Below are 115343 nucleotides of genomic sequence, written 5' to 3'. Positions count from 1 at the left end.
GCTTTAAAGCGGAAGGCGTACAACAAATCGATTACAAAGATCTAGCTACTCTTAGAAACTATGTTACAGAAAGTGGCAAAATCGTACCTAGCCGTATTACAGGTACTAGCGCTAAATTCCAGCGCCAGCTAGCAACTGCTATTAAGCGTGCTCGCTACTTAGCCCTTCTTCCATACACTGACTTACATAAGTAAGCAGCGGATTAACAGTTTTTAAAAGGTGTAGAAACATGCAAGTTATTCTACTAGATAAGATCGCTAACCTAGGTAGCCTAGGTGAACAGGTTGTAGTTAAATCTGGTTTCGCACGTAACTTCCTTTTCCCTCAAGGTAAGGCAGTTCCTGCGACTAAAGCTAACATTGAAACGTTTGACGCTCGTCGCGCAGAACTTGAAGCGAAAATCGCTGAACAGTTAGTTGCTGCACAAGCACGCGCTGAAAAACTAGAAGCATTAGCAGAAGTTACTTTAGTATCTAAAGCTGGTGACGAAGGTAAGTTATTCGGATCAATCGGTACTCGTGACATCGCTGACGCTATCTCAGCTGTTGGTGTTGAAGTTGCTAAGTCAGAAGTTCGTTTGCCTCTAGGTACTATCCGTGAGACTGGTGAATTTGACGTATCAATTTCTGTTCACACAGACGTAACGGCTACTATCAAAGTAATCGTAATCGCTGAAGCTTAATTTTTAATTAAGCGACAAAAGCCGTGCTTTTAGCACGGCTTTTTTGTGCCTAAAATTCAGTGTTTTTATTATTAATGTGGTACTGCCTCCTAATACTCTTCTTATTTAGAATTTAAATTCTTTAAATTTATTTTCATTTCATTCAAACCTTTTACCGCTGTTATTGCGTCTAACTTATCAATACACTTGAAATGGTACCAATACCATAATAATTAAAAGGTGATATCACGGATGTTACACGTTAAACCCGCTGAGTGCGAAAATGCATTGATTGAGCGCGTAAAGTCGGGTGATCAAAGTGCATACACAATGCTTTACCAATTGCATATAAAGCGCGTTTACGGTTTGTGCTTGCGCTTATTAGCTGATCAGTCACACGCTGAGGATGCTGCGCAAGAAGTGTTTGTTCAGGTGTGGCACAAAATAGCAATGTTTGATGGTCGTTCGCAGTTTTCTACTTGGTTATACAGTGTGGCGAGTAATATTGCGATTAACTACTTACGTAAACAAAAAAGCTGGGTACAAAAAGTCGTTAGCATTGAACAAGACGGTATGGATGAGCAATCGGCTAAAGACTGTAAAGGCTTAAACGGCTTAGATAAGCTAATTGTTAGGTTACCTGAGCGCGCACGCATGGTGTTTGTATTGTTTGCAGTAGAAGGTTATCGACATGAAGAAATAGCAGAGCAGTTGGGTATTGCCGTTGGATCAAGCAAGTCACAATATCATCGAGCAAGGCAGTTATTACAAGAGTGGTATGAAAATGAATAAACCAAACTTTGACGACTTTTTAGATAAATCATTAAACACGCTTGATAAAGAGATAACGCCACAAAAAGATCTGTGGGCAGGTATAGAAAGAGCCATTGTAAATACCAATGAGCCTGAGCAATCAGCCGTTACTTTATGGCCAAAGTTAAGCGCAATGGCGGCATGTACCGTTGCTGCACTAGTGGCGCTCAATATGTTTGTAATAAACCCTAAACCACAACCGGTTGTGGCCATAAGTGACTATTTTGCACAGCAAAAGCAAAGCTTACTGGTGCAGTATAAAAATCAAGACGCCTTAACCGATAATTGGCAAACACAATTACAAGAACTTGAAGAGGCAGAGTATGCCATTAAGCAAGCACTTAAAAACGAACCCCAAAACCAAGCATTGCTAACAATGTTAGCGCAGATTTATCAACAACAACTTGATTTGATTAATAAGGTGCATGCACCTCGTTGGCAAAGTATTTAGGAGAAAAACATGAAAGCAATTTTACTAGGATTAAGCTTATTTCCACTTGCTGTATTTGCAGGAGAAAAAATTGATAAACAAATAGAAGTGCCAAAAGAGGGTACTGTTTTTATTGAGAATCAGCGTGGTGATGTAAGTATTGCTGGTTGGGATAAAAGCGAGTTTAAAGTAGTGGGCGAGCTTGACGATAAGGCAGAAGGTTTTGAGCTCGAAACGAGAGGCGACAATACATATTTTGTTGTGAAAATGCCACGTAAAATGGGCTGGGGCAGTAATGGCGATGGCTCTAAACTAACTATTTTTATGCCGCATAGCAGCGCATTAGACTTTCGTGGTGTTAATGTATCGGTAATAGCTAAAGCACTTAAAAATGGTGCAGAAGTAAATGTGGTTAATGGTGAAATTACCGCACAAAATTTAGCAGGTAATATTAAGCTAACCAGCGTTAACGGTGATGTGAATGCACAAAGCCTGAGCGGTAATATTCAATTTGAAACGGTAAATGGCGAAATAAATGATGAACAGTCTAGTGGTGAGTTACGCTTTAGCGCTGTGAATGGTGATATTAAGTCGTCATCAAGCGCGAGCGATGTTCGTCTTGAAAATGTGAACGGTGACATAAACTTTAAGCTGGCTAGCATCAAAAACCTACGTATAAACACTGTAAATGGTGAAGCTGAAGTTAGTATTGGTGAGTTACTAGACAGTGCAGATGTACGTTTTGAGTCGGTAAGTGGCGATGCAGAATTTTTCTTCCCTACTAATGTATCTGCTAAATTTGAGATTGAAGCCCATGCCAATGGCAAAATTATTAATGAGCTTAGCGATGACAAAGTAAAAAAAGCCAAATATGGCCCAGCCAGTGAGCTTGAGTTTGTTATTAATGGCGGCAATGCAGACGTTGAAATGGATACTATAAGTGGCCGTATTCAGCTTAAAAAGTAAATCGTAAACTTTTGAGTTACAAAAAGCAGGAAAAGATTTCCTGCTTTGCTATTTGCACAACCCCGGCAAGTCGATAGAATAGAGCCATTCAATTTTAGTACTGTGAAGTTATGGCCAAACCAGATAAGCAAGTCGATACCCTTAAAGTTCCTCCCCATTCAATAGAAGCTGAACAATCTGTTTTAGGTGGCTTAATGCTTGATAACCAAGCATATGACCGCGTAGCCGAACTTGTTGTATCTCAAGATTTTTATACTCGTACGCACAAGCTTATTTTTGAAGCAATGACAGAGCTTGCAGAGTTGGGTGATCCAATCGATTTAATTACGATTTCTGAAAGCCTTGAAAAAAATAATAAACTGGCAGGAATTGGTGGTTTTGCTTACTTAGCCGAAATAGCCAAAAATACACCGAGTGCCGCTAATATCGATGCGTACGCTAATATTGTGCGAGAGCGTGCGGTTGTGCGTGAAATGATTGGTGTAGCAAATGAAATAGCCGAGGCCGGTTTTAATACCGAAGGGCGGACAAGTCATGACTTATTAGATTTTGCCGAGAGTAAAGTATTTAAAATTGCTGAGCAGCGTTCAAAAAGCACCGAAGGTCCGCAAAGCATACACAACATACTCGAAAAAACCGTTGATAAAATAGAAGAGCTATACCAATCTCCGCAAGATGGTGTAACAGGCGTAAGTACCGGCTATGCTGACTTAGATAAAATGACCACAGGTTTACAGCCTTCAGATTTAATTATTGTTGCAGCACGTCCTTCAATGGGTAAAACCACCTTTGCGATGAACCTTGCAGAGCATGCAGCAATGACACAAGACAAGCCTGTGCTTATTTACTCATTAGAGATGCCCTCTGAGCAAATCATGATGAGGATGCTGGCATCACTTGGTCGTATTAACCAAACTAAGGTACGTACTGGTCAGCTAGACGATGATGATTGGGCGCGTCTTTCATCAACCATGGGCTTGTTGATGGAAAAAGGTAAAATGTACGTTGATGATGCATCAGGGTTAACACCTACCGATGTTCGTTCACGTGCACGTCGTATTGCGCGCGATCATGGTGGTATCAGTATGATCATGGTTGATTACCTTCAGCTTATGCGTGTGCCGAGCTTATCGGATAACAGAACACTTGAAATAGCAGAAATTTCACGCTCTCTTAAGTCACTAGCAAAAGAATTAAAATGCCCGGTTGTTGCGCTTTCGCAGCTAAACCGTACGCTTGAGCAACGTGCTGATAAACGCCCAATTAACTCAGATTTACGTGAATCTGGCTCGATAGAGCAGGATGCCGATTTAATCATGTTTATATACCGTGATGAAGTCTACAACGAAGACAGTACTGAAAAAGGCATAGCCGAAATCATCATAGGTAAACAGCGTAACGGTCCAATTGGTAAGGTGCGCTTGACGTTCCAAGGGCAGTTTTCTCGCTTTGATAACTACGCAGGTCCTGCGATGGATGACGAGTATTAATGCGCTTAGCTACTGCTGAAATTAATTTAACGGCACTTGCGCATAATTTAGCCCAGGTAAAGCGTTTTGCACCAAACAGTAAAGTTATGGCGGTATTAAAAGCCAATGCGTATGGCCATGGTTTGGTTAAAATTGCACAACATTTAAATGATGCAGACGCATTTGCAGTAGCACGTATAGATGAAGCTTTAGCGCTTCGAGCTGGCGGGTTAACAAAACCGATTGTGTTACTTGAAGGCTTTTTTAATAAAGACGATTTACCTATTTTATTGGCCAATAACTTTCAAACTATTATTCATGATGAGTATCAGCTTGCCGCTTTGGAAGAGGCTGAGCTTGAAGCGCCTTTATTGTGCTGGCTTAAAGTAAATACCGGCATGCATCGCCTGGGTATTGCCCCAGAGCAGTTTGATGAATTTTATAAGCGCCTGCAAAAAACACCCAATGCCAATAACACCGTTAATTTAATGACCCACTTTGCATGCGCGGACGATGTAAATAACACCAAGACAGCACAGCAAATTTCACAGTTTGACTACCTAGTAAATAATATTAACCAAGCACATTGCTTATCTAACTCGGCAGGCATTATTGCTTGGCCGAATGCTCATGGCGATTGGGTGCGTCCTGGTTTAATGTTATATGGGGTATCACCTATGGCAAACGCATTGGGTGAACAGCATCAGCTTAAGCCCGTTATGCGTTTAACGACACGTGTTATAGCAGTGCGCCATGTTCCAGCTAACGAGGCCGTAGGATATGGTGGGCGTTGGAAAAGCGATAAAGCGACTCAGTTAGCTGTGGTTGCTATGGGATATGGTGACGGTTACCCGCGACATGCAAAAGAGGGTACACCAGTGGTTATTGGCAAGCAGCGCTATGGTATTGTAGGTAGTGTGGCAATGGATATGATTAGCGTAGACATAGGCCAAAACGAGCACAACATAAAAGTAGGCGACAGAGTCACAATGTGGGGCCCAGAGCTACCAGTAGAAGAAATAGCACAGTGCGCCGATACCATTCCTTACGAGCTTTTGTGTAATATTACACCGCGCGTAAGTTATGAGTATCAGCCATAATTAAATAGTGGTAGTTACTCTTTAATAAAGTAAATATCACTAAAGCCCATGCGGGCAAACTCTTGATCACGAAAGTTACGAACAGAAGCTGACCCTTTAGAGGTCATTTCTATTTGCTGTACCATGCTTAAGTAATTCGTTAAATCAATGCCTTCGGCAGCAGCAATTGCTTGATACATGTCGTGGTATTTATCTTTAGCAAAATTTATTTCGCGCGGTTGGTTTTTAAATTTATAGGTTATTCTGCGTGCCATATTACGCTCATTGTAATTGAGTATTAAAGCGATTTTACACTGTATTTAGTAGCGGCTCTAGCATTGAATGACACGATATAACTAGGCACTCAAACCATAGGGTTAATAATGAAATTATCAGTAGAAATTAGTAAGTACCCACTTCACCAAGATTACATTCCTTTTATCAAAGGCTTTATTGATCGATTAAACGAATACGATGGTTTAAAAGTGATTACTAATACATTATCGACACAAATTTTTGGCGATTATGATTTAGTGATGCAAGTACTCAATACCGAAATTAAACGTTCATACGAAGAGTTTGGCAAAGCTATTTTTGTGTGTAAGTTTTTGTCTGGCGATTTATCGCCTCAGTAGTTTTTTCGCCACAATTTAACGGTAACAGCACACTATGGAATTTATAACAAAAACGTTAAGCGGTTTTACTGCCATGTCGCATTGGGAATATATTGCGGTTGTGTTATCAATTGCTTATTTATTGTTGGCGATAAAAGAAAGCCTGTGGTGCTGGCCTGCTGCGTTTTTTAGTACGCTAATTTATACTATTATGTATTGGAATGGCGCATTGCTAATGGAGTCATTACTCAACTTTTATTACATGTATATGGCTGTATTTGGCTGGGTTGTGTGGCGAAAAGGCAAAGCTAATAATAACAACCTGAGTATTAGTTCTTGGTCTATGGAACGTCATGCGCTTTTAATCATACTTACCTCTATTGCGGCAACAGGCATTGGGTATTTTATGACTAACTATACGCATGCTGATTTTGCCTACCTCGATAGCTTTACAACCTGTTTTGCCGTTGTGACGACTTACTTAGTTGCCAAAAAAATCCTTGAAAACTGGTTGTATTGGATAGTCATAGACGCAGCGTCTATGTATTTATATTACGAAAAAGGCTACTACCCAACATTAGCGCTTTTTGTGTTTTACACCATTATGGCAGGGTGGGGCTTTAAAACTTGGTATGAAGAATACGAGCAAAGCCAAGCTAAGCCACTCGCACAGCTTTAATTTATGAGTGATTACAATGCACTTATAAACAAATGCCGTGCGTTTATAGCACCAAGTAGCGTTATTTCATGCGTGCCTTTATCACAAGGTTTAAGTAACGAAAATGTGTTAATAAATACGACTCAAAGGAAGTATTTATTAAAGCGTTACAAAGACCATTGGCCAGAATATGCCTTAGAGGCACAGCGTCGCCTGAGTGCGTCAAATATATGTCCTTCCCCCGTTTGGCTTGATAAACAAAATCAACTGGCTGTGTTTAATTACTTTGACGGTAGTACCGCAAAGAGTCTATCAATCGACGACGTGATTAAAAAACTTGTCACTGTCCATGCTTACTCGGCTAGCACTGAGCCAATGAACATAGCCCAGGAGCTAAGCTGTTACAAATGCTCACCAGTGTATTTGGAGCATCAGCAGCAAATTAGTGCAGCTGTTAACTTTATTGCAGCCATGCCTATCGAGCTAGGTTTTTGCCACAACGATTTAATTAAAGATAATTTAATAGTGAATGAGTCAGGCAGCTACTTAATTGATTTTGAGTACGCTAAAACTAACGACGTGTATTTTGATTTAGCAGCGCTAAGTGTTAGCTTTGAGCTAAATAAAAATAACGATGATGCGTTATTAAATAGTTACGCTAAATATAAAGATAAACAGGTAGGGTTTGTAACATCAACCGATAAGCTTAATTGTTATAAGCTGTTATTTTTGGTTTTAAGTATTGGTTGGTATGAGCAGCGCGACATAAGAGCTCCAGCAAAAAAATTACGCGCGCAGCTGCTAAAACTTATTGCAGCATGTGGCTTTTAAAGGCCACCAAAACGCGCTGCTAACTCTTTATATTTTGCTACTTCATCTGCATCAAACTGCGGTTCGCCGTTTTCATCTTCTGACTTAGCGATTAATAAACTTTCACGTGCAAGACGTTTTACGCGCTCTTCTTTTACACCTAAAAATTCTGCAACTTGCTCCGTAGACATCAAACTCATTATTAATTCCTCTTTTAAATATTTTCATTACTGTGACAATGATAGTTAAAATGTTGCTAAAGCGTAACTATTTTTATCGAATATTAATAAATAACGCGTTTTTATAAAATAGTCACATGTTTTATTCAAAAGTGCCTAATTAGTAATCATATAAACTAATGTCGCTAGCATTTGTGTAAAGATGGCTTTATCATTAGCGCATGCTAACACATTGATATCGCGAGTTGATGTGGCGGCAGCAAATGTGCTCTCGTGGTGAAATGGATATCACGTGGCCCTCCGGAGGCTAAGTTGCAGGTTCGATCCCTGCCGAGAGCGCCATTTGGTCCCTTTCCTTTATTGATAGTATCTACTAACATATCAAAAATGGTGACCTGAGTGTGACCAACTTAAAACTATTTTAATTTTTAGAGCTGTTAATTTCGTTACTTTTACATAATACAAGTTTATGGTGTATTTACATTTACGCATATCTACAGCCTTGTCCTTTCTAGCCATACTTCTCATCCTAAATATTTAATGACTTTGTTTTCTTAGTTGAAATATAGATTAACTTCAGACCTTATTTTTTTCGTCAAACCATCAACAGGATCTACTTACACTGCTATGTAAATATAAAATATATTGTATACAATGATAATTTTATGTTACAAAAGTGTTTCTCTTTCCGGGTTGGATAGAGAAAACAATAATTATCAAAGGTAAATTATGAAAATAAAAACATTAATTCTGGCGCTACCTATACTTGGAGCAAGCTCTTTAGCTCAATCAGCTAACCTGCAAGAGCGCTTGTTTACACCAAAAAATGCAGAAGTTGAGCGCACACATCATCACGGTGTAGATCACCAACATAATGAAAAAGCCCCTATAGCTGAGTTGCAAAAACAGCCACAACAACTTAATCAGTTCATGATGCGCAGCCAAGCTGCCGTTGTCACTTGTGATTTAAGTGCGATGGCAAGTGCAAGCACTAGTGCAATTATCACTGAACTTAAGAGCCAAGGTACTAGTTGTATTAATGAACTATTTAGTGCGCCATCTTCTATTCAGAGTCAGGTTTATAGTTCAGATAACATGTATGCCGTTGCAAATCATGCTAAGTCACTCTCACAGACTTATGCTGGTGGTGGAGATGTTGATTTAGAAGCGCTGTTTTTATATTTGCGTGCGGGTTTTTATGTTGAGTTTTATAATGCTGACGTGAATTTTAGCTCTTGGGTACAGCCTGCAGTAGTTGATGCTATAGATGCATTTGTAAACAATAGCCACTTTTATGATGATAATGATGGACACGGTAAAACACTTGCTGAAGTTATCATAACTATGGATAGTGCTGAGCAGCAGCATCGTTACTTAAACGTGGTAAAGCAGTGGTTAACGCGCTTCAATGAGAGTTATGCTGCAAAATGGAATATGCGTAGTGCTGTTAATGGTATTTTCACGCTACTTTATCGTGGCCAGTGGAATGATGCATTTGTAACCGCTATCGGCACTGATACTGACTTAGTTGCTAAGCTAAGCGCATTTACTCAAAAGCAGTGGATGATAGACTCAGATGCACAATACTTGATTGTTAACGCTGCCAGTGAACTAGCTCGTTTAAAACAATATTCAGGCACGCCAATACAAGCAAGTGTTGATACTGGTTTGAAAGCTATTTTTAGCACCTATAACAGTTTTGGTTATGGTGATGCAGTATGGCTTGCAGCAGCTGATTCTGTAAGTTATTACGCAGATTGTAATGACTACGGTATTTGTGGCTTTGTTGATGAACTAACTCAACAAGCGTTGTCACAAAATTATAGCTGTAGTAGTACTATAAAAATTCGCTCGCAAAATATGACAGCTATTCAACATGCAGCAGCATGTGATGCTATGGGCGCTGAAGAAGGGCTTTTTCATAATAAGCTAGCCACAAATAACACCCCTGTTGCTGATGACAACAATAACTTTTTACAAGTAAATATTTTTGACAGTAGTGACGATTATAGCAAGTACGCAGGTGCTATCTTTGGTATAAATACTAACAATGGCGGTATGTATTTAGAAGGTGACCCATCTTTAGCTGGCAACCAAGCTAATTTTATAGCTTATGAAGCAAGTTATGCCAATGCAGAGCACTATGTATGGAACTTAGAGCACGAGTATGTTCACTATTTAGATGGCCGTTTCGACTTATATGGTGACTTTAACGCACCCACAGAAGATATTGTCTGGTGGTCAGAGGGGGTTGCAGAGTATGTTGCTAATTTAAATAACAACGATGCTGCAAAAGCCACTATTAGTGATGGCTCGCGCTATACACTAGCGCAAATTTTTGACACCACCTATGATGGATTTGATCAAGATCGAATTTATCGCTGGGGTTACTTAGCTGTTCGCTTTATGTTTGAACGTCACAACAACGAACTTGATGCCATGTTGGCTCATACCCGCACTGGTAATTGGAGTGCCTATAAATCAAAAACTGTAGAGTGGGCCAATAACTATGAGAATGAATTTGTACAGTGGTGCGATGACTTAGTTGCAGGTACGAGCACTAATACCCCACCAATAGCACAAATTAATGGTCCATATTCTGGCATGCAAAATAACAATATTAGCTTCACGAGTAATGGTAGTAATGATAGCGATGGTAGTATCGCCAGTTATCAATGGAACTTTGGCGATGGTAGCAGTTCAAATCTGGCAAATCCTACTCATAGTTACACAAGTGCAGGAGAATACACCATAACATTAACTGTGGTTGATAATGAAGGTGCAAGCCAAACTGTCACTACAGTAGCAACTATCGAAGCTGACAGTAGTGTTGATGATGGTGTGCTATTGAATAGCCAGCCAATTAACATCAGTGGCGCTCAAGATGAATTTTTATATTTCACTTTTGATGTTCCTTCAGGCGCCAGCGACCTTATGTTTAATTTAACTGGTGGTACAGGTGATGCGGATTTATATGTAAGTTTTGAAGCAGCACCGAGTGAAGCTATATATGATTGTCGCCCTTACATTGGTGGTAACGAAGAGTCGTGTGCTATAAATCCTGCACAAGTAGGCCGATACCATGTGATGGTTAGAGGTTATAATGCATTTGATAACGTTCAGTTAACAGCATCATTTACCCAAGTGACTTCTAACGTGCCAGATGTGTGTGCTAGTCAAGGTAGCCGAAGCAGTGGCCGCTTAAATGATGGCGAAGTAATTTGTCTAGGTAATAGCGATCCTATGTGGTTTAGCATTGCAGATGTTCAAGGCCAAAATGGTATTGCGATCACCACCGCTAATGGTAGTGGTGATTTAAGTCTAAGCTACGCTGCAAGTGGTTGGCCAAATGGTAACAATGAAGTGGCTGAGTCAAATAATAGCGGAAATGGAGAGTGTATTTATATTTCAGGCCAGAGTGAATACTGGGGCTACCTAAAAGTAGCTGGTAATAGCACTGGTGCAAGCTTAGTCGTCGACTTTAACAGTCAAGGGTGTCGTTAGTTAATATATAAACTTAAAGCGTGATCTCACGCACTTTATATAATGGAGTCATCAGTTTTCTGGTGGCTCTTTTTTTATAAAGAAACAAATGCAAAGGTTCATTTCTTCAAAGTCAAAACACCCCTTTAGCTTTTTTCTGGTGTTTTAAACTAACTATAAATTGAACTACTTGGATGTAAAGTTGATAAATAAACATTCAATTGTACTTACGTTGCAAAAGTGTCGCCAAAGCTGACAACTTCAATATTGATGAGTGCATTGAAAGGTAATTAAATTAGGCCAAAGGTGGCTGAATACCAAGAGAAAGAAAGCAATATCAACTCAGTTAACGCTGGACTAAACAATGGTAATCTGAAGAGGAGGCAAAAGCCACTTTCTTGCGAAAGTGGCTTTTGTCCTATTGTTAAGCTTAGGACAAAGTTAGCTCTTGAATAAGACGAATAGGCTCACCATCAACATTTAAAATGGCCTTTACAGAAATCTGTTGTGGTTTGTCAGTTTTTGTTACTTTGAAGGTGTATGTTTTTTGTTCATAAGGTGCTATATCAACACTTTTCTGTTGAGATTTTGCGGGGGTGGCTTGCTCGAATAATGTTGAGGTTAGAATAATATCCCCAGTTGTTTCTCCAGAATAAGGCCCAGATAAATTAAACGCTACTAACCAATGGTCTTCATGCTCTTTCGTTTTTACTATATTGAACTCAACGCCATTAAACGGGGTTACTCGCCTTGAGAGCGTAGTTTGGTGCGTTAACGACTTCCATTTGAGAGTTTGCGCAATAGTAATCTTATCAGCATTTATTTCTGTTGGCAGTGAGATATTATGTGTTCCTGAAGTCAAGTTGCGTTTTAGCTGATGAGTTTTGCTTGGCTTATCAGCGCTATCTATGAGTGTTACTTGTGCAGTAATTTCTAAAGGGGAATCAGTTGGATTGACAACTTTTAAAAAAGGCTTCTGTTGGTGATAATAAATATCAGATTTAATCCCGGAAAGTGTACTAAAACCAGCATTATTTAATGTGGCTATATATTGACTTTCTAAGGCCTCTAGTTCAGAACTGGCTTCATCGTGCAGCTCTATAGAGGGTAATTTTGCTAAAATATTACTCAACTCAAGATCGCATTGTGGTATAAATCTCGCGTGTTGCTGGCAGGTTTTAAACACTCGGTTTAATAGAGCATAATTTTTAAAAAGCCAAGGGTTTGTAAGCGCATTCTCTGCTGTGACAGACACCAAGCGAGTGGGGGTAGGGTTAAATAAGTACGGAGTGATTTTATGGTTGTTATTTTGACCTAATAAGCTGATCTTTTCGCTGTTAAGTGTTGAAATCATTTGCTTATTCAGGGGAATAGAAAATTGTTGGGTTACTTTTTGACTGTCACTTTGAGCGTGTAAGTTAATGCTTAATTGTGCTTGCTCGAGCGTTAGGTTTATTGCAAGTTTCTTATCTGCAATTAATGCACTTTTTATCTCAGGTGTCAGGGCTATTTGCTTTGCTTTAAAGTTATCGTAGCTTTGTGCATTTATAATTAAGTGACTGCCATCTTCAATAAGCAGCATCAGTAATTGATCATCATTCACTTGCTCTTCACCAATAAAAGTGCGGCGATATTGTAGATTTTGTTGGTCACGCTTTCCTTGTAATGCTATGCCAATTTTTCCTCGATGTAATTGAGCAGCTTCGAACTCGATTAGCGCGGCCACTTGGTTTTTATTTGCTACATCAATGAGTGAACTCGGTTTTGGCGCTGGAAAGTCCATGACTGGGTGGTTGGCAGCAGAGGGGGGATTAATATCTAATCGTGATAACGCCGTTGATTGAGTATTACGTAGCCAGTAAGCGTTACCGTCTTGCTCCCAAGGGCCTGATACAATATGGAAACTAGGTTGGATATTTTCTACAAAATCAGCAAAACCTTGTTCTATTTCCGACCAATTTTTAAAAGTACTTTTAAGCAGTGAGTTAGCTGTTGAAAGTGTGGCTTCGCTGTGTGGGTTCGCTAGTCTTAGCTCTTCAATAAAGTGAGCAAAGTACTGTGCCCGTTCAGGAGAGCTTAAAAGGTAATGAATTATAAAAAAATTAAGTCCACGTTTTAGTGCAGGATCGTCATTTATTTCTTCAATTGTAGGTTTATTTGCACTGTAATATTGTTTTAAACCGGTTTCAATGTAATTCATTGGAGCGCGATCAAATACCATAACGGTGAGTTGTTTGTGCTCAGGGTCATAAACATGGTGAGCAATAGAATCAGCTAAACCTTCGGTGATCCAATTAGGCGCCCACGTAGAATGGCCGTTTAATGCCATATGAAAAGCGTGCATGGTTTCATGAATAACAATATAGCGCTGATGGTGCTCACGGTGGCTGGGGAAATTATATCCGGCACGGTTATAAAACATGGTTTCACCACCGGCCGTTTTATGTACCCCACGTAAAAAACCATCATCAAGCATGGCTTCTCGTACACGGGAGCGACTACTACCATAAACAACTGCAATGCGTTGGCGCTCAATATTTGGGGGAGCCATACCAAATAAAGCAACATAATGTGGATATGCCATTTCAAGTAGCTCTAAGTATAGCGTGACCTTCTCTTTGGGTAGATCACTTTTTAGCGCAAAGTGCTTACTTACCCACCAGTTGTAGCCCCGACTATTTCCTATTTTGCCATCGCTGTATGTATATGGAATTGCTTTTCCTAAAAACTCAATATCGATATTATTGAGTGTGCTGGTATAGCCCTGCACGGTAATGTTTGCTTGCATTTTACTTGGGCTGCTTTTTATATTGCCAATACTAGGCTTATTATTCGCACTAGAATTAGGCGTGGGCTGACAGGCAGTGAGTAGTAAAGTTAATAATGTGAGAGATATAATTTTTGTCATTTTATTTGCTTTAAGTGTATATTGTATGCAATATAAAATACTGTGTTTAATTGAAAAAGTAAACTATGAATAATAACCAACAATTACAATCAGCAGCACAGCAGGGAACCGAGAAAAATAAACAAACTTGGCGTAGCTTTGGATTAGGTTTCTATTTGGCTAATACCATGGAAATTTTTGAGCGTTTAGCTTGGTATGGTTTCTTTGCTGTATCATCGGTGTATATGACCACACCCGTTGAACAAGGGGGGGTCGGATTTAGTGATGCAGAGCGAGGTGCAGTACAGGGGATAATTCCGTTTTTTTTATATTTATTACCTGTGATCACTGGGGCTTTTGCCGATCGCTATGGCTATAAAAAAATGTTTACATGCTCATTTATTGTGATGGCGCCGAGTTATTACTTTTTGGGTCAAGTGACAGACTTTAATTCGTTCTTTATGATTTTAATGTTAGTCGCTTTTGGTGCATCCTGCTTTAAGCCTGTGGTAGTTGGCACTATAAGTCAAAACACTAACGACAGTAACCGGGGTTTAGGCTTTGGTATTTTTTACACTATGGTTAATTTGGGGGGCTTCATAGGCCCGTTAGTGGCTGGGTATTTACGGACTATTAGTTGGGATGCGGTATTTATTATGTCGGCATCTTGGATAGTTGTTAATTTTATTCCATTGCTCTTTTACCGTGAGTCAAGCAGCAAACTACGTAGCAGCATAGGGGCGGCAGCGGTTTTACAGCAAGCTCAACATGTTTTGGGTAACAGCCGTTTCGCATTATTACTGTTTACCAGTGTAATTATTTTAATGACGGGGGGAGTTAGCTGGTTAACATATACTCAAGCTTTTTCGCTAATTACGATTTGGTTAGCTGCGAACTGGTTATGGGATAAGTGCGTAAGCGTGCAAAAAGCGTCTAAATGGTATCTACAACCGGTGAGGGTTAGCAATCGTAGTTTTGCACTATATTTAGCAATATTAACGGGGTTTTGGACGGTATATAACCAACTTTTTTATACTCTACCTCTGTTTATACGTGACTATATTGATACTCAAGATTTAGTTGCACTCTTGAGTTACTTTGGTCAATCAGCAGTGGATTTTTTTGCTTATGTTGATATTCAAGCTTTAAGTAACAAACTGCAAACACTGGCTGCTACTCAAAGTCTAACACCAGTCAAAGAGATAAATTTAGAGGCAGTGCGTCTAGAGTTAGTCCACTTAAAAGTCAATGTTCCTGTTGCTGAAATAGCGTTATTTTTTAAACAAGCTAGTGCTTCTAACTTTTCAGCTGAGCAAAGTATGCAAGTGGCGCAGCAGTGGCTTAAATACCGACAGGTAAACCCTGAATACCTGATTAATTTAGATTTTGCAGCTATTGTTCTGTTACAAATAATAGTAAGTGTTAAATGTCAGCATTTTAAAGTTATATCTGTCCTAATAAGCGGTTTAATTGTCACAGCAGGTGCTTTTTTAGTGTTGTTATTAATGAGTGCGGGGGTATTACTAAGCCAGTTGGGAGGTTTAGTAGTGGTAACGGTTATATTATTAATTGCTTTTGGTGAAATGCTCACCTCTCCAAAAAGCCAAGAGTATGTAGCCAGCATAGCTCCAAAAGGCAGTGCTGCTATGTTTATGGGTTATTACTTTGTATCTATGGCATTAGGCTTTTTATTTGCTGGATTTTTGTCTGGGTGGAGTTATGGTTACCTAGTCAAAGAGATAAAATCCCCCGAAATCATGTGGCTATTATTTGCAGGCATTGCACTAGTTACCGGATTTGGTTTTTATTTATTAGCGCGATACAAAAAGGGCTAAATAAATGATTTTTAAAAATCTGTTTATTTTAATCACCGTACTTTTAATCAGTCATTGTGAAGCTGCTGCTAGTGAGGTGGTTGATTATAAAAACTTAATAGATAGAACCGGCAGCCCATATTATATGCAGGAATTTGAGCAAGGCGATCATCAACGTTTTAGCCCTCTTTTTGATTTAGGCGCATGGCATGGACATTTGCTACCAACAGATGAAAACGCCGGCGCGTTCACCGGGCCTGCTATTGTTACTGAGGAGTATTTAAATTTTATAGCACCTTATTTAGAAAAGCTGACTGTTTATAAAGGCCAGAAAATTGACGAGGCCAATAAAGTGAAGCTAGCAATGCGGGCTTACAGCGAACCCGGCGCGTTAGTGCAAGAGCTAAGCGGTGATGGGGTAAACATAACGCTTACTTTGCGCTTTGTGACAAATCGCACTTCATTAGTTAAAACACAGATTAAAACTACTGAGCCTATTACATTACATTTCACAGGAAAACTTATAAACCATTTACGTGCTAACAATGGCACCGAAAAAGCGGGGCGTTCGCCATTTGTGGTTTATCCGAAATTAAACCCCCGATGGCAAGTCACCAGCAATAGTATTGCGATTAGTTTTGGCAAAGTAAGGGCGCATGGACATCTGCTCACCTCGGGGAGTTCACAGTTATTGCTTAAAAAAACGTTAGCGGTTAAAACACGTCATGACGACCTAAGTTACTCAAGCAAAACGCACATAAAAAACAATCGCACATTCTACACAAGCTATTCATATTTATTAAATAATCAAGACGTGGTACGTGAAAGAGAGATTGTTGATGAAATTTTAAAGCAACCCGAACATCATTTATCACGTAGTAAATTACGTTGGCAAGAGTATATAAATAAAGCGACACAGCCAATTAGTAACAAGCAGCCAGCCTTACAAAAACTTGCGGTAAAAAGTGTTGAAACGTTAATTGGAAATTGGCGCAGTAAAGCTGGTGCAGTAGGTTTTGATACCGTTAGTCCTGCCGTGACCGGTCGCTGGTTTTCAGGTAATCAAACTTGGCCTTGGGATAGCTACAAGCAGGCATATGCACTGGTAACATTTAATCCAGAGCTTGCTAAACAAAATTTGAATGCTGTGTTTGAGCATCAAATAACGCCAGACGATGCTGTCAGGCCATGGGATGCTGGATTTATACCTGACTTAGTGGCCTATAATTTTAGTGCAAAACGCGGTGGGGACGGCACAAATTGGAATGAGCGTAATACTAAGCCAAGCTTGGCAGCTTGGGCTGTGTGGCAGGTGTTTGAAAATACAGGCGATACTCAGTGGCTCGCGCACATATACCCTAAACTAGTTGCTTATCGTGAATGGTGGCTACGCAATCGTGATCATAATAAAAACGGTGTGCCAGAGTATGGTGCCACTGTTGATAAAGCTCATAATACTCGTGACGAAAAGTTATTATTTAAAGTAAAAACCTCGGCAGGTTGGCGAACAAGAAGTGGCTTAAAAAGCTATAGGACTTACCTAAGCGATGAAGCAACCTTAGAAATTAAAGTTCCGGCACAAACAGCCGCATCTTGGGAATCTGGTCGTGATGATGCTGCTGTGTTTGGTTTTATAAATAATCAACAGTTAAATCGTTATATAAAAAACGGCGGGATTCGTGGTGACTGGCACGTTGGTTTTGCAGAAAATCGTAATGATACAGGTACATTAGTTGGGTATTCATTATTGCAAGAATCTGTGGATCAAGCCTCATATATGGCTGCTGATAACCGTTATTTAAGTAAAATAGCGAAGCAGCTTAAGTTACCGCACCAAGCAAGTTACTTTTTAAGGCAAGCAGCTCAGTTAAGGGATTATATCAATCGGTGCATGTTTGATAAAAATACAGGCTTCTACTACGACATTGAAATAGCAGATACGCCCTTAGCGAATGGTTGCGCTGGGAGGACTTTAGTAAAAAGAGGCAAAGGTCCTGAAGGGTGGTCACCGTTGTTTAATCAAGTAGCGAGTATGGAACAGGCCAGTGATGTGGTAAAAACAATGCTTGATAACAATGAGTTTAATACTTACGTTCCGCTTGGCAGTGCTGCGCTGACTAATCCGGCTTTCGGTGCGGATATTTATTGGCGTGGACGAGTATGGCTTGATCAAGCTTACTTTGGGTTAGTAGGTATGAGTCATTACGGTTATTGCAAACAAGCTCAGCAACTAAGTGAAAAGCTATTAAATCATGCCAATGGTTTGCTTTCTAATGCACCAATACGTGAGAACTATAATCCGCTTAATGGTGAGCAACAAGGAGCGCCTAACTTTTCATGGAGCGCAGCACACTTATTACTAATTGCTCAAAAGCAAGGTAAATGGTGCCAATAATTGACACTGTTTAATTCAGTTCACCAGACTAATCACACTATGGCATAAATTAATCACCACTGCTTAAGCTTCACAAATCACAAGAGAACCAACACAAACAGAATATTGTATACAATATTCTGTTTGTGTTAGTATTTATAGGAGTTACCTTATAAGCAACAGGAAATATGATGAAAACAACGAACACAGATTGGCGCTTTTCAGTTATGCCGGCCGTATTCACATGGCTAAAAGAGCCTGAATCTGGGGTACTTGAAATTGATTTTGATACAACAAAAAAGTACGCTGCAGAAATTTTAAAAGTACAAGGGAAAGGCGGTAGCAAAATGGGGGGGCTTGTTGGCTCAGGCACATTAGGTGAAAATAGTTATCTAAGTGTTGAACAGCGCCTTTCTTTACTAGAGGCTCTTTCTGATGTTGCAAAAGAATACGGTGTCCCACTGATCAGTGGTGCTGCGGCAGAAACGAAAGAAGAAATAGCTGAAATTGTAAAGCAACTCGCATCTGTTGGCGTAGATACAGTCATGGTTATGCCACCAAAAACCAAAGAAGCACCTAGTGATGAAGATATGTATGAATATTATGCGCTTTGTGCAACAGCAGCTAAAGAGGCTGGCATTACAATTATGCCTTATAACAACCCTGATGCAGCGGGCTATCATGCACTGTCAACAGAGCTTCTTAAAAAACTTGCTGCGCTTCCAGAAGTTACTGCGTTAAAAATATCGACGTCAGACGTTTCAATCATTGAGACGATAATGTTAGAAAACAAAGATGCAAAAATTTTGGCAGGTGTAGACACTGTCACTGTGCATGCCGGACTAGCAGGAGCATGTGGCGGGATCACAGGTGTAGGTTGTATCTTTCCAAAAGCGAGTGTGACGATGCAGGAGTATGTAAATAAAGGGGAATGGGCTGAGGCTAACAAAATTTCTCAGGCTATGAATTCCATCTCTTACTTGGATGCTCAACCGCTACTTATGGAGTACCTGAAGTGCGCATTTGGAATTCATCATGACGATAAGGATGGTGGACTTCGTACTTTCGGTAATAAATTAACTCAACAGCAAATTGATGACGTTCGTGCAAGATATCTTTTAGCACGAGAGAGGCTTAAAGCTTTGGACTTGTTAGGCTAATTCGTTGTCTAGTTCTTTCAAGTACTAATTAGCTGCACGGTAAGTATTCGCCGTGCAGCAATGAGTATATTTATCTTATAACCCAAATGGGTTTTCGAGGCTATGAGCGGGTTCAGTGAACCACTTTGGACCATTTTCAGTAATATAAAAGTGATCCTCTAAACGCACACCAAATTCACCAGGTACAACTAGCATTGGCTCATTACTAAAGCACATACCTGCGGCTAGAGGTGTTTTATCGCCGCCGACTAGGTAAGGCCATTCATGGATGTCTAAGCCTATACCATGACCGGTACGGTGTGGGCAGCCAGGTGTTTGATACTCAGGGCCAAGGCCTTGCTCTGCTAAGTATGAGCGGGCAGCGTTGTCGACACTCTCACAACTTTGACCTGTTTGAGCTGCATCAAAAGCGGCCATTTGTGCGGCTTTTTCATAATTCCAAAATTGGCGTTGGCGGTCTGTAGCTTCACCAAATACGTAAGTGCGTGTAATATCTGATAAGTAGTCGTGTACTTTACAGCCAGTATCAATTAAAACCATATCTCCTTTTTTAAGAGTTTGTGGCTCTTTGACACCATGAGGAAATGATGTCGCGAGGCCAAACAAAACGATGCAAAAGTAGTTACCAGGCGCGCCAACTTTTTTGTGCGCCTGTTTAATAAATTCTTCTACCTCAGTTGTGCTTATACCCTCATATAGCATGCTGGCTGTGGCCTGATGAACTTTTAAGGTCATATCCATCGCACGCTGTATTAGCATTAGTTCATTGGCTGACTTATGCATGCGGCAATGAGCTGTAACAGGCTGTGCATTAACGAGGTTTAAGCCTGTTTGCGCTTTATTTATGCCATCGAAAATGAAAAACTGCGCGCTTTCGTCAATCCCTACAGTGCCGCTCTCAGCAATGCCCATTTCGGTGAGCACTTTGACAAATAATGCATAAGGACTTTCGTGTTCAAGCCAGCCGCGAATTGGGCCTTCTATAACTTTAAAGCCATTGAGAGAGCCAATTTCAAAATCAGGGGCTATATATTGTACTTCGCCCTTCGCGGGTAAAATAGCACCGACCATGCGCTCACTTGCGTACCAGCGCATACCCGTAAAGTAAGTAAGGTTAGTCCCTGCATTTAAGTAAATGGCATCAACATTATTGGCTTGCATATACTCTTGAGCACGGGCAATACGGGCTAGATGCTCATCAGCTTGAATGGGAATTAAATCGCGAGTCATATTGGAAAGACTAGCAAGTGCTTGTTCTTTCGTTTGAGTACTAATACCTTTGGTCATCATTAGGTTCTCCTATGTATTTGTTTAATTATAATTTTTAAAGAATTAGCGCATAAACCGGTTTATAGAATATGGCTCTAAATTTATGGAGGGGGCTTTATTGAGACACAAATCTGTAATTAACTCGGCAGTTATGGCTCCTTGTGTCAACCCTAAATGCTGATGACCAAAGGCAAAGTACAGGTTATTGTGATTGGGGGCTTGGCCTATTATAGGTAATGAGTCAGGCAATGATGGCCTACAGCCCATCCATGTAGTCGTGGCACTAAGAGGCTGGCTAGCTAATAACGCTTGTGCATGGGGCAGTAAAGCTAATGCACGTTTATTGTTAGCCTTTCTATTTATACCCGCAAACTCCACTGTGCCTGCCACTCTTAACCCTTGACTCATCGGGGTCATGATAAGACTCCGTTCAGCAGAAGCTACGGGCCGTGTTAGGCCATGGTTAATATTAACCATACAGTGGTAACCACGCTCGGTATCTAAAGGTGCTGTGTACCCAAGCGGCTCGATGAGAGAGGCACTCCAAGCACCCGCTGCGATCACGACTTTATCGAAATTGAGACTATCTTGTTCATCACTCACCATAAAACCTTCACTTTTAGGCGTGATAGCAACTACTTTCTGTTGACGAAATTGCCCTTTTAATAAACTGAACTTTTGCGCTAATTGGATACAAAATAAATGTGGTTCAATACTATGAGCAACGTCTTCAAATAATAAAGCGTGATTTATTTTGTCGGATAAACTGGGCTCTAGAGCATGTACTTGCTTTGTATCAAGTAGCTTTACTTTAATTCCTTGCGCTTGATACATAGCCAAGGTGCGCTGCACATCAACCAATGGGGTTTTTTCAAAGGTAAGTAAACTACCTTGTTTAGTAAGCAGGTGGCTCAGTTGATAGTTTGCTAATAATCTTTCATAAGCATGAATTGCATGTTCATTTAAGGCTTTGAGAGCGTGTGTATGTGCGATAAATCTGGCAGTAGGCATATTTTTAATAAACTGCCAAAACCAAGGGAGAGCTTTTATTGCATAGCGCCAATCAATGCGCAATGGTCCTAATGGGTTAAAAAGCATAGCAGGTAATTTTTTTAATAATGCTACCTGCGCTAGAGGAAATACCTGTTCGGTGGCAAAGTGCCCAGCATTACCTTTTGAACAGCCTTGCGCTAGGCCATTTTCATCGTATAGCGTCACTGCAAAGCCAGCTTGTTGTAACTGTAAAGCTGTGCAAATACCAATTACACCGGCACCGATCACGGCGACTCTTTGAGTTCTTGTATTGGTCAAAATTACCTTCCCCTGATGATAAAAGTAAAACGCTATACGTTTTTTAAAAAATAAATCGATATTGTATTTACTGACAAGTAGTAAGAAAAAACTCTACAAGCTCTTTCTAACTCATTTTTAGTTATAACTTTCAATTGGTTATGTGTAATTAGTTATTTGTAATCTTTTAAGGGTGTGTACCTATAAATTTAATATCAAAATAGGATATTGATTATTGTATACAATATACTTATCATATCAAGCATAAATTCAGTTCGGAATAGGCAAATGAAAACCAATTGGCATGGTATAAACCCAGCAATGGCCGCTCAGTTTAATAGTGATGAGTTAGTTAGCTCTACATGGCAACTAGTTGGCAGCGCTATAGTAAAAGCTATAGCAGATTTTAAACTACTGGTTGTAAATGAAAAAACTTCTTCATCAACGCTTAACGATACTGCGAAAGCGTATTGTGTTGATGTAAATAAACCTAAATTGGATTAAGTGATGCGCAAAGGAACATTTTTTTGTATAGATGGCCATACTTGCGGTAACCCTGTGCGGCTTATAACAAGTGGCCACCCTCTGTTACAGGGAAATACCATGAGCGAAAAGCGCCAGGACTTTTTAGCTAACCATGACTGGATCCGTCAAGCGCTCATGTTTGAGCCCAGAGGTCACGATATGATGTCGGGCGGTTTTTTATACCCACCTACTAGCGAAGATGGTGATGCAGCCATTTTATTTGTAGAAACTTCCGGCTGCTTACCTATGTGTGGTCATGGTACAATGGGTATTGTTACCTTCGCCTTAGAGCATGGTTTGCTACATGCTAAAACCCCCGGTACTTTAAAACTGGATACGCCAGCAGGACGAGTTCAGGTCAATTATGAAATGACTGGTGGTAAAGTGCAGTGGGTTAAAATTTACAATGTGCCTGCTTATTTAGCGCATCAGTCTATATGTATCAATATTCCAGAGTTGGGCGAATTAAAGGTTGATATCGCCTTTGGTGGTAACTTTTATATTATTGTTGAACCACAGGGCAACTTTAAAGGTATTGAACATTTTAGTGCAGGGCAATTACTCAAATACAGCCCATTAGTGCGTGATGCTATTAATACCAAAATACAATGTATCCATCCGCTCGACTCTACCGTTCAAGGTGCTAGCCATGTGTTATGGACTGGCTCACCCAAAAATTCCAACTCAGATGCGGCTAATGCGGTTTTTTATGGAGATAAAGCCATTGACCGCTCACCATGCGGAACAGGCACTAGCGCCCGCATGGCTCAGTTGTTTAGTAAAGGCTTATTGCAGCAAGGCGATGCATTTATTCATGAAAGTTATATTGGCAGCCAATTTATTGGCTGTATAGAGCAGGTGTCTGAAGTGGCAGGTCAAACTGCTATTTTACCTAGCATTCGCGGCTGGTCTCGGGTAACCGGAACGAGCACCATTACAGTAGATGACGACGACCCATATGCCTATGGGTTTCAAGTAATTTAACGAGGAGAAAAGCATGACATTAACAGGACAAAGCCTAATTGCCGGACAATGGCAAGGTCGCGCTGAGCAAGGTGAATTTCAAGCCTTTTCACCGGCTAAAAATCAACCATTATCGACACGCTACTTTAATGTAACGAGTACTCAGTTAAATACGGCAGTTGATGCTGCTGATAATGCTTTTATCGAGTACAGAAAAACGAGTTTTAGTCAGCGTGCAGATTTTTTAGAGTGTATTGCAGAGCAAATTTTAGCACTTGGCGATGATTTACTAACGCAAACCGCGCAAGAAACCAATTTACCTATGGCACGCTTACAAGGTGAGCGAATGCGTACGGTTAATCAGTTAAAAGCATTTGCCAGTGCACTGCGTGAAAACCCAGATTCACCACTAGGTTTAAAGCTGCTTGATGAAGCTGATAGTAATCGCTCGCCACTACCTAAACCTCGTACAGAGCTTAATTACTTACCGCTTGGGCCTGTAGCTGTATTTGGTGCGTCTAATTTTCCGTATGCATTTTCAACACTCGGAGGGGATACCGCCGCCGCACTTGCAGCAGGCTGCCCAGTGGTTGTTAAAAATCATACTGCGCATCCAGGCACAGGGGAGCTAATGGCTCGTGCAGCGCTTGCTGCGATTAAAGAATGTGATATGCCGCTAGGTGTATTTTCAGTGCTGCAAAGTGATGTTTACGATATTTCGCATCAATTAGTCGCAGCTCCGGCCATTAAAGCAGTCGGTTTTACTGGGTCGTTTAATGTGGCTAACTTACTGCAAGCTACTATAGCGAAACGCCAAGAACCAATTCCATTTTATGGTGAGCTAGGTAGCATAAACCCACAAATAGTTTTACCCAATAAAGCGCAAAATGAAGGTAAAGCTATGGGTGAAGCTCTTTGCCAATCAATGCTAATGGGTAATGGCCAATTTTGTACCAGTCCTGGCTTATGGCTGGTACCAACGGGCTGTGATGAATTAGAAGCCGAGGTAGCCAACTGCATTAGTGCAGCCGCCTCAGATACTTTATTAACCCCAGGTATTGTGAAGACCTTTAAAAAGCAAGTTAGCCAGCGCAGTGAGCTCGAAAACGTAGAGCTTATTGCTAAAGGGGAACTCACAGAAGACTTTCATGGTAATGCCCACGTATTTGCATGTAATGTTGATACTTATTTAGCAACTCCAATGTTACGTGAAGAAGTATTTGGCCCAGCCGCTTTATTGGTTCGTTATGAAAGCATGGAGCAGTTAAGCTTACTAGTAGCAGCGCTTGAAGGGCAGCTTACGGCAAGTGTGCATGACAGCGCTGATGATTTAGCTAAAGCTGAACACGTTATAGAAGAGCTGAAATACAAAGTAGGGCGTTTAATACACAATCAAATGCCAACCGGCGTAGAAGTATGTGGCTCAATGAACCATGGTGGACCTTTTCCAAGCTCCACAGATGTTCGCAGCACTTCTGTTGGGTTAAATGCAATGTTGAGATTTTTGCGACCAATTTGCTATCAGTCTTAGTTAATTGTAGCGGGAGTGGAAATTGCATTTCCCGCTATCTCTTTATTATGAAGGATTCTAACTTGGCATGCGTGTTTTCATAGGTATAATGCATATTAAATGCAATTTATAGAAATTACTATGGCCATAGAACATAAAACTCGAACTCAGCTTGTTGCAGAAGCTATCCGCGAAAAAATTCTTTCAGGTGAAATCAAAGCGGGTGATCCGCTACGTCAAGCAGCATTAGCCACTGAGCTAAACGTAAGTCGGATTCCAGTACGTGAAGCTTTGCTTCAACTCGAAGCTGAAGGGTTAGTCAACTTTGAAGCTCATAAAGGTGCGACTGCTACACAGCTTTCGGCATCTCAAATTGATGAGATTTTTGATTTAAGAGCATTGCTCGAAGCGGAACTACTAAAGCATTCGATAAATAGCTTAACTGATCAGGATTTAATTGATGCAGAGCTAATATTAACTGAGCTCGAAAGCGCTATGGAGGCAGGTGATACTCATTTAGCTACTGGAGATTTAAATAGTCAATTTCACGCTAAATTATACTGTCGTGCTTCAAGACCACAAACCCGAGAGTTAGTTGATATGTATAGTAAAAACTCTGAGCGTTATGTACGTATGCATATTTTATTAGCTGGTGGTTTAACAACAGCTCCTGAGGAGCATCGTACTTTACTTGAGTTATGTCGTGCTAAAGACAGTAAAAAAGCCTGTGAATTTCTAAAAAATCATATTGTTAAAGCTAAAAACGATATAAAAAAATTACTCATAAAATTAGAAGACGAAAAAAGTAAATAAAAAGTATACGTGGCAATGAATACAGGCTACTAAACTCTAATTTATAACTTTAGGCATCGCTTTAGCTTTCCAGCAGCAATAAGACAGTAGCGATGTCTTCCTTCCTTTTTATTATTCCAATTAACACCATAAATAGCTCCTTTCTGTTGGGTCGAAAGTTCATAAATTTTTTTACTATTAAGATCAGTTGGTTATTTTTTAATGTGAATTTTATGTATATTTAATATTGTATACAATATGTAATGTGTGTATATTTTTGTTGTCGAGGTTAGACAGACAACAAAAATCAAAGGAACATTTACATGTTTACATATAATAAGAAGCAAACTCGGGGAACAGGCGTAAAAACGTTATTAGCAACGGCGGTAACAGCAGCATTAATGATGGCTCCTGCTGTTAAGGCCGTTGATGGTAGCAGCATTGTTAAAGGTCATGTAGTGGCACAAGCTGGCAACGATTTAACAGGGGCTACAATAACTTTAAAACATAAAAGTAAAGGCTTAGTGTATACCATTATCAGTAATAATGATGGTGACTATTTACTGCGCAATGTGCCAGTGGGCACTTATGATGTAACCATTAGTAAAGAAGGTTTTGAGCCATTAGTTGAAGAAAATGTCGCTGTGACGATTGGGCAATCCATTATTCTCGATGCACAATTATACAAAGCAGGTAGCGATATTGAGCGTATTGCCGTTACGGGATCCGCCATTCGCCGTGTTGATATGGCCTCATCTACTTCGGGTTTAACATTCAGTGATGCTGAATTAAAAGCAATGCCAGTAAACACAGGGTTTGAAAGTATCGCTTTACTAGCTCCAGGCACTGCCGCTCCGGGCGGCGCAAATTTTAATGGTGCGTCGAGCTTTGGTGGTTCATCAGCAGCTGAAAATGGTTATTACTTTAATGGCTTAAACGTAACCAGTATTCGTACAGGTCTGGGCTCAATTCGCTTGCCATGGGAAGCTATTTCACAAACGCAAGTGAAAACAGGGGGTGTTAGTCCAAAATTTGGTGGAGCACTTGGCGGTATTGTTAATGCGGTGTCTAAATCGGGCGATAATGATTTTAACTTCGGGGCAGAAGTACGTTGGGATCCTGATAGTTTACGTAGCCAGCACGATTCTATTTATCAAGAAAATGGCACAATTAGCACCAATACACAGCAAAGTAGTTACGACTTTAAAGAACTGCAGTTATGGGCTAGTGGTGCAATCATCGAAGATACCCTGTTTTTTTATGGCTTATTCGCACCTCGCCGTGAAGAGTCTACAGGCGCAGGGCAAACAACTTTTTCTGACTTTGAGCGTGATGAAGACCGCTGGTTCACAAAAGTAGATTGGTTTATAAACGAAGATCACTCTGTGGGTTTTTCAGCGATGAATAATAAGCGCACTTGGACCGATAAAACCTTTGCTTATAGCTGGCAAGAGGATGTGATTGGTGAGCAACAAGGTGTGGATGCGCCAGGGGAAGATGGCGGTAAAGTATATAGCTTAAATTATAATGGCTACCTAACTGATACTTTTTCTGTTTCAGCAGTCGTTGGGCGAGTGACTGAAAACGTTGAAAATGTGGTTGCATCACCAAAGCCAGGTGTTTGGGATGAACGTGATGGCTTTGTCACTTTGAGTCAACATACAAACTCGTCTGTGACTGAACAAGAGTTTACGCGCGACCAAGCAAGAGTTGATTTCAACTGGGATCTAGACATGCACTCAATCCAGTTTGGTGTCGATTACACTAATGTAAAAGTTGATTACTTTGAAGGCCAAAACGGCATAGGTGATGCAGAGGGTTGGTGGACAGTTAAAACTGCCGGTGAAAATGATATATCAGGTGCACCTTTGGGGAGTGACTATATAGAAAGACGAGTACGAAGTCGCGAAGTCGATTCTGATACAACTTCACTCGCTTTTTATATTAATGATTCATGGCAAGCAACCGATAGTTTAGTGCTTAACATGGGGCTACGCTATAGCCAGTTTGAAAACACGGTATCAGATGGTCGTGCCTTTGTTGATATTGACAATCAAATAGCACCGCGTTTGCAAGCTATTTATGATGTGTCGGGTGATGGCAGTGCTAAGATCTTTGCTACATATGGACGTTATTTCCAACCCGTATCTGCGAACATGAATATAACTCAAGGATCTGCTTCGATTGAATGGTTTGAGTACTTTGAGTTAGATGAACTAGACGCAAACGGTGCACCAAGTTTAATGGCTGATGGCTCGCCAAGCAGAGGAGATATGCTGCGAGATAGGCGTTGGCGCCAGCGTGGTATTACTGAACCAGGGTTGATTGCTTCATCTGCATTAAAACCAATGTACAGTGATGAATTTACTATCGGCTATCAGCAAGAAGTGTTCGATACTATGTCAGCAGGTGTACGCGCTATTTATCGTGATCTTGGACGCAGTGTTGAAGACACTGATGTCGGCCCGGTATTAGCTAAAAAGCTGGCAGAAATGGGCATTACCGATAACGTGGGTCAAGGCTCTTATTATGTGCTTAATAACCCAGGTGAAGCTATTCAAATGTCATATGATTTTGACGGTGATGGGCAGATTGATGAGGTTAATTTAAGTGCTGATGAACTTGCTTTACCAGAGGCGAAGCGAAAGTACTTAGCACTTGAGTTTACCTTAGACGGCAATGTGACGGATGATTTACGTATTAACACCTCATATACCTGGTCGCATAGTTATGGTAATACTGAAGGATTAGTTAAAACGGATAATGATCAAGCCGACCCAGGCTGGACAACTTCTTATGACTACGGTGACTTGATGGATCACGGTTATGGTAATTTACCTAACGACCACCGTCATGCTCTTAAATTTAGTGGTGCCTACAATATTACTGAAGCATTGACAGTAGGTCTTGTTGCCCGGACTACGTCAGGCCGCCCCAAAAGTTACTTCTCAGTTCATCCAGCGGGCGTTGATAGTTGTGCTGAAGGGAATCCATGGGATGCGTGTATTAGTCAATATTATGATCAAGCATCACATTACGATGAAAATGGTAATCCAGCTCCTCGTGGTAGCAAAGGAAACCTACCTTGGTTAACGAATATCGATATGTCATTGACCTATTACACGGACTTTTTTGGTACCAATATGACTTTAAAAGGCACCGTCTATAACTTATTTGATGGTGATAGTGCTATGTCAATCAATGAAGAGCGTGCGCAGTACGGTGATAATGGCTTAGAACTGAATCCAGACTATGGACTCGTGACGGGGCGTCAAGGCGCGCGTTATGTGTCTTTACTTGCACGTATAGAGTTTTAACTCCCTAGTGAAACAGCTGTTTGAAAACAGCGGACTAAGCTATTTATCTTAGGGTAATTTAGTGTGTTGTTTTGATGTTTAAGCACATGCTCATTTGAGCCATACAGCCTTAATGCTGAGCAGGAAACTGCTTGGCATTTTTCGTATAAATTTTAAGGTTAACTATGACGAACAGTTTATATTCTCATTGGCAACAGCCTAAAGATGGTTGGCTGCAAGTGGATACTCTTGATATGCATACCGGCGGTGAACCTTTACGCATAATCATTGATGGGTTTGCTGAACTACAAGGGCAAACCATGATTGAAAAGCGAGCTGATTGCCTAACAAGATTCGATCACCTACGTAAAGCACTGATGTTCGAACCCCGAGGTCATGCTGATATGTACGGCGCGTTGATCACAAAACCTGAACGTAAAGATAGCCATTTTGGCGTACTGTTTTTACATAATGAAGGCTATAGCACAATGTGTGGTCACGCTATCATTGCGCTTGCCACAGCAGCTAAAGATAGCAGCATTTGCAACTTTATTGAAGGCGTTAATGAATTACGTATAGATACACCTGCAGGGCTTATCAAGGCGTATATTACTCTTCGAAATAACCAACTAATAAGTGTTTGTTTTGATAATGTTGCAAGTTATGCAGAAAAACTTGATATGCCAATAGAGATACCTCTGTTTGGTACCGTCAATTGTGATATTGCTTATGGCGGCGCTTATTATGCTTTTGTAGATGCTGATACTTTGGATGTAAGTTTGGCGCCCAACAATCATGAACAAATTATTAGCTTAGGAAAAATCATTAAGCAGGATGTTAATAGCCACTACCAACCAAAACACCCGACCGATGATGCATTAAGTTTTTTATATGGGGTGATTTTCTATTCAAATTCACAAAAAAGTCATTCTGTATTTAGCCGCCATGTCTGCATTTTTGCTGAGGGCGAATTAGATCGCAGCCCTACTGGTACCGGCGTGAGTGCCAGAGCTGCATTAGAGTTTGCAAAAGGCAGGCTTAAATTAGGACAGCAAATAAAAATAGAGAGTATTTTAGGCTCTATATTTTCAGTTGAGCTAAAAGCGCAACGCATGTTAGCTGATACCCATGCAGTAATACCTAGAGTGAGCGGTGAAGCTTTTGTCACTGGCAAACATACTTTTTTAATTGATCCAAATGATCCCCTAAAGCAAGGATTTATATTTCGATGAAAAATCAATTTACCTCTCGCCAACAATTACTAAAGCAGGCATTAAAAAAAAATGGGTTAACAGCGCTACTCGTATTAGGCCATGAAAATATTCGTTACTTAAGTGGCTTTAGCGGTAATGCTGCTTACGCGTTAATAACTGCGGAGGAAAGTGTACTAATAACCGATTATCGCTATTTTGGCCGAGCTCAAGAAGAGTCTATTGGCTTTGAGGTTGTCAGCCGTGATCGTGATAGTGAAACATTAGGTCAGTGCATAAATCGTTTTTTAACGACTAATAGTCAATTAGGTTTTGATGCCGCTTTTATTGATGTTGCGCTTTGGCAGCAAGTGGCAAGTGAGTTAACTAGTCATACAGTTACACAAGTTACCGGTATGGTTGAACGTTTACGCATGGTTAAAAATGATTGGGAAGTCGAGCAAATAAAAGCGGCTGCGGCCATTGCTGACGAAGCGCTTAGACAAACATTACCCTATTTTAAAGAAGGTGTAACAGAGCGAGACCTAGCGCTGGAACTTGAATTCAGAATGCAAAAACTAGGCTCTGAAGGAATGTCGTTTGCCACTATTTTAATGTTTGGAGAGCGTTGTGCACTGCCTCATGGCAGCCCGAGTGAACGTACTCTATCTAAAGGTGATTTTATTACTCTTGACTTTGGCGCAGTGGTGAATGGTTACCGCTCTGATATGACTCGCAGTTATGTACTTGGTAAAGCTTCAAAGAAACAATCAGCAATCTATCAAAGCGTAAGCAATGCTCAGCAAGCAGCGATCAACCTACTCAAAGCAGGTGTTGACTGTCTAGACTTACAAAATATCTCACAGAAAGTACTCGATGACTCTGGTTTTGGTAAATGGGCAGGGCAAGGGTTGGGTCATGGAGTTGGCTTGTTTTTACATGAGTTGCCCTTTATTAATAAAAATTGCCGTCATGTATTAGAGGCAGGTAATGTGATCACGATTGAACCTGGTATTTACATTCCGAATTTTGGTGGTGTGCGAATAGAAGACGATATTTTAATAACTCAAAATGGTTATGAAGTATTAACCCAGGCTCCTAAGCCGTTCGAATTGGAGGGGTAGGATGAAAGTAATAGATCAAACGCAAATTGATGCTGTCCTAGATTTTGACTCGCTTCGCATTGCTTTACAAAAAGGGTTTGCTCAGCAGTTTACTATGCCCAAGCGTCATGTGTATGAGTTAGATAAAACAGACACAAACCATGACGCATTTGCCGTATTACCAGCATGGAATGAACAGGTTATTGGAGTAAAGGCATTTACCTACTTTCCAAGTAATACTGATAGTGAGTATGCGTCACTTTATTCAAAAATAATGCTGTTCTCTCGCGCTCATGGTGAACCTCTTGCTCTAGTTGATGGTACACGTGTAACACTTTGGCGCACAGCTGTAGTATCTGCTTTGGCAAGCTACTATTTATCGCGAAAAGATAGCCAGCATTTAGTGTTTTTTGGCAGCGGCAATTTAGCTGAGTATATGGTTCGAGCACACTTGAGTGTGCGCGATTTTAAATGTGTAACGTTAATTGGGCGTAATCAAGATAAAGTTGCTGTTTTACACAATAGCTTACAGCGTGCATTTACTGATATTGAGTTTGTTATCGGACAAAGTTGTGAAAAAGTTATTAAAAGTGCCGATGTGATCAGCTGCGCAACAGGTTCACCAACGCCATTATTTAAAGGTGGTTGGTTAAAGCCTGGTACGCATGTTGATTTGATTGGTAATCATCGCTGCGACTCGCGCGAATGTGACAGTGTTACTATCGCACAAAGTAAGGTATATGTAGATAGCAAGGAGAATGTTCTTGCTGAAGCTGGTGAATTGTTGATTCCTATTTCTGAGGGAGTTTTTGATGAAGCTAATATATCCGGCGAGCTTGCGGATCTAGCTAAAAAAAATAACTATGAGAGAAAATGTGAATCCGATATAACAGTATTTAAGTCTGTTGGCACAGCGTTAAGTGATCTTATAACTGCACATTATATTTATAAGTCATTAAAAAAATGAGTAGCTTATTACTTTTATTATTAGGGCTTTGTTTCGTTATGTTGAGCTTACTAACATTTATAAGATGGCTCAGGATTCGTTATGATAAGCACCATTGGCGAGTTTGTAAAATTGTAAACATTAACAATGTAATTGATAATAATGTGCGCAATTTAGAGCTTTTCTACTACAAAAAAATATTAGTCAGCTATGAATTTAAAAGCAATATTTATAGTGTTTATATTGCATTTGATCATCAGCTTATAGCCCAGTTTAAAAATGGGATTGATTGTACAATTTTAATTGACTCTAACAATCCTAATGTCACTTATCTGAATAGTAATTACTGGGTGAAGTACTGTGGAGTTTGGCTTTTTTCGGGCATTATTTTTATAGCTTCAAGTTTCTTAATCCACATCTGAATTGGGTATAATAAGAGAGCAGGTTAAGGTGTTTGCTTAAAGTGTGTTGTTTAGCTTTTTAAAAAATGTATCTTATTTTGTAAAAGTTAAAATAGCTTACGACAACTGGAAAATCTTTTTCCCTTTTAAATATTAGTTGACTATAGTTTTTTCTCAAAGTGGTGATGCAAATAAAAGGGACTCATAAGTATTAAATATTTAGGGTATACCTGTAATTAATAATTTAAAGGTTAGGCATATTTTATTCCTATAATCGATTGTCAGGGTATAGGTTTTTACTAAGGCTAAGTTGCAGGTTCGATCCCTACCGAGAGCGCCATTTGATTTAACTATGCCCAACACCTTACCTGCGTTTCACTCCTTTTCTAAGTATTAACCATCTTGCTTAAATAGATTTTACTGCCTATTGTTTTGATTATGATAGATATCTAATTACGCCATTGGTGCGTTGTGTTTGTGTTATTCAAATACATCAACAGAACAAAGGTGTATTAATACATTCGTACTTTTGGGAAACACAGTGAATGGATAGTATTGAGCAGCTTAAATTTGATCTGGCAAAGGCAGATGCCAAAATATCTGAGCTAGAAAAAAACGCCTGTTGTAATGATTTATTTATACATATATTTAACTCTTCCCCTGTCCCATTTGTATTGAATGACGCTCACAACACTATTGTCCATGCTAATGATACGTTTGTTAATATGTTCGGTTATGGAGTAAGCGATATACCCACATTAGATGAATGGTGGGGCAAAGTACTTCCTAATAGCCATTATCGCGACTGTGTGATGAACTTGTGGCACAAAAAAATTAATCGATTCAAAAAAATGAACACTCGTTTTGAGCCAATGCAGCTAACTATACAGTGTAAAGATGGGTGTAAACGTACTGTACTTGGCAGTGCCGTTCCTTTAAAAAATGGGGATACCGGTATCATATTAAATATTTTTTATGATATTACTGAACTTGAGTATGAAAATGGCCAAATACGTGAGCTATCTAATATCATTACTGAATTAACCCTTTCTTTAGAACAGCAAAAAAACATGCTCATACTCGAAAAACAAAAAGCCTCAGCAAACACAGAACGGTTAAGTTTAGCCATGAAGGGCGCTAATGATGGACTTTGGGATTGGGATATTGCTAACGAAAAAATGTATTACTCACCGCGATGGAAATCGATGTTGGGGTATAAAGAAGACGAGCTTACAAATAGTTTTGCTACATGGGAAAGGCTTGTTCACCCTGACGATCTAGCTCCAGCAGTTGCTAAAATCCATTCGTTTATGGAATCTAAAACTAAGCACTATGAAGCTGAGTTTAGAATGCGCCATAAAAATGGTAGCTATGTAAATATTTTGTCTCGTGCTTTTGTTGTTGAAAGTGAGGAAGGTGAAATTACTCGTTTAGTGGGCACTCATGTAGATATTACAGCAAGAAAAAAATCAGAAGAAAAACTCAGCTACCAATCATCTCATGATTCACTCACTGGTTTAGCAAATAGAAGAGAGTTTAAGCGTCGTGTTGAGCTTTTATTGTCAGTTGCTGCTGAAAAACGAGTTGATCATGCTTTATGTTATATGGACCTTGATCAATTTAAAGTAGTGAATGACACCTGTGGTCATTTAGCTGGCGATGAATTACTTCGTCAGCTCGGTTCTTTATTGCAAAAAGTAGTAAGAAAAACAGATGTGGTAGCACGCCTCGGTGGGGATGAGTTTGCTGTATTGATGGAAAACTGCTCATTTGATAACGCCCATCGTGTAACTAGCCTAATTCAAAAAGAAATTGAGGATTATAGATTTGTTTGGGAAGGTCGCAGCTTTCGTATAGGTGTAAGCATGGGGTTGATCCAAATTACCGATAAATATGTGGATTTTACAGAGGTGCTAAAGTTAGCTGATGTTGCTTGTTATATAGCAAAGGAGAAGGGACGAAATAGAATCCATGTTCATTATGATGATGACGAAGAGCTCGCAGTGCGCCAAGGCGAAATGCAGTGGGTAAATAGAGTTCAAGATGCAATAGATGAAAACCGCTTTAAAATATACGCACAATTAATTGAGCCACTCGCTTGCGATAAAAATAAACATTATGAATTGCTATTGCGCATGGTCGATGATCAGGGAGGTATAATTCCTCCGGGTGCTTTCTTACCTCCTGCAGAGCGCTATCAACTGATTGTAAAAGTAGATAGTTGGATGATTGAAAACGCATTTAAGATGATTCGAAATAACCCTAACTTTCTCAAAGGGGTTAACTTCTTGTCTATTAACCTTTCAGGACAGTCACTTACTAATGAGGACTTTTTAATATTTATTACAGAGCAACTTACCCTTTTGGGTGAGCATAGTGAAAAGATCTGTTTTGAAATAACCGAAACAGCCGCCATTTCAAACCTAGAACTTGCCAGTAAGTTTATTTCCCAACTAAAGGTGCTAGGGTGCCGTTTTGCACTAGATGACTTTGGAAGTGGCTTATCATCATTTGGATATTTGAAGAACCTCAAGGTGGACTATCTTAAAATAGATGGGATTTTTGTAAAAGATATTGAGGTTGATCCGATTGATCATGCAATGGTGAAATCAATAAATGAGATTGGCCACGTTATGGGTATGAAAACTATTGCTGAGTTTGTCGAAACTTCACGAATTAAGCAAACTCTATTAGAAATGGGCGTAGATTACGCACAGGGTTATGCTGTACATAAACCACAGCCAATAGAGGAACTATTAAAATAATTAGCTTCGAGCAACTAGATTAAAGCCACCTAATTAATAGCGTGGTAAATTTATTTAAATGTACTTTTTTAAGTGAGTGATAAGCAATCCTTTATAGTCATTTATTAACGTAAATGAAACAAATGTTAGACTTGTACAGGTGTAAAATGCTATCAATGGTGTTTAATTACCTATTTTAAATACCTTTATGCTTATTACTCTACCTATCACTGAACTTGTTCCCGGCATGTATGTCGATAGCGTAACTAAGCAACATGAAGGTGTTAATGGAATAAAAATTAAAACCAGTGGTTTGGTTCGTGAAAAATCGATTATAAAACGTTTAGCGACAGAAGGCGTGCTTGAGCTATTAATTGATTTTACTAAAGGCGATGTAGCCATCCCCGCTAAGTACAAGCCAACTTCCAAGTCCCCTGAAAAAAATAAAAATTTAGCGTCTACAAAACTAAGTGACCAAACAAAGGCAAAGCCTGCCAAGGATAAATCAAAACTCGTAAATACACCTGCAAGTATAACGCTTGAGCAAGAGTTTGCTGCAGCCAGTGAAGGTTACGAGCGCCATAGTAAAAAATTAAAATCGCTATATGGAGATATAACCGCAGGCATGGCCGTTAATGTAAAAGTACTTGATGAAATAGCCGGTGAGATAGTTAGCTCCGTTTTTCGAAATACCAACGCTATGACCATACTTACTCGCGTAAAAGACAAGCACAATTATAACTGGCGACATATGATCAATTGTGCCATTTTTACCGCCGTGTTTGCTAAGTACTTAGGGTACAAGCAAGGGGTTGTTCAACAATTGGCAATGGGCGCATTACTCCATGATTTAGGCCAAGCTAAAATACCACAAGGTATACTATCAAAACCCTCTAAGCTGACCGATATTGAAATGAGTGCGGTAAAAAAGCATGTATCTCAAGGGCTGATATTAGCAAAAGAGGAAGAGGGGGTAACGCCACTCATGTTGGACATGATTGTAAATCATCATGAGCGATTAGATGGCTCAGGTTATCCCAGAGGTGTAAGTGAGCAAAAGCTCAGTCGTGCTGCCCGTATTATGGCTATTGTTGATGTATATGATGCGATGACCGCTGATAAGCTATACAAAGAAGGCGATGAGCCTATTAATGCACTACGTTACTTATTGGCTAGCAACAAGTTATTTGATGCTGAGTTAGTGCAGCGCTTTATAAAGTGTTTAGGTGTCCACCCTGTGGGAAGTATTGTTAAATTAACTAACGAGCGTTTAGCAATCGTGTTAGAGGGAAATACCCAAAACCCTATTAAGCCAAAAGTTAAATTATTTTATAATGCAAAGCATAATCATCACGTAACGCCTAAAGATATAGATTTGAGTACCGACAACCAAGAGCTTAAAATTTTAGCTAGTGTAAAGCCCATGGATTATCAAATTAACTTATCTCGTTTGTTAAAAGATCATCTGCTCGTTTAGCCTTAATACATCGGCGCTTTTGGTTTGCCTGAGCTGATATAAACGCGCCTAAAAAGCAACTTCCCATTAGTAACAACCACAACAAAGTGCCAAGCTCTACATGTAAAGCTGTGCAGCAAAATATGAGCGATACAACAGCATTTAACATAGCGCCTAGCCAGTAACGATTAACAGGGTTGTCGCATTGTCCGGCCTGTGTGCACGCGCAGTAATTTGCCTTATAAAAGAAAAATACACTGGCTCCACAAAAAATAAGACCCACCATAATTAGAACAATCAGCACAGTTTTAACCCTTTGGTTATTTTAAAAAGAGTTTAAAATGCGGTGTAATCCATGTCAATCTAAATGATAATTAATTACATTTAGAGTAATTGCTCTAATAACATATTTCTTATCCGATGAGTTTTAAATAGTTGTTAAAATGTAGTTAAAAAACGTGTTTTTTAGGTGTTTTTGGTGTGATCATGAAGTTTTTTTCTAAAAATTAATGTAGTGTAGCCGGGTTTTGAATATAAGTAACAACACACATAGCTACCCAAACAGTGAGTTTGGTTAAGGACACAACAATGAAATTTTCTAAAACGCTTATCGCAGCCTCGCTTGCATTTGTTTCAGCTGACTCTTTTGCAGCTGCGTTTCAATTAGCTGAGCAAAACGCATCAGGTTTAGGCCGTGCTTATGCTGGTGAAGCATCTATCGCAGACGACGCGTCTGTTGTTGCACGTAACCCTGCTTTAATGACTTTATTTAAAGATAAGCAACTAAGTGTTGCTGCTATAGCCGTTGTTCCAGATGTTAGCCTTGAGGGCACTGGTACAAACAATGGCATCGACCCGAATACATTAGATGACGACAGCATTGCGCCTAGCGCTGTTATTCCAGCAACTTATTTCACTATGCCAGTAAACGACAGAGTATCAGTTGGTTTTGGCGCATTTGCTAACTTTGGTTTAGCAACAAAATTTGATGACGACTACGCGGCAGGTCAAATTGCGGGCGAAACAGAAATTGTAACCGTAAATATGAACGCAAGCGTTGCCTATAAAGTAAGCGAGCAGTTCAGCTTTGGTATTGGCTTAAATGCAATTTATGCAGAAGCTAAAATTATTCGTAAGTTTGGTGCTTCAGCTCTACCAATCCCTGCTTCAACAGATGCAGTAAACCTTGAAGGTGATGATATTGGTTACGGCTTAAATGTTGGTTTAATGTACCAATTAGACGAAAACAGCCGTTTTGGTTTTAACTACCGTACAGAAACTGACATCACGTTTGAAGGTGAATACTCAAACGAGCTTCCTTCTGCATTTATTCCTGGTGGATTAGACGGACAGCTTGAACTTCCTGGTTCGGTTGAAATAACGCTACCTGCTATTGCTGAGTTTTCTGGTTCACATCAGTTAGACGAAAAATTAGGCTTGCACTACAGCGTATTGTGGACTGGCTGGAGCAGCTTTGATTCATTGGAAGCACAAGTAACAGCACCAACGGGTGATAAGTTTAGCGCATTTGAAAAAACAGAAGATTTCTCTGATGCACTTCGTTACTCAGTAGGTACTGACTACCAGTACAACGAAAACCTATTGTTACGTGCAGGTATTGCGTTTGACGAGTCGCCTGTATCACAACAGCATTTATCAATCTCGATTCCAGACACAGACCGCTTTTGGTTCTCTTTTGGTGGTAACTACATCATCGATAAAAACTCAAACGTTGATTTAGGCGTGAGTATTATTCGTGGTAAAACACAAAACTACACTGAAAAAGATAACTTAGGCTCGCAGTGGTCTTTTGAATCTAAAGGTCATGCTACGCTTATTGGCGCGCAGTACAACTACACGTTTTAATGTAGAAGTGCCTTTAGCTTAATCATTAGGCACAAAAAAAGCCGCTCACTTTTATTAAAGTGAGCGGCTTTTTAATGCCTGCTAAATTGCTTTAGCAGGTGACTAAAATTATAAGCTTTCAATCTTCGTTTTTTGCTCAAGCAGCTTAGTTTTAGCATCGGTGAATTCAGCTAACTTAGCGTTTTCTTTTGCAAGAACGGCTTCTGGTGCATTGTTTACAAACTTTTCGTTAGCGAGTTTGTTTTGCACTTGCGCTAGGCCTTTTTCTGCTTTTTCGAGTTGCTTGTTGATACGTGCAAGCTCTGCTTCAACATCAATTAAGCCCGCCATTGGGATCATAATTTCAAGGTTGCCAACATAAGAGGTTGCACACGCTGGTGCGTCGTCTTTGTTTTCAAGCATTGTAAACTCTTCAAGCTTAGCCAATGATGCCAAGAATGATTTGTTTTCTTCAATACGGCGCACATCTTCGCTTGATGCATTGGCAAGTAATACGCTCAGTGGCTTGCTTGGGCTAATATCCATTTCACCACGAATGTTACGAATCGCTAAAATGAATTGCTTAACCCACTCTAAGTCTTCCATCGCTTTGGCATCAACGCTTGCTTCATTATAAACAGGGAAGCCTTGTACCATAATGCTAGTGCCCGCTGTTTCGAGCCCTGCAAGTGGTGCAACGCGTTGCCAAATCGTTTCTGTGATGTATGGCATCATTGGGTGCATTAAACGTAGTAGGCTTTCTAGTACTGTAATGAGTGTATTACGTGTACCGCGCTGCTGTGCTTCACTGCCTTTAAATAATACAGGCTTGGTCAACTCTAAGTACCAATCACAGAACTGGTTCCAAGTGAATTCGTAAAGTGTATTAGCGGCTAAATCAAAGCGGTAGTTATCAAGGTGCTCAGTGTACGTTTTAACGGTGGCTTCATATTGGCCTAAAATCCAACGATCAGCTAGCGAGTACTCTTTTTGTGCATCGTTTGCAAAACCACAGTCTTGCTCTTCTGTGTTCATTAATACGTAACGGCTCGCGTTCCATAGTTTATTACAGAAGTTGCGGTAACCTTCAAGGCGGTTCATGTCCCAGTTAATATCACGACCGGTAGATGCCATTGCTGCAAGGGTAAAGCGAAGCGCATCAGTACCGTGAGCTTCAATACCATTTGCGAATACTTTGCGCGTGTCTTTTTCAATTTTAGCGGCAAGTTTAGGCTGCATCATGTTGCCAGTACGCTTTTGTACTAAGTCTTCAAGCTCAATGCCGTCAATCATGTCTAGCGGGTCAAGTACGTTACCTTTTGACTTAGACATTTTATCGCCGTTGTCGTCACGTATTAGGCCAGTAACATACACTGTTTTAAACGGCACTTGTGGTTTACCGTTTTCATCTTTAATAAAGTGCAGCGTCATCATGATCATGCGCGCAACCCAGAAAAAGATAATGTCAAAACCCGTTACTAACACGTCAGACGGGTGGAAGGTTTTTAAATCATCGGTGTTTTCTGGCCAGCCTTGCGTTGAGAATGTCCAAAGCGCTGACGAGAACCATGTATCAAGTACGTCTTCGTCTTGGCTAAGTGCTACGCTATCTGCAATGTTGTTATCGCGGCGAACTTCCGCTTCGTCGCGACCAACGTATACGTTGCCTTCGCTGTCGTACCAAGCTGGAATACGGTGACCCCACCAAAGCTGACGTGATATACACCAATCTTGTACGTCGTTCATCCACGAAAAGTACATATTTTCGTATTGCTTAGGCACAAATTGAATGTCGCCGTTTTTAACTGCATCTTTAGCAGGTTCTGCAAGTGGCGCAACACGTACATACCATTGGTCTGTAAGTAGTGGCTCAATAACCACACCTGAGCGGTCACCGTATGGAACGGTTAGGCCGTGGTCTTCAATTTTTTCAAGTAAGCCTAGTTCTTCAAATTCAGCCACAATCGCTTTACGCGCAGCAAAACGATCAAGCCCATGAAAACGCGCTGGAATAGGCGCATCAAGCTCAAGCTCTTTGCCGTCAAAGGTGTAAGTTTCACCTTGAGTTAAAATAGCGGCGTCTTTATCGAAAATATTGATCATTGGCATTTTGTGACGCTTGCCAACTTCGTTATCGTTAAAGTCGTGAGCTGGGGTTATTTTTACACAACCTGTGCCTTTATCTTTATCGGCGTGTTCATCAGCAACAATGGTGATACGGCGATTAACGATAGGTAATAAAATGTCTTTACCAATTAAATCTGTGTAGCGCTCGTCATCTGGGTTTACTGCAACACCTGAGTCGCCTAGCATAGTTTCTGGGCGCGTAGTTGCGACTACAATGTAGTCTTTACCGTCTTGTGTTTTAACGCCATCGGCTAGTGGGTAACGTAAGTTCCACATGTGGCCTTGTTTGTCTTTGTTTTCAACTTCAAGATCAGAAATAGCAGTGTGTAATTTTGGATCCCAGTTTACTAGGCGTTTACCACGGTAAATTAGGTTTTCTTTATGAAGGCGAACAAATACCTCTTTAACCGCTTCAGATAAACCGTCGTCCATCGTAAAACGTTCACGGTCCCAATCAACCGATGCGCCAAGGCGGCGTAATTGCTTAGTGATTGTGCCGCCCGATTCGTTTTTCCATTCCCAAATTTTATTAATAAAATCTTCACGGCCTAAATCGTGGCGAGTTTTACCTTCTTCAGCGTGTAGTTTACGCTCAACCAACATTTGCGTTGCAATACCTGCGTGGTCAGTACCTACTTGCCATAATGTGTTGTTACCTTGCATACGCTTAAAACGCGTAAGGGTATCCATTATTGTATCTTGGAAAGCGTGGCCCATGTGTAAGCTACCCGTGACATTTGGCGGCGGGATCATAATAGAATACGGTACGCCTTGGCCAGATGGCTTAAAGTAGCCTTTTTGTTCCCAGTCTTGATATAGAGACTGTTCAATATCTTGCGGATTGTAGGTTTTATCCATTACACAGAACCTTAAATAAGTACTTAAATTAGTTGGTTAGTTTGCCTGAGTGGCTAGCTATTAATATCTTGCGTGGTGAGATTGGCACCGAGTTGGCGTAGCTTTTTAAAACGCTCGCGGGCTGCTTGTTTAGCAACAGGTTCTACGGGGACAAAATCAAAAACTTGGTTAAATCGGCGAATGTAATCAGGTAGCTGAGTGGCCAAGTTTATTAAAACTTTTCGGTTGCCAACGGGTGGCGTAATACCAATTTCAACAGGGGCTCCGCCTTTAGGGCCTTCACCTTGTAAATTGTGTGGTACAAAACTGTCTGGGTCGAATGCCCAAATAATTTCATCAATGGCACAGGCTGTATCGTTATCGTCTACACAAATAAATACACGTTGCCCATTACGATACTGATCGGCCGCTATTTGTGCAGCCAAAGCAAAATGATCATCAGCCTGGGCTTTTGACTCATCTTGTTGCTTTAGAACGAAAAATTTAGCGTTCATGTTCATTGTATCGGGCTTTCCCATGACATTGAATGTGCACTAGGTTAATACACATAAATTAAGAGGCAGATTTTGCCATATAACGGGGTTTGCTTCAATTAATACACAAATAAATAAGGCGCCTAACGGCGCCTTATTTTGAATTAAACAGATAATTAATCGTGTGCTGCTTCGCTTACACCCGCTCTGTTCAATAAATACTGAGTTAGCATAGGAACAGGGCGTCCTGTTGCGCCTTTATTTGCACCACTTCGCCATGCAGTACCCGCTACATCTAAATGCGCCCAATTATATTTTTTGGTGAACTTAGATAAAAAACACGCTGCGGTAATTGTTCCTGCCGCGCGCCCACCTAAGTTAGTAAAATCAGCAAATGGGCTTTCTAGTTGGTCTTGATAATCGTCCCACAGTGGTAGCTGCCATGCACGGTCGCCACTTTGCTCAGACGCTTTCAATAAGTCGTGGGCAAGGGGGTTATGGTTTGCAAGCAAACCTGTTGCATGAGCACCTAATGCTACAATACATGCACCTGTAAGGGTGGCTACATCTATAACGGTATCTGGGTCAAAACGCTCCACGTAGGTTAACGCATCACATAATACTAAACGACCTTCAGCATCGGTATTAAGTACTTCAACCGTTTGCCCCGACATCGTTGTTAAAATATCACCTGGTCGGTAAGCATTTGAACTTGGCATGTTTTCACAACCAGCTAAAATACCTATTACGTTTATAGGTAATTGCATTTGTGCTAAAGCGCGCATTGCACCTATAACACCTGCAGCACCGCCCATATCGTATTTCATTTCATCCATGGCTTCGCCAGGTTTAATTGAAATACCGCCTGAGTCAAAGGTTAAACCTTTACCAACTAACACAATTGGCGCTTGCTCGTCGCTTGCACCTTTGTAGTTAATAACCGACATAACAGATTCGTTATCACTACCACGGCCAACCGCTAAGTATGAGTTCATACCCAGCTCAGCCATTTTTTCTTCGCCAATAATATCAACGGTGATGTTATCAAAATTAGTAGCAAGCTCTTGCGCTTGTTCGCCTAAATACGCTGGGTTACAAATGTTGGGTGGCATGTTGGCAACGTCTTTACACAACTTGCTGCCTGCAGCGATAGCTAAACCGTGCTCAATCGCACTTTCACCAATAGTGAGTTCGCGGCGCGTGGGTACGTTAAATACAATTTTACGAAGTGGACGACGCGGGTCTACTTTTTTACTTTTAAGTTGATTAAACGTGTATAAGCAATCTTGCGTTGTTTCTACGGCTTGGCGTACTTTCCAATAAGTATCTCGGCCTTTTACGTGTTGCTCTGTTAAAAAGCATACCGCTTCCATTGAGCCTGTATCGTTTAAGGTATTTATTGTTTTAGAGATAATTTGTTTGTATTGCTTGTCATCAAGCTCGCGCTCTTTACCGCAACCTACAAGCAAAATACGCTCGCTTAACACGTTAGGGACATGGTGCAATAATAAAACTTGGCCAGGTTTACCCTCTAGGTCGCCACGGCGAAGTAAATTTGAAATGTAACCATCACTGATTTTATCGAGTTGTTCACCAATGGGGGATAACCTGCGTGGTTCGTACACGCCAACGACAATACATGCGCTGCGTTGTTTTTCTGGGCTACCACTTTTTACGCTAAATTCCATTGTTGCTCCTGATTGTGAGTCATTTAAGCTAATAAATAAGGCCAAAAATAATATTTTCTAGTCTTAGTAGCTAAGCTTATGTAGAGATAATACTCATTTTAGCTGATTTTTACCGACTCTTACTGTGTAATTGAACTTTATATGCTTAAGGGCTACTAATGCAACATTATATCTTGCACTTAGGTAGGATAATTAATTTTGATGGCTTATAATAATAGCCTATTTGTCGGTATAAACTGTGCAAAATAGCTATTTAACTATTCGACACTCACTATTGTAGTGAAATACTAAGTTTAACAGGGGCGAGCATTGCTTATTTTTCGTTATTTGACCGCTGAGGTTTTAAAATCGCAGGTCGCCGTATTTTTAACTTTAATGACCATTTTTTTATCACAAAAGCTGGTGGTTATTTTAGGTGACGCATCAGAGGGCAGCATTCCTGCTCAATTAGTGCTGTCGATGATTGCGTTAAAGTTACCACAACTTGCCTCGTTAATTCTTCCATTGAGTATATTTTTAGGCATTATTTTAGCGTACAGCCGTATTTACGCCGACAGCGAAATGACAGTATTAAAAGCGTGTGGTGTGAGCGAATGGTATGTAGTGCGTGTAACTTTAATATCAAGCGCAGGCTTGGCGCTTTTGGCTGGCGCATTAACTATGTACCTAGCACCGTGGGCCAGTGAGCAAGAGTATCAATTAAAAGAACAAGCTAAAGCTGACGCAGGGCTGTCAGCATTAAGAGCCGGTCGTTTCCAAGAAACAGGTAACGAAAAAGCCGTGGTGTTTATTCATAATATTGAAAATGGTGGCAAAGAGCTAAACAAAGTGTTTGTTGCACAGCTACCAAATAGTGATAACGATGAATTAGCTCGACTAGTATACGCAGAGCAAGGCGTGGTAATTGAAGCGCAAAACGGTGAGCAACAGTTAGTGTTAACCGATGGAAAACGATACGAAACCGACGCAACAACACCAGCATTAAACCTGACCGAGTTTGATGGTTACAGTGTGCAAATTCGTGAACAAGAAATAGAACACCAACGCCGTAAGTTAGAAGCTGTGCCGACTAATCAGTTGCTTGCTATTAATACGCCTGAGTCTATTGCTCAATGGCAGTGGCGTATCGCTATTCCTCTTTCTATTCCGCTGCTTACTTTACTAGCAGTGCCGTTAAGTGTGGTTAATCCTCGCCAAGGCAAATTTGCTAAATTGGTACCCGCTATAAGTTTGTATCTTGGGTATTTTATTTTATTAAATGCCGCAAAATTCGCGATAGAAGATGGCAAAATACCGCCGTCAATTGGGCTTTGGTGGATTCACTTGAGTGCCTTATTTATTGGTGGCTTATTAATTATTAAAGGCCGCCCTATAGGCGCTTTGCTAAAAGCTGTTGTCACTAAGCGGGAGTTAAGCTCATGATGAAAACACTCGACTGGTATTTGGGCCGCAGCATTTTACAAACAACAGGCTTTGCTTTGTTGGTTTTAGTTGGCATCAGTACCTTAATTAAATTTATTGAACAGTTAAAATCGGTAGGGCGTGGTAGTTACGATTTGATTACCGCCATGCTGTATACGCTGTACAGTATTCCTGGTGATTTAGTGGTGTTTTTCCCTATGGCTGCGCTCATTGGGGGCTTAACAGGGCTTGGTGCGCTTGCTTCAAATAGTGAATTAGTGGTTATGCAAGCTGCGGGTATGTCGCGGTTGCAAATTATTGGTTCGGTGATGAAAACCGCCATGTTTATGGCCATTTGTATGATGGCGCTTGGCGAATGGGGAGCACCAGAGGCACAGTTACGTGCAAAAGAAATGCGAAACCAAGCTATACATGGCGGAGATGTGTTTAGCGCACAAAAAGGGGTTTGGGCAAAAGATGGAAATAACTTCATAAATATAGAAGATGTGGATGAAAGCGGTAAGCTTAACGGTTTGCACATGTACTATTTTGATAGCTCACTTGAGCTTACTCAAATTACTAAAGCTAAAGAGGCAATTAGCCGAAAAGATGGATGGCTTTTACGTGATGTAAACAAAGTCATTATTACGGATGAGTTAATTACTACTGAACTACACCCAGAAGAGTTTTACCCATCGCAACTAACCGCTGAAAAGTTAGGTGTTGTATCTGTAAAGCCTGAGTCGCTTTCGTTTACAGGGTTATGGTCGTACTTAAGCTACTTAGAGCAAAATGAACAAGATACCAGTACCTATGACATTGCTCTTTGGCGAAAGTTTATGCAGCCCGTGTCGGTTGCGGTTATGTTACTGGTTGCGCTCTCTTTTATATTTGGTCCGTTACGTACTGTAACTATGGGCGCACGAATAATTATGGGTGTTGTAACAGGCATTGTGTTTCATTTAACAAACGAGATATTTGGTCCCGTGGTAATGGTTTACCAAATACCTGCCATAATTGGCGCTGTACTGCCTAGTGTTATTTTTATAGGCTTTGCGACCTACTTGATGAATAAACGGGTATAAGCGATTATATCTAAAAATAAAAAAGGGTGACTAGTAAGTCACCCTTTTTTGTTTTTAGAGGTTTTATTACTGTGTATATATTAATCGAGCTCGCGGTATATACGTTTGTTCTCTTCTTTTGAAAGAGCAACAACCTCTGTTTTAGATAAGTAATCTTGTAAGGCTTTTTTGTTTTTAAAATCAACTAACACAACTAAGTTACCTAAACCAAGTAACGCGCCCATGCAGCGAATAACTGATTGCGACCAACTAATTAAATTGCCATCGTTAGTTTGTACTCTTAATCGCCACGCTCGCATACCAATTGTTTGACCACTTTTGGTCCAAAAGTAACTAAAAAATATAACATTTACGCCCACAAACAACGCACTGCGAATGCCATCTAGTAAAGGTGAATTCTCTATAAATGCAGCAGGGTCTTGACCTTCGGTTTGCTCAATAAGGCCCGTAGAAATTAAAACTTGAATTGCAGCAAAGTACAAAATAGCGGTTAGCATAGATAATGAAATGACGACTAAAGAGTCGTATATTAGCGACGCAAAACGGCGCCAAAAACCAGCACGTGGAAACTCACCCGACATAAAAATACTCTCACTGTTAATGTGTGGCTAGTTTAGCAAAAAAGCGCAAAAATACTAAGCGCTATAGTATGTTGGTATCATTTAACTATTGGTTTAAATAATATCTGTATTTTTAAAGTGCTTTGTTTACATGACGCTTTAATTTTTTTAAATGTTAAGAGTTGCCTAAATGTTAAGCGGTTGATCATGCTTATGTAATAAAAGGCTTGCTGCTAACCCTATTGTTTGTATAATGCTTGGCATAGAGACGAAGGCACATAAATAATCCTAAGCTCTAAAGTGGTTTTTCTTTATCTTCTCGTGTTTAGAAGGTTAAAGAAAAATGATGCCAGCGTGATGAAATTGGTAGACATGGGGGATTCAAAATCCCCTTCCGAAAGGAGTGCCGGTTCGAGTCCGGCCGCTGGTACCACTTTTTATAACCTCTGCTAGATTTAGCAGAGGTTTTTTTATGTCTAAAATTTGTGATGACGGACTCGAGCGGCACTCAAGTGCGCTGCTATAAGTTAAGGTCCGGCCGCTGGTACCACTTTTTATAACCTCTGCTAGATTTAGCAGAGGTTTTTTTATGTCTAAAATTTGTGATGACGGACTCGAGCGGCACTCAAGTGCGCTGCTATAAGTTAAGGTCCGGCCGCTGGGTGAGAGTAAACCGAAACGAAGTTTCGCAGTTATTCGAAGTGAGTTCATGGATGAACGATGGATGTAGCTTCATAGACGAATTAATTACTCTATAATGGGGCTTTTACTAATAGGCTCGAGCGTCACTCAAGGTGATATTCTAAATAGTCATATCACTTTGCGTGGCTGTTTTTTCGTATTAGCTTTGTAAATGAATCAGAGGGCATAGGACGGTACATAAAAAATCCTTGCGCCATTTCGCAGTGAGTCTTTGATACGTAATCAAGCGTTTCTTGATCCTCTATTCCCTCTGCAATAATAGCTAAATCTAAGTTATGACCAATATCGATAATACACTTGGCAATGGCAGCGCTTTGTTCATCAGTAATGACATTTTGTAAGAACGATTTGTCTATTTTTAAGTAATCGATAGGCAATAACTGTAAATAACTAAACGACGAGTAACCTTTACCAAAGTCATCCAATGCAAACGCAACACCATAGTGCTTGAGCTTATGCATGGTTTTACTCATCTTCTCTTTATTTTCCATAAAAATAGATTCAGTTAACTCAATAATTAATTGATCGCCACTAATTGATGAGTTTGAAATACTTTCAATAATGTAATCAATAAAATGTTCGTCCTGAAATTCAATAATTGATAGGTTGACCGCAAGCTTCAAAGGCGCGATGCCCTCTTGTTGCCATAGCTCTAGTAGCGATATAGCTGAGCTAATAGCAAACTCACCTATTTTTTTTATTAATCCAGTTGATTCAGCAATAGGAATAAATAAATCGGGCGGTACAGACTCTCCGCTAGCCGTAAACCAGCGCATCAACACTTCAGCCCCCAAAATCTGATTGCAGTCTAAACCTATTTTAGGCTGTAGATATATTTCTAATTCTTGGTTATCAATCGCTTTGCGAAGTTCGCGCTCAATATCCATTTGTTCACGGGCATGAGCTTCTAATTTCCTATGATAAAAACGGTAGGCATTTTTGCCATTATTTTTGGCGTCATACATCGCCATGTCGGCGTTACTAAGCAAGGAGTCGGGCGTAATGCCATCTTGTGGATACAACGCAATTCCAATGCTTGATGATACATATTGAGGTCGACTATTTATAATAAATTCTTTACTTATTGTCTCTAACAACGCCTCACACAAGTTTTCAATATTATTTTTAGATTTAACAAGCTCAACAAGAATTACAAACTCATCACCACCTATTCGGGCGAGTGTGTCTTGCTCTCTTAAACGGTAGTTAATACGCTCTACCATTTTGATTAGTAGTTCGTCGCCGCCTTTGTGGCCTTCAGTGTCGTTAACTCGCTTAAAGTTGTCTAGGTCTAAAAAGAGCACTGCGGTCATCGAATCATCGCGTCTTGCGAGTGTTAGTGAATGCTCAAGACGGTCCATAAATAATTGACGGTTTGCTAATCCAGTTAGGGCGTCATGGTAGGCTTGAAAATGAATGATTTCTTCATGTTCTTTTTCAACGCTGATATCACGAATACAAAATACACGACCAATAAGTTGGCCATTTTTAAGCTGAGGAAGTGAGCGGTAGCTATAATGCTTGTCGTCGATAGATTCAAACTCGCCACTCAAGGCCTGTTTTGAGTCTGCTTTTAATTGCGCGATAATGTCGGCGCTTTTGTTGCCTTTTTTTATTATTGTATCTATTTGGCTAAAGTAATTATATGCGTTTAAATTAAAGCGCTCGAAGAACTCTCTGGCCATTATATTGGCACTCACAACGTTACCTTTTAGGTCTAGCACAGTAACTTGTTCGCCTATAGCGTCAAATGTTGCATTAAGCACGCTAATTGAGTGTTCTAATTGTTGCTGTGTATCAGAAAGCTCATTAAGTTGGTTTTTAAGTAAGTCATTACGTTCGTTTAATTCGTTAGACGTAATAAATAATGAGCGCTCTAAAATATTGATTTCGCGCTCATTCAGTTCATAAGCATCAGATACCCGCGATATAATATCGGCATACTCTTGAACAAAGCTTTCATCCACCTTACTACGTTTTAACTGGCGTGCTAACAGTTTATGCAACTTGTAAACCTCCTAGTCTTCACTTAATAAAGTCAGGGTCATGGTTTGATTATGTAAATGACACGGCCCCAGTGGTACATGAGGCGATAACTCGCCGTAAGAGTAAAAGCCGGTTCTAGTACAGTTTTCGGGAAGTAAGTCTGCAATTGTTTCAAGCTCTTCTTCAATTAATTGGTCGAGTATTATTCGTCGGCCAACACAACTCACTAAAAGCGCAAGGCTAGGCTGGTTGCTGCCCATCATTTGTATGGCTGCTTCACCTGCCTGTTGTGCTCCATCAATCAGATTTTCGTAGTTTGCGCGCATTAGTTGGCATTTAGCACCTTCAGGAAGATTACCTGCAAAGGTCATGCTTTTTTTATCTTCATCAATACTTAAAATGGTTCTGACTACGGATTGTTCTTCACCAACTTCTTGCATAGATAACGGGAATAATAAAGCAGAGCTAGGCAGCCCGTCAGCGTATTCACCTAGCATCGTTTTGTACAATTCCAGTGACGGGCTATGGTCTATTTCATAAAGGGTATTTTTAGTTGATTTGGTAATTTCGCGTATAGGGCCAAATGGTTTCCACCCGCCCATGGTGCCATGGCTAATATTTAACTTTTCGCCATAAAACCCAACAACAACGACTAAGCCTTTAGTAACGTTATCGTTGTGCCATACTATGGTTTCTTTAAAGCGGGCCTGATCACCCGCTAAGCCACCAGTTACAAGTACGTTTTTAGGTAATGCACCAGTAATACTCTCAATGAGCTCGCTGCCATTTATAAGCTGTCCATCAGAAACAACAAACACATAACGTAAGCCATTATGATCTAATTGATTTACAAGTGCAGCGCCCAAAGAGCTTGAGTCGGCATAGTTACTAATGTTCTCTGACTTGGCAACAACATGACTTTTCTCAAAGTGGACGGCGGTCAGCGCTATGCTTTCGTCGTGTATTTCACTACCTTGAATTTCTCCGCTGGTAGAGCACCCTACAATTTCAGCCTCAGGGAAAGATGATTTTAATTGTGACAACATGTGTGATGTTGCCATGGCATGTCTGTCACCAAAAGCAAATACTAATGCAGCATCAGAATTTATTGGTAACGGCGTTTGCCATTTGCCTTCTTTATAAATAGATTGAAAAGTGTTCATAACTTAAAGGCTTTCCCGTACAACTATGTTATTTATAATATAGATTATAGGGTAAATGCAGGTAAATCCACATTTGTTACGTTTAATTAACGCTCTTTTATAGTGTTTACCATTTTATAAATTTAGTATTTAACTCTTTTAGATAAGTAATGTGGCTTCACATTTAAAAATTGATTTTTTGCTTAAATACAATGAAATCCAACTTAAATGTTTTAGCGTATAATGTAATTAAGTATCATGTTTACAACACGGTTTTAAGAACGTTCATATGACTCAGCTATGTGCCAAACAAAATATTCAAGCAATTGTTAAAGCTATAAAAGCCGAAGAGGCAGTACTTCGCCAAAAATACCCTTTGCTTGCTCATCAAAATACCATTGGTCTTGTTATATTATTGCTCTCGTTGAGTGCTTTAATTGGTGTTGGGGTTTTGTATTACCTTGCCATTATTCCTGCATGGGCTTGTATTATTTTAGCAGCGATGGCGGCTTCGATTTCGCATGAACTTGAACACGATCTAATTCATAAACAGTATTTTAGTAATCAGCCCATAATTCATAATTTTATGATGTTAACTGTTTGGTTAATGAGGCCAAATACCATTAGCCCATGGTATCGCCGCAAAATGCATTTACATCATCATAAAACATCAGGTACGGAGCAAGATCTCGAAGAACGCTTAGTGGGCAATGGCATTAAAAATCCATTTATGCGTGCGCTTGTTATTGTGGACGGTTTACTCGGTTTAGTTATTAATACCAAACGTTTTAGTAAAGAAATTAAAGGGTTTAGTTTTTTTAGCGTATTTAATGCGGGCTTTCCAGTAACAACAACATACTTCATTATTTTGTATAGCGTAATTATATTTCACACAGTTAACTTTTTTGTACCCATTGAAGCAAGCACTCCGGCACTAGCGTTAGAGGTTTTAAATGTGTTTGAATTTATGATGATTGTGTTAATTCTGCCTAATATAGTGCGTTCAAGTTCGCTTAATTTTGTCACATCAAGCATGCATTACTATGGCGGCGTTAATAACATGCTAGAGCAAACTCATGTACTAACAAGCCGTTTATTTATGCCGTTTCACTTGTTTTGTTTTAATTTTGGTAAAACGCACACTATTCATCACTTTGTACCAAATCAGCCATTTTATTTACGCCAAATGCTAAGTGAAAAAATACTTAAAGTGATGCAACAACACAATGTGCGCTTTAACGATTTTGACAGCATTAAAAATGCAAACGCTTATAAAGCCCAAGCTAATTAATGCAAAAGCAATTTGAGCTTTATTTTTAAAACCAATCGTATTTGCGATTGGTTTTTTTTAATTACATTTACCAATTAAATTAAGTTTTAGTATCGCAGAGTAAATCTATGTCGTCTGTGCGATTTAAGGATAGTGCATTTAAAATGGTGTAGGCTATAACTCAACAGCACTTTTCTATAATACTAAATCGGTTATTGGGCTTCATTAAAATAATAAAGGAAAACAGGATGAAAAAATTACTACTTTCAGTGGCATTAGGTTTTGCTGCACTTGGTACGTTTAACGCGCAGGCAAACCTTGATCAACACGTTAAAAATGTAGAGCAGCAGGTAATTGAATGGCGACGTGACTTTCACCAAAACCCTGAGCTTGGTAATCGCGAAACACGTACCGCAGGCATTGTGGCTAAACACTTAAAGTCGTTAGGTATGCAAGTACAAACCGATATTGCTTACACCGGTGTTGTGGGTATTTTAAAAGGCGCAAAGCCTGGTCCTACGGTAATGCTACGCGCTGATATGGATGCACTTCCTGTAACCGAAAAAACAAATGTTCCCTTTAAATCAACAAAAACAACAAACTATCGCGGTGTAGATGTGGGGGTAATGCATGCCTGTGGGCACGACACGCATGTAGCCATGTTGATGGGCGCAGCACAAGTATTGGCCGATATGAAAAGCGAGCTGCACGGTAATATTATGTTTGTGTTTCAGCCAGCAGAAGAGGGCGCACCTATTGGCGAGGAAGGCGGTGCAGAATTGATGCTCAAAGAGGGGATATTTACCAAATATAAACCCGACGTAGCATTTGGTCTTCACATAACATCGAGCTTACACAGCGGCAAAATTGGTTACAGAAGCGGCCCTGCTATGGCCAGCTCTGATAGGTTTGAAATTACTGTTAATGGTCGTCAAGCACATGGTTCAGCACCGTGGACTGGGGTTGACCCTATTGCAGCGGCTGCACAAATTGTAACGGGCGTTAACCATATTGTGAGCCGCCAAGTAAATATAACCAAAGAGCCCGCAATTGTGTCGTTTGGCAAAATAGCAGGTGGAGTGCGTAATAATATAATTCCTGAAAAAGTTGAAATGGTAGGTACAATTCGCAATTTTGATATGAATAATAGAGCACAGATTTTTGAAAAAATAAAAACAACGGCTACACATATTGCTAAGTCGTCGGGAGCAACTGCCGATGTGCATATTCATGAAGGTTACCCAGTAACGGTGAATAACCCTGAGCTTACTGCGCAAATGCTGCCAACCCTCGCAAAAGCGGCGGGTAAAAATAACGTAGTGGAAATGAATAAGATTACAGGTGCAGAAGACTTTTCGTTTTATGCATTAGAAATCCCAAGTGTCTTTGTATTTTTAGGTGGTACGCCAAGTAGCCAAGATTTAAAAACGGTACCAAGTAATCATTCACCTTATTTTTATGCTGACGAATCATCGTTTAAAGTAGGGACTAAGGCATTAAGCCTGCTCGCTGTAGACTACTTAGATAGTAAAAAGTAGGCTGTTAACAATTGAGTTAGTAAAAGTCATAAGCTAACTCAATGTATTTTAAGCGTAGTACGTAAAGGTGTGTGAAGGCTCTATAGGCCTATGTTAGAGGATTACTATATGAAAATCACAGGAAGCTGTTTTTGTGGCGATATAACTTATGAGGCCACCACACAAAATAATAACGTAGTAGTATGTCATTGCAGTGATTGCCAACGGATGTCGAGTGGACCATTTAGAGCCGTTGTAATTGCAGATCCTAATTCGGTTGATTTTACAAAAGGACAACCGAAAGAGTATGTAAAAACAGCGCAAAGTGGCAATAAGCGAGCGCAAGGTTTTTGTGCAAATTGCGGTACGTCACTTTATGCAACAAATGAGTCTCCTATCGATCGTATATATGGGTTGCGTTTAGGTTCGATTGATCAGCGCGATTTGTTTAAACCTTCAATACAAATTTGGACAAAGTCAGCATTGCCTTGGCTTGATGATTTACATCATGTTGATGCATTTGATAGCACCCCTAAGAATTAGTCTTATAAATGCTTTAAACCTCATTCCTGCAGTAAAATAAAGCGACTTATACGTATATAAGCCGCTTTATTTACCAAGTATACGATGCCGATAACATGGCATTGCGTGGTTTACCCGGAAAATATCTATCGCCAGTAAAACTGGTGTAATCAGCTCGCTCAGCATACGCTTTATTGGTCACATTTATAATACGAGCCATAACTTCAAGATTTTTTGTTGCTTGCCACTGGGCGCTTAAGCTAAGAACCGAATGGCCTTCGTATTCATTTAAGTTCTCTGGGTCTGTGTAGTAATGGCCAACATGATGCCATTGAAGTGCAAATTGGGTGTTGTTACGTGCTTGCCACGTAATATCAATATTAGCAATGTTGCGTGGTGCGGTATCTATGTCGTTGCCATTTATGTTTAGGCCGTTAATAACTTGGTTGTTAGTGTAACTATGTTTGGCATGTGTACCTGCAAAGTTAACCGACACGTTATTGGGTAATTGATAATTAAGTTCAAGTTCCACACCTCGATGGCGAGAGCTGCCATCATTTACAGTGAAAAAGTCGCTATCACGGTAAATAGTATTGTGTTTACTCATAGCATATACAGATAAGCCGTAATTAAATGCACTGTATAATCCTTTTATACCAAACTCAGCGTTATTAGCTATTTCTGGGTTTAAATTAGCGGTGGTCTGCTCGCGTTGTAATTGATATAACTCAGCAGCTTGTGGCGCTCGGTAACCGCGAGAAAAGTTAGCGTAAAACGTATTATTACTGTTGTACTGGTAACTTATTCCAAGTTTAGGTGAGGCATTACTAAAGCTATTTTTAGTGCTAGCAGGACGACTATATCGGCACCCACCAAACCCGCACTCGCTACCATCTTCTTTTGTTCTGCCCGCAAGCATATTATTTGTGTAGTCGTACTGCATGTGCTCGTAACGAACCCCGGCTGTTAATAGCCATTTATTTAATTGCCAATTCACGGATGCAAATGGTGCATAAAGTGTGGCATTGACGTTGTAATCGTAATGTTTACCCTGTGGCACGGTAGCCACTAAAAATGCCGAACCTTGCGTTGCCTCGTTTTGACTTTGTAAAAAGTCGGCTTGGGTGTACTCGCCATCTAAGCCTAAGTTCAGAGTTACATTGTTATTTATACTGTGCTTATAAAGCGATTGAACACCAATACCTGTTTGACTGTTTTTTTCAAGCGGTGTGCCTGGTAAAAAGTGCTTAAAAAAGTCCATACTTTGATCGCGCATATACACAGTGGTAGAAAGTACATCGTTATTGGCTAATTGCCATGTTGCATTGCTCCACGCTCGCAAAGATGTTGCCTTTCTAAATGCATCAGGATCGAAGTTTTGCTGTGCTATATCTTCATTTTTATAGCTCTCAAACCCAGTAATAAAACCAGCTGTTTGCTGATCTAAATGTGTATAAGTTATACCCGATGTGAGCAATAGATTATCGCGCTCTAGACGATGGCGTATATTTACTTTTTGTTGTTTAACACTTTCATCATCACGGTACCCTGTATCGTCAGTAATACTGGCGTTTATGCCAATTCCGCTGTTTCCATAGTCTTGCCCTGCACGTAATTTAACGCGTGCATAGCCATATGAGCCATAATCTACGCCCAATAAACCGCCGCCTTGAGTTGTGTCGGGTGTTATTACATTAATAACACCATGCACAGCATTTGAGCCGTATAAAGCTGAGCCCGGCCCTTTTAACACCTCAATACGTTGGGCCATTTCACTATGCGATTCAAATAGCTCATTTATATTACAAAAGCCCGCAGCGCGAAGAGGAATACCATCTTCTAAAGTTAGCACACCACCACATGCGCCAGCCCCAGACAAAACTGGCGAGCGAAGCGCAGGTAAATATTCTTGTCCATTGCCGCGCTGTACATTAGCACCAGCAACGCGTTGCAGGGCTTCTTCAATGTGAGTGGGTGCAATGCTCTTAAGTTGCGCCTCGGTTAGGGTAGAAATAGACAATGGAAAGGGTGTAGAAAGCGCTTCGACCCTCGATGCTGTGGTGGTAATAACTTCAATTGAGTCTGTACTTTTCTGATCAGCTACAACAGCTTGGCTAAACGGCAAAATGAGCGGCAAACAATAATATTTCATACATACCTAAAACGTTTGGGGAAATAGCTTGGTTAAATGATATGTGGTTTTTATAGGCTTTTAAACTTGTTGCGTTAAAGTGCATGTATAACCGTAAATTATTGTTCGTAATATTGCTTTATTTGCTTATCAATTAAATTTATATCGACTACACCCGGCTTAAATGCAATATAAACAGGTAAGCTGGATTCATGGAACTGACGAGCGTGAATGCCGACACTGTTTTTTGCAAACCAAAGCCCAGCTTGATAATTAGTGATTATAAAATCAACACGCTTTTTTTCTAATAACTTGAAAGAATCTGACGTTGAAAGTGCATGCATTATATTTTTAGGCAATATATTGTATTTATCAGCTATTTCATTAGGTAAGGCAACGCCTCGGAGCATAGCTATTCTAGTGCTAGAAAAGTCTTTGTTATTTAGGGTACTTTTATCTAAAGCAAATAATCCAAATTTGGTCACATGTGTAGGGTGCTGAGTAAACTCTAAATGCTTTTCACGTAGGGTGTTTGTTGCTAAAGAGAAATAACAGTCGTAATAGTTAAGGGTCATTTCTTTTTTTACGCGTGCCCAAGGTAAGTGTATTACTTTAATGTTTAAGCCTAAGCTTTGATTTAAGTAATTTATCAGTTCAATGTCTGAACCGGTAAAAATGTTTTTTTGCTCATCAAAAATAGTATAAGGCGGGTAGTGAGTTGTAACGCAGCGTAATGTTTTACCTGACTCGGCAACTGCTAACGATGACGCCACTAAAGCGAAGATTAATAAAATAAAACGCATGACTATCAAATCCATTTTCTTTTAAGTATATAAGCTATTTTTTAATTTTAAAGTGAGTGATGAAATTGATGATCTACGTGTTTTTAAGTCGCGTATAAATTTAATTTTTGGAACACACCATGTTTAACGCAGAGCAGCAATCACGCATTATTGAAATGGCGTGGGAAGATAGAACGCCATTCGAAGCCATTGAACAACTATACGGATTAAAATACCCTCAGCTCGTCGTTTTTATGCGAGAGCACATCTCTAAAGGGAGTTTTAAAGTGTGGCGTAAGCGCCACGCAGGGCGTAAAACTAAGCACTTAAAGTTACGCGATCCCGCTATTATGCGCAGTCATTGTAAAACTCAGTACAAACACCGTTAACACCGTAAATTTAAGCGCTATTTCATTTGATGTTCATCCTAGCTTGTTAGTCTTAGGTGACTATTAGCACTGGAGATACTTATGAAAGCAGCTATTTATATCGCACTCATCACACTTGCGCTGTCATCTGTTGGGGCACAGGCTAACCCAAACAAAGACAACCATGGCCAGCACCAAGGTAAAAAGGTTGGCCATAAAAAACACCAGCATCATGATCATAACTCTCTTTCTAAAAAAGAGAAGAAGCAGTTACTTCGTGCAGGGTGGACTCCGCCAGGTAAAAATAAGCGTTACCATACTGGTGATATTTTAGAGGTTGATATATACAAACGTGGTAGGGTTGTTGAACGTTCGAGAAATAATGGTACTGTAAGTATCGAAATCGACCGTAAAATTATCCACTTAGTACACGATACACGAGAAATCTTATCAATTTTGAGTCGCTAAATTAATTTAAAGGGATTTAAGTAATGCTTACATTGTTGGCTGTAACTACTGGCTTTTTTTTACTGGTAACTTTACTACCCATGTCATACAGCCAGCACTACTTGGTTAGAAGTTGCGATTTTGTTCGCTTACAAGTGTTATATATTGCTGGTTTTATATTTGCTAGCTCACTATTTTTGTTATGGCTAAATAGTGATACGCACTATATTTATATTACGCTCGCATCTGTAATTATTATGGTTTTACAAGGTAAGTGGATCTTTCCTTATACTTGGCTTGCAAAAAAAGAAGTACAAAGCGCGAGCAAAAACAGCGAGCACAGTATAAGAATTATGTCGGCTAATGTGCTTATGTCAAACCACAATAGTGAGCAACTAATAGCGTTGGTGAATCAGCATAAACCTGACTTACTCATTACACTTGAAAGCGATAGCTGGTGGGAAGAAAAGCTATCGGTCCTTAAAAAAGATTACCCTCATTATATTGAATGCCCTAAAGACAATCGCTATGGCATGCATTTATACAGCAAATTTAAATTACTCGATGCGCAAATATGTGAGCTCATTGAAGATGATATTCCTTCAATTCATATTTTATTTGAAAACGACGAAGGCCTTGAAATGCAAGGGCACTTTATTCACCCAGCACCACCAAGCCCAACTGAAGAAGATTCATCGCGCCCACGCGACTCAGAACTAATAATGGTTGCCAAAGCAGTTAAAAAACCAACTCGTCCAACAATCGTAGCGGGTGATTTAAACGATGTAGCATGGTCGCGCAGTACGCGTTTATTTATGCAAATAAGTGGCTTTTTAGATCCCCGTAAAGGTCGCGGCTTTTATAACACATTCCACGCTGGTTACTTTTTTATGCGCTGGCCGCTCGACCACCTATTTCATAGCCAGGGTTTTAAGGTTAAGCGTATTGAGCGCTTAGCTAAATATGGCTCAGACCACTTTGCGCTGCTTACCGAGCTTTCTTATGAAAATGCCAGTCAGCAGTCATTAGAGGACAAACCCGACGAGTTAAAGCAAGAAGAAGTAGCAGAACTTACCATGAGCAAAGCCGATAAGCGAAAAGTCCCCAGATTTGAAAAATAGTAATTGTTATTAGGTTGTGTAGGTCGGATAAGCGAAGCGCCAACGACTAAGCATTAACGTATGAATATCTAGCGCCTCGGCAACGTCCTTTGACATGACATCGTCTCGTAAGCTTAGTTCGACTGCTTTGATTTTGAAATTAACGGGGTAAAACCATGTCTTTCTGGGTTGGGTATATCTAGGCATGTTAGCCTCCTCAAAGTGATGAGGAGGTGTCCACTAAAACGGGTGAGGAGCAAACCTCCTTGAAATTCCTTGTTATGTTTACACTACTTCCATGGAATCCATGATTTTGGTGCATGACCTGTTACCGCAACTTTTAAAAATAATAGAAAGCAATAAGGAGCTGATAACATACCGAATACATCCCTAAAACCTAGGTTATCAAAATTGACATTACCGCGTTCAAAAAGTGCAAATAACAAGCTACAAAAAGCAATAAGCCCACAAATGATAAATATTATTGCCAAAATTCTAATAAACAAACTAACTTTTTCACCGTTCCATGGTGCTTCCATAAAACCTCCTTCTAAACATAGCGCCCTAATAACGGACAAAAATCAGTTGGATAAAATTAGCGACGCAGGAGCAAAACCAACTGTTTTTTACCCTGTTAGGTGCAAACTAACTCTGCTTCTTTACACGACATTGTACTTAAACTTTTTAACTCGTTGATAAAGTTATCCAGTAGCGTTGGCTCAGTAATTAGATACATTTTAGCCTCGCTTGCTACCTCTTTGCCTTTAAAGTCGAAAAACTCAGATTGTTGCATTGTTGAAATATGAAGGTTTCCAGGCTTAGGGAAATGAAGCCGAGCACTAAAAGCACCATTAGCATATTCAGAACCGAAAGCGCCAAAGTCAATATCTTTTAAGCCACCATAATAGTGTGTCCGAAAACTTAATAGGCTTTCATGTAGCTCTGCCAACTCAGTAGCTGCAAGATAAACTTTATTTGAAAAAATAGAGTAGCCGTTATTAACCGTAACTCTTAGCTCAGTAATATCGTCATCACACCATACTTGTTCAAATTTGATAAAAGGCTTCATTCATGCTCCTTGCATCTAACGCCCGCTTCAGCTGCGCCAAAGTCGGAGTGTTTTTGTGTTAATGTTTGAGCGCAGCGAGTAACACAAAACGCGGAGGTTTTGGCGTCAGACTGGAAGCGCTTGTTAGTTGTTTGCATGTAAATTTGTTGAGTATGATTTTTATTCGCCGGACTCATCATCGTCTTGTTTGCTATTTATAGATAAGCCAATTGCAACTCCGATAGCTATGCCAACACCCATGCCCAAGGCTAAGTTATTCATTGCAACTCCTATTCCTGAACCTATGGCTACACCAATAGCAATTCCGAAACCCACGGGGCTTTTAATGTTGTTACCTTTATTCCATTTATTCAATTGTTATCTCCAATACAACTAACGCTCCGTTAACGGGCGAGCGCTTTTTGCGAGTCCGTGCCAGCGTTGTTTGCTGGCGTTTTCGTTAAACGGCTTGTTATAAGCCATTTACTCAAAATTGTCGAAATCAAATTTAAAAGTTACTTCAAAGCAACGTTCTTCGTGCTTTGAGGCATTGAATTTCCATTTAGTTAAGGCTCTAAGCGCTTGCCTATCAAAAATTCTTCTCGGGTGAGAACGAGTTATTTGACGCTCAAAAACCTCACCTTCACCATTAACGGTAATTTTGATATCTACGTAACCGATACCTAAAATCCGTTCAGAATGAATTGGCCATTGAGGATTCACAGTTTCGATTAACGCAAATTTTTCACCAATACATGAATCTACTTCATATGTATCGGTATTAACAAATGATACTAATGCTGAGATTAAAACTAATTCGATCATCATGGCTTATAACGCCGTTTTAAGCGGCAAATTGCAGTTGGCTAAAATAAGTGAGGCACGAACAAAAAACCAACTGTAATTTGTCCGCCTTGAAAACCCTTGTTATACGCTTATTTAACCGTCCGGTCTTTAAAGTATTTATAAATACTGGAATAACCAGTTACTGCATAGAATATGAATATTGAGCCTAATCCTACACTAGTAATTACAGTGACAACTCCAGAATTCCCAGTCGGTTCTCCTACAATAGCTATAAATACTCCATGCAAGATGAATGATGAACCCAGCAAAAAAGCTATAATTCGAAATACTTTAGTTCGCATAAACTCAAATCCTTTGAAACGTATAACAATTTAATCAAAGGACACTTTCCCCATATTTGCGTAAAAAGGTCCTTATTTCATGAATTTTTACTGTTAGCAAATAATGTAACTTATTGCCAGCTATAAATATTATGCTTAATGTAGGTTATTAAGCATGTAGAAAAAAGGAAAGTTTCCTCTTATTATTCCTAAACTAGCGCTCACCTTGGTAAAGGCTGCTTTGCATTGTGAATTCATCGTTGCCTTTTAGGCCAACCCTCGGGTTTTTATCTTATTTTTAAGCTTAGATTTTGTCGCATTTATAGTGTTTTTCTAGCTTGCTCAATGCATTCAAACTTTTTACTTGTAACGCTTTTTATGTTTTGTTCACCACCGCATTCAATGGCAGCCATTTTTTTGTGGTTATATGCATTGTAGGTTTGTGCTAAAGCGCCTGCTGATAATGCAACCGCTGCAATAACGACTAATTTTTTTATCGTTTTATTCATGTTTAATCCTTTATGCTGCTCTACTTAATTGAGACTTTTTCTATTAAGGCACTCAGCTTTTTATGAAATATTTAATAAGTAGTAAATAAGTTAGCAGCCATTAAGCTGGCTTAAAACCCTAAATTTGTAACAGTGTATGTTTGCTAAACTATTTTTGATTATTAGCGCTTAGCGAGCTTTTATTTGTTAAGCATAAAAAAGCCTAAAAGCGGCAGTTCGCTTTTAGGCTTCATATTTATTGCTGCTATTTTATTCAATAACAGGTATGTTGCATTGTATTATGCGTTGGCAATCATAATGCTCTTAATATTCACAAATTCGCGCATACCAAAGCCACCATGCTCTCGGCCGTAGCCACTTTCTTTAACACCACCAAACGGTAGGTTAGGCTGTGCAAGGCCGTAACCGTTAATGTTGATCATACCGGTGTCAAAGTGCTTTTTAGCCAGTTCGATGGCTTTTTTCTCATCCTTTGAAAAAATACCCCCGCCTAAACCATAGCGAGAGTCGTTGGCAATGCGCATAGCATCGTCGTTGTCTTTTGCTTTAATAAGTGAAGCGACAGGGCCAAATAATTCGTCGTCGTATGCGGGCATACCCGGCGATAAGTTATCGAGAATAGTAGGCGGGTAGTAGTAACCCGTTTGCGATGGAATTTCACCACCCGTTACAATATTTGCACCTGCTTTAACCGATTGCATGACTTGGTCATGAATACCGTCGCGTAAATCTTCACGTGCCATTGGGCCAAGGTCTGTGTCATCGGCCATGGGGTCGCCCATTTTTAACGCTTCAAATTGTTCTTTAATTTGTGCTTTAAAGTCATCGTAAAGTGACTCAACTACAACAAAACGTTTTGCTGATACACAGGTTTCACCGTTGTTGATCATACGTCCTGTTACACAGGTTTTAACGGCAAGTTCTAAATCGGCATCATCCAGTACTAAGTAAGCATCGTTACTGCCAAGCTCCAGTACTGTTTTTTTAACGTGTTTACCGGCTTCTTCGGCTACTTTTTTACCCGTACCATCACTGCCTGTAAAGGTTACACCGCTAATTGCTTTGTGGGCAATTAGGCTGCTTGCTGTTTTACCATCAATAAGTAAATTGCTAAAGCAATGCTCCGGGAAACCGGCTTGTTTAAATAGAGCTTCGATTTTTTCAGCCATGCCAAAAACGTTACCTGCGTGCTTAAGCACGGTCGTGTTACCGGCCATAATGTTAGCTACGCTGTAGCGAATAACTTGATAAAGCGGGAAGTTCCAAGGTTGAATGCCTAATAAAACGCCCGTAGGTTGGTAACTAATAATGGCGCGGCCACCGTCCATGTCTCGTTCTTCGTCCGCTAAAACTTGTGGGCCGTTTTCAGCTGTATAACGACAAATTCCGGCACATAGTTCAACTTCTTGAAAGCCTTGCTCGTAAACTTTACCCATTTCTTCGGTCATTAATTTAGCAATGGCTTCTTTTTGTTCTTCAAAAAGTGTTGCGAGGGCATTTAAATGTTTTGCGCGTTCGCTAAATGACGTTAAACGCCACTTTAAATATGTTTCGTGAGATTTTTCGATTACTTGCTCAGCCTCATGTTGAGAAAGTAGCGTGTAGGTATCGATGGTTTGCTCAGTTGCCGGATTAATCGTTTTAACTGTATTGCTCATTCCTATCTCCTTACAATTTATGTAAGCAGATAGGTGCAAATCAAAGGCCAATATAATTGCAGAAATGAACTTTATTTAACTTGTTGATTGTTATTGGCTATTTTATTTTTAAAGTCTTGTTTTACTTTTTTAATTTATAATTTTGTAAATTAGATAAAGTAAAAAGTACTAGTCAGTGCAAAATTTACAAACTGATTAATAAATTATACTTGGCTTTAAAATAGCGTTTGTGCAATTTGTTTGAGCAGGTAGGTTTCTCGTAAAATAGAAAGGCCTTGTTTTTCACTATTGGCTAATGTGCGTTCGTTATGTGCAATTGCATCGTTTATATCAACCCACTTTGCGGTCATGCCATTTTGCTGCTCGTAGTGCTCTAATTTTGCTTTGCCAAATTCATCTGCAATATTACACACGTAGCAATACGATTTAATATGAATAATATCAAAGTCTTTTTTATACCAAGGGCGATACTCTTCGTAGAGACCAAAATCTTTAACCACAGTAATATTTTTAGCGCCGGTTTCTTCGCTCAACTCACGAATTAAGCCTTGTTCAATGCTTTCGCCCTCATCTACACCACCGCCAGGTAGGCTATAATCTTCATAACGATTTGTGTACATAAGTAATATTTTATTGTTTTTTATTACAATGGCACGAGCGGTAATACGTGTGAAATGAGTGCCTTGGTTTATATTAATACCAGAGTGGATTAAGGTTTTTAATTGCTGCATTTCATCTCCTTTTATTAACATACGAGTATATCAGCTGTATAAGTGTTACTTGCAAATAAAAATTGTTTTTATTGTGATCGTCATGCTTTCAGCTTACGTAAATAGAGGGTTGATATAATAGGACAATAAATCATTTAAGTTATTTTAAAAGATTAGCTCAATACGCACCTTTAAATTAGTTCTTAGGATGCGTAGAATAAAAAAAAAGAACAGGGATTTATCATGTTAAACATACTTTTAGTAGATGATGACGTTGAATTTAGTGACGTTGTTTGCCACATAGTCGAATTCCTCGGCCACAATATAAGCACCGCAACCAGTTTAAAAGAAGCACACCAATGGTTTGAAAATAATACCTTTGATCATGTGTTACTTGATTTCATGTTACCTGATGGAAGCGGACTTCATTTGCTTGACCACTTAAAAATAATTGGCCAGTCTCCAAAAATTACACTCATATCGGGCCATCCTTCAGTGAAGGGAATATTGGCTGATATGTGTGAGCCTAATATTGGGCACCTTCTAAAACCCCTTCAACGCGAAGATTTAGAGCTTGTTTTAAATGGCCCTAAAAAAGTAGCCGTTAAAAAGGCAAAAACCAGTGGTATTACGCGTCATTTTGGCAGCTTAATTGGTGAGTCAGAGCCAATGCACAAACTGTACAATATGATTGAGCGAGTAGCCAAAACAAATGCCAATGTCATGTTAATGGGCGAAAGTGGCGCAGGTAAAGAAGTTGTGGCTCAGGCAATACACAATGCAAGCCAGTGCGAAGGCCCATTAGTGGCTAGTAACTGTGGTGCACTTTCGAAAGAGCTGATTGGCAGTGAATTATTTGGCCATGAAAAAGGCGCATTTACAGGTGCAATTGCGCGCAAAGAAGGGGTGTTTGAGCAATCAAACGACGGTACTTTGTTTCTAGATGAAGTAACCGAAATGCCAATTGATATGCAGCCTAATTTATTGCGTGTTCTTGAGACTAAAAAAGTAACGCGTGTAGGGGGCAATAAAGAAATTCCAACCAATTGTCGAGTAATCTCTGCAACTAACCGAACGTTAGAAGACTTGGCTCAAAACAACGTTATTCGTGAAGATATTTACTTTAGACTCGCAGTGTTTCCTATTGATATTCCGCCTTTAAGAGATCGAAAAGACGATATTCCATTGTTAGCAAAAGCATTTTTAGATCAGCTAAACGATGAGAATGGCACCGCATTTAGTTGGACTGCTGCACAGCTTAAAGAGCTGCAAAGTTATGAGTGGCCGGGCAATGTGCGTGAAATTCGCCATGCTATTCACCGTGCCTTTATCATGAGTGACCCTAAATCAGGCGAAGTGACACTGCCTGATAATCTAGAGTCGCCATTTTCACGTGTCAATAATCAAAGTGCTGATAACGCAGTGTCGGCTGGGCAAACCATAGAAGAAGTTGAAAAAGAGCTCATTCATGCAACGCTCGACAAGGTACAAGGGAATAAAACACTTGCCGCACAAATGCTAGGTATAAGCACTAAAACACTTTATAACCGCCTTAATGCTTACGGTGGTATTGGCGAGTATAAATAAGTTGAGAGGTAACATGACACAGAACAATCAATCGGAGCCGCTTAATAAATTAGTTCATGATGCAAGAGCCCCTTTAAATCGTATTTCAATGAATGCTGAGCTAATTAAGTTAGTACTTGAAAACGATATGCCAAAAGAAAAGGCACTCGAGGCACTAAATAAAATTATTAGCAATTGCCAACAATGCAGTGAAAGCTTACAAAAAATTGTTGATTCACAATGATGAAAGCGTGTTTTATGCGCAAACAGGAAAGTAAATAAGCATGCAAAAACAACAAGGTAAAGCGAATGTTACGTGGGCGGCTTTTATAGTTGTGGTGTTATCTATTATTGTGGGCAATGCATTTTTGGCATTAAATACAATTCAAGGGTTAACCCAAACACAAAAAAGCTTAGACAACACTAGCATGCTAAGTTCGGCAATAGAGCAATTGCATTTATCTATTGTACAGGCTGAGTCTGGGCAGCGTGGCTATTTATTAACGGAAGAAGATGATTACCTTACACCTTACTTCGATGCAATTGGCCAGTTAGAAGCACAAATAGATCATGTTAAATCACTGCATTCGGAAATTGATGGCCAATCAGAGCGGATAGCACAGCTACTTGTTCTGGCAGAAAGCAAAATTAAAGAGCTTAAAAAAACAGTTAACTTAGCGCTTGATGATAAAGAGCGCCGTGCTTTAGCTATTTTAAATACCCACAACGGCAGAGAGCTTTACAAGCAAATTCGTGAACGCGTAAATGATATTCAAGACCGTGAATTACTGTTTAAAGTGAGCCATTTTTCAAAGCTTGCTCAAATCAAAAACGAGGCCAAAATTACGTTTGCGATTACCGCTATTACTAGTGCAATACTGATTATAGGCATGTTTGTAATGACACGCTTAAACCTCAGAAATGCCGCTCAATATCGGTTTGATCTTGAGAAACAAAACGAAACATTGGCTAGTAAAGTATCTGAACGCACGCAAGAGCTAACCTTGTATTCAGACGAGTTAAGCAGAAGTAACCGGGAGTTGGAAGAGTTTGCTTTTGTGGCAAGCCATGATTTGCAGGAACCTCTGCGTAAAATTCAAGCATTTAGTGACCGGTTAGAAACCATGTTCAAAGATGATTTAGGCGAAAAAGGCTTAGATTATATTGGCCGTATGAAAAACGCCGCACAGCGAATGTCGAACTTAATTAACGACTTGTTAGAGTTTTCGCGTGTTACTACGCGTGGTAAAGACTTTGATGATACTAACTTAAATGAAGTAGTTGACGATATTCTTAGCGACTTAGAGATTGCAATAAAAGAGTCAGATGCACAAATTGAAGTGGCAGAGTTGCCTGTTATTCAAGCAGATAAAAGCCAAATGCAGCAACTTTTTTTAAACTTACTCTCGAATGCGGTTAAGTTTAGACGCCCAGATGTGAGTCCGCATATAAAAATTAGTCACGAACATGAGGCTATTTTTAATGAAGATCACAATGCGGAATTAAGCTTTCAAGTAATTACCATAAAGGATAATGGCATAGGGTTCTCTCAAGACTATGCTGATAAAATATTTGTACCGTTTCAGCGTTTGCATGGTCGCTCACAATATAAAGGGACAGGTATTGGTCTTTCTGTGTGCAGACGGATTGTAGAGCGCCATGGCGGTACTATTACAGCTCAAAGTAAAGACGGTGAAGGTGCAACCTTCATTATAAAACTACCAGTGGAAGCTGCGCTTTTCACTTTGCAAGGAGAGGCTTAAATGCCCTACACAAAAGTTAAACCAATTACTATTTTAATGGCTGACGACGACGAAGATGATCGTTTATTAACGCAAGATGCACTTGCTGAAAGCCGAGTACTTAACGAGCTGCACTTTGTAGAAGATGGTGTTGAGTTACTTGAGTATTTGGAGCGCAAAGGAAAGTTTGCTGATAAAGAAGTATCGCCGCGTCCTGGGCTAATTTTACTTGATTTGAACATGCCAAGAATGGATGGCCGCGAGGCGTTAGAGGCGATTAAAGCAAACCCAAATTTAAAAGGGATTCCAGTTGTTATTTTAACCACATCGAAACAAGAAGAAGATATGGTTAAAGGGTATAACTTAGGTGCAGCTTCTTACATTACTAAGCCTGTTACTTTTGATGGCTTAGTTGATTTGATGAAAACCCTTGGGAAATATTGGGTTGAGTTTGTAGAGTTGCCAAGTACGTTTAACGATTAATGGAGATTGTATGTTAGATAAAGTGACTCAGTTGCTACTTGTAGAAGACGATGAAGATGATTACATACTCACCTGCGACTATTTGGAGCAATTAGACTCACATACGTTTAACGTTCAATGGGTAAGCTCTCCAGAGCAAGCAATAGAAACGCTAAGTAAAAACGAACACGACATTTGTTTGCTTGATTACCGCCTTGGGGCATCTAATGGGCTCGATGTTTTAAAAGAAGCGATAGCTAATGGCTTTAGCGGGCCTATTATTATGCTTACTGGGCAATCGGATGATGAACTAGATTCTGCGGCACTTGACGCTGGAGCTGTTGATTACTTGATTAAAGGAGAAATGAGCTCAAGCCGTTTTGCCCGTGCAATTCGTTACGCCCTTGCCCGAAAAGATGTAGAGGGGGAGCGCGTAGAGCGCTTAAAAGCGGAAGCTGAAAACCGCTCAAAAGACCGTTTTTTAGCACATTTAAGCCACGAGTTACGTACACCGCTTTCATCAATTTTAGGTTACACAGAATTGTTAATGCAAAGCGACTTTAGTCAACAAGCCGAAAACGAGCTAGGGGTTATTTACAGAAATGGTAAACACTTACTTAGCCTGCTTAATGACGTATTAGACTTATCAAAAATAGCCGCAGATAAACTAGAGCTCACACCCAGTGAAGTAAACCTCGATAGCATGCTTGCAGATGTATACACGCTAATGCGTGTATCGGTGCTTGATAAAGGATTAGCACTTAAGTTTGAATCAGACCAAGCGCTCCCGCTAGTTGCCCGCCTTGATGCGACGCGTGTTCGTCAAATACTAATAAATTTAATTAATAACGCCGTTAAGTTTACAGATAAAGGCGAGATAGTTGTTAAGGCTTGGACGCAGCATGTTGACGGCACAGAGATGCTCTTTTTTAGCATTAAAGATTCAGGAATGGGTATTGCCCCTGAAAAACAACAGCTTATTTTTAAACCATTTGAACAAATAGCCGATGTAGAGTCGCGTTCAGTTGGCGGAGCAGGTTTGGGCTTGGCAATATGTGCCGAGCTATTGTCTCGTATGCAGGGCAATATAAGTTTGCATTCAGAAATAGGCAAAGGGTCTACCTTTACTATTTCGGTATACCCAGGTGACATAAGTGGTGTTGAGCGACAAGTGCTCAACTTTAGCAGTGCCCCACAGTTACAAAGTAAATTAACACCCAGTAAAGTACACGGGCGAGTACTGGTTGTTGATGATTTGCGTGATTTACGAATGCTGGTAGGGCATATGATCAGTAGCTGCGGTGCGCGAGTAGACTACGCAGAGCATGGTCAGCAAGCACTTGAAAAAGTGCGTATAGCCGACGCCTATAAAGCGCCATACGATATTATTTTTATTGATATTCATATGCCAATAATGGGTGGTAAAGAAGCAACCATTGAGCTTAGAAAAATGGGCTACAAAGGGCCAATAATTGCGCTTACAGCTGCCACAATGAAAGGGATACATGAAGAACTTGCAGCACTTGGTTTTAATGACGTAATACCAAAGCCAGTTGACAGCAGTGCACTATATCAATGCCTTCAGGATTACTTAGTTTCGCCTGAAAATGCGCCTCAGGCAAAAGATATTCAAGTCAAAGCGCTAAGTGAAAAAAGGCAGCGCTTTTTATTGGTAGAAGATGATGACGATGCTGCACAAATAACCCAGTTGCTTTTAGAAAGCTTAGGAGTAGAGACGGTTATAGCGTCAAGCTGTGCGCAGTGTTTGCAAATACTTAACCACGATCAGCAATTTGATAAAGTATTGTTAGATATGCATTTACCAGATGGTAGCGGAATTGACTTAGGTGAGCAGGTTAATGAACGATACCCTGAGCTGCGATTAGTTATTGTAAGTGGTGCGGAACCAGATCCAAAAGAGATAAAAGATTTAAATATTGATCGTGTTTTATTAAAACCTATTAATTTAGGCTTATTAGAAACACTTATAAGTTAAAGCGTGAGGTTTAAATTATATGCAGTTTATAACACTAGACTCTGAAAGATTAACGCCTTCAAAAGTCGTCTGCGTTGGCAGGAATTATACAGCCCACATTGCAGAGTTAAATAACGAAACTCCCGATGAAATGGTGTTATTTAATAAACCTAACAGCGCAATTACACACACGCTAAGAGCTCAGCATAATGGCGATGTTTTGCACTACGAGACAGAGTTATGCTTTGTAGTAAAAAAAAGAAAATTTGTAGGTGTTGGTCTTGGGCTTGATTTAACAAAACGCACCGTACAAAGTAAACTAAAAAATAAAGGATTACCATGGGAGCGCGCAAAGGCGTTTGATGGCTCTGTTGTTTTTAGTGAGTTTGTTGCATTAAGTGGCAGCGCACACGACTTTAAATTTGAATTAAAAATTAACGGCGCAGTTATTCAGCAAGGTGATACTCACTTTATGCTAAATAAACCAGAGGCTATTTTACAAGAAATCAGCGAGTTTATGAGCTTAGACGATGGTGACGTAGTCATGACTGGTACGCCTTCAGGTGTTGGTGAAGTGGCTGAAAACAGTACTTTTTCTGTTGCTCTGTACGCTAATGAACAGTGTTTGATTGAGCATCAGTGGCAGGTAATTTAAAGTTAATAACCTGCTGTTGATAGTGTTTGTTAAAGTCAGCAAAATTAGAGTTTAAAAAAGTATGCTGACTTTTTATGTACTCAGGTGACTGTAAAATGGTTGCTTTTAATGCATTATTAATTTTTTTGATGGCTTGAGATGCAAAGTTATTTTTTGCTTTTACAGCACAGCCCACGGCACCTCGTATAAAGCCAGTCTCTTTTTCAGCCAAAGGGATACTGGTTATGTTATTAAACCTTCCTTGTTTATTAAAGTAGTCAGCCATAAATGGGTAATCAATAGAGTAGTCTAAAAAGCCACGGCTTAAGCGCGCAATCACGGCTTGGCTTTCATTTTCGCTACTCCAGCTAAATGACGAGCTATTATTAAGTTTTGTATTGCTAATAATTGTGTTTATTCTATTTGAAAATTTGCGTGCCGCGGCTTGGCCGTAAATGTAGTTTTGATCGGCTAATAAATTAATTAAATTAATTGGTAAGCCGTGTTTTTTTGTTAATTTGGGGGCTAATTCTGTGGTTGTTAATACGGAGAATGGCGGGTAGACAGTGGTTGGGTTTGATAGTTTGAGTATGTGATTATTTTGTTTTTTATAAATAACACATGGAAAGCATACATTTTTACCTTCATTTAAATATTTATTTATACGCTGCTGTGGCACAACAAGCCGTGTATGCTTTACATCAGTAATTGTGTTAATTAGTTGCTCTGTTAAGTTGTCACAAAGCCCACCTTGTGGCGCTTTATCGCTTTTAGTTATGTGAAAAGGAGGTGTGTAACTTTGTAGCCAAATTATTTCTTTAATGGGCTCAGCTTGCTTAGTATTACCGAGTGCCGTGAACGATGAAAATAACAAACTAATTATTAATACGCGTTTTACCATTGCATAAACTTTCTTTAAAAAGTAATACTTTTAGTATAGATAGTAATTAACAATAATAAACAATCATTTTTTTATTAGTTAAAAAAAGCAGGTAGTGATTTACCTGCTTTTATACCTTTAAAAAACTAAAGCTAGTAAGGCATAGGATAGTTTTTGAAAATAGTCGCTATGCTTGTTAAGGTTTCGTCGTTTAAAGTGATATTAAACGCGTCTATGTCTTCTTTTAACTGTGCCATGGTTGTGGCGCCAATTATAGAAGACGTTACTCCATCTACCTGATTACACCATGCAAGAGCAAGTTGTGCTGGCGTCATATTGTTTGCATGTGCAAGCTCTGCATATAGCTTGGTTGCTTGTTGGGCATTAGGGGTATCTCTAAAAATACCATTACGTTGTGCGAAGCTCCACCGCGAGCCTTTTGGACGAGCACCCTCTAGGTATTTACCTGTTAGTAAACCGGCTGCTAAAGGCGACCAAGGCAGGTAAGCAATATCTTCATGTACACATTGCTCAATCAAATAAGGCCAATCTTTAGCATGAGCTAAGCTAAATTCATTTTGAATAGACACCATGCGTGGCAAGTTGTGCTCTTTTGCCAAACTTACAAACTGGCTAATCCCCCAAGGCGTATCATCAGACAGTCCGCAATGTTTAATTTTGCCCGCTTTAACACAGTCGTTAAGGCCTTCTAAAATATCAAGCATGCCAGCTTGGTGAGCTTGTGTATCTACATCACTAAATTTAAGTATTCCTGGCCACTGTCTTGCAAAATGCGGTGTTGAACGATTAGGCCAATGTAATTGGTACAAATCAATATAATCGGTTTGCAAGCGCTTAAGGGAATTATCAACCGCCTCTATAACTGCTTGGCGGGTTATATCGCCACCCTCTCGTACCCACGATAGGCCATTACCCGCTACTTTTGTTGCCAGTACTATGTCGCTTCGTTTTTGCTGATTACGAGAAAGCCAGTCGCCAATAATTTGCTCTGTTTTACCGTAGGTTTCAGGCGAGGGAGGTACGGCATACATTTCAGCTGTATCAATAAAATTTACGCCACGCTCTAATGCATAAGCTATTTGATCGTCTGCGTCGCGTTGAGTGTTTTGAACGCCCCAAGTCATACTGCCTAGACAGACTCTTGAAACGTTAACCCCGCTGCTACCAAGTGGGCTGTATTGCATAGAAATTCCTTATGACTCGTCTTGTGCGTATTTTAGTAAGGCTGATAAAAGTGGTTCTGTAATGGGGGCTTTTGCACCCGTTTTAAAATCAAACATCACTACTTTTGATGTGCCCGTGGTGGTTATCGCACTTTGTGCGTGACTAAATACACTGTAATTCATTACAAACCGGTCGGTTTTAATATCTGAAATAGTGACCCCAACAGTTAGAGTGTCGGGAAAGGTAACGGGGCGCTTATAGCGAATAGTATTTTCACTTATAACAGGGCCAACTCCACCGGGTTTAATGGTGTCGAATAAGTTTAGTTTATTTAAAAAGTCTATTCGGGCTATTTCAAAATAACGCAGGTATACCACGTTGTTAACGTGCTGAAGGGCATCCATGTCGGCCCATGCTACAGTGATGTCGGTATGAATAGGGTGATTATCTTTGAACCTTTGCATGTACTTATAGCTCTTAACTTTAAAGCACTTAGATTATCAATATGAACTAGTGAGCTCAAGGGAATTTATAATTAGGTGGTTTTAAAAACTTTGTAACCAATTGATTTTGGTATACAGTTAAAAAACACACACAGGAGCACACACATGCAAAATATAATTAATTGGTTATTAGCTAGTTTAGTTTTTATAGCGTCGTTTACCTGTTATGCAATGGGTAACGCCTCTGGTGCTATTATTCTTATTTTGGCGGGGTTCTTTTTTGAGGTTTTGCTTTGGCTACGAAGTATGAAAGAGCAAGAAAGCACTAAACGTCTTTTTTAATTGCCACTGAGCTTGATTATAAATAGGGATTACATAATAATGACTGTATAAATAAACAGTCTTTATTGTGGTGATGAAAAAGTTTATACACATAGATATGGACTGCTTTTATGCGGCGGTAGAAATGCGAGACAACCCAAAGCTCGCAAATGTACCGCTTGCTATTGGCGGCAACAGTCGGCGTGGCGTGTTATCTACCGCTAACTATATAGCCAGAGAGTTCGGCGTGCGCTCTGCGATGTCTAATTACCATGCTAAGCAACTATGTCCCGATTTGGTTATTGTGCCCGGGCGTATGGCTGTTTATAAAGAAATATCGAGCCAAATACGCGAAGTGTTTAGTCGTTACACCCACCTTGTAGAACCACTTTCTCTTGACGAAGCCTACCTTGATGTTACTGACAGCAAAGCGTGTAAAGGCAGTGCTACACTCATTGCTCAGCAAATAAGAGCTGATATATACAACGCAACAGGGCTAACCGCTTCTGCAGGTGTGGCCCCAGTTAAATTTATTGCCAAAATAGCCAGTGACGAAAATAAGCCAAATGGCCAATTTGTTGTACTGCCTGATGAGGTTGACCCATTTTTAGAACAGCTGCCGCTAGGAAAAATTCCCGGTGTGGGTAAAGTGACATTAGAGAGATTAAATCTTAAAGGGCTTTATACAGGGAAAGATGTGCGTGAAAAAGGGGTGAACTGGATGCAGCAACACGTTGGTAATTTTGGTGTGTCGCTTTATCAAAAATGTGCGGGAGAATACATTGGTAGCGTTTCAACCGAGCGAATACGTAAGTCTTTAAGTGTTGAGCATACCTACGAATACAATAAAACCAGTCTGCAAGAATGCTTGGATCAGATCCCTAGCTTAATAGATGAATTAACTCGTAGACTTGATAAGCAGCAATTACAAAGTCGTATAAATAAATTAAGTGTGAAAGTGAAGTTTGCTAATTTTGTGGTGACCTCAGCCGATCAGGCTTATCATCAATTAAATACCGAAATTTTTGTTCAGTTACTCACTAAAGCGTATCAACGTGGTTTGCAGCAACCTGTTAGGTTATTAGGTATTGGCGTTGGTATTAAAAGCCAGCCTGAGCAGAATTTACAATTGAGTATTTTGGATTGATGCGTGACGCTTTTACAAAGCGTTTTAGATAAATTAAACGCTTATCGCATCTTACTGGTCTTCAATATACAAATCGACGATAATAAAGGTCTATGTTTTTAACAGGATCTGTATTTATGGCATACCCTAAAGCTGTGTTAGCTCAATTAACAAGCGCTAGTCTTGAATGTGCATCACATGACGCACTGATCATCATAAGTGATGACTTTTCTAAATTACCTAATAATTCTCTTCGCGATGCCGTTTTAGCTCAGTCAAAAATTGATGCGCGCATTGGCAAGCAGGTAACCTTACTTGTTATTGAAAATAAGCGTGTAATTTTAGCGCCAACGGGGCCGCTAAATAGAGATTACGACGATGTTCGTCGTTACTTTGATGCCGCTAAACTGGCAATCAATGAAGCCAAGTTATCAGGTAGTGTTAATCCAGCCTTGTTTTTACCAAGTTTGTCAGGCGATAGCCGTTATCAGCATGCATTAGAAGTTTCATTTTTAGGTATGTGCCAAGCACTTTGGCAGCCTTTAGAAGCGCGTGAGTACCACGGCGAAGAGATTGAGCCGATAGCCACTATTGGGTTAATTAATGTCAGTTCACAAACAGTTAAAGCTGTTAATGCTATTGCGGCTGGCCAGTATGCTGCTCGTGATTTATGTGGTACCGAGCCTGAGCGCATGGCGCCACCTCGCTTTGCTGATTATTGTGTTGATTTATTTAAAGGCACAAATATAGCCGTTGATGTAATAGACGATATTACGGCTATTGATAAACATTACCCCATGTTAAGTACGGTTGCGCGTGCATCTTATGCGGTTGAGCGTCATCATCCACGAGTTGTTAAGCTTGAGTATGTGCCTGAGGGCGAAGTTATCCGCACTCTTATGTTTGTTGGTAAAGGCTTAGTTTACGATACCGGCGGTGCAGATCTAAAAGTGGGTGGTTATATGGCGGGTATGAGCCGTGACAAAGGTGGTGCTGCCTCGGTTGCAGGGTTTATGAAAGCCGTGGCTGACTACCAACCAGAAGGTGTGAAGGTTATTGCTTACCTAGCGGTTGTGCGTAATTCAATTGGGTCTGACTGTTTTGTACCTGATGAGATAATTACAAGCCGCGAAGGTGTACGCGTACGTATTGGTAACACGGATGCTGAAGGGCGCTTGGCAATGGGTGATCTACTAAGCGAAATGAAAGATTTAGCTAAAACAGAGGTTAACCCTACATTATTTACCGTTGCAACGCTTACAGGTCATGCCGCACGAGCAATGGGTCCTTATGGTGCCTATGTAGAAAATGGCCCAGCAAGGCTTGCTAAAGTTTCGCGCCAAATTGCTGATTGTGGCGATTTATGGGCTGATGGTGCAGAAGTATCGCGATCGCGCCGTGAAGATTACGACTTTATAAAGCCACGTACGCTGGCGGATGATGTGCTTTCAAGTAATAACGCAGCTTCTGCGGTAACGGCACGTGGTCACCAATTCCCGATGGCGTTTTTAGCTGTTGTTGGCGGGTTAGACAAGCACGGAACAGACTCTACACAGCCGTTGCCATACGTGCATATGGATATTGCCGGTAGTGGTGTTGAAGGTGGTGATTGGCAACATGGCAAACCAACAGCAGCATCTGTTGCTAGTTTATTTGCCTGTTACTGCTTATAAAGTTAACTACTTAAATGAAAAAAGCCCTGTTTAACAGGGCTTTTTTTATACTCAATTTAATTTGAATCGATTAACAATAGATGAAAGCTCCGTACTACTTTGTTTGAGCTTATCACTGGCGCTATTGAGTTGCTTGGTATTATCTAACGATTGCTCAGTTGATTGAGATAAATCGTTTATGCGCAGGTTCACCTCATCTGCAGCTTGAGTTTGCTGCTCTGTTGCACGTGCAATTTGGCTGTTCATTTCAGTGATAACAGATACGAGTCGCTCAATCTCATTGAGTGAGTTATTAGCAGAGGATGCCTGTTCAACGGTTGAGACCGAAAGCGTTTGGCTGGCTTTAACTGCGTCTACAGCCGCCCGGGTACCTTCTTGTAGTTTACTGATCATTGATTGAATTTCGTCAGTGCTTTGTCCTGTTCTACTGGCAAGCGTACGTACTTCATCGGCAACGACTGCAAAACCCCGACCATGCTCACCAGCACGTGCGGCTTCAATCGCAGCATTAAGCGCGAGTAGGTTTGTTTGTTCAGAAATACTTCTAATTACATCCAGTACAGAGCCTATGTTCTGACTTTCATTTGCTAAGTCTTCTGTTACACGACTTACTGTCTCGATGTTTGCCGAGAGTGTTTCTATGGCGGTTATTGTTTCTGCGACTACGTGTTTACCCGTTGATGCGTTATGTGCCGCATCATTAGCGGCTTGCTCTGCGGCTTCTGCGTTGCTGCTCACATCATGTATTTGATGGGTCATTTGCTCCATTGCCGCTGCAACTTGTGTCGAGCTGTCGTTTTGTAGCTCTATGAATGATTGGCTAGTTTTTGTTGAGTCATCAACGGTATGGGCGTGTTCGTTAACATCGTTTGCGCTTTGTGATACATGTACCAACGATTCACGCATTTTTGAAACAAATAAATTAAATGAATGCGATAGCTTCGAAATTTCATCGTTACCTTCTTCATTTAAAGTGCGGGTTAAGTCGCCTTCACCCTGCGAAATATCTTTCATCATGTTGGCGGCAAGTCGTGTTGGTAGTAATACACTGCGTCCTATAAAGTAACTAAACACAATAACAGCTATGATCATCACTACGGCGTTTAAAATAATAAGGTTACGTTGAGACGAAAAAGCAGCATCTATGGTATCTAAATATACACCTGAGCCAATTATCCACTGCCATTGGTTAAACCCTTTTACAAAGGCAACTTTATCAACGGGTTGTTCTTCACCGGGTTTTGGCCACTTGTAAGGAATAAAGCCTTCGCCATCTTTTTTAGTAATATTAACCATTTCAACAAACAACGCTTTACCGTCTGGATCTTTATTGTTAGTTAAATCTTTACCTTCAAGGGCGGGTTTTATTGGGTGCATTACCATTTCTGGTTGGTAGTTGTTTATCCAAAAATAATTAGTTTTGTCATAGCGTAAAGCACGAATTGCATTCATTGCTTGCGTTTGTGCCTGCTGCTGTGTGAGTGTGTTGTTTTGTTCAAGTGTGTGAAAGTGTTCAATAATACTATAAGCAGTTTCCACTACATTTTGTGTTTTTAGGTATTGTTCGTATTTAAGGGCTTTATATTGGTTGTTTAAGCTAGAAACACTCAATACAATCAAGCCAAAAATAACAATGCCAACCAACATAGCAAAACGCTGAAAAATACTAAAACGTCGAAGATTAAGCATGTGCGTATCCTTTAATTATTTGCACAAAAAAGTGCACCAAATAAGTTTAGTAAAAATATGCGTTTAATCTAGGGCTAGTTTATATTTCGAGGTTAAATTTAAAGCTGTATTTGAGGCATTTAACTAAGGCTGAGTTTAAGACTCTTTTTAAATAAAAAAGGCTGATTAAAAAATCAGCCTTAATAAGTTAGTTACTGTTTGTTATTTAACATCAAAATGACGGTTAAAGAAATTTGTAATAGTTTGGTGTAAATGAGTTTGAACTTGCTTACCGCGCAAGCTATGTTTTGAACCTGGGTAGGTCATCATTTCAAACTGTTTTTCACTGTCTTGTAGTTGTTTAAATAGTTTAGTTGCATGAGTAAACAATACATTGTCGTCTGCCATACCGTGATAAATCATTAGTGGTCCCTTAAGACCATCGGTATATGGAAATACTGCGCTAGCTTCATAACCTTTTGCATTTGTATCAGGGTGACCTAAATAACGCTCTGTGTAATGAGTGTCGTATAATGCCCAATCAGTTACCGGAGCACCTGATACACCGGCATTAAAGTAGTCACCAGCTTTAAACATGGTCATAAGCGCCATATAGCCACCGTAGCTATGGCCGTAAATACCAATGCGTTTAGCATCTACGTAGTCAAGTGTACGTAAAAATTCAACGCCTTTAATTTGGTCGCGTACTTCAACGTCACCTAGGTTTTTGTATATAGCGTCTTCAAACTTTTTACCACGGTTGTACGAACCACGGTTATCAAGTTGAAAAATTACATAACCTTGCTGCGCCATATATTGAAAGTATAAGTTTTTACTGCGCCAGCTGTTTGTAACGCGTTGAGCATGCGGGCCGCCGTATACGTTAACAATGACTGGATGTTTTTTACCTGCACTCATATTAGTTGGTTTGAATAAGCGGTAATGCATTATTTGTCCATCGTCGGCTTTTAACGTGCCATACTCAGGTGTTGCTAAATTGCTCAAATAAGGTGTAAGTGGGTGGCTGTTATCTAGCTTGTTTTCTTCAAGCCAAGTAATAAATTCGCCGTTAACTTTACGCAGTGCTGCCGACTTAGGCTTATTAACAGAAGAACTTGTGTCGATAAAGGTTTTATTATCTTTTGCTAGCACTACGTTGTGGTACTGGCCTTCTTCAGTAATTCGTTTAGAGTCACCTTTTTTAAATAAAGGTGCGCTGTATAAGTGGCTTTCAAGTGGTGTGTCTTTTCTGCCAGCAAAGTACACAATGCCTTTTTTCTCATCAATGCCTTTTAGGCTATCAACAGCCCAGTCACCCGATGTAATTTGACGAACTAACTGTCCATTTGTGCGGTAAAGATAAAGGTGCTTAAACCCATCACGCTCAGAAGCCCACACAAAGTGTTTTTTGTCTTTTAAAAAAACGAGATCAAAATGCAGATTGATCCATGTATCGCTGTTTTCTGTTAGGGCTACTTTTTGCTTTTTAGACTCAGAGTCATAAAAGCGAAGTTCGAGTGTTTGTTGCGAACGATTTTGCCATTGGTAAGAAAGTGTTTTGCTGTCTTTTAACCATTTAGCGCGAGCAATGTAAATATCTTCGTCTTTACCTAAATCAATCCAATCAACATGTTGATTGTTTAATTTAACCACACCGAGTTGAATTTTAACGTTGTCGGTACCGGTAAATGGATAACGTTGATTAAAGAGCTTTACTTCGTCAGCGTATATTTCGTTGCGAATAGCTTCTTTAACAGGTGACTCATCAACACGTGTATAAGCAATTTTAGTTTCATCGCCCGACCACCAGTAGCCAGTCATGCGGCTCATTTCTTCTTGTGCTACAAATTCGGCCATGCCATTTTTAATAACGCCGCCACCGTCTTGGCTTAATTGAATTTCTTTACCTGAATTAAGTGCTAATGCGTATAGGTTTTGTTCGCGTATAAACGATACATAGTTTCCTTTTGGCGAAAAGCGTGCATCGGTTTCAAATGCATCTGTGTTGGTTAGCTTTTTACTTTTAGCTGAGGCTAAGTCGTAGTAATACAGATCGCCATTTAGCGGAAATAAAAGTGCTTTGCCATCGGTTGACCATGTGTATTCTAGAATACCTTTGCCAAAAATACGTTGGCGTTCGCGGCGTGCTTTTTCTTCGTCTGATAGGTTTTCAGGGCCAGAAAATAATTCGGCTGAATCGACCAATACACGATTAGTGTTATCTTCTAAGTTGTATTCCCACAAATCGTAGCGGTTGTAGTCGTCAGTTTTACCCTGTAGGTAAGTTACACGGCTTCCATCAGGTGAGAATTTAAGTTGAACGGGAGATTTACCTGATAGGCTTGGATCATCAAAAATGCGTTCTAGCGATAAAGGTTTTGCTTGAACACTGATAGCGCCCACAATTAGTGGTACAGCAAGTGAGAGGTGTTTTATTTTTTTTAGCACAAGGTTACCTTAGCTCAGTATAAATATTATTTTGAATGGTAAAGCCAAGCGTGTGCAACTGCAACTAAATGCTATAAAGTAGCAATTATTAAAGATTAACAAGGTAAAACACAATGACAGATAGCGACTTTGAACTGGCCGTTGAACTTAAACGAGATTGTATAGAGTTAGCCGATTGGCCACTGTGCAAGGTGCTTTTATTAAACGATAGCCTGTACCCGTGGTTTGTATTAGTGCCTAGGCAAGCTGGTTTAAAAGAAATAATCGACTTATCTGAAGACGATCAAGTGGTGTATTTAAAAGAGTCTGCAAAACTAAGTAAGTTACTTATTGAGGTTTTTAACCCAGATAAATTAAACGTCGCAGCTTTAGGGAATATGGTGCCGCAATTACACATTCATCATATTGCACGATTTAAAACTGATATAGCGTGGCCTGCGCCAATATGGGGTAAGTTTGCGGCGGTCCCTTACACTGAAGAACAAATAGAAAAAATAAAAGCACGTTTTTAAAAGCCAAAACATTTACACAAGTGAGGATTAATATGAAATTACTTAAAACTCTAAGTACTAGCTTATTTATTATTGCGCTATCGGGCGATTATGTTGCAGCTACTGAGCCGCTAAATAATACTGAGGTTGTAAAAAAGGCAGACATAAAGAACTTTGCTGCTCATAGCAACCTTGTGTATTCGGCTGCGCAGCCTAGTAAAGAGCAATTAAAGCAATTGTCTAAAGCAGATGTGAAGCACGTTATAAATTTACGTGGAGCAAATGAACAAGATTGGGATGAAGGCGAGTTTGTTGAGGCGCTTGGTATGGGTTATCACGCATTACCTATTTCTGGCGCGCAAGATATTACAGTAGAAAATGCCCGCAACTTAGCCAGTTTACTTAAAAAGCTAAACGGTGAGCCAGTTTTGGTTCATTGTGCAAGTAGTAATCGGGTCGGTGCTTTAGTCGCTATATCAGCCCATGAAGACGGATTAAGCGTTGACGAAGCACTCGAAAAAGGAAAACGTTGGGGGATGAAAAGCCTTGAATCTAAAGTGCGTGATGTTATGAGCAAATAAAAATAAAGGCGTTACAAGGTTAACTGTAACGCCTTTTAGTTTTAGTTAAGACCAAGTATGTCTTTACCTTGTTTAAAGGTCACATCTACAGGGATGTTTGCTTGGCTTAGTTTTTCTAAATCTTTGGTGAGAGACTCTTTAATATCACCATGGGTTGCAATCAGCTGGTCGACTTTTTGGTAATCGCCGTCACCTTGCAAAGTTAAAATTAGACGAGAAAGCTTTGCCATAGCAATACTCATTTTTTCCATATTGACGCGGTAGAAGCCTTCTTCATTTTTAGAAAATGCCCCTTCTTGTGCAAAAAAGTTAAAGCGAATCATATTCGCTTTACCGTGTGCACTTGACGCGCCAAAGCGCACTGAGCGGAAAATACCGGCCATAAAAGTAATGTAGTAATCTTCAATGGTTCCTTCGCTGATTTCGCCTTTGTTTAATAATTGCTCAACCATGTATAAGCCTAAAATGTCGGCTTTACCTTCTTCAAGTGCGCTTGCGTGCTCTTGTAATGATTGGCGAACCGTTCCTTTACCCGTAATCGTATTTTTAATGCCTAAACCATGCGCTACTTCATGGAACATGGTGTTTGCAAAAAAAGCATCAAAGGTAATGTGCTTTCGTTGTTCAGGCACGATTAACTGCTCTGAAATAGGCACTAAAATTTTATCAAATTTAGCCCGCATAGCATTTTTAAGTTGTAGGCGGCGCGTGCCTTTTTCTAACTGTACCTGTTCATCGTTAGGTAAGTTGATTGCAATGGTTTTACTGCCTGCATTTGAATGACCTGCATAATAAACAACGTCGTAGGCATTTAAGTCAGCATCTGAACCAGGTACTTCGTGTTTGTATTTGTCATCAACAGGTAAACCTTTTTGAAGTTCAGGCAAAAAGGCTGCAAACTTGGCAAGACGTTCGCTCCACTTTAAATCTTTGATTAATACATAAGATTCATAGGCAGTACGGTAGCCAAATAGTTGATCTTCGTAAGTTTCAATTGGTCCAATAACAACATCAATGGGGTTATTTTTCATGTCCATCCACGCAAAATCAGAGACCTGAAAGTCATCTTTTTGCAGCGCGTCCGCACGAAGATTTAGGTAATTTGCAAATTCTTTATTGTCGGCAAGTTTGCTGGCTTGGCGAAGAAGGTCGGCTGCCTGTGCAAGTTCTGTTGCGTACTCTTTTGAGTAAGGCACGCTGTAAAGCTTGCCTTGTTCGTCGCGTTTGATAATTGAGTATAAGCCTGTTTTGTCTTCAACGTCTGCGTTGTTAAGCTCTTCTTTAGTTATATCCGCTGGGTAAAACTGCGCACCTAATGACTTTTCTTTATAACCTGAAAGGAACGTTTCATCGCCATTTAAACGATCCCACGGGCCGTAGTTTATGTCAGCAAATTTGCGAATTTGTTGATCGGTTAGCTTTGCTAAAAATGTCTCTTTATCTTCACCAAATGCTTGTTTCCAAAATAAGGCATCCATTATTTTTGACGCATCTATAAGGATGGCAATCATTGCTTTTTGATTGTCACTCAAGTGTGATAAATCGCTTTGTAAGCTAAAGTCGGTGTATATATTTAAGCGTTGTTCATCAACATTAATAAGCTCAGGCCCCATTACTTTTACGGGTGTTTGCGATGTGGTCTCGGCAGGTGACGAAGGTTTATCTGAACACGCACTCAGAAAAACAACACCAGAGAGTAAAATGGCTTGGCTAATTTTATTTAAGATCATTATTTTGCCTATTTAAAAGTTAATTTAATGATAAGTAGATGCTTGTTGGGAGGCTCGTTGACGGCACGCTACTATATTGTGCCAGCATTAAAGCAAACCTAAACAGTAAATAGCAAGTATTAGGCGGTGTATGGGCAATAGTGTCGTTGAAAATGAGAGACAGAAATAAAGTTATAAAATTTTCTTAACTTTAACGGTAAGTTAGGCAATACTGATTGTAAGTTCATTATTATAAAAATTAACTGTTGTAGCGTGTAGTAATATTACAACTAAAAAGGATGACTGCTTTATGTCTACAGAGAATGCATTATTAACAATATTAGTTGATAGAATAAATAACGATACGCTTGTATTACCTACACTCCCTGAGGTTGCGATTAAAGTTCGCCAAGCTGCAGACGATCCTGAAGTTAATTTGATGCAAATGTCGGAAGTTATTTCACAAGACCCTTCGTTATCTGCTCGTATGATCAAAGTGGCTAATAGTGCAATCATGGGACGTGCGGTTAAGGTATCTACCTTACATCAAGCAGTCACCCGTATTGGATTGCGTCAAATTAAAAATATAGCGACAGCGATGGCAATGGAACAACTATTTGTTTCTAACAACGACCTTATTAAAGGCTATATGGGTAAGGCGTGGCAAAAAACATTAACGGTGGCGAGTCATTCCATTACGTTAATGGAGTTTTATTTACAAAATAATAAACGAACCTCGTTAAACCGCGACTCAATTACCTTAGCTGCCTTAGTTTATAATATTGGTGTGCTGCCTATTTTAACTGAGGCTGAGCGTCACCCTGAAGTGTTTGCAAATCCTAGCTTTTTAGCACATGCCATTCAAAAACTAAGTGGTAAAATTGGCTCATCAATCATGGATGCGTGGGAATTTCCTGCAGAGTTCTCAGATGTAGCTTTAAGCTGGGCAGATCCAAGCTATAAACCAGAACAAATAAGTTATGTAGATTTTATTCGAATTGGGGCTATTTTAGAGGGGACTTTACAGGTATCTGATAAATCAGCTGCTTTACAAACGTATATAGATAAAGGTGTTATTTCATCTATGCAGTTGTTCTCAAGCGATGAATACAACGAGATGCTTGTAGATGTAAAAGACATGTTTAGCTAATTAAGCCTTAAATTTAGCGCAATAAAAAAGCACGATTTAATCGTGCTTTTTTATTGCCATTAAACTTTCGGTTATGGATTGGCTAAATCATCTGCATCGCCTAAACCTTGGGTTAGCTCTTCTAACAATTGTTTAATTTCTTCTGATGCTAAAATGAAGTCAGCATCAAGTTTTACTGCCATATCTTCTTTAGGTATGTCAGCGTTTTCTTCTTTCAGTGTATCTGAATAACTTAGACGTTTAATTGACCCATCATTTTGAAGCATGAATTTAACACGTTCTTGCCAATCGAGGGCAAGCTTGGTAACGCGTTTACCACTTTCAAGATGTGATTTAACTTCATCACATGACAAGTCATGGCCTTTTAATTTAACTTGCGCGCCACTGTCATCAGCTTCTTCAAGCTCAGCGTCAGAACCAATTGCAAAGCCTTCAGGTGTGCTGAAGTTAGTTAGCCAATCAGTTAAAAATACATCAAGGTCATAATTTGCAAATGCAGGCACAACTGGAAGCGTACCTAACGATTTACGTAACAGTGCTAACAGCTCCTCAGCTTTATTAAAACTTGCACTATTAACCACAACCCAACCGTTTTCCTGGTCAATAAATGCAAATTGTAAGCTCGACTTTGTAAATGCTTGCGGAAGTAGGGTGTGAAGAATATTTTCTTTAAGTTCGTCTTTTTCTTTCTTTTTAACGGGGCGGTTTTCTTCAGCTTCAATTTGATCAACTTTTTCGGCAACTAATTCGTTGATGACTGATGCGGGTAATACTTTTTCTTCGCGTTTAGCGCACACTAAAATACTTTTTTGAGAGAAGTGAGAAAGTGCTTCGCTATGCTTTCCAAATGCTTTCGTCCAGCCAAACGTAGAGAGCTCTTGACCTGTGCAAGGACGAAATAGATCTTGTTCTAATGCTTTATCAAAGTCTTCTTGTGTGTACGAAACATCTTGTTTAAAGCGGTAACAAATAAGGTTACTAAACCACATAGGGGAGATAATCCATCTGAAAAATTTGCTCAATCATAACAATAAAAGTCGCTCCTCGAAATGACTGATTAACGACTATTTAAATTAGCTTTGATTGAATATAGACAGAGGCTTAGCCATATTTTTAGGAAATTGTATAAAATAGTGCAGTCCTTGGCCTGGCTCGCTTGTCGCTTCAATTGAGCCGCTTAGTGTCTGTTTAACTAAATTAAACATTATGTGAGTGCCCAAACCACTGCCACCTTCATCTCGCTTGGTGGTGAAAAACGGATTGAATAATTTTTCAAGCTGCTCAGCGGTGACTCCGTTGCCGTTGTCTTTGTAGTTAATGGTTAGGTTGGTTTCGTCACTTGTGATGTTAATGTCCATAACACCATTGTCTTTACCTTCAAAACCATGAATAAGCGAATTAACAATGAGATTAGTAAATATTTGGCTTATGGCGCCGGCTGGCAAATTTAATACTAGGTCATCAGGGCATTGTAGATTAATAGTGTGCGATGTTTTTTTCAATTTAGGGTGAAGCGATCGAATTACTTCATTTACATAATCTTTAAAGTTTATGGTACGCACAGCTTCACTGGCTTGGTCTACAGCAATTTGCTTAAAACTTGCAATAAGGTCAGAGGCTCTATCTAAATTTGTTGTAAGCAAGCTTGTGCTTTGTTTGGCTTCGTTAATAAACTCTTCCAACGCCTTGGGCGAAAGTGTTTTTTCAGCATAGGCACTTTCTAACTTATTTAAACGCTCTTCTAAAAATGATACTGCAGTAACGCCGATGCCAATAGGCGTGTTTATGTCGTGAGTGATCCCCGCAACGAGGCCACCTAATGCCGCCATTTTTTCTGTACCAACGAGTCGCTCTTGAGCCAGTTTTAATTCATCAATATAGCGTTGAGATTCCGCTTGTTTGGTGATCAGTTCTTTTTCGGTACTGCGGCGAAGGTCTACCTCATCTGTTAATACTATTTTTTGTTTTTCTAATTCATATTTTTGCTGTTGTAATTCCATCATTGCTTGGCTTAAGTTAGACGTTTTACGCGCAACATCCTGCTCTAATTGTATGTTATGTTGGTCTAACTTCTCGTTGCTAACAATTAATTTATTTTGAGTTCGTTCAAGCTCTTTTCTGTACTGAACCACCTTATCGATTAAGTTATTAAAAGAGTGTTCCATTACCTTAAGCTCATTGTGTTCTTCGGTCTCAATTTCGATGTGTTGCCCTTCTAGCTCATCGAGTTGCAGGTTTTCAATTTGTTCGGTGAGCTGATAAAGCGGGTCGGTAAGTAGCTTTCTAAAGGCCATTAAAAATAAAATAATTAAGAATGTAGTCTTAATCATGGCATTACCAATCAAAAAGTAGATTGATACCATTATTCTGCTTAATACAACTTCTCGACTTGAAAATAACGTAACATCACCGACTTGCGTGGCTCGTCCTGAAAATTCGAATATGAGTGGGAATGTATACCCAAACAAGCCTGATTTAGAGTCTTCTAGCATGGCTTCTTCTTGGACAAGTTGCTGGCTATAGAGTTTATGAATATCTAAAGAGCGACCAAGCTGCGAAATAACTTCACCACTGTCATCACGCACTATGATCCCTTCTATCATGGGGATAGCGAGTAGCCCTTCTGCGGTGGTGATTGTTTGTTTTGTATTAAGCTCCCAAATAGCTCGTGTTAAGCTACGGCTGAAGGTTTTTTGTAAGGTTGCTAATTCATCTTTTATGTAATCTTTAGTGTTTAAATACTCAGCGAGCACCTGTCCGCATGTCACTACAAAGGTAAGCAAAAAATAGACCGATAACACACTGGTCAATAATCTTTTAGAAAGGCTTTTCTGTAGCATGAGAGGTCAACAATTCCTTGAGATATAATTAAGTATTTACACTACTATTTAAAATTTAGTCAATAAATGCTTAAAAACAAATAATAAATGATTTATTTTATGATAAATAAGGGCTGATTTTTGCTTTTGTTTGCCACATACTAACTGCTTAAGAGTGTTTGTATATTATTGATTAACTAGTTTTTGTTTGTTTTTTATACTTTCAAGTAATAATAAACTATCCCTTTTGGCTTGTTAAGTTTATTCAATAATAGATTGTTACAAAATGTGGACAAAAAGCCCAGGTATTATGTTGTAAATATAGGTACTATTGCACTGGGGTATGAGCTTACCAACGACAGCCGCCCTTAACGACATTAATTATGCTTATTTAGTAGTTTTATAATATGAATTTTTCTATTTTAGTGTGTGATGACTCAACAGTTGCACGAAAACAAGTAATCAGATGTTTGCAACAGTGTATAGATGCAGATATTCAGCAAGCTACAAATGGCGCACAAGCTATTGAATTACTAAAAACTAACCGCTTTGATTTGTTATGTTTGGATTTAACTATGCCTGAGATTGACGGCGTTGGCGTTCTTGAATACATAAAAACAAACAAGATTGAGTGTTTTGTACTTGTTATTTCTGCTGATATACAAGAGAAAATGAAATTACGTGTAGCTCAGTTAGGTGCTATCGATTTTATTAATAAACCAATAGATAAAACAAGAATGGACAATATTTTGCATAAATTTGGCATTCACTAGGTTTTTTTATATCGAAAAAGGCTGTTTTATCTTTTAATTTGCACTTGACAGCATAGCCTTTGTTAAGGCAGTCTTACCCCATGAAAACAATTAATCGCGTACTGACCATTATTATTACAACCACCATTCTTTCTGGATAGTGGCATAGGTCGGTGCAACAAATTTAAAGGCCTGTGTTCACTTAGAACACAGGCCTTTTTTCGTTTTATGGGATGAGGAACATAAACAATGCGCGTTTTAAAATTTGGTGGATCATCACTTGCCGACTTTGCCTGCCTTGAGCAGGTAGCTCAATTAGTTAAAGCACAATTAAAAGATGAAATGCTTTTGGTATTATCGGCGCCCGGTGGAATGACCGACTCACTAGTTGCTCTAGCGAGTTCGGCAGAACAAGGCCAAGACTTTAGCTCTTTATGGGAGGCTTTAACGAGTCGTTGTAACGAGCTAAAAGCAGCCGTGGAAAAAGGCTATGGCCCAATTGACCACTGGCCAAATTTTGAAGAACTAAAAAATAAGCTTGATGGTGTATCTTTAATTAAGTGCTGCCCCGATCAAGTGCGTGCGTTTGTTATAAGCTTTGGCGAGCGAGTAAGTGTGTCGCTTATGCAGCGCTTATTGAACTCACATAAAGCGGTTTATTTAGAGGCGACAAGTTGCGTTGCATCAACAGGTGGTTTTATTGATGCTGAAGTTGATTTAGTTGCAAGTAAAGCGCATTTTCAAGCGGCATTAAAAGAAAAGCCAGCCACGATTTATATTATGCCCGGTTTTACAGCAAGCAATGATAAAGGCGAGCTTACAACACTTGGGCGCAATGGATCTGATTACTCAGCGGCTATTGCAGCGGCGTGTTTAGAGGCAGATGTTTGCCAAATTTGGACTGATGTTGATGGTGTTTATAGCGCAGATCCTCGTTATATTAAAAAAGCCACTAAAGTTGACTTTTTGTCATACAAAGAGGCAATGGAACTTTCTTACTTTGGTGCTAAAGTACTTCACCCAAAAACTATTTTGCCTTGTGCCAAAGCGGGCGTGCCGTGTGAAATAAAAAATACGCATAACCCTGATGCCCAAGGGTCGCTAATCGGAAATGACTATTCATCAGACGAGCCTGTAAAAGCAATTTCAAGCCTGCAAGATTTAGCTATGCTGACTGTCTCGGGTCCAGGAATGAAAGGCAAAGTAGGCATGGCCTCTAAAGTTTTTAATGCGCTTGCTCACGATAACGTATCTATAGTGTTGATCACGCAATCGTCTTGTGAATTTAGCATTAGCTTTTGTGTACATGAGAGCGACTTAGCCCTTGCTTTAACGGCTTTACAAACAGCGTTTGAGCTTGAATCTCAAGCAGGTTTAATTGAGCCTGTTCAAGTACAGCGTAATTTAGCCATAGTAACGCTTGTGGGTGATAATATGCGGGCACATCGTGGTTTAGCCGCTAAGTTTTTTGCATCCCTTTCTCAAGCACAAGTAAACATTGTGGCAATTGCACAGGATTCTACTGAAAGTGCTATTTCAGCTGTGATTGACGGTGAGTTATGTAACGACGCAGTGAAAATATGCCATGAGAACTTTTTCACGCATGTACCTTCAATTGATGTGTTTTTACTAGGGTGTGGCTTAGTAGGGCAAGAACTGATATCTCAATTAGAGCGCCAACAAGCATGGCTTGAAAAGCGTAACATTAAACTTAATTTGTACGGCGTTGCTAACTCTCGTCAGTTGCATCTTGATAGCGAGGGTATCGCCTTTAGTGATTGGCAGCAAAAATTAGCAGTATCAGAGCAGTCATTTGACCTAAAACTCGTTGAGCAATTTGTTAAGCAAAACCATTTAGTTAATCCTGTGCTGGTGGATTGTACATCGTCTGATGCACTTGCAGCGCAATATGTTGACTTTTTAAATGCGGGTTTTCATGTTGTTGCAGCCAATAAAAAGGCAACAACCAGCTCATATACGTATTACCAAGATTTGATTGCTGCTACACAAAAAAATAACCGCAAGTTTTTATACGAAACAAACGTAGGTGCAGGCCTTCCTGTTATCGATAATTTGCAGTCTTTATTTGGTGCAGGAGATGAATTACTTGAATTTAGCGGTATTTTATCGGGCTCATTGTCATACATGTTTGGCGCTTTGCAAGATGGTTTATCACTGTCAGAGGCAACCATTAAAGCAAAAGAAAGTGGTTTTACAGAGCCAGATCCTCGTGATGATTTATCGGGAACTGATGTTGCGCGTAAGTTGTTAATTATTGCGCGTGAAGCCGGTATGAAATTAGAGCTATCCGACATTGAAGTAGAGTCGGTATTACCACAAGGGTTTGCCGAAGGAGACAGTATTGATGAGTTTATGGCAAAACTACCTAGCTTAGACACTGACTTTAACGCACGTATTGAGCAAGCGGCAAGTGAAGGAAAAGTTCTTCGTTACGTGGGCACAATTAAAGAAGGCCACTGTAAAGTAGGTATTGAGGCGGTTGATTCATCACATGCGCTTAATGTTATTCGCGATGGTGAAAATGCGCTTGCAATTTTAAGTCAATACTACCAACCACGTCCTTTTGTAATTCGTGGTTACGGCGCTGGCTCTGAAGTAACTGCTGCAGGTGTATTTGCAGACGTTTTAAAAACATTATCGCGCTAGGAGTCGAAAATGATTGAAGTATATGCGCCTGCATCTATTGGTAATTTTGCAGTTGGATTTGATGCGCTAGGTGCTGCTCTTGCGCCAATTGATGGTAGTTTATTGGGGGATGTAGCACTTGTTAGCGCAGCCCCTTGTGATGAGTTTGTTTGTTCAGGCGAATATGCTCATAAATTACCAAGCGATGCGAAAGAGAACTTAGCTTATCAGTGTCTAGTGCACTTTAGAGCTCATGTCGCACCAGATATGCCTACGGTAAAGCTAGAGCTTAAAAAAAACCTGCCAATTGGTTCTGGATTAGGATCGAGCGCTTGTTCGGTGGTTGCTACATTTGCAGCGCTTGATAAGTTTGCAAAAACACAGTTAAGTCAAGTACAGCTAATTGAGTTGATGGCAGATTTTGAAGCCGTTGTAAGTGGCGGACGCCATTACGATAATATTACGCCGTGTTATTTAGGCGGTTTGCAGCTAACTGGCGATTTAATTCCTAATAAATCTATAGAACTACCTGTTGATGAAAACTGGTATTACGTTGCGGCGTTTCCAGGCTTTTCGCTTAATACAGCAAAAGCGCGTTCTGTTTTGCCAAAAGATCTTAGCATGCATGCAAGCGTTGAGTTTGCGCAGCGTTTATCCTCTTTTAGTAGCTTGTTATTAACAGCACGTTTTGACGATGCATTAAGCATAATGAAAGACGAAATAGCAGAACCTTACCGTGCACCGCTTATTACTGGTTTTAGCGAGGCGAAAGCAAGTTTACCCGCACTTGGAGCTGAGGTAGTTAGTATTTCAGGCGCAGGGCCTACCTTATTTACTGTATGTAAAACACTTGAAGCAGCCGAACAATGCGCTAAATGGTTAAAGGATAATTACATAAATGAGCAAGGTTTTTGCCATATTTGTAAGTTAGATAACGACGGCACGCGTCAATTAAATGTTTTATAGGATTAGAAGTCATGCAATTACATAATTTAAAAGATAACTCACAAAAAGTGTCGTTTGTTGAAGCAGTAAAAACAGGACTTGGGCGTAACCAAGGTGTGTTTTTTCCTGAATCGTTAGCGCCTATGACTGATGTTGACGCATTACTTGATATGGATTTTGTTACGCGCAGTAGCAAAATTTTATCACATTTAATAGGTGATGAGTTGCCAAGTAGCACTGTTGCCGACATGGTTAAAAATGCGTTTAATTTTCCTGTTAAGTTAGTCGAGGTAGAAGAAAACACCTATTGTTTGGAGCTATTTCATGGTCCTACGCTTGCCTTTAAAGATTTTGGTGGGCGCTTTATGGCTGAATGCTTAGCCCAGTTTAACCAAGGTGAAAAGGTGACTATTTTAACAGCAACATCAGGTGATACTGGTGCAGCGGTTGCACACGCATTTTACAATAAACCAAACATTGATGTGGTTATTCTTTATCCCAAAGGAAAAATTTCACTTGCTCAGCAAAAGCTATTTACTACCTTAGGTGGCAATATTCATTGTTACGCGGTTGATGGCAGTTTTGACGATTGCCAAGAACTTGTTAAGAAGTCGTTTTTAGATGATGAAGTTAAATCTACGCTTGGCTTAAATTCAGCAAATTCGATAAACATAAGCCGCTTAGTCGCTCAGGTGTGTTATTACTTTGAAGCGATTGCACAACTGCCAAAAGAAAAGCGTGCAACAGCGCATATTTCTGTACCAAGTGGTAACTTTGGTAATGTATGCGCTGCAATGATTGGCGCTGTAATAGGGTTGCCAGTTGGAAAGTTAAGTGCAACAACCAACCAAAACGACACCGTTCCTCGTTTTATACTTGATAAAAATTGGTTGCCTAATGCAACGCTTGAATCGCTTTCAAATGCGATGGACGTGAGTAAGCCGAATAACTGGCCACGTGTGCAAACTATGTTGGACAACAACTGGTTTAGTTACGACGACTTTTACTCAATTAGTGTTGATGAAGAAAACACCCAAACGGTGATGAAAAATATTCATCAAACAGGGTATGTTGCAGAGCCACATACAGCAATTGCCTATCAAGGTTTAGTTAATAACCGAGCTCCGGGTGCTGCGGGGATCTTTTTAGCAACTGCACATCCAGCTAAATTTAAAGAAAGTGTAGAAGGTATACTAAATATTGAACTTGATATGCCAAAGCCATTGAGCGACGCATTGGCTAAACCATGTCTTGCAAGCGACATAAACGCCGATTACGACGCTTTGCGTACAGAAATACTGGCTAAGTTAGCTTAAATATTAAGTAAACACGAAAGCGGCTATGGCCGCTTTTTTGCACATTTTAAACCGTGAAATAGCTTTGTTAATTAACTAATTAAATGTAAATAATAAAAAACATTTAAAATAATTATGTAAGTTATTTAAAAATATCATCTTAAAAAGGGTGTGAAATAGTTTCAATCCCTGATTAAATATCCTCAACTTAAGAACGTAGGCAAAGTGCGGTTTTAAGCGTACAATATAGCCTCTAAAAAATACCATACACGTTGCCCAGGAGCCCCCAATGTTAGAACGTAGCATGAATATTTCGGACTTTGATCCAGAGTTATTTGACGCGATGAGTAAAGAAACATCACGTCAAGAAGAGCACATTGAGTTAATTGCATCTGAAAACTACTGTAGCCCACGCGTACTTGAAGCACAGGGTTCTCAACTTACTAACAAATATGCGGAAGGTTACCCTGGCAAACGTTACTACGGTGGCTGTGAGCACGTAGACGTGGTTGAGCAATTAGCTATTGACCGCGCAAACGAATTGTTTGGTACTGACTACGCAAACGTTCAGCCGCATGCAGGTTCGCAAGCCAATGCCGCTGTTTTCCAAGCCTTATTAAGCCCGCTTGATACAGTACTTGGCATGAGCCTAGCACACGGTGGCCATTTAACTCATGGTTCACACGTAAACTTTTCAGGTAAAACATATAACGCGATTCAGTATGGCCTAAACGAAGAGACTGGCGAAATTGATTACGCACAAGTTGAAGCGTTAGCACTAGAGCACAAGCCAAAAATGATTATCGCAGGTTTTTCTGCTTATTCAGGTATTGTTGATTGGGCTAAGTTTCGCGAAATTGCAGACAAAGTAGATGCTTACTTGTTTGTTGATATGGCGCATGTTGCAGGTTTAATTGCTGCGGGTGTTTACCCAAGCCCAGTACCATTTGCACATGTTGTTACTACTACAACGCATAAAACATTAGCGGGCCCTCGTGGCGGTTTAATTATTTCTGCATGTGGTGACGAAGCAATTTACAAAAAGCTTAACAGTGCTGTATTCCCTGGTGGCCAAGGTGGTCCTTTATGTCATGTTATTGCTGCAAAAGCAGTGGCATTCAAAGAAGCTTTACAACCAGAGTTTAAAGAATACCAAACACAAGTTGTTAAAAATGCGCAAGCAATGGTTAGCGTATTACAAGAGCGTGGCTACAAAGTTGTTTCTGGTAAAACAGACAATCACTTGTTTTTACTTGATTTAATCGATAAAGATATTACGGGTAAAGATGCTGATGCAGCATTAGGTAATGCGAACATTACGGTTAACAAAAACTCAGTTCCTAATGATCCGCGTTCTCCATTTGTAACGTCTGGCTTACGTATTGGTTCTCCTGCAATCACGCGCCGTGGTTTCAAAGAGGCTGAATCTAAAGAGCTTGCTGGCTGGATCTGTGATGTACTAGACAACATTGCTGATGAGTCTGTTCAAGCACAAGTAAAAGAAAAAGTGAAAGCAATTTGTGCAAAACTACCTGTTTACGCTTAATAAAGTAAAACGGTAATTTAGATCACATAAGCAATCATGCTATTATAAAAGCCGCTTTTTAGCGGCTTTTTTGTTTTTAAAACGGATACCTTTAGTTATGCATTGCCCATTTTGTACAGCAAAAGACACCAAAGTTATAGATTCCCGCCTTGTTGGCGGTGGCCATCAAGTTCGCCGCCGTCGTGAATGTAACGATTGCCATGAACGCTTCACCACGTTTGAAGGGGCAGAGCTGGTTATGCCGCGTGTTGTAAAACAAGACGGCAGTCGCGAACCATTTAACGAAGATAAGTTACTAAATGGTTTAAATCGTGCACTTGAGAAGCGTCCCGTCAGCACAGAACAAGTTGATGAAGTAGTCAATATAATAAAGTCGCAATTACGCGCAACGGGGGAGCGAGAAATTTCAAGCCATTTGGTGGGTGAATGCATTATGGAAGCGCTTAAAAAGTTAGATAAAGTCGCTTATGTAAGGTTTGCGTCAGTATATCGCTCGTTTGAGGATATACGAGAGTTTGGCGAAGAAATTGCCCGCTTAGGGGAATAAGCATGAGCAGCCAATCAGCATTTACCGAGCACGATAAGCTATATATGGCGCGTGCTATTGAGCTTGCTAAAAAAGGTCGGTTTACCACAACACCTAATCCGAATGTTGGCTGTGTACTTGTAAAAGATAATCAAATAATAGGTGAAGGGTTTCATCAATTGGCAGGGCAAGGACATGCAGAGGTAAATGCACTTGCTGTAGCCGGCGAAAAAGCACAGGGTGCAACTGCCTATGTAACACTTGAGCCTTGTAGCCATTACGGGCGCACGCCACCCTGTGCTGAAGGACTTAAGGCCGCTGGTATTAAAAAGGTGATTGCTGCCATGGTTGATACCAACCCGCAAGTGGCAGGTAAAGGCCTTAAAATACTGAGTGACGCCGGAATAGAAGTTGCTCATGGGTTGCTTGAACATGAGGCTCGCGCATTAAACTTTGGCTTTTTTAAGCGTATGGAGCAAGGGCTTCCTTACGTAACCTGTAAATTAGCAGCCAGTATAGACGGCAAAACAGCGCTAAAAAACGGAAAAAGTAAGTGGATCACAGGCCCTGCTGCACGAAAAGATGTGCAGCTATACCGCGCTCAAAGCTGTGCCATTTTAACGGGGGCCGATACGGTTCTTGTTGATAATGCAAAACTCAATGTTCGACCAAGTGAGTTACCGTATTCATTACCAACCAACTTACCGCTACGTCAGCCGGTGCGTGTTATAATAGACTCGCAAAACAGATTAACACCTGACCTTGCGCTATTTAAAATAGCGCACCCGGTAATTATATTTACTACCAAGGTTGATAATTCAATGCAGTGGCCGCATTTTGTTAAGCACATAGCGGTGCGCGAGCAACAGGGTAAGGTTGATTTAACCGATGTATTACAAACACTAGCAAAGCATCAGTTTAATAATATATGGCTGGAAGCTGGGGCAACCCTTGCGGGGAAAATGACCGAGCTTGATTTAATTGACGAGTATGTTTTTTATATCGCACCAAAACTGATGGGTTATGATGCTAAAAGTTTAGTAAACTTCCCTGAATTGACGAGTATGCAAGATACTATCGATTTATCTTTTAATGAGTGTGTTCGTATTGGTGACGATTTACGTATCAACGCGTTAAAAACGCACGCATTAAAATCATTTAACAAAGAAGAGTAGCGCTATGTTTACTGGGATAATAGAAGCCACAGGCAAAATTGCTTTATTACAAAAAAAACAAGGCGATTTAGCCATTCGTATTCAAAGCGCCGACCTTGATATGAGTGACGTAAAGCTAGGTGACAGTATTGCAACAAATGGCGTGTGTTTAACGGTAGTTGATAAACATGTTGATGGTTTTAGCGCTGATTTATCTAACGAAACAATTCATTTAACTGGTTTTGCACATTATTCAATAGGGCAAACAGTTAACCTTGAAAAAGCAATGCAACCGGTTTCGCGTTTAGGTGGACATTTAGTGTCTGGCCATGTTGACGGTATTGCAACAATAACGGCGATTACAGCTAATGCAAGAGCTACTGAATATTGGCTGACAACCGATGAAAATTTAATGAAATACATACCGTACAAAGGGTCGGTATGTATTGATGGTATAAGCCTGACAGTTAACGCTGTTGAAGGTAATAAATTTAAATTAACAATTGTGCCGCACACCAGCGGTCAAACAACGATTGCCGACTTTAAAGTAGGCACTCAAGTTAATTTAGAAGTCGATCAAATTGCACGTTATTTAGAGCGTCTTATCAAAGGCGCAGAGCAGCCAACCGGCGCAGATATATCAATGAGCTTACTCGCAAAAGCGGGCTTTATTAAATAACGAAACTGACAACTTACATGAGCGAATTTATGAATTTACACAGCGCACAAGAAATTATAGATGACATTAAAGCCGGTAAAATGGTTATTTTAATGGACGATGAAGACAGAGAAAATGAAGGTGATCTAATCATTGCTGCGGAACATATTAGCGCAGAAGCAATTAACTTTATGGCTACTCATGGCCGTGGTTTAATTTGTTTAACGATGACACAAGAGCGTTGTGAGCAACTAGACTTGCCTTTAATGGTTAAAAATAATGGCGCTGCGTTTTCAACTAACTTTACTATGTCGATAGAAGCATCAAAAGGCGTAACCACAGGTATATCAGCAGCAGATAGAGCACGCACGGTACAAGCAGCTATCGCTAAAGGTGCTGTTCCTAGCGATATTGTACAGCCGGGTCATATTTTTCCGATTATGGCACAGCCAGGTGGTGTATTAACACGTGCAGGTCATACAGAAGCCGGTTGTGATTTAGCGCGTTTAGCAGGGCTTGAAGCGTCTTCTGTTATTGTTGAAATTTTAAATGCTGATGGCACCATGGCACGCCGCCCTGATTTAGAAGTTTTTGCTAAAGAGCACGACATTAAAATTGGCACAATTGCTGATTTAATTGAATACCGCAATTTAAACGAAACCACAATCGAAAAAGTGGCTAAGTGTAAACTGCCAACAGAGCATGGTGAATTTGACTTAGTCACTTACAAAGACACGATTGACGGTCAGTTACACTACGTACTACTCAAGGGTGAAATTAAAGCGCAAGAACCAACCTTGGTGCGTGTGCATTTACAAAGTACATTTAACGATATTTTACTTTCGGATAGAAGCGCAGACAGAAGCTGGGGCTTATCGGATGCAATGGCATACATAGCTAAAAATGACGGTGTGCTAGTCATTTTAGGTAAACAAGAAAGTACTGAAGAGCTTGAAGCAACAGTTAAAGCATTTGCTGCTGCGGATGCTGGTGAAAATGTTACACCGCGTAAATTTCAAGGTACTTCTCGTACTGTTGGTGTAGGCTCACAAATTCTTGCAGATTTAGGAATTGAGCAAATGCGATTAATGAGTCGCCCTAAAAAATACCATGCACTTTCGGGCTTTCATTTAGAAGTTATTGATTACATTGAGCCACAATAGGCAAACGCTTAAACTAGGCTATTTTATTATTATTATGGTATGATGCGCAGCAATTTTTGCGCAATCGCAACCGCTTGAACTTATTTTTAGGGTTATCAAATGAAAATTATTGAAGGTAATAAGTACGCACCGGGCAAAAAATTTGCCATTGTCATTTCTCGTTTTAATGACTTTATTGGTAGCAGCCTACTTGAAGGTGCTGTTGATGAGCTAAAACGTACCGGTGGTGTATCTGATGACGACATTACTGTGATTTATGTACCGGGTGCAGTTGAATTACCTTTAGCGGCAAAACGCGTTGCAGCAAAAAAAGAGTATGATGCAATCATCGCTTTAGGCGTAGTGATCAGAGGTGGAACACCACACTTTGACCTAGTTGCTGGCGAGTCAAACAAAGGTCTTGCGCAAGTATCACTTGAGTATGATATACCGGTTGCATTTGGCGTATTAACCACTGAAAGCATTGAACAAGCTATTGAGCGCGCAGGTACCAAAATGGGTAACAAAGGCGGCGAAGCTGCTTTGGGTGCGCTTGAAATGGTTAATGTGTTAGATAAAATTTAAGTTTAAGGAATTTTTGTGAAACCAGCAGCAAGACGTAAAGCACGTATCTTAGCACTTCAAGCCGTTTATTCTTGGCAATTAAGCGGTAATGCAATTGCCGACATCGAGCAACAAATGTTGATCGAAAACGATGTTACTAAAATTGATGTTGAATACTTTAAAGATTTAGCCTCAGGTGTAGCTGTAAATTACAAGCTACTTGATGAATCAGTATCACCTCATTTAACGCGTCCATTTGATGACTTAGATATGGTTGAGCGAGCAATTTTACGTTTAAGCAGCTACGAACTTAAGTTCCGTGAAGATGTACCTTACAAAGTTGCTATCAACGAAGGTATTGAGCTTGCCAAAATATTTGGCGCAGAAGATAGTCATAAATTTGTAAACGGTGTACTTGATAAAGCTGTAAAGCATTTACGCAAGTAATAGTATTTTTCTCTGACTTTGCTTTCAGAGATTTACTTTATATAACCGTTAAAAGGAGAGCCGGCATAGGTCGGCTTTTTTGTGTATGAAGGAATTTGAATTAATTAACCGCTACTTTAAAGGTCGTGGTATCTCTCGTCGTGATGTTAACCTAGGTATAGGGGATGATTGCGCGCTTGTCACTGTTCCACAAAACTGCCAACTTGCAGTCACAACCGATACTTTGGTTGAAGGCGTGCACTTTTTTGAAGATATTTCTCCTCGCGCATTGGGGCATAGAGCGCTTGCTGTTAATTTAAGTGATTTAGCTGCAATGGGTGCTGAACCTACGTGGGTATCTGTTGCACTAACGTTACCGACAATAGATTCTCAGTGGATTGCAGAATTTACTGAAGGCATGCATGAAATTGCAGAATACTTCAATGTACAAATTATTGGTGGCGATACCACTCAGGGGCCACTTACCATTACTATTTGTGCAAAAGGTACCGTGCCGGAAGGTAAGGCACTACGCAGAAGTGGTGCAAAGGTAGGTGATTGGATTTATGTTACGGGTCCTTTAGGGGACGCGGGTCTTGCTATTGAAGCACGTAAGCAAGGTATTAATATAGATCCAACGCATTTAGAATACTTAAACAATCGATTTGACTACCCAACACCGCGCGTTGCTGCGGGTCAAGTCATCCGTGGGCTTGCAACGTCAGCTATTGACGTATCAGATGGATTACTTGCCGATTTAACACATATTCTTGAAATGTCGCAAGTAAATGCAGAGATTAATGTTGAGAGTATTCCTACATCAGAGGCAATGAAAGCAAGCTTAGATTTTAATAAGCAATTACCGTTTATTCTTAGCTACGGCGATGACTATGAATTAATTTTTACTGTTCCAGATAACAATAAAGGTATGCTTGATTTAAAGCTAAGCCAATATGGTGTGGATATTACCTGTATTGGGCAGATAAAAAGCGGTAACGGTAAGATTGAGCTTTTACAAAATGGTGAAATGTTTAACTTTGAGCAACAGGGCTTTGAGCATTTTACAAAGGAGCAGGTTTGAATAAAAACCGATTATTTAACTTAAAACGCCCACACCAGTTTTTTGGTTTAGGGTTTGGTACTGGCCTTGCACCAAAAGCGCCGGGTACATTTGGCACATTTGCAGCATTGCCATTTATATTTATAACAATGCATTATCCAATCTGGTTACAAATAGTATTTGCAGTTGTGATAAGTGTATTTGGTATTTGGGCATGCGGTAAAACAGCTGATGATCTGGGTGTGCATGACCATCCTGCTATTGTGTGGGATGAAGTCGCTGGCTACTACATCACCATGATAGGTGCAGCATTAAATTGGCAAACTTTATTAGTTGGCTTTTTACTTTTTCGCTTTTTTGATATTGCAAAACCAGGCCCGATTCGTATGTTAGACAAACGCGTACATGGTGGCTTTGGGATTATGGCGGATGACGTGTTAGCGGGTATTTTTTCATTGATTTGTTTGCAAGCATTAATAAAAGCAGGTTTACTACCCTTTTAGTGTTTATATTTGATTAGTTTAACTAGGTGGCAGCGTATGATGCGATTTTTACTGGTGTGTGTACTGATGTTGTGCGCAATGCCAAGTGGGGCTTCAATTACTGACTATGTTGTTAAACAATGGAATATTAAAGACGGGTTACCGTCACAATCATTAAAAAGCGTAGTGCAAGATCAGCAAGGCTACATTTGGCTAGGCACACAGTTTGGTTTGAGCCGCTTTGATGGCACTACGTTTACAAACTACAATACCCAAAATAGCGCTTTTTTACCAAGCAATGGCATTAATAAGCTTTTAATCGATTCGAATGGATTACTTTGGGTTGGTACTAGAAGTGGTTTAGTGGTTATTAATCCAGCGACCTTTGCAGCGCAGGCATTTAACATTAAAGGCCCTGTAAGGGATATTCTTGAAGACTCCAAAGGGGGCACTTGGATAGCCGCAAACGGGTTATATTACGTTGGTCGTGGTCAAGTTAACTTACGCGGTCAATCTAAAGCCATTTTACCAACGGCTAATGCAACCGTTATAACTCAAATAGTGGGTTCAGTGAGCCAAATGGCGCTTTCGCCAGAAGGTATTTGGCTTGTAAACGATCGTCACTTGTTACGCTTAACTAAAAACTCCTCCGATTTTGCCAAACTACGTTTAGAGCTTACTGCTAAAATATCGTTACCCGAGCGTTTAGCTCAAACGATCGTTCATGATCTTGCATTTTTAAATGGGAATTTATATTTAGCTTCAGAGCTAGGCGCTTACTTTTTAGATTTAGACGACGAGTTAAGGCCCTTTCCATTACCCAACGCGAATAACTCTGCTGTGTATAAATTTATGAGTGATAGCGATGGTGGTTTATGGATTTCCACTTATGGGCGCTTGTTATTCAGAGATAAATCCAGCCAATGGCAATGGGTTGAACCGAGCCAGCTAGATCAAAGTATTTGGTTTGCTGATATTTTTAGAGATGATAAAAATAATATTTGGTTAGCAAGCTTCAGTGAAGGGTTGTGGCTTGCTCACGAAGGGCGAGTAGAAAGGCACGCTGCTGTTTCACAAATGACTGAAGCGGTTATGGCGCTGAGCCAAGCTCCAGATGGTAAATTATGGGTCGCTAATAAAAGTGGTGTTGGTTATTTTGACTTGAATAAAAGTTATATTAACTTAATTCCAAGTAGTCAGTATGGACGTGCCTCAGTACACGATTTACAGTTTGATGGAGAGCGCGTATACATCGCCACTGGGCGAGGGTTGTTCGTATACGAAGACGATAAACTCTTTAGTGTGCCTGGGCGTGCACTGCGTGATAATCCCGTTTTTGCTATAAGTCGCTCTAGTAAAGGCGGGTTTTGGATTGGCACAGGCCGTGGGCTCTACAGGCTCAACTTTGCAGGTTTAACTCCCTTTGCTTATAACGCCTTTTTAGGCAGCAAATTTATAACTTATGTACTAGACAAAGGAAACTTTGGTGTCATAGGTACCAGTAAAGGTGCGTATTACTTTACTGATCGCGGTATCGAAAAGGTCGGGGATCAAACTTCACTTGAAAGTGCTTATATTACAAGTGTTTTGCATATTGATGGCGTGGGTATTTTAATAGGCTCGCTTAATGATGGATTATTTTACCGAAGCACGCAGGGCCAATGGCGACAGCTTGATGCCGCAAATGGGTTACCGTATGGCTCTATATTTAGCTTAGAGTACGACGAAAAATTAAATAACGTGTGGGTTAGCACCATGAAAGGTGTTTACAGAATGCCAGCGGAGCAGTTCAAAACAAACATAGAAAGTTTAAAAGTAGAAGAGGTGATTTCGTCATTCGATCGCCAGCTTGATGGCAAAGCTAACCAGTGTTGTAGTGGTTTAGGCCATGATGCAGTTGTCAATATGGGAAGCTCAATGTGGTATCCGAGCCTACAAGGTGTTGTTGAGATACCTAAAAATGTAGAGCTATTTGGGGTGCTGTCGTTAAAACCAACTATTGAAACAATTACAACTCCTGAGCGTAATTTAACAACAGCTGCGCTAGGTAAAAAGCCGACTTTAGAAACTGACGAGCGAGACATAACACTAACCTATACGGCGATAGACTATTATGCGCCAAACAGTATTGAGTTTAGGTATCAGTTAAGTGGTTTGGACAATGATTGGCGTTATGCAAACACGCGCCGCGAGGCTATTTATACCAACTTACCAGCTGGGGCATTTTTATTTCAGTTAGAGGCAAAACGCCAAGGTGAAGATTGGTCAAAGGCGCAATACGTAGAATATGGGTTTATTGTGCCAGAGCGGTTTGATGAAACAATTTACTTTAGGTTACTGATCACCAGTGGCTTTATTTTACTTCTTTACTTAGTATTTTGGGTGCTTAAAGCGCAAGAACGCAGAAAACAAGAAGTGCTTGAAGGTTTAATTACAGAGCGTACGTTAGAGCTTCGACAAGCGAATGATAAGCTTGGGCAAGTTAACTCACAACTTAAACTTGTAAGCCACTCCGATGAGCTTACAGGCTTGCGTAGCCGTCGTTTCTTGTTTGATCAATTACCAAAAGATATTGAGCATTTTCAACGTAATTCACAGTCATTACAGGCCCAAGGGAAATCACTTGTACTGGTTATTATTAATTTAGATAACTTTAGCCGTATAAATGATGCCTTTGGTCCAATTGCTGGTGACAGCTGTTTGCAGCAAATGGCTGCGCTATTAAACTCGCGTACGCAGGGCTCTGACTATGTAGCGCGCTGGAGTGGCGATGAGTTTTTATTACTTTTACGTGATTTTAAGTGCAATAAAATAGACAGTTACTCTTCAGAGCTTTGTAAAGCGATTGCAGAGTACTCTTTCCAATTACCTAACGGAAATATGACAAATATAACAGCCTCAATTGGTTGGTCTTTCTACCCATTACCGTTACTTGGTGGGCAAGTAATTAGTTGGGAAACCTCTATTAATTTAGCTGATATTTCGCTTCATCAAGTTAAAAAACGCGGTGGAGACGGTGTAGCGCATATTACTTTCGACGAGCAGCTAGATGCATTTGAGTTTGAACAAAACTCTAATGTAGAGCAGCAACTGGGTATGCTACAGAGAAATGGTTTGGCCGATATAAAAGTGTGGATGCGATAATACCTGACCAAAGTGATTGGTCAGGTATGGTGAGGTTAACGCTATTGATTAAGCCAAGCTGGTAATATTGCGACTGACTCAGGTGCCGTAAATGCAGTGCTTGCATCGGCGCTAATATCACCGCCGGCAATACTTAAAATATTGTTAAAACGCATAACTACATTATTTGATTTTTCAGCTACGTATAAATCTGTTCCGGTATACATAATATCGACAGGATTACCCAGTAGGGTATTTGGACCGCTAATTGTGGTGCTGATATTTACCAACCCCGATGCCATTGCCACGTTATTTAATACATATATTTTTCCATCATCAGCAACAGCGGCGCTACCGACATCAGAGAGAATTAACGAGCCACTTAGCGAATCGTAGTCTATGCCATGTATATTAGTTGGCGCTTCTACTGCGGTTCCAGCATTTGCAGGTGTTATAAGTCTGTCTTCAACAGCAATATTTGCATTTCCGGCCATAAGCTTGCTTTTGACTTCGTCGAATACAGCAACGGTGCCATTTGTGAGTGCGACAAATGCACGGTCAGTGTTTGCATCGTAATCAACATCCCAAGGACGCGCACCGTTAGCAAAAGTAAGGGTCATTAATGGGCTTGCATCTCCTGTGGTACACGTTGAAAATATTGAGATACTTGGTGTATCTGCATTATTTTCTGCAACCAAAATCATACCGCTATCAGAAGCTACATCAAGACCTTTAGGGGAAATAAGGCCTGTATTTGCTCCAGTAATAATACTGTCTTGGTTTGTATTATACGTTTGTCCATCTCTGTTTATTGCCACCTTATTTGAAATAGCAATACCGCCAGTAGAAGTTGTACTGTTATCGAACGTTGTATAGCTATTACCTGCTTTATCAAAAGTTACACTCTCGATAGTTTGACCCGCATTATAGTTGCCAATTTCTGTGCTAAGTTGAGAGCTTAATCGACTAATTTGCCCCGTTGTTTCACCTGTAGTACCCGGATTACTGCTAACAGCAACCCCAAGTAGCGCCATATTAGCGGCATCACTATCTGAAATGTCAGCCATTACATTTTGCATACCCACTTTAGTAATTGACTCAGGTTTAATAGTTGAAGTGACTAAGTCAGGAGTAATATCGCCGCTTTCACCTGAAAAAATATTGCTGAATACAAGAACAGCATCATTTGATTTTTCGGCTACACGCAAGTCACTCCCTTCAAGGCTAATATCAACCGGGTTACCAAGCATTGTTGCTGGGCCGGCAATACTGCGTGCAACGCTTACTAAGCCGTCTGCGGTTGATGCGTTATTGATTACAAATAACGAACCATCGGTTGCATCTGATGCACTGCCTACATCAGATAAAATAAGTTTATTAGTATTTGAGTCATAAACAATACCATGAATATTTACAGATATTTGCAAACCATCATTATTGCTAGGGGTGATTGTACGACTTGGCATAGCGGCAAATTCACCACCAACAAAATTATCGTAAACGGCTACATCACCATTTGTAAGTGCTACATAAAGACGGTCATTTGTTTCATCATAATCAACATCCCACGGTGCAGCTTCTGTGATGGTTGTGCCTAAAGGGGCTGCGTTACCCGCTGCTGTAGCGCCAAAAGTAGTTATTTGCATCGCGCCAAAATCAGCAATAAAAATAAGGCCACTTTTTTTTGCTACGGCAATTCCTTTAGGGTTTACGAGCGTAGTGTTAGCACCTGTTATTTCACGATCAGTATTTGCAGCATAGCTGCTGCCATCAGCACGGTTAGCAAGCTGACAGATAGTTTTAATACTGCCACTTTCGCTGTCGCTTGCTTGTAATAAATTACCTAAGCTATCAAAAGCAACGCCTTCGTTAGCTGTTGTGTTAAAAGTTTTTAATTTAGAAGCACTTTGGTCAATTAAATCAATGGTACCCGTGTTGGTTTCTCCATTGTTTGCCAAAATAAATGTGGCTGATGCAAAGCCTGGGTTGCCATTTGTTCCATCAGTACCATTTTGTCCGTCGGTGCCTGCAATACCATCTACGCCGTTTTTACCATCGTCTGAGCTACAACCTGTAATGCCGATTAATACTGCAAGTGTTAACGCTGAAAAACTAAGCGTATGTTTCAATGTGTTTTTTTGTGCTGTATGAGTTGTTAAATTAGCGTTATTCATCATTTTTACCTTCTAAATATTCCATTAAATTTAGGTAAATAAAGGGCTTGCTTATAAAGCACAGACTAAGCAGCACTGATTATTTACATGTTAACCTCACAGCAATAACGGCTTAAAAGTTAAATTGGATGCAAAAAATAATGATAAAAACGAAAAAGGAGCCAACAGGCTCCTTTTTATAAACAGTTAAAATAATTAACTAAGCAGTAAATGACCTTATTGAACTTAAAATACCTTGCTCGCCTAAGCCCATTTCATCGTGCATTTCGTCTTGCGTGCCGTGCTTAATAAACTCATCAGGAATACCTAAGTTAAGTATTTTAACATTGGCCTGCTGGCTGGCTAAGTATTCGTTAACCGCAGAGCCTGCACCACCGGCAATGGCATTATCTTCAAGTGTAACAATTACATCATGATTTTTAATAATGTCGTTTAACAGTGAAGTATCAAGTGGCTTTATAAAGCGCATGTTAACAAGCGTTGCATTAAGTTCATTTGCAGCAAGTTGTGCGTTTTCAAGCAATGTACCAAATGACAAAATGGCAATCTTTGAACCTTCTTTTATTGTATTTGCTTTACCAATTTCGAAAAGTTGCATATCGCTCTGAATATCTGCCGTACCAGCGCTTCCGCGAGGGTAACGAACAGCAACCGGGCAATTAGCTTTGTAACCTGTGTACAACATTTGGCGGCATTCATTAGTATCGCTAGGTGCCATAATAACCATATTAGGAATACAACGCATAAAGCTGAGATCGTATGCGCCTTGATGTGTTTCGCCATCGGCACCAACAATACCTGCTCGGTCAATGGCAAATAATACAGGGAGGTTTTGTAATGCAACATCGTGAATGAGCTGATCGTATGCGCGCTGTAAAAAGCTTGAATAGATAGCAACAACAGGCTTTAAGCCTTCACATGCAAAACCTGCGGCTAGAGTTACAGCATGTTGTTCAGCAATTGCGACGTCAAAATACTTATCAGCATGTTCTTTTGAAAAGCGCACCATGCCCGAGCCTTCACGCATGGCAGGAGTGATAGCCATTAACTTATCATCTTGCTGCGCCATGTCGCATAGCCAGTCGCCAAATACTTTTGAAAAAGTAGGGGCGCCTGGTTTTGATTTAGGCAAGCTAGATGTGTTTGGATCAAACTTAGGGACGCCGTGGTAACCAATAGGGTCGGCTTCAGCTGGCTTGTAACCCTTACCTTTTTGCGTTTTTATATGAAGAAGTTGTGGGCCTTTTAAATTACGCATATTACGTAATGTATCAACCAGCATGTTTACATCGTGCCCATCAATTGGGCCAATATAATTTAAGCCAAGTTCTTCAAAAAACGTACCAGGGATAACCATGCCTTTAAGGTGCTCTTCCACTCTACTGGCAAGCTCTTTAACAGGCGGTACGCCAGACAGTAACTTTTTACTTCCTTCGCGAATGTTGGTGTAAAAACTACCAGATAGAATACGCGCAAAGTGGTTGGTTAATGCGCCAACGTTTTCTGAAATCGACATTTCGTTATCATTTAGAATAATAAGCATGTCTGATTTTACATCGCCTAAATGATTCATCGCCTCAAATGCCATACCCGCAGTAATAGCGCCATCACCAATAACTGCAACCGTTTTACGCCCTGCACCTTCTTTTTGCGCTGCAATTGACATGCCCAAAGCTGCAGAAATTGAGGTGCTAGAATGGCCAACACTGAATGTGTCGTAGTCGCTTTCATCTCTAAATGGGAATGGGTGCAGACCATCCTTTTGGCGAATAGTATGCATTTGGTCGCGGCGACCCGTTAAGATTTTATGCGGGTAGGCTTGATGCCCAACATCCCACACTACACGATCTTCTGGTGTGTTATATACATAATGAAGTGCAACTGTAAGCTCAACTGTGCCTAAACCAGACGCTAAATGACCGCTACTTTGCGATACAGAGTTAAGTAAATACTCACGTAGCTCATTGCTAAACTCGGGAAGTTTATCTTGCGCTAAGTCTCGTAATTGAGCTGGTTTGTCAACCAAGTTAAGTAATGGATACTTGCTACTATCAAGTGTCATGGCTTTTTTATATCCTTCGATCACATTCGCTTTCAAATGGGAGTGAACAACGAATGTTAAGTAATAATGTCAGTGCTATTTGCAATACGCTTAAACTGTGACTAGTGGTCACGTTCAATAAGGTAATTTGCCAGCGACGCAAGAAGCGTAGTATCTGCATCAATAAGTGCTAACGCTTCGTGGGCTTGTGTTATTAAATTTTGCGCCTTTTCTTTAGCGCCTAGCATACCTAATAACGCCGGGTATGTCGCTTTATTCGCTTCTATATCTGAGCCTTGTGGTTTACCTAGTATAAAGGTGTCACCTTCCACGTCTAAAATATCGTCGTGTACTTGAAATGCCAGCCCTATAGCATACCCAAAAACGCTCAAGTTTTCTAAAGTTTGTTCATCTGCTTTTTCACTGCACAGTGCACCTAGTGTTATAGCACAGTTAATTAGTGCACCGGTTTTTAACTTATGGATGCGCTCAAGCTCTTGTACAGAAACAGCTTTGTCAGTTGCGGCAATGTCTAAACCTTGTCCTGCCACCATCCCTTCAATACCTGATGCATGTGCAAGTGCAGCAATCATTTTTACTTGTGATTGCGCTGAGCAATTAAAGTTATGTGTGGCTATAAGTTCAAAGGCGAGAGTTTGTAATGCATCACCCGCTAAAATGGCTTGCGCTTCGCCATACACAATATGGCAAGTGGGGTAGCCGCGGCGTAAATCGTCATCATCCATAGCTGGTAGGTCGTCATGTACTAATGAATAACTATGAATGCATTCTATGGCTGCAGCCAAAACGTCTAAGTCACTTTTTTTAGCGCCTAGCATTTCACCAACAGCGTACACCAAAAAAGGGCGCAGCCTTTTTCCACCATTAAATAAGCTGTAATGAGTGGCTTCTTTTATTGTTTTATCGCTATCGAGCGGTTGTTCAAAGTAGCTATTGAGTGTAGTAGCTACATCTATTTGAGCACGTTCAATATAGTCTTTTATGCTCACAACTATTCCATATCATTATTAAAGTTTGTAAGTGCTGACTTTTCGCTATTGCCCATTAAAATAGAAACTTTTTGTTCTGCTTGCTGTAGTTTTTCAGATGACGCACCAGCGAGTGCAATACCACGCTCGAACTGCTTTAATGATTGTTCAAGCGATAAATCACCTTGTTCCATTTCACTAACAATTGTTGATAATTCTTCTAGTGCTTTTTCGAAACTTAAGTTTTCAGGTTTTTTAGTCGCCATCTTTATTTCAGCTTACATGATAAATTTAGGAGCCAATTTTAGGGGGAATGCTAAACTAGGTCAAAGGATGATATGAGTTTTTTACATTTAGCACGATTAATCGCGTGTTAATCAGTGTTATTAGTCAGGAAAACTCGATAATTAGGCAGTGCGCCTAACTTGATATAAAATAATAAATATAACTTTTATGTTTATTTACAAAAATGACTTAAGCAATTCAGTATGTTGCCGATAAGCAGTTAATAATAAAAAGTTTATGATAAGGCATTTAAACATGAAATCTCTGGAGGAAATGTGGATTTAGCAACCATAATAGGGATCCTAGGCGCAATAGGCTTAATTGTCATGTCTATGTTTATGAGTAGTAGCGGTGAAATGGGCATGTTTGCCGATGCGCCTTCAAGTGTAATTGTATTTGGTGGCTCGCTGTTTATTGTTTTATCAAACTTCACTATGTCTCAGTTTTTAGGGATAGGTAAGGTGGTTGGTAAGGCATTCATGTTTAAAATTGAGTCGCCAGAAGAGTTAATAGAAAAAGCAGTAGAGCTTGCGGATTCTGCCCGTAAAGGTGGCTTTTTAGCACTCGAAGAAGCTGAAATCCCAAACCCATTTATGCGTAAAGGCGTTGACATGCTTGTTGACGGTCATGACGCAGATGTTGTGCGCGCTACACTTCAAAAAGATATTTCCCTAACCACCACCCGTCATGAACTAGGTGCTGGCTTATTTAAAGCACTTGCCGACATAGCTCCCGCAATGGGAATGATTGGTACATTGATAGGCCTCGTTGCCATGTTATCAAACATGGACGACCCCAAAGCTATCGGACCTGCAATGGCCGTGGCACTATTGACCACTCTGTATGGTGCATTTTTGGCGAATGTAGTAGCAATTCCTATTCAGGTAAAACTTGAGCTGCGTAAAGACGAAGAAGCGATGAATCAGCGTTTGATTCTCGATGCTATTTTAGGAATTCAAGATGGTCAAAACCCCAAAGTTATTGAAGGTATTTTGAAAAACTACTTGGCTGAGTCTAAGCGTAAAGTTGATACCGAGGAGTAACCATGTCTGATGAAGAGTGCAAATGCCCACCCCCCGGTTTGCCTGCTTGGATGGGTACATTTGCTGATTTAATGTCGCTATTGATGTGCTTTTTTGTACTCTTATTGGCATTCTCAGAAATGGATGTACTTAAATTTAAACAAATTGCAGGTTCTATGAAGTTTGCTTTTGGTGTGCAAAATAAAATTGAAGTTAAAGATATCCCAAAAGGGACATCGGTTATCGCTATGGAATTTACTCCAGGTAAGCCAGAGCCTACACCCATTGAAACTATTCAACAGCAAACCGTTGAAATGACCCAGCAAATGCTAGAGTTTCAGGCTGGTGATGAAAGTTCAGCGGGCGGCAGGCAAGAACAGCGAGGCGATAAACGTGGCGGTGAATCTAGAAGTACCTCACAAGAGCAGTCATCAGAACAAGCAATATCCGCTGCAGATCAAGAGCAAACAAATGAGCTGGTTAAAAAAATAGCGCAGCAGTTAGAAAGGCAAATAATAGATGGTGCAATAGAACTTGAATCATTAGGTCAGCAAATTATTATTCGTATTAGAGAAAATGGCTCGTTTCCTTCGGGCAGTGCTTTTTTACAACCTAAGTTTAAACCGATTATTCAAGACATTGGCGAACTTTTAAAAGACGTACCAGGTGAAATTACAGTATCAGGGCATACAGATGATTTTCAGGTATCAAATGAGTTATACGTAAATAACTGGGATTTGTCGTCTAAGCGTGCAGTGGCTGTTGCTAGCGAATTGCAAACAGTTCAAGGGTTTGATAAAACACGAATGATGGTTGTAGGGCGAGCTGAAACTCGGCCGCTTGTGCCTAACGAGACAAATGAAGACCGACGCCGGAATCGCCGAGTTGAAATATCTATATTACAAGGTAAGGCAAAAGAGTCTGACCCTATTGATGTGAGATAATTCTCAAATTATAAAGCTGGGCTTAATTAGTAGCCCAGCTTTGAGTTTTACAAATTATAACCACTATCTATTTATTGAACCTGACAATAAATCAAAAACTCTCCCTCTTTAAAATAGTTATGCTAAACTACTGTTCATATAACCAGTTGTAGGCCAGCGCATGAAACTCTACATCGCAGAAAAACCATCACTTGGACGTGCAATTGCAGATGCGCTCCCAAAACCACATAAAAAATACGACGGTTACATTGAAGTCGCCAATGGTGATTGTGTTTCGTGGTGTATTGGCCATTTGTTAGAACAAGCTGAACCTGATGATTACGATGAACGCTATAAAAAATGGCAATTAGAACATCTCCCTATAGTACCTGAGCAATGGCGGTTAAAGGCTAAACCTAAAACTCGTAAGCAATTAACTATTTTAAAAAAGCTAATCAAACAGGCATCAACGTTAGTTCATGCTGGCGATCCCGACCGTGAAGGGCAGTTACTTGTAGATGAGGTGATAGAACAAGCCAAAATAAGCAAAGCTAAAAAGCAAGGTATTCAGCGTCTACTTATAAGCGATTTAAACTTAGCTGCAGTTAAAAAAGCGCTTAGTAGTATGCACTCTAATCGGGAATTTATTCCACTAAGTGTATCAGCACTTGCACGTTCACGAGCTGATTGGCTTTTTGGTATGAACCTCACTCGGGCTTATACTTTAGCGGGACAAAAAGCAGGGTTTGGTAATGTACTCTCAGTTGGGCGCGTACAAACGCCAATTTTGGGCTTAGTGGTAAATCGTGACACAGAAATAGCTAATTTTATATCAAAACCATTTTATGAGGTGCTAGCTAGTTTAGTTACTCCTGAGAAGCAGGTATTTAAAGCAAAGTGGGTACCGAGTAAAGCTTGCGAACCTTATCAAGATGAAGAGGGGCGAGTGCTAAATAAAGCATTGGCCGAAAACGTGGCTTCGCGTATCACTAATCAAACAGGAGAGGTGACATCGCTTGAACAAAAACAAAAAAAGCAAAGTGCACCTCTACCTTATAATCTATCAGCACTGCAAATAGATGCAGCAAAGGCATTTGGTATGGCTGCCCAACAGGTGCTTGATATTTGCCAAACACTTTATGAACGCCATAAATTAATTACTTATCCTCGCTCAGATAATCGATATTTGCCTAAGGAACATCATTTAGATGCACCTTCAATTTTAAAAGCAGTTGCAACTAATGACGGTCAAAAAGTGGAGTTAGTAAATGGTGCAAATACTAAGCAGCGCAGTAAGTGCTTTAATGACTCAAAAGTAGCTGCGCATCACGCTATAGTACCTACGGCAAAGCAATTAAAGTCAGCTAGTTTAGCCAAGGATGAAGCAAAAGTGTATCGGCTTATTTGTAGGCACTATTTGATCCAGTTTTACCCAGACTATATTTATAACGAAACTAAAGCAGAGGTGACAATTGTTGGTGGGTTATTTAAAGCCAACGCTAAACAAGAAGTCAGTTTGGGGTTTAAGGTATTAATGGGTAAATCAGAATTAAAAGAAGAGGCTACTTTACCTTACCTTGAAAAAGGGATGGACCTGGTATGTACACAAGGTGATGTAGTAGAAAAGCTTACTTCACCTCCCGCTCATTTTACTGATGCAACTTTACTAGGTGCTATGACGGGGATTAGCCGTTATGTAAAAGATCCACATATCAAAAAAATATTAAAAGATACTGATGGTTTAGGTACAGAGGCTACTCGTGCAGGCATTATAGAGTTGTTATTTAAACGGCGCTTTTTAAAGCGTGAAGGCAAAACAATCAAAGCCACCGAAACAGGCCTTGCATTAATTAGTGTTTTGCCTGAAGGTTTAGCAAGTCCTGACTTAACAGCAAAGTGGGAGGCGAGTTTAGGCAGTATTGCTCAACAAGCAATGAGCTACCAACAATTTTTACAACCGCTGCTGGTGGAGCTTGAAGGCTTTGTAATGCAAGCAGCTAATTGCGATAGCCATGTATTTTCAAAACTGCCCCAAACACCGCCTAAAAATCGTTTTGCCAAGCGCAGTAAAAAAGCACCATTTAAAAAATCTAGTTATAAAAAGAGCTCAACAACAGTTTAATGGCTGAGCTCTTAAGCGGGATTTATTTTGTATTAAATAATGCAACTGCCGCATTACTCATGGCTTTTATACCAGTAGGTAAAGCTACTTTGTAATCTGGTGCAAATTTACTTGAGTGCAATGAAGGAAGTGTTTCGTTATTTTTCATCGCTTTTGCATATTGTTGTTGGTTAACTCCGCCTAACCAAAATAATGTAATTGGGATATTTTCGTCGGTACGGCCATAAAGACCAAAGTCTTCACCTGCCATTACGGCTTGGGTTTCAAGTACGTTTGTGTCGCCTATCGCATTTTTAATAGCACTTCGCACTATATTAGTCTGCGAAGGATTATTATAAGTAGATGGAATTGATTCATCCTCATGGACTATAACAGCAGGGTAATCGCTTTCATCTAGCCCTGCGCTTTGCGCAATACCTGCGGTTATGCGTTTTATTGCAGCAATTTGTGCATTGCGTACATCTGGGTTGTAACTACGCAGTGTAAGTTGCAGTTTCACTTCATCAGAAATAACATTATGTTTAGAGCCGCCATGTATAGAACCGACTGTTATAACAGATGGTTCTAAAGGTGAAAGTTCGCGACTTGTAATCGTTTGTAAAGCAAGTACTGTGCGCGCAGCAATAACTACCGGGTCAATAGTGGTATGAGGGTACGCGCCATGGCCGCCTTTACCTTTTATATTAATATCAACAGAATCCACACTTGCCATGGTATATTCATTTTTCATAGTTACTTTACCCGCAGGTACACTGGCACTAACATGCAATGCAATAACATGGTCGGGCTTTGCGTATTTACTAAATAAACCCTCATTTAGCATCGCTTTAGCTCCACCTCCAACCTCTTCTGCAGGTTGTGCAACCATCATTAATGTCCCTTTCCATTTATTTTTATGAGTAATGAGTTGCTCAGCAGTGCCTATAAATGAGCTCATATGAATATCATGGCCACAGCCATGCATAACACCAACTTTTGCACCATGCTCGTCAACAACTTTTACAGTTGAAGCGTAGGGTTTACCTGTTTGCTCGGTAATAGGTAAGCCGTCCGTATCTGTGCGTATCATAACTGTTGGGCCATTGCCATTTTTAAAAATACCAACAACACCATACCCACCTACATTATCTGTAACCTCGAATCCAAGCATATTAAGCTTGCTAGCTATTTTTTTACCTGTCTTTTTTTCGCTGTATGAAAGTTCTGGCGATTGATGTAAATCGAGGTAAAACTTTTCAATACTAGGCATTGTTTTGTTTAGGTCTAGGTCAAGTCCTTTGGCTTGCAAAAGCGGAGCTGCAAATAAAAATGCAGCGCTAAGATAAGATAGTTTCATGATTTGCCTCATTAATTGGTAATGTATGCCGAGTGATTTAGTTATACGACTTGTATTTATTATGTTAATCACCATATAAAACCCTAAATAGATAAGTATGGCAATCAATTCAATGAGTAATATAGTAAGTATTAATGCACAAAACCTTCAGCAGGTCCTTGGGGAAACATCACAACAAAAATTAGTATTACTTAACTTTTTCTCACCTCAAAGTCCTGATTGTATTGGGCAGGCTGCAATTTTAGATAAAATAGCAGCTGAATATACAAGCCATATAGTAATAGCAAATTTAGATTGTGATGCAGAGCAAGCACTAGCTTCACAATTAGCACAACAGGTTGGCTTACAAACGCTGCCTACGCTTGTGCTATTAAAAGACTCTGCCCCTGTCGATTTGCTTGCAGGTACTCAAACTGAGGCACAAATACGGGAAGCTCTATCTAAGCACTTACCTGCTCAACAGGATTTGCTATTAGAACAAGCTAAGCAGGCTCTACTTAAGTCAGACCTCAATGCAGCGTTTAATTATGCAAAGCAAGCATACGAAATAGATAATACTAATGTACGTATTAAATTAGTGCTTGCTGATATTTGTATTCAAATTCACAAATTAGATGAAGCTCAGGCATTGATAGAAACGATTGATTCGCAAGATCAAGATGCGTACTTCAATAACATCAAAGCAAAATGCGAAGCTGCTTTAGATGCAAAAGATTCTCCAGAGATACAACAAAAGCAACAGCAAGTAGATAAGTATCCGAACGATTTAGAACTTAAAGAAGAGCTCAGTGCTTTATTAAACGAAGCAGGAAGAAAAGAAGAGGCTTTAGAAGTGCTATTCAAAGTACTACAAAAGGACCTTAACTATAACGAAGCTAAACCAAGCTTTTTAGCTATAATAGCTTCTCTACCAGATGGCGATGCGCTCGCAGCTAAATACCGTAGAAAGCTATACAGTATTTTATATTAAAAGCTGATTATAGGTCGGCTAAATAAAAGCACCTTTATTAAAGGTGCTTTTTTATTGATGACTCTTAGATGTTAAAGCAGAGAAAATCAGCTTAAAAAGTAAAGTTATACACAGGGTTTTGTGAGTAACTTGTGTTTAGGGTGTGCGCTTGCTTGGGGTGTAATTTAAATCACTTTTTTAGTTAAAAAAGGCTTGCGTTAAATTCGCGGCTCCCTATAATGCGACCCCACTGAGACGGCAGAGCAGGCAACGCTTAGCGAGGCAAGCAAACCACTTAGTGAGTCGAGTAAAACTTAAGTTTAGATTTTTATAAAATTTAAACTTAAGTTTAGATTTTTATAAAATTTAAAC

The 115343-nt window shown here is 40.0% G+C and carries 97 protein-coding genes, 2 tRNA genes and 1 pseudogene (1 of these 100 running past the window's edge); 65 read left to right on the top strand and 35 right to left on the bottom strand.

Annotation, left to right across the window (positions count from 1 at the left end):
• The 7 genes from rpsR to alr all read left to right on the top strand — a co-directional run.
• Positions 1–194, top strand: the 3' portion of a protein-coding gene (gene rpsR, locus PMAN_RS11685; RefSeq protein WP_006793721.1) for a 30S ribosomal protein S18. 34 nt of this gene lie to the left of the window's left edge; only the last 194 of its 228 coding nucleotides appear in the window; its start codon lies off the left edge, out of view; it ends in the stop codon at positions 192–194.
• Between the two features lie 35 nt (positions 195–229).
• A complete protein-coding gene (gene rplI, locus PMAN_RS11680; protein WP_006793720.1) occupies positions 230–682 on the top strand; it encodes a 50S ribosomal protein L9 in 453 nt (150 codons plus the stop codon).
• Positions 683–913: 231 nt separating this feature from the next.
• On the top strand, positions 914–1453 hold the full coding sequence (locus tag PMAN_RS11675) for an RNA polymerase sigma factor (protein WP_010557857.1): 540 nt from the start codon (positions 914–916) through the stop codon (positions 1451–1453).
• Positions 1440–1925 carry a hypothetical protein gene (locus tag PMAN_RS11670; RefSeq protein ID WP_010557856.1) on the top strand — a complete coding sequence of 162 codons (486 nt, stop codon included), beginning with the start codon at positions 1440–1442 and terminating at the stop codon, positions 1923–1925. Before PMAN_RS11675 ends, PMAN_RS11670 begins: the two co-directional genes overlap by 14 nt.
• Before the next feature lie 9 nt (positions 1926–1934).
• Positions 1935–2870 carry a DUF4097 family beta strand repeat-containing protein gene (locus PMAN_RS11665; protein WP_010557855.1) on the top strand — a complete coding sequence of 312 codons (936 nt, stop codon included), beginning with the start codon at positions 1935–1937 and terminating at the stop codon, positions 2868–2870.
• A 110-nt stretch (positions 2871–2980) separates the two neighbouring features.
• Positions 2981–4360 carry a replicative DNA helicase gene (gene dnaB, locus PMAN_RS11660; RefSeq protein ID WP_006793716.1) on the top strand — a complete coding sequence of 460 codons (1380 nt, stop codon included), beginning with the start codon at positions 2981–2983 and terminating at the stop codon, positions 4358–4360.
• Positions 4360–5439 carry an alanine racemase gene (alr, locus tag PMAN_RS11655; RefSeq protein ID WP_010557854.1) on the top strand — a complete coding sequence of 360 codons (1080 nt, stop codon included), beginning with the start codon at positions 4360–4362 and terminating at the stop codon, positions 5437–5439. The genes dnaB and alr overlap by 1 nt, the downstream gene beginning before the upstream one ends.
• A 14-nt stretch (positions 5440–5453) precedes the next feature.
• Here the strand turns inward: alr and PMAN_RS11650 are convergent, their stop codons facing one another.
• Positions 5454–5693: a DUF2960 domain-containing protein gene (locus tag PMAN_RS11650; protein WP_006793714.1), complete on the bottom strand. Its 240-nt coding sequence runs from the start codon at positions 5691–5693 to the stop codon at positions 5454–5456.
• A 108-nt stretch (positions 5694–5801) separates the two neighbouring features.
• On the opposite strand from PMAN_RS11650, the gene PMAN_RS11645 reads away from it, so the two are divergent.
• Genes PMAN_RS11645 through PMAN_RS11635 form a run of 3 tightly spaced genes read left to right on the top strand, consistent with a single transcriptional unit; the run spans position 5802 to position 7521 of the window.
• Entirely contained in the window at positions 5802–6053 is a 252-nt protein-coding gene (locus PMAN_RS11645; protein ID WP_006793713.1) for a YkoF family thiamine/hydroxymethylpyrimidine-binding protein, read from the top strand.
• A 34-nt stretch (positions 6054–6087) separates the two neighbouring features.
• Entirely contained in the window at positions 6088–6711 is a 624-nt protein-coding gene (pnuC, locus tag PMAN_RS11640) for a nicotinamide riboside transporter PnuC (protein WP_008131932.1), read from the top strand.
• 3 nt (positions 6712–6714) lie between these two features.
• Positions 6715–7521 (top strand): phosphotransferase, encoded by an 807-nt coding sequence (locus PMAN_RS11635; RefSeq protein WP_010557853.1) that lies wholly within the window; start codon positions 6715–6717, stop codon positions 7519–7521.
• Here the strand turns inward: PMAN_RS11635 and PMAN_RS11630 are convergent.
• Positions 7518–7700 (bottom strand): hypothetical protein, encoded by a 183-nt coding sequence (locus PMAN_RS11630; protein WP_006793710.1) that lies wholly within the window; start codon positions 7698–7700, stop codon positions 7518–7520. The genes PMAN_RS11635 and PMAN_RS11630 overlap by 4 nt on opposite strands.
• A 246-nt stretch (positions 7701–7946) precedes the next feature.
• On the opposite strand from PMAN_RS11630, the gene PMAN_RS11625 reads away from it, so the two are divergent.
• Together PMAN_RS11625 and PMAN_RS11620 are read left to right on the top strand one after the other, a co-directional pair.
• Positions 7947–8021: transfer RNA gene (locus PMAN_RS11625), tRNA-Arg, on the top strand.
• A 387-nt stretch (positions 8022–8408) separates the two neighbouring features.
• Positions 8409–11183, top strand: a complete 2775-nt coding sequence (locus PMAN_RS11620; protein WP_010557852.1) for a collagenase — start codon at positions 8409–8411, stop codon at positions 11181–11183.
• A gap of 409 nt (positions 11184–11592) precedes the next feature.
• Here PMAN_RS11620 and PMAN_RS11615 read toward each other — a convergent pair whose 3' ends face one another.
• Positions 11593–14070, bottom strand: a complete 2478-nt coding sequence (locus PMAN_RS11615; RefSeq protein ID WP_010557851.1) for a hypothetical protein — start codon at positions 14068–14070, stop codon at positions 11593–11595.
• 65 nt (positions 14071–14135) lie between these two features.
• Here PMAN_RS11615 and PMAN_RS11610 point away from each other — a divergent pair, with 65 nt between their 5' ends.
• The 3 genes from PMAN_RS11610 (at position 14136) to PMAN_RS11600 (ending at position 19397) form a co-directional block, all read left to right on the top strand.
• Positions 14136–15884, top strand: a complete 1749-nt coding sequence (locus PMAN_RS11610; protein WP_010557850.1) for an MFS transporter — start codon at positions 14136–14138, stop codon at positions 15882–15884.
• Positions 15885–15888: 4 nt separating this feature from the next.
• The gene (gene ygjK, locus PMAN_RS11605) at positions 15889–18258 is read left to right on the top strand and encodes an alpha-glucosidase (RefSeq protein ID WP_010557849.1); all 2370 of its coding nucleotides are present in this window, start codon (positions 15889–15891) and stop codon (positions 18256–18258) included.
• A gap of 170 nt (positions 18259–18428) precedes the next feature.
• The gene (locus tag PMAN_RS11600; protein ID WP_010557848.1) at positions 18429–19397 is read left to right on the top strand and encodes a dihydrodipicolinate synthase family protein; all 969 of its coding nucleotides are present in this window, start codon (positions 18429–18431) and stop codon (positions 19395–19397) included.
• Positions 19398–19472: 75 nt separating this feature from the next.
• Here PMAN_RS11600 and PMAN_RS11595 read toward each other — a convergent pair whose 3' ends face one another.
• Both PMAN_RS11595 and PMAN_RS11590 read right to left on the bottom strand, forming a co-directional pair.
• Positions 19473–20687, bottom strand: a complete 1215-nt coding sequence (locus tag PMAN_RS11595; protein ID WP_033035131.1) for a M24 family metallopeptidase — start codon at positions 20685–20687, stop codon at positions 19473–19475.
• 42 nt (positions 20688–20729) lie between these two features.
• Positions 20730–21977 carry an NAD(P)/FAD-dependent oxidoreductase gene (locus PMAN_RS11590; RefSeq protein WP_033035128.1) on the bottom strand — a complete coding sequence of 416 codons (1248 nt, stop codon included), beginning with the start codon at positions 21975–21977 and terminating at the stop codon, positions 20730–20732.
• A gap of 267 nt (positions 21978–22244) precedes the next feature.
• Here PMAN_RS11590 and PMAN_RS11585 point away from each other — a divergent pair, with 267 nt between their 5' ends.
• The 10 genes from PMAN_RS11585 (at position 22245) to PMAN_RS11540 (ending at position 36903) form a co-directional block, all read left to right on the top strand.
• On the top strand, positions 22245–22460 hold the full coding sequence (locus tag PMAN_RS11585; protein ID WP_010557845.1) for a hypothetical protein: 216 nt from the start codon (positions 22245–22247) through the stop codon (positions 22458–22460).
• A gap of 3 nt (positions 22461–22463) precedes the next feature.
• Complete coding sequence (locus PMAN_RS11580) at positions 22464–23465, top strand: 4-hydroxyproline epimerase (RefSeq protein ID WP_010557844.1); 1002 nt, start codon at positions 22464–22466, stop codon at positions 23463–23465.
• 13 nt (positions 23466–23478) lie between these two features.
• Positions 23479–24975, top strand: coding sequence for an aldehyde dehydrogenase (NADP(+)) (locus tag PMAN_RS11575; RefSeq protein ID WP_010557843.1), 1497 nt, complete (start codon positions 23479–23481; stop codon positions 24973–24975).
• 120 nt (positions 24976–25095) lie between these two features.
• On the top strand, positions 25096–25767 hold the full coding sequence (locus tag PMAN_RS11570; protein WP_033035134.1) for a GntR family transcriptional regulator: 672 nt from the start codon (positions 25096–25098) through the stop codon (positions 25765–25767).
• Positions 25768–26069: 302 nt separating this feature from the next.
• Positions 26070–29063 carry a TonB-dependent receptor gene (locus tag PMAN_RS11565; RefSeq protein ID WP_010557841.1) on the top strand — a complete coding sequence of 998 codons (2994 nt, stop codon included), beginning with the start codon at positions 26070–26072 and terminating at the stop codon, positions 29061–29063.
• 164 nt (positions 29064–29227) lie between these two features.
• Positions 29228–30274: a proline racemase family protein gene (locus PMAN_RS11560; RefSeq protein ID WP_010557840.1), complete on the top strand. Its 1047-nt coding sequence runs from the start codon at positions 29228–29230 to the stop codon at positions 30272–30274.
• Positions 30271–31356, top strand: coding sequence for a M24 family metallopeptidase (locus PMAN_RS11555; protein ID WP_010557839.1), 1086 nt, complete (start codon positions 30271–30273; stop codon positions 31354–31356). The genes PMAN_RS11560 and PMAN_RS11555 overlap by 4 nt, the downstream gene beginning before the upstream one ends.
• A 1-nt stretch (position 31357) precedes the next feature.
• Positions 31358–32302: a bifunctional Delta(1)-pyrroline-2-carboxylate/Delta(1)-piperideine-2-carboxylate reductase gene (gene lhpI, locus PMAN_RS11550; RefSeq protein ID WP_010557838.1), complete on the top strand. Its 945-nt coding sequence runs from the start codon at positions 31358–31360 to the stop codon at positions 32300–32302.
• A gap of 925 nt (positions 32303–33227) precedes the next feature.
• Positions 33228–35447 carry an EAL domain-containing protein gene (locus PMAN_RS11545; RefSeq protein ID WP_010557836.1) on the top strand — a complete coding sequence of 740 codons (2220 nt, stop codon included), beginning with the start codon at positions 33228–33230 and terminating at the stop codon, positions 35445–35447.
• A 187-nt stretch (positions 35448–35634) separates the two neighbouring features.
• Positions 35635–36903: a cyclic di-GMP phosphodiesterase gene (locus PMAN_RS11540; RefSeq protein WP_033035124.1), complete on the top strand. Its 1269-nt coding sequence runs from the start codon at positions 35635–35637 to the stop codon at positions 36901–36903.
• On the opposite strand, the gene PMAN_RS19160 is transcribed toward PMAN_RS11540, so the two are convergent.
• Entirely contained in the window at positions 36863–37186 is a 324-nt protein-coding gene (locus tag PMAN_RS19160; protein WP_168371048.1) for a hypothetical protein, read from the bottom strand. The genes PMAN_RS11540 and PMAN_RS19160 overlap by 41 nt on opposite strands.
• Positions 37187–37470: 284 nt before the next feature.
• Here PMAN_RS19160 and PMAN_RS11535 point away from each other — a divergent pair, with 284 nt between their 5' ends.
• The gene (locus tag PMAN_RS11535) at positions 37471–38748 is read left to right on the top strand and encodes an outer membrane protein transport protein (RefSeq protein ID WP_010557834.1); all 1278 of its coding nucleotides are present in this window, start codon (positions 37471–37473) and stop codon (positions 38746–38748) included.
• 108 nt (positions 38749–38856) lie between these two features.
• Here the strand turns inward: PMAN_RS11535 and PMAN_RS11530 are convergent, their stop codons facing one another.
• The 3 genes from PMAN_RS11530 to pepA all read right to left on the bottom strand — a co-directional run bounded on the left by PMAN_RS11530 (position 38857) and on the right by pepA (position 43873).
• The gene (locus PMAN_RS11530) at positions 38857–41712 is read right to left on the bottom strand and encodes a valine--tRNA ligase (RefSeq protein ID WP_010557833.1); all 2856 of its coding nucleotides are present in this window, start codon (positions 41710–41712) and stop codon (positions 38857–38859) included.
• Between the two features lie 53 nt (positions 41713–41765).
• Positions 41766–42212, bottom strand: a complete 447-nt coding sequence (locus PMAN_RS11525; RefSeq protein WP_010557832.1) for a DNA polymerase III subunit chi — start codon at positions 42210–42212, stop codon at positions 41766–41768.
• 149 nt (positions 42213–42361) lie between these two features.
• Positions 42362–43873: a leucyl aminopeptidase gene (gene pepA, locus PMAN_RS11520; RefSeq protein WP_010557831.1), complete on the bottom strand. Its 1512-nt coding sequence runs from the start codon at positions 43871–43873 to the stop codon at positions 42362–42364.
• 309 nt (positions 43874–44182) lie between these two features.
• Between pepA and lptF the strand changes: the two genes are divergently transcribed.
• Positions 44183–45295 carry an LPS export ABC transporter permease LptF gene (lptF, locus tag PMAN_RS11515; protein ID WP_006793703.1) on the top strand — a complete coding sequence of 371 codons (1113 nt, stop codon included), beginning with the start codon at positions 44183–44185 and terminating at the stop codon, positions 45293–45295.
• On the top strand, positions 45292–46359 hold the full coding sequence (gene lptG / locus PMAN_RS11510) for an LPS export ABC transporter permease LptG (protein ID WP_010557830.1): 1068 nt from the start codon (positions 45292–45294) through the stop codon (positions 46357–46359). Before lptF ends, lptG begins: the two co-directional genes overlap by 4 nt.
• 80 nt (positions 46360–46439) lie before the next feature.
• On the opposite strand, the gene PMAN_RS11505 is transcribed toward lptG, so the two are convergent.
• Complete coding sequence (locus PMAN_RS11505) at positions 46440–46940, bottom strand: RDD family protein (protein WP_006793701.1); 501 nt, start codon at positions 46938–46940, stop codon at positions 46440–46442.
• Positions 46941–47267: 327 nt separating this feature from the next.
• Here PMAN_RS11505 and PMAN_RS11500 point away from each other — a divergent pair.
• Positions 47268–47352: transfer RNA gene (locus tag PMAN_RS11500), tRNA-Leu, on the top strand.
• Between the two features lie 382 nt (positions 47353–47734).
• On the opposite strand, the gene PMAN_RS11495 is transcribed toward PMAN_RS11500, so the two are convergent.
• Together PMAN_RS11495 and PMAN_RS11490 are read right to left on the bottom strand one after the other, a co-directional pair.
• A complete protein-coding gene (locus PMAN_RS11495) occupies positions 47735–49627 on the bottom strand; it encodes an EAL domain-containing protein (RefSeq protein WP_010557829.1) in 1893 nt (630 codons plus the stop codon).
• A gap of 12 nt (positions 49628–49639) precedes the next feature.
• Entirely contained in the window at positions 49640–50770 is a 1131-nt protein-coding gene (locus tag PMAN_RS11490) for an FIST signal transduction protein (protein ID WP_010557828.1), read from the bottom strand.
• Between the two features lie 268 nt (positions 50771–51038).
• Here PMAN_RS11490 and PMAN_RS11485 point away from each other — a divergent pair, with 268 nt between their 5' ends.
• The 3 genes from PMAN_RS11485 (at position 51039) to PMAN_RS11475 (ending at position 54079) form a co-directional block, all read left to right on the top strand.
• A complete protein-coding gene (locus PMAN_RS11485) occupies positions 51039–52040 on the top strand; it encodes a fatty acid desaturase (RefSeq protein WP_010557827.1) in 1002 nt (333 codons plus the stop codon).
• A 227-nt stretch (positions 52041–52267) separates the two neighbouring features.
• Complete coding sequence (locus tag PMAN_RS11480) at positions 52268–53557, top strand: M20 family metallopeptidase (RefSeq protein WP_010557826.1); 1290 nt, start codon at positions 52268–52270, stop codon at positions 53555–53557.
• 108 nt (positions 53558–53665) lie between these two features.
• Positions 53666–54079, top strand: a complete 414-nt coding sequence (locus tag PMAN_RS11475) for a GFA family protein (RefSeq protein ID WP_010557825.1) — start codon at positions 53666–53668, stop codon at positions 54077–54079.
• Between the two features lie 70 nt (positions 54080–54149).
• Here PMAN_RS11475 and PMAN_RS11470 read toward each other — a convergent pair whose 3' ends face one another.
• Together PMAN_RS11470 and PMAN_RS11465 are read right to left on the bottom strand one after the other, a co-directional pair.
• Positions 54150–56210, bottom strand: coding sequence for a TonB-dependent receptor (locus tag PMAN_RS11470; protein ID WP_010557824.1), 2061 nt, complete (start codon positions 56208–56210; stop codon positions 54150–54152).
• Between the two features lie 98 nt (positions 56211–56308).
• Positions 56309–56992, bottom strand: a complete 684-nt coding sequence (locus PMAN_RS11465; protein ID WP_010557823.1) for a substrate-binding periplasmic protein — start codon at positions 56990–56992, stop codon at positions 56309–56311.
• Between the two features lie 119 nt (positions 56993–57111).
• On the opposite strand from PMAN_RS11465, the gene PMAN_RS11460 reads away from it, so the two are divergent.
• The 3 genes from PMAN_RS11460 (at position 57112) to PMAN_RS11450 (ending at position 58907) form a co-directional block, all read left to right on the top strand.
• Positions 57112–57360, top strand: coding sequence for a TIGR03643 family protein (locus PMAN_RS11460; protein WP_006793686.1), 249 nt, complete (start codon positions 57112–57114; stop codon positions 57358–57360).
• A gap of 81 nt (positions 57361–57441) precedes the next feature.
• Positions 57442–57807, top strand: coding sequence for a hypothetical protein (locus tag PMAN_RS11455; RefSeq protein ID WP_010557822.1), 366 nt, complete (start codon positions 57442–57444; stop codon positions 57805–57807).
• A 23-nt stretch (positions 57808–57830) separates the two neighbouring features.
• On the top strand, positions 57831–58907 hold the full coding sequence (locus tag PMAN_RS11450; RefSeq protein WP_010557821.1) for an endonuclease/exonuclease/phosphatase family protein: 1077 nt from the start codon (positions 57831–57833) through the stop codon (positions 58905–58907).
• A gap of 27 nt (positions 58908–58934) precedes the next feature.
• Here PMAN_RS11450 and PMAN_RS11445 read toward each other — a convergent pair.
• From PMAN_RS11445 to PMAN_RS11415, 8 genes and pseudogenes are all read right to left on the bottom strand, one after another.
• Positions 58935–59093: pseudogene (locus PMAN_RS11445) on the bottom strand (transposase); the annotation flags it as partial.
• An 83-nt stretch (positions 59094–59176) separates the two neighbouring features.
• A complete protein-coding gene (locus PMAN_RS11440) occupies positions 59177–59425 on the bottom strand; it encodes a hypothetical protein (protein WP_010557819.1) in 249 nt (82 codons plus the stop codon).
• 95 nt (positions 59426–59520) lie between these two features.
• Positions 59521–59955, bottom strand: coding sequence for a hypothetical protein (locus tag PMAN_RS11435; RefSeq protein WP_010557818.1), 435 nt, complete (start codon positions 59953–59955; stop codon positions 59521–59523).
• Between the two features lie 159 nt (positions 59956–60114).
• Entirely contained in the window at positions 60115–60270 is a 156-nt protein-coding gene (locus PMAN_RS19270) for a glycine zipper domain-containing protein (protein ID WP_474064931.1), read from the bottom strand.
• A 147-nt stretch (positions 60271–60417) separates the two neighbouring features.
• Complete coding sequence (locus PMAN_RS11430) at positions 60418–60762, bottom strand: energy transducer TonB family protein (protein WP_010557816.1); 345 nt, start codon at positions 60760–60762, stop codon at positions 60418–60420.
• Between the two features lie 619 nt (positions 60763–61381).
• Entirely contained in the window at positions 61382–61570 is a 189-nt protein-coding gene (locus PMAN_RS11425; protein ID WP_006793677.1) for a hypothetical protein, read from the bottom strand.
• A 278-nt stretch (positions 61571–61848) separates the two neighbouring features.
• Entirely contained in the window at positions 61849–63228 is a 1380-nt protein-coding gene (locus PMAN_RS11420; RefSeq protein WP_008126503.1) for an NAD-dependent succinate-semialdehyde dehydrogenase, read from the bottom strand.
• A 215-nt stretch (positions 63229–63443) separates the two neighbouring features.
• Positions 63444–63959 (bottom strand): NUDIX hydrolase, encoded by a 516-nt coding sequence (locus tag PMAN_RS11415; protein ID WP_010557814.1) that lies wholly within the window; start codon positions 63957–63959, stop codon positions 63444–63446.
• Between the two features lie 222 nt (positions 63960–64181).
• Between PMAN_RS11415 and PMAN_RS11410 the strand changes: the two genes are divergently transcribed.
• Genes PMAN_RS11410 through PMAN_RS11385 form a run of 6 tightly spaced genes read left to right on the top strand, consistent with a single transcriptional unit; the run spans position 64182 to position 70338 of the window.
• Positions 64182–65525 (top strand): sigma-54-dependent transcriptional regulator, encoded by a 1344-nt coding sequence (locus tag PMAN_RS11410; protein ID WP_006793674.1) that lies wholly within the window; start codon positions 64182–64184, stop codon positions 65523–65525.
• A 13-nt stretch (positions 65526–65538) separates the two neighbouring features.
• Positions 65539–65748: a hypothetical protein gene (locus tag PMAN_RS11405; RefSeq protein ID WP_008126509.1), complete on the top strand. Its 210-nt coding sequence runs from the start codon at positions 65539–65541 to the stop codon at positions 65746–65748.
• A 34-nt stretch (positions 65749–65782) separates the two neighbouring features.
• Entirely contained in the window at positions 65783–67267 is a 1485-nt protein-coding gene (locus PMAN_RS11400; protein WP_168371080.1) for a sensor histidine kinase, read from the top strand.
• Complete coding sequence (locus PMAN_RS11395) at positions 67268–67729, top strand: response regulator (protein ID WP_008126515.1); 462 nt, start codon at positions 67268–67270, stop codon at positions 67727–67729. It begins immediately after the preceding gene.
• A gap of 10 nt (positions 67730–67739) precedes the next feature.
• Positions 67740–69704: a response regulator gene (locus tag PMAN_RS11390; RefSeq protein WP_008126517.1), complete on the top strand. Its 1965-nt coding sequence runs from the start codon at positions 67740–67742 to the stop codon at positions 69702–69704.
• A 19-nt stretch (positions 69705–69723) separates the two neighbouring features.
• Positions 69724–70338: a fumarylacetoacetate hydrolase family protein gene (locus PMAN_RS11385; protein WP_010557812.1), complete on the top strand. Its 615-nt coding sequence runs from the start codon at positions 69724–69726 to the stop codon at positions 70336–70338.
• On the opposite strand, the gene PMAN_RS11380 is transcribed toward PMAN_RS11385, so the two are convergent.
• From PMAN_RS11380 to PMAN_RS11370, 3 genes are all read right to left on the bottom strand, one after another.
• Positions 70295–71218: an ABC transporter substrate-binding protein gene (locus tag PMAN_RS11380; protein ID WP_010557811.1), complete on the bottom strand. Its 924-nt coding sequence runs from the start codon at positions 71216–71218 to the stop codon at positions 70295–70297. The genes PMAN_RS11385 and PMAN_RS11380 overlap by 44 nt on opposite strands.
• Positions 71219–71349: 131 nt before the next feature.
• On the bottom strand, positions 71350–72402 hold the full coding sequence (locus PMAN_RS11375; RefSeq protein WP_010557810.1) for an aldo/keto reductase: 1053 nt from the start codon (positions 72400–72402) through the stop codon (positions 71350–71352).
• A gap of 9 nt (positions 72403–72411) precedes the next feature.
• Positions 72412–72846, bottom strand: a complete 435-nt coding sequence (locus PMAN_RS11370; RefSeq protein WP_006793666.1) for an acyl-CoA thioesterase — start codon at positions 72844–72846, stop codon at positions 72412–72414.
• Between the two features lie 144 nt (positions 72847–72990).
• Between PMAN_RS11370 and PMAN_RS11365 the strand changes: the two genes are divergently transcribed.
• From PMAN_RS11365 to PMAN_RS11355, 3 genes are all read left to right on the top strand, one after another.
• Positions 72991–73167, top strand: coding sequence for a hypothetical protein (locus PMAN_RS11365; RefSeq protein ID WP_006793665.1), 177 nt, complete (start codon positions 72991–72993; stop codon positions 73165–73167).
• 73 nt (positions 73168–73240) lie between these two features.
• On the top strand, positions 73241–74293 hold the full coding sequence (gene dinB, locus PMAN_RS11360; RefSeq protein ID WP_033035960.1) for a DNA polymerase IV: 1053 nt from the start codon (positions 73241–73243) through the stop codon (positions 74291–74293).
• Positions 74294–74409: 116 nt separating this feature from the next.
• On the top strand, positions 74410–75945 hold the full coding sequence (locus PMAN_RS11355) for a M17 family metallopeptidase (RefSeq protein WP_010557808.1): 1536 nt from the start codon (positions 74410–74412) through the stop codon (positions 75943–75945).
• 51 nt (positions 75946–75996) lie between these two features.
• Here the strand turns inward: PMAN_RS11355 and PMAN_RS11350 are convergent, their stop codons facing one another.
• Both PMAN_RS11350 and PMAN_RS11345 read right to left on the bottom strand, forming a co-directional pair.
• Positions 75997–77634 carry a methyl-accepting chemotaxis protein gene (locus tag PMAN_RS11350; RefSeq protein WP_006794285.1) on the bottom strand — a complete coding sequence of 546 codons (1638 nt, stop codon included), beginning with the start codon at positions 77632–77634 and terminating at the stop codon, positions 75997–75999.
• Positions 77635–77835: 201 nt separating this feature from the next.
• Positions 77836–80061: a S9 family peptidase gene (locus PMAN_RS11345; protein ID WP_010557807.1), complete on the bottom strand. Its 2226-nt coding sequence runs from the start codon at positions 80059–80061 to the stop codon at positions 77836–77838.
• 113 nt (positions 80062–80174) lie between these two features.
• Here PMAN_RS11345 and PMAN_RS11340 point away from each other — a divergent pair, with 113 nt between their 5' ends.
• The gene (locus PMAN_RS11340) at positions 80175–80573 is read left to right on the top strand and encodes an HIT domain-containing protein (protein ID WP_010557806.1); all 399 of its coding nucleotides are present in this window, start codon (positions 80175–80177) and stop codon (positions 80571–80573) included.
• A 32-nt stretch (positions 80574–80605) separates the two neighbouring features.
• Positions 80606–81133 (top strand): protein tyrosine phosphatase family protein, encoded by a 528-nt coding sequence (locus tag PMAN_RS11335; RefSeq protein WP_010557805.1) that lies wholly within the window; start codon positions 80606–80608, stop codon positions 81131–81133.
• Between the two features lie 41 nt (positions 81134–81174).
• Here the strand turns inward: PMAN_RS11335 and PMAN_RS11330 are convergent, their stop codons facing one another.
• Entirely contained in the window at positions 81175–82863 is a 1689-nt protein-coding gene (locus tag PMAN_RS11330; RefSeq protein WP_010557804.1) for a dipeptidyl-peptidase 3 family protein, read from the bottom strand.
• Between the two features lie 289 nt (positions 82864–83152).
• On the opposite strand from PMAN_RS11330, the gene PMAN_RS11325 reads away from it, so the two are divergent.
• A complete protein-coding gene (locus PMAN_RS11325) occupies positions 83153–83992 on the top strand; it encodes an HDOD domain-containing protein (RefSeq protein WP_008126555.1) in 840 nt (279 codons plus the stop codon).
• A 71-nt stretch (positions 83993–84063) separates the two neighbouring features.
• On the opposite strand, the gene rdgC is transcribed toward PMAN_RS11325, so the two are convergent.
• The gene (gene rdgC / locus PMAN_RS11320; protein ID WP_010557803.1) at positions 84064–84981 is read right to left on the bottom strand and encodes a recombination-associated protein RdgC; all 918 of its coding nucleotides are present in this window, start codon (positions 84979–84981) and stop codon (positions 84064–84066) included.
• Positions 84982–85065: 84 nt separating this feature from the next.
• Positions 85066–86832, bottom strand: a complete 1767-nt coding sequence (locus PMAN_RS11315) for an ATP-binding protein (protein WP_010557802.1) — start codon at positions 86830–86832, stop codon at positions 85066–85068.
• A gap of 386 nt (positions 86833–87218) precedes the next feature.
• Between PMAN_RS11315 and PMAN_RS11310 the strand changes: the two genes are divergently transcribed.
• The 14 genes from PMAN_RS11310 (at position 87219) to PMAN_RS11245 (ending at position 103151) form a co-directional block, all read left to right on the top strand.
• Positions 87219–87584: a response regulator gene (locus PMAN_RS11310; RefSeq protein ID WP_006794277.1), complete on the top strand. Its 366-nt coding sequence runs from the start codon at positions 87219–87221 to the stop codon at positions 87582–87584.
• Positions 87585–87812: 228 nt separating this feature from the next.
• Positions 87813–90230 (top strand): bifunctional aspartate kinase/homoserine dehydrogenase I, encoded by a 2418-nt coding sequence (gene thrA / locus PMAN_RS11305; protein WP_010557801.1) that lies wholly within the window; start codon positions 87813–87815, stop codon positions 90228–90230.
• A gap of 9 nt (positions 90231–90239) precedes the next feature.
• Positions 90240–91175 carry a homoserine kinase gene (thrB, locus tag PMAN_RS11300; protein ID WP_008132165.1) on the top strand — a complete coding sequence of 312 codons (936 nt, stop codon included), beginning with the start codon at positions 90240–90242 and terminating at the stop codon, positions 91173–91175.
• Between the two features lie 11 nt (positions 91176–91186).
• Positions 91187–92470 (top strand): threonine synthase, encoded by a 1284-nt coding sequence (thrC, locus tag PMAN_RS11295; RefSeq protein ID WP_010557800.1) that lies wholly within the window; start codon positions 91187–91189, stop codon positions 92468–92470.
• Positions 92471–92738: 268 nt separating this feature from the next.
• On the top strand, positions 92739–93995 hold the full coding sequence (glyA, locus tag PMAN_RS11290) for a serine hydroxymethyltransferase (RefSeq protein WP_006794273.1): 1257 nt from the start codon (positions 92739–92741) through the stop codon (positions 93993–93995).
• A 97-nt stretch (positions 93996–94092) separates the two neighbouring features.
• Positions 94093–94542, top strand: coding sequence for a transcriptional regulator NrdR (gene nrdR, locus PMAN_RS11285; protein ID WP_006794272.1), 450 nt, complete (start codon positions 94093–94095; stop codon positions 94540–94542).
• A gap of 2 nt (positions 94543–94544) precedes the next feature.
• Positions 94545–95696: a bifunctional diaminohydroxyphosphoribosylaminopyrimidine deaminase/5-amino-6-(5-phosphoribosylamino)uracil reductase RibD gene (gene ribD / locus PMAN_RS11280; RefSeq protein WP_010557799.1), complete on the top strand. Its 1152-nt coding sequence runs from the start codon at positions 94545–94547 to the stop codon at positions 95694–95696.
• A 4-nt stretch (positions 95697–95700) separates the two neighbouring features.
• Complete coding sequence (locus PMAN_RS11275) at positions 95701–96354, top strand: riboflavin synthase (protein ID WP_010557798.1); 654 nt, start codon at positions 95701–95703, stop codon at positions 96352–96354.
• A 29-nt stretch (positions 96355–96383) separates the two neighbouring features.
• Entirely contained in the window at positions 96384–97496 is a 1113-nt protein-coding gene (gene ribBA, locus PMAN_RS11270) for a bifunctional 3,4-dihydroxy-2-butanone-4-phosphate synthase/GTP cyclohydrolase II (RefSeq protein ID WP_006794269.1), read from the top strand.
• 99 nt (positions 97497–97595) lie between these two features.
• Complete coding sequence (ribH, locus tag PMAN_RS11265) at positions 97596–98060, top strand: 6,7-dimethyl-8-ribityllumazine synthase (protein ID WP_006794268.1); 465 nt, start codon at positions 97596–97598, stop codon at positions 98058–98060.
• Positions 98061–98075: 15 nt separating this feature from the next.
• Complete coding sequence (nusB, locus tag PMAN_RS11260) at positions 98076–98486, top strand: transcription antitermination factor NusB (protein WP_006794267.1); 411 nt, start codon at positions 98076–98078, stop codon at positions 98484–98486.
• Between the two features lie 85 nt (positions 98487–98571).
• Complete coding sequence (gene thiL, locus PMAN_RS11255) at positions 98572–99546, top strand: thiamine-phosphate kinase (RefSeq protein ID WP_006794266.1); 975 nt, start codon at positions 98572–98574, stop codon at positions 99544–99546.
• Positions 99543–100028: a phosphatidylglycerophosphatase A family protein gene (locus PMAN_RS11250; RefSeq protein WP_006794265.1), complete on the top strand. Its 486-nt coding sequence runs from the start codon at positions 99543–99545 to the stop codon at positions 100026–100028. Before thiL ends, PMAN_RS11250 begins: the two co-directional genes overlap by 4 nt.
• Before the next feature lie 36 nt (positions 100029–100064).
• Positions 100065–103151 carry a ligand-binding sensor domain-containing diguanylate cyclase gene (locus tag PMAN_RS11245; RefSeq protein WP_010557797.1) on the top strand — a complete coding sequence of 1029 codons (3087 nt, stop codon included), beginning with the start codon at positions 100065–100067 and terminating at the stop codon, positions 103149–103151.
• A 41-nt stretch (positions 103152–103192) separates the two neighbouring features.
• On the opposite strand, the gene PMAN_RS11240 is transcribed toward PMAN_RS11245, so the two are convergent.
• The 4 genes from PMAN_RS11240 to PMAN_RS11225 all read right to left on the bottom strand — a co-directional run bounded on the left by PMAN_RS11240 (position 103193) and on the right by PMAN_RS11225 (position 108600).
• A complete protein-coding gene (locus PMAN_RS11240; RefSeq protein WP_010557796.1) occupies positions 103193–105304 on the bottom strand; it encodes an NHL repeat-containing protein in 2112 nt (703 codons plus the stop codon).
• Positions 105305–105503: 199 nt separating this feature from the next.
• Positions 105504–107366, bottom strand: coding sequence for a 1-deoxy-D-xylulose-5-phosphate synthase (gene dxs, locus PMAN_RS11235; protein ID WP_010557795.1), 1863 nt, complete (start codon positions 107364–107366; stop codon positions 105504–105506).
• A 101-nt stretch (positions 107367–107467) separates the two neighbouring features.
• Positions 107468–108355 (bottom strand): (2E,6E)-farnesyl diphosphate synthase, encoded by an 888-nt coding sequence (gene ispA / locus PMAN_RS11230; RefSeq protein ID WP_010557794.1) that lies wholly within the window; start codon positions 108353–108355, stop codon positions 107468–107470.
• Between the two features lie 2 nt (positions 108356–108357).
• A complete protein-coding gene (locus tag PMAN_RS11225) occupies positions 108358–108600 on the bottom strand; it encodes an exodeoxyribonuclease VII small subunit (protein ID WP_006794260.1) in 243 nt (80 codons plus the stop codon).
• A gap of 294 nt (positions 108601–108894) precedes the next feature.
• On the opposite strand from PMAN_RS11225, the gene pomA reads away from it, so the two are divergent.
• The 3 genes from pomA to PMAN_RS11210 all read left to right on the top strand — a co-directional run bounded on the left by pomA (position 108895) and on the right by PMAN_RS11210 (position 112686).
• Entirely contained in the window at positions 108895–109662 is a 768-nt protein-coding gene (gene pomA / locus PMAN_RS11220; protein ID WP_008132143.1) for a flagellar motor protein PomA, read from the top strand.
• A gap of 2 nt (positions 109663–109664) precedes the next feature.
• Positions 109665–110585 (top strand): flagellar motor protein MotB, encoded by a 921-nt coding sequence (locus PMAN_RS11215; protein WP_006794258.1) that lies wholly within the window; start codon positions 109665–109667, stop codon positions 110583–110585.
• A 160-nt stretch (positions 110586–110745) separates the two neighbouring features.
• Positions 110746–112686, top strand: coding sequence for a DNA topoisomerase III (locus PMAN_RS11210; protein ID WP_010557793.1), 1941 nt, complete (start codon positions 110746–110748; stop codon positions 112684–112686).
• A gap of 22 nt (positions 112687–112708) precedes the next feature.
• Here the strand turns inward: PMAN_RS11210 and PMAN_RS11205 are convergent, their stop codons facing one another.
• Entirely contained in the window at positions 112709–114022 is a 1314-nt protein-coding gene (locus PMAN_RS11205; RefSeq protein WP_021032465.1) for a M20 metallopeptidase family protein, read from the bottom strand.
• A 112-nt stretch (positions 114023–114134) separates the two neighbouring features.
• Between PMAN_RS11205 and PMAN_RS11200 the strand changes: the two genes are divergently transcribed.
• Positions 114135–114992, top strand: a complete 858-nt coding sequence (locus PMAN_RS11200; protein ID WP_010557792.1) for a tetratricopeptide repeat protein — start codon at positions 114135–114137, stop codon at positions 114990–114992.
• Positions 114993–115343 lie beyond the last annotated feature (351 nt).

The sequence above is a fragment of the Pseudoalteromonas marina genome (assembly GCF_000238335.3).
GTDB classification, from domain to species: Bacteria; Pseudomonadota; Gammaproteobacteria; order Enterobacterales; family Alteromonadaceae; genus Pseudoalteromonas; species Pseudoalteromonas marina.
Note: the sequence above shows the minus strand (reverse complement) of the source record. Positions and strands in the feature narration are given on the sequence as shown.

Bases quoted from the DNA above. Each gene is read 5' to 3' on its own strand.
- PMAN_RS11225 (WP_006794260.1), bottom strand. From the start codon at position 108,600: ATGGCGACTAAAAAACCTGAAAACTTAAGTTTCGAAAAAGCACTAGAA.
- PMAN_RS11440 (WP_010557819.1), bottom strand. From the start codon at position 59,425: ATGGAAGCACCATGGAACGGTGAAAAAGTTAGTTTGTTTATTAGAATT.
- PMAN_RS11310 (WP_006794277.1), top strand. From the start codon at position 87,219: ATGAATTTTTCTATTTTAGTGTGTGATGACTCAACAGTTGCACGAAAA.
- thrA (WP_010557801.1), top strand. From the start codon at position 87,813: ATGCGCGTTTTAAAATTTGGTGGATCATCACTTGCCGACTTTGCCTGC.
- PMAN_RS11460 (WP_006793686.1), top strand. From the start codon at position 57,112: ATGTTTAACGCAGAGCAGCAATCACGCATTATTGAAATGGCGTGGGAA.
- PMAN_RS11505 (WP_006793701.1), bottom strand. From the start codon at position 46,940: ATGTCGGGTGAGTTTCCACGTGCTGGTTTTTGGCGCCGTTTTGCGTCG.
- PMAN_RS11245 (WP_010557797.1), top strand. From the start codon at position 100,065: ATGATGCGATTTTTACTGGTGTGTGTACTGATGTTGTGCGCAATGCCA.
- PMAN_RS11240 (WP_010557796.1), bottom strand. From the start codon at position 105,304: ATGAATAACGCTAATTTAACAACTCATACAGCACAAAAAAACACATTG.
- PMAN_RS11580 (WP_010557844.1), top strand. From the start codon at position 22,464: ATGCGCAAAGGAACATTTTTTTGTATAGATGGCCATACTTGCGGTAAC.
- PMAN_RS11365 (WP_006793665.1), top strand. From the start codon at position 72,991: ATGCAAAATATAATTAATTGGTTATTAGCTAGTTTAGTTTTTATAGCG.
- PMAN_RS11555 (WP_010557839.1), top strand. From the start codon at position 30,271: ATGAAAAATCAATTTACCTCTCGCCAACAATTACTAAAGCAGGCATTA.
- PMAN_RS11670 (WP_010557856.1), top strand. From the start codon at position 1,440: ATGAAAATGAATAAACCAAACTTTGACGACTTTTTAGATAAATCATTA.
- ribBA (WP_006794269.1), top strand. From the start codon at position 96,384: ATGAATTTACACAGCGCACAAGAAATTATAGATGACATTAAAGCCGGT.
- PMAN_RS11275 (WP_010557798.1), top strand. From the start codon at position 95,701: ATGTTTACTGGGATAATAGAAGCCACAGGCAAAATTGCTTTATTACAA.
- PMAN_RS11455 (WP_010557822.1), top strand. From the start codon at position 57,442: ATGAAAGCAGCTATTTATATCGCACTCATCACACTTGCGCTGTCATCT.
- PMAN_RS11210 (WP_010557793.1), top strand. From the start codon at position 110,746: ATGAAACTCTACATCGCAGAAAAACCATCACTTGGACGTGCAATTGCA.
- PMAN_RS11325 (WP_008126555.1), top strand. From the start codon at position 83,153: ATGTCTACAGAGAATGCATTATTAACAATATTAGTTGATAGAATAAAT.
- dinB (WP_033035960.1), top strand. From the start codon at position 73,241: ATGAAAAAGTTTATACACATAGATATGGACTGCTTTTATGCGGCGGTA.
- PMAN_RS11575 (WP_010557843.1), top strand. From the start codon at position 23,479: ATGACATTAACAGGACAAAGCCTAATTGCCGGACAATGGCAAGGTCGC.
- PMAN_RS11535 (WP_010557834.1), top strand. From the start codon at position 37,471: ATGAAATTTTCTAAAACGCTTATCGCAGCCTCGCTTGCATTTGTTTCA.
- PMAN_RS11540 (WP_033035124.1), top strand. From the start codon at position 35,635: ATGCTTATTACTCTACCTATCACTGAACTTGTTCCCGGCATGTATGTC.
- PMAN_RS11315 (WP_010557802.1), bottom strand. From the start codon at position 86,832: ATGCTACAGAAAAGCCTTTCTAAAAGATTATTGACCAGTGTGTTATCG.
- thrC (WP_010557800.1), top strand. From the start codon at position 91,187: ATGCAATTACATAATTTAAAAGATAACTCACAAAAAGTGTCGTTTGTT.
- PMAN_RS11335 (WP_010557805.1), top strand. From the start codon at position 80,606: ATGAAATTACTTAAAACTCTAAGTACTAGCTTATTTATTATTGCGCTA.
- PMAN_RS11330 (WP_010557804.1), bottom strand. From the start codon at position 82,863: ATGATCTTAAATAAAATTAGCCAAGCCATTTTACTCTCTGGTGTTGTT.
- PMAN_RS11410 (WP_006793674.1), top strand. From the start codon at position 64,182: ATGTTAAACATACTTTTAGTAGATGATGACGTTGAATTTAGTGACGTT.
- PMAN_RS11465 (WP_010557823.1), bottom strand. From the start codon at position 56,992: ATGCGTTTTATTTTATTAATCTTCGCTTTAGTGGCGTCATCGTTAGCA.
- PMAN_RS11340 (WP_010557806.1), top strand. From the start codon at position 80,175: ATGACAGATAGCGACTTTGAACTGGCCGTTGAACTTAAACGAGATTGT.
- PMAN_RS11470 (WP_010557824.1), bottom strand. From the start codon at position 56,210: ATGAAATATTATTGTTTGCCGCTCATTTTGCCGTTTAGCCAAGCTGTT.
- PMAN_RS11405 (WP_008126509.1), top strand. From the start codon at position 65,539: ATGACACAGAACAATCAATCGGAGCCGCTTAATAAATTAGTTCATGAT.
- ribD (WP_010557799.1), top strand. From the start codon at position 94,545: ATGAGCAGCCAATCAGCATTTACCGAGCACGATAAGCTATATATGGCG.
- PMAN_RS11395 (WP_008126515.1), top strand. From the start codon at position 67,268: ATGCCCTACACAAAAGTTAAACCAATTACTATTTTAATGGCTGACGAC.
- ygjK (WP_010557849.1), top strand. From the start codon at position 15,889: ATGATTTTTAAAAATCTGTTTATTTTAATCACCGTACTTTTAATCAGT.
- PMAN_RS11485 (WP_010557827.1), top strand. From the start codon at position 51,039: ATGACTCAGCTATGTGCCAAACAAAATATTCAAGCAATTGTTAAAGCT.
- PMAN_RS11200 (WP_010557792.1), top strand. From the start codon at position 114,135: ATGAGTAATATAGTAAGTATTAATGCACAAAACCTTCAGCAGGTCCTT.
- PMAN_RS11560 (WP_010557840.1), top strand. From the start codon at position 29,228: ATGACGAACAGTTTATATTCTCATTGGCAACAGCCTAAAGATGGTTGG.
- PMAN_RS11635 (WP_010557853.1), top strand. From the start codon at position 6,715: ATGAGTGATTACAATGCACTTATAAACAAATGCCGTGCGTTTATAGCA.
- PMAN_RS11610 (WP_010557850.1), top strand. From the start codon at position 14,136: ATGAATAATAACCAACAATTACAATCAGCAGCACAGCAGGGAACCGAG.
- PMAN_RS11565 (WP_010557841.1), top strand. From the start codon at position 26,070: ATGTTTACATATAATAAGAAGCAAACTCGGGGAACAGGCGTAAAAACG.
- PMAN_RS11215 (WP_006794258.1), top strand. From the start codon at position 109,665: ATGTCTGATGAAGAGTGCAAATGCCCACCCCCCGGTTTGCCTGCTTGG.
- PMAN_RS11350 (WP_006794285.1), bottom strand. From the start codon at position 77,634: ATGCTTAATCTTCGACGTTTTAGTATTTTTCAGCGTTTTGCTATGTTG.
- PMAN_RS11570 (WP_033035134.1), top strand. From the start codon at position 25,096: ATGGCCATAGAACATAAAACTCGAACTCAGCTTGTTGCAGAAGCTATC.
- PMAN_RS11600 (WP_010557848.1), top strand. From the start codon at position 18,429: ATGAAAACAACGAACACAGATTGGCGCTTTTCAGTTATGCCGGCCGTA.
- PMAN_RS11355 (WP_010557808.1), top strand. From the start codon at position 74,410: ATGGCATACCCTAAAGCTGTGTTAGCTCAATTAACAAGCGCTAGTCTT.
- PMAN_RS11665 (WP_010557855.1), top strand. From the start codon at position 1,935: ATGAAAGCAATTTTACTAGGATTAAGCTTATTTCCACTTGCTGTATTT.
- PMAN_RS11375 (WP_010557810.1), bottom strand. From the start codon at position 72,402: ATGCAATACAGCCCACTTGGTAGCAGCGGGGTTAACGTTTCAAGAGTC.
- PMAN_RS11585 (WP_010557845.1), top strand. From the start codon at position 22,245: ATGAAAACCAATTGGCATGGTATAAACCCAGCAATGGCCGCTCAGTTT.
- PMAN_RS11530 (WP_010557833.1), bottom strand. From the start codon at position 41,712: ATGGATAAAACCTACAATCCGCAAGATATTGAACAGTCTCTATATCAA.
- PMAN_RS11435 (WP_010557818.1), bottom strand. From the start codon at position 59,955: ATGAAGCCTTTTATCAAATTTGAACAAGTATGGTGTGATGACGATATT.
- rplI (WP_006793720.1), top strand. From the start codon at position 230: ATGCAAGTTATTCTACTAGATAAGATCGCTAACCTAGGTAGCCTAGGT.
- PMAN_RS11370 (WP_006793666.1), bottom strand. From the start codon at position 72,846: ATGCAAAGGTTCAAAGATAATCACCCTATTCATACCGACATCACTGTA.
- PMAN_RS11545 (WP_010557836.1), top strand. From the start codon at position 33,228: ATGGATAGTATTGAGCAGCTTAAATTTGATCTGGCAAAGGCAGATGCC.
- thiL (WP_006794266.1), top strand. From the start codon at position 98,572: ATGAAGGAATTTGAATTAATTAACCGCTACTTTAAAGGTCGTGGTATC.
- PMAN_RS11425 (WP_006793677.1), bottom strand. From the start codon at position 61,570: ATGAATAAAACGATAAAAAAATTAGTCGTTATTGCAGCGGTTGCATTA.
- pnuC (WP_008131932.1), top strand. From the start codon at position 6,088: ATGGAATTTATAACAAAAACGTTAAGCGGTTTTACTGCCATGTCGCAT.
- PMAN_RS11205 (WP_021032465.1), bottom strand. From the start codon at position 114,022: ATGAAACTATCTTATCTTAGCGCTGCATTTTTATTTGCAGCTCCGCTT.
- PMAN_RS11650 (WP_006793714.1), bottom strand. From the start codon at position 5,693: ATGGCACGCAGAATAACCTATAAATTTAAAAACCAACCGCGCGAAATA.
- dxs (WP_010557795.1), bottom strand. From the start codon at position 107,366: ATGACACTTGATAGTAGCAAGTATCCATTACTTAACTTGGTTGACAAA.
- PMAN_RS11630 (WP_006793710.1), bottom strand. From the start codon at position 7,700: ATGAGTTTGATGTCTACGGAGCAAGTTGCAGAATTTTTAGGTGTAAAA.
- PMAN_RS11595 (WP_033035131.1), bottom strand. From the start codon at position 20,687: ATGATGACCAAAGGTATTAGTACTCAAACGAAAGAACAAGCACTTGCT.
- PMAN_RS11620 (WP_010557852.1), top strand. From the start codon at position 8,409: ATGAAAATAAAAACATTAATTCTGGCGCTACCTATACTTGGAGCAAGC.
- PMAN_RS11380 (WP_010557811.1), bottom strand. From the start codon at position 71,218: ATGGTAAAACGCGTATTAATAATTAGTTTGTTATTTTCATCGTTCACG.
- PMAN_RS11615 (WP_010557851.1), bottom strand. From the start codon at position 14,070: ATGACAAAAATTATATCTCTCACATTATTAACTTTACTACTCACTGCC.
- PMAN_RS11475 (WP_010557825.1), top strand. From the start codon at position 53,666: ATGAAAATCACAGGAAGCTGTTTTTGTGGCGATATAACTTATGAGGCC.
- PMAN_RS11390 (WP_008126517.1), top strand. From the start codon at position 67,740: ATGTTAGATAAAGTGACTCAGTTGCTACTTGTAGAAGACGATGAAGAT.
- rdgC (WP_010557803.1), bottom strand. From the start codon at position 84,981: ATGTGGTTTAGTAACCTTATTTGTTACCGCTTTAAACAAGATGTTTCG.
- PMAN_RS11420 (WP_008126503.1), bottom strand. From the start codon at position 63,228: ATGAGCAATACAGTTAAAACGATTAATCCGGCAACTGAGCAAACCATC.
- PMAN_RS11415 (WP_010557814.1), bottom strand. From the start codon at position 63,959: ATGCAGCAATTAAAAACCTTAATCCACTCTGGTATTAATATAAACCAA.
- thrB (WP_008132165.1), top strand. From the start codon at position 90,240: ATGATTGAAGTATATGCGCCTGCATCTATTGGTAATTTTGCAGTTGGA.
- dnaB (WP_006793716.1), top strand. From the start codon at position 2,981: ATGGCCAAACCAGATAAGCAAGTCGATACCCTTAAAGTTCCTCCCCAT.
- PMAN_RS11480 (WP_010557826.1), top strand. From the start codon at position 52,268: ATGAAAAAATTACTACTTTCAGTGGCATTAGGTTTTGCTGCACTTGGT.
- ribH (WP_006794268.1), top strand. From the start codon at position 97,596: ATGAAAATTATTGAAGGTAATAAGTACGCACCGGGCAAAAAATTTGCC.
- PMAN_RS11645 (WP_006793713.1), top strand. From the start codon at position 5,802: ATGAAATTATCAGTAGAAATTAGTAAGTACCCACTTCACCAAGATTAC.
- PMAN_RS11490 (WP_010557828.1), bottom strand. From the start codon at position 50,770: ATGAACACTTTTCAATCTATTTATAAAGAAGGCAAATGGCAAACGCCG.
- lptG (WP_010557830.1), top strand. From the start codon at position 45,292: ATGATGAAAACACTCGACTGGTATTTGGGCCGCAGCATTTTACAAACA.
- PMAN_RS11675 (WP_010557857.1), top strand. From the start codon at position 914: ATGTTACACGTTAAACCCGCTGAGTGCGAAAATGCATTGATTGAGCGC.
- pepA (WP_010557831.1), bottom strand. From the start codon at position 43,873: ATGGAATTTAGCGTAAAAAGTGGTAGCCCAGAAAAACAACGCAGCGCA.
- alr (WP_010557854.1), top strand. From the start codon at position 4,360: ATGCGCTTAGCTACTGCTGAAATTAATTTAACGGCACTTGCGCATAAT.
- glyA (WP_006794273.1), top strand. From the start codon at position 92,739: ATGTTAGAACGTAGCATGAATATTTCGGACTTTGATCCAGAGTTATTT.
- nrdR (WP_006794272.1), top strand. From the start codon at position 94,093: ATGCATTGCCCATTTTGTACAGCAAAAGACACCAAAGTTATAGATTCC.
- PMAN_RS11525 (WP_010557832.1), bottom strand. From the start codon at position 42,212: ATGAACATGAACGCTAAATTTTTCGTTCTAAAGCAACAAGATGAGTCA.
- PMAN_RS11430 (WP_010557816.1), bottom strand. From the start codon at position 60,762: ATGATGATCGAATTAGTTTTAATCTCAGCATTAGTATCATTTGTTAAT.
- lhpI (WP_010557838.1), top strand. From the start codon at position 31,358: ATGAAAGTAATAGATCAAACGCAAATTGATGCTGTCCTAGATTTTGAC.
- PMAN_RS11450 (WP_010557821.1), top strand. From the start codon at position 57,831: ATGCTTACATTGTTGGCTGTAACTACTGGCTTTTTTTTACTGGTAACT.
- PMAN_RS11385 (WP_010557812.1), top strand. From the start codon at position 69,724: ATGCAGTTTATAACACTAGACTCTGAAAGATTAACGCCTTCAAAAGTC.